This window comes from Pseudomonas sp. JL2, assembly GCF_031570495.1.
Classification (GTDB): Bacteria; Pseudomonadota; Gammaproteobacteria; order Pseudomonadales; family Pseudomonadaceae; genus Aquipseudomonas; species Aquipseudomonas rhizophila.
Genome location: NZ_JAKUDH010000007.1, coordinates 1 through 115,343, shown reverse-complemented (window position 1 = coordinate 115,343; position 115,343 = coordinate 1). Strand labels below are relative to the sequence as shown.

Sequence of the window (115,343 nt, the reverse complement as noted above, 5' to 3'; positions counted from 1 at the left end):
AGCCTGCTCGCGATGGCGGTGGACCAGTCACATCGAAGTTGGCTGGAATACCGCTATCGCGAGCAGGCTCGCTCCCACAAGGAGGTTCTGCGCTTAACCGCCGGATTGCGCCTGCACCCCGACCACCCCTTCCCTGTGCATCTGGCGCAACAACATCACCGCGTTGTCCATGAATTCATTTGAATCCACCCCCGCCTCCCGCGCCAGCGCAAACAACTGGTCGCGCCCAGCCAACCCGGGAAACTGCTCGATACGCTGCAACAGCCGCCAGGCCAACGGACTGAGCTCGGAAAAGCGCACCGCAAACCCAGGCGTTCGCCGCACCAGCAGCAGCGTCGGTTGCGGCGGTGGTGTCGTGGGTTGGTAGCCCGGCGCCAAGCGATGCACCGGCCAGAGGTACGCCAGCGGCCAGGCCAAAGGTGAGACACGCAAAGGCCAATCGAGCAATGCTGCCTCGTCACTGGCCGGCAGCGACTCGGCTTGCGCTTGCAGCAGCGCCATTTCGACCCACTCGTAGTGAGCCAGCTCGGCCATGAACGCCGGTTCCTCAGGCGACTGCCGGGCCGCGAGATAGCCCACGAACTCCCCGGCAATGTCTGCGAACCGGGGGGCGAGGCAACGATGCTCACGCAAGAAACGGCGTACGCAGGCCCGCCACGCCTCCTGCCCCAGCACGCTCACCAGTACCGGGAATGTGCCGCTGAGCAACGCACGCATGTTTTCGAAAATCAGGTCCCGATACACCTGCGCCCGAGCCACGTCCATGCCCGGCGGAATCGGACAGTGATCAGGATCGCGCAGGTAGCGGGTCAACGCCTGTTGCTGTTGCTGCAGTGTCTGCGTGATTTCAGCCATGGGCCACCGCCTGCCCCGGCTCGGCCTGATGCTGCAATCGGCGAATAGTCTGCAGTTCGGCGGCCAGCGCGGCGTAGGGCGGGAAATTGAAGTCCCGCTCGAGCAAGGTCGGCTGGACGCCGAAACGCGCGTAGGCCTGAGCCAGCAAAGCCCAGACCAGCGGTTTGACCGGCGCGCCATGACTGTCGATTTTCAAGGTATCGGACTCGTCGTAGTGCCCGGCCACGTGCATGCCCACCACCCGCTCAGGCGCAAGGCCAGCCAGGAATGCCTGGGGATCGAAGCCATGATTGACCGAGTTGACGTAGACATTGTTGACGTCCAGCAGCAGGTCGCAATCGGCTTCGTGCAATACCGCGCGGGTGAATTCCAGCTCCGTCATGTCTTGCTGCGGGGCGGCGTAATAGGAAACGTTCTCCACGGCCAGGCGGCGCCCCAGTACGTCCTGGGCCTGCCGAATCCGTGCCGCTACGTGATGCACCGCCTCCTCGGTAAAGGGCAACGGCAGCAAGTCATACAAGTGCCCTTCATCGCCGCAGTAACTCAGATGCTCGCTGTACATCGGTACATTGAAGCGCTCCAGGAAGTCGCGCACCTGCGCCAGAAACGTCAGGTCCAGCGGCGCCGGTCCGCCCAAAGACAGCGACAGGCCATGACACGACAACGGATAGCGTTCGGCCAGCCCATGCAAAGCGGCGCCGTGAGCGCCGCCAATGCCGATCCAGTTCTCCGGGGCCACTTCGAGAAAGTCGAAATCCCCGGCGGGCGCCTTGCGCAGTTCATCGAGCAAGGCGCGGCGCAGACCCAGGCCTACTGAGGGTTTGGTAATTGAGGGGGTGACCTGTACGGCGGGGCCTTTCAGGCCTGAATGTTGAGGCATGGCACATCTCCTTGGGGTAAGAGATGGGAAGCCATGAAGGGCGATTGCCAATCAGTCTGTAAAAACCAAACCCTGTGGCCAGGGAGCGGCTCCCTGGCCACAGTTGTTCGCTCGACAGGGCATCACTGGCGCCTGCCCCGTCAGGCTTCCCACCGGTGAAAGTCAGGACTCGATAGCCGCCCCGCACTTGCCCTCGCCGCATTTGCCTTCGGCGCTCTTGGCCTGGCCCGCCAGGTATTTCTCGGCCTCAGGCAACGAGATGCCGCCATCATGGTTGGCGTCGATCTTGTCGTATTCAGCCGCGCGCTCCGGCGCCGCCGCAATGAACTCCTCGCGTGAAACCTTGCCGTCGTGGTTGGTATCGGTCTTGGCGAATTTATCTTCGCCGCACTTGCCCTCAGCGGGTTTCTTCACCGTATCGGCCGCCGCCAGGGTGTAGCCCTGGGCCAGATCGTTCATGGTCAGGGCCGAGGCTGCGGTGGAAAGGCCAAGGCCGCCGACCAGGGCCAGACCGAGTGCAAGAGACGAACTGCTGGAGAAGTTGAGCATGGGGGTGTTCCTCGAAAGTTCAGATACGCCAGTCACCGGCACCGGGGATCGGTGTCGGCTGGCAGGCGTAGTTAACCGTCGATGTGTATCCGGGCTGTGTCGCCAGCCGAGGTGAAAACAAGCAAATGTATCCAGGCCGCCCTGCTACACACTGGGATACACGCCCATGCGCGCGTGGCCGGTCGATCCGAACGAGCGCGGCATCGTTGTGCAGATCGCCAAACAGCTGCCGGGGAATCGCCAGGACAAGGAATGAGCCAGGCCTCTGCGACGACCGTTTTGCCTGAAGGCCAATAGCAAGCGCCTCTGCGCCGTGTCAACTGTCGGAACGGTTAAGTTAATTGAGCCGACAGCCGATACAGGGACGTGCGGGATATTTCGCGTTTAGCTGATGGCTTGTTTATGACTGAAGATGCTGGCAACGACTCCACCGTTTCGCCCCCAGGCCTGCCCAGCCAGAGCTTCACCCGTCGCACCTTCCCGGCCATCATGCTTTTGCTGTTCGTCATGTCAGCACTGGCTATCGCACTGTTGCTCAGCATTACCGGGGCCCAGGATAGGCGCGCCCGTGAGCAGAGCCTGTTTTTCGCCCAGCGCGCCATCGACGGTATCCGCGCCGGCATCGGGCGGGACCTGAGTGACTATTCCAAGTGGAGCGACGCCTACCGGCATCTGCATGTCGAAATGGACAAAGACTGGGCCTATGACCAGGAAAACGTCGGCAGCAGCGTTTTCGGGCTCTACGGCTACCAGGCGGTATTTGTCATTTCCCCGACCGGCAAAACCGTCTATTCGGTGATCAATGGCGATATGAGTGAGGTCGACGCCGACACGTGGCTGGCAGGTGACCTGCAAGGGCTGGCGAAGAAAGCCAGCGACCCGCAGAACCGCGATGAAGTCATCGTCGAGCTGCTGCATCACGACGGCGCACCTGCGTTCGTCGCCGCCTCGGCCCTCACTGTCGGCACCGACGACAGCGTGCCCGAAATCCCGGGGCCGCCCAGTTTGCTGCTGTTCGTGAAAGTCCTTGATGCCGCCTCTTTGCAAAACCTGGCGCGAGACTTTGCCCTGCCGGATGCCCACATCACCCATGCGCCGGAGCAGATGGACACGGCCCGGATATCCCTTGACGGCCAGACCGGCGAGGCTTTGGCGTGGCGTCCGGAGACCCCCGGCAACGACCTGCGCAAGGCCCTGCTGCCCTTGCTGGTCCTGGCGCTGCTGGTGTTGGCCATCCTCGCGCTGGCAGTGCTGCGCCATGCCCTGGTCATGCTTCGCGCCCAGGAACGTCAATACGCCAGCCTGTTGGCCCACCGCAAGGCACTGGAACGTAGCGAAGAACGTTTTCGGGATATTGCCGAAGTGTCCTCCGACTGGTTATGGGAAGTGGATTCGACCGGGACGCTGACCTACCTGTCGGAACGTTTTGAACAAGTGACCGGCTTCAACCCCACACAATGGCTGGGCAAGCCCCTGCATCGGTTGCTCCATCCCCACGGTGGCTCGATTTCGATTGCCCAATGGCTGCTCGGCGGGGCCAACAGCGATTCGTCGGCCCCGTTGTTATGCGAGTACACCGCGCGCAATCAGCGTATCCGCACGTGCAAACTTTCGGTCCGCGCCATCGAAGCCGGCACCTTGGGCTTTCGGGGCACCGCCACCGACATTACCGAGGAGCTGCGGGCGCTGGCCCAGATCAAGCACCTCTCGCTGCACGACCCGCTGACCGGGCTGGCCAATCGAAACCGGTTGTTCGATTGCCTCAGCGAACACCTGGACCCGGCCGACGGGGCACCGCTGGCGGTGCTGAACCTGGACATGGACCGGTTCAAGCCGGTCAACGATTCCCTGGGGCATGCCGTAGGCGACAAAGTGCTGCGGGAAGTGGCCCATATCCTTCAGCAGAACGTGCGCAGTTCCGACCTGGTGGCCCGTCTGGGCGGTGATGAGTTTGTCATCGTCATGCCCGATCCCGGCAGTCCCCGGGACCTGGAACAACTCTGTGAGCGCCTGATCGATTGCATGCAGCGCCCCATGCACCTGGACGGCAACACCTTGTACCTGGGCGTGAGCATCGGTGTGGCCTGGTCGCAACCCGGTGACGAGCGCGCCACTGAATTGTTGCGTCACGCGGACATCGCTTTGTATGCGGCCAAGGCGGCGGGCCGCAACACCTGGCGGGTCTATGAGGAGGCCATGGGCAACATGGCTCGCGATCGTCGGCGCTATGAGCAGCAACTGCGCGACGCCATGCAACGCGAACAACTGGAGCTGCGTTACTTGCCTCGCTTCGATGTGTGCGCCGAACAACTGCACGGCTTCGAGGCCCAGACTTTCTGGCACCATCCCGAGAAAGGTGAACTGGGTGGAGCGGACTTCATCCCGATCGCCGAAGCGTCTGGCCAACTGGAAGAGCTGGGAACCTGGATGTTGATCAACGTCTGCGAAGAAGCAGTGACCTGGCCCACCGCTGTCAACGTTTCCGTCGCGGTTTCGCCCAAGTGGTTCAGCAGCAGCTTCTTGCTCAATCAGGTGCGAACGGCCCTTGAGACAAGTGGCCTGGTCCCCCAGCGCCTGACCCTGGAAGTGGCCGAAGGGGTTCTGCTGATCGACCACAAAGCGGTCGCCAGTACCCTTCATGCGCTCAAGGACCTGGGCGTGCGCATCAATATCGACAAGTTCGGCACCAGCATCGCCTCCCTTCGCGAAGTACTGAACCAACCGTTCGATGGCATACGCTTTGATCGCAACATCCTGTCGCAGCTGGGCCTGGAACATGATCGCGAAGGCGTGCTGGCGATGATCCGACTCAGCCGCAGCGTGGGTCTCATGGTCACCGCCGAAGGCATCGAAAACGCCCGGCAATTCAGCCAATTGCGCAGCGTGGCCTGCGACCACGTACAAGGCCCCTACTTCGGCTCGGCCCTGGCCCGCTCGGAAATGGCCTCGTTCTTTACAACACCCCGGTGGTTATAGGGCATCGTTCTGGATGACTTGAAACCACTCTTTGCGCTCATCCAGCGTGTGCCGAATCAATTCGACAAGCATCTGCACTTGCGGCATGTCCAGGGCGTGACTGCCCACGGCCATCCATAACTGACGCTGCATCGGGTGTTCGAATACCCTCGGCAACGCGATCAGGCCACGGTCCAAGCGACTCATGTACTGAGGCAACAGACCGATGCAGGCGCTGCAACGAATCATTTCCAGCATCAACGCGTAGGATTGCACCTGCACCACGCCCGCGCGGCGTTGCTCCATCAGAGCGTTCCACGGCGCGAAGCTGTCCACCTGACCGTCTGGCTGCCATTGCACAAGCATGTAGTCGCTCAGGTCGTCCAGGCACTCGGGGCGGGTAGCCGGGCGTGAGTAGCGTTTGGCGATGTGTGGCACATAGTCCAGCCGTGCCAGTCGTTCGGGTGATTGCGTGGGAAAACTCGGCCCCGATCCCAACGCGTGCGAATCACTCAACCACAGCACCAGGTCGGCACTGATGGCTTGCAGCGCCAGCTCACTGTCCAGGGTGATAATCTGCAACCGCACACTGGCGTTGCGCCGCAGCAAAGAGATCAGGTCACGGCCCAGGATGTCGTGCAGAATCGACTCGGCCACGGCCAGGCGGACCCGTGGTTGATCATTGTGCGGCACTGAGCTTTCGTGGACCTGTGCAATCAATCGCGCCTGCAGCTGCCGGCCCTCGCGACTGAGGGTCAAGGCGCTGCCCTGGAAACTGAACAACGAGCGTTGCAGCGTCGCCTCCAGCTGCGCCAACTGCTTGCGCAGCCAGGTCGCTTTGACGTTCAGGCTGCGAGCCGCCTGCATGAAACAGCCGCAACGGGCACTGACCAGAAAACACTGCGCCACCTGAGGCGAAATGCCGGATGCCTGGACCAGCCAGGGCTCAGCGATGCGCGACGGTGAGCGATACTCGGTGACAGCCTGGCGTCCTGCGGGCTCGATGAATGACATAGGTGACTCCCTGTCGGTTGTACGGGATAAGCGTTGATGCACATTCCAGCCAAGCATAATTCCCGTGGCGAGGGAGCTTGCTCCCGCTGGGCTGCGCAGCAGCCACAATGAGCTTGCCGCGGTCCTCCAGCGGGAATCTGGATATAGCTTTTTGGGGCCGCTTCGCAGCCCAGCGGGAGCAAGCTCCCTCGCCACAAAAGCTCGGTGCGGGCTTGGTTAACGCGCCTCCTCCAGCACCTTGCTCAACTGCGCGCCATCAATGCTCAGGGTCGCGGTGTCAAGCATGCCGTCCAGGTAAGCCTTGGCAATCTGTTCCTGGCGCTGGGCACGCAAGGCCTGGGTCAGGCGCTCGCGTACTTCCTCCAGGGTTGCTTCCCGGGGCGGCTGTTGTTCAGTGAGTTTGATCACATGGAAGCCCGCCGCGCTCTGCACCGGGTCCGATACGGCGCCGAGCTTCAAACGCGCCACAGCCTCACGCACTGGCGGCACCAATTGCTGCAACGGTTGCAGGCCACTGTCGCCACCGCGCTCGGCACTGGTGCGATCCTGGGAAAACCGGGTCGCCAGGGCGGCGAACTCTGCGGGCGACGCCTGGGCTTTCTGGCTCAACTCGACGGCTCTGCGGCGCGTCGCCTCCATTGTTTGCGGCTCGGTCGCGGCCAGGAATATCTGGCTGACCCGGTACAGCGCCGGCACTGCCCAGTTGGCTTTCCCTGCCTCGTAAGCCTGCTGCAATTCCTCCTCACTGGGATACTCGGCCGGCACCTGACTAACCGACTGCAAGTAATCACGAAACACGATCTGCTCGGCCGCCGCCCGGGTCTGGCGTTCCACCTCCGGGCGCTGACGCCAGCCCTGGGCATCGGCCTGTTCCAGCACGGCTTTTTCCGCCAGCCGCGTACGGATCCAACCCTCCAGGACCGCTCGGTTACCGAGCATCTGCTGACGAACTTCCGGCGCCAGCGCTGACAGCAACACTTTGAGCTCTTGCGGGCTGACTTGCTGGTTGCCCAAGCGGGCCAGACTCGGCGAATCGGCCGAGGCAACGCTGACGGTCTGCACCGCCGCTACCGGATCGCTGCCCGGCCTCAGGCCAAGCACAACAGCCACGGCGACCAGGCCCAACGCGGCGGCGCTGATAACAAAGGTCGGTTTTTTCACGATGCGGTGGCCTCCTCCAACGGCGGCTCGGCGGGTTCAACCTGGGGCTGCATCCGTGCCGCGTTCTGGCTGTACTCGCGCAGATAAACGATGAATTCCTGCAACAGGCGATCCCACAACTCCAGGTTGCTGCGCAAGTGATCTGCGCTGACACCTGCGGCGACCACGACATCCATTTCCATCACCAGGAACTCGCCCTGCACCGACAACCTTGCAAAACGCCGCGAAGCGTTCCATAGCTCGGCCAGACCGGCCGGCAACTCACCCTGTACCCGCAAGGCGCAACTGAAGGTGAAGTCCAGATACTGATCAGGCGCGGCCGACAGGTTGCCGAAGCGCACCGCATAACCGATGCCCTGGCTGGCGCTAAGCAGTTGCACGATGCCGTTCTGTTCCGTTTCGTTGACCCGGTAGCCGGCGGCTTGCAACAGCTCGGTCAGGGACGTTGGGCTGACGTGTTCAATCAATGAAGTCATGGTCGACTCTTCCTTGCGCTATCAATGGGTGATCGAGGCCTGGGGCGCATCGAAACGGTTCTTGTAGAGGTCATCGCCAAAGCCCTGGGCCAGCTCTTCGAAACGCACCCGGGTCTTGGCGGCGAAGGGCTGGCGGATTTTCATGACGTCGGTGACGTCAATGGTTTCGTAGGCGTGGAGCAGCGTCTTGGCGACTTCGTACATCTGCTGATTCTTGACCGAACATTGCTGCACTTGTGTGTCACGCTCACTCAGTTGAGCTTCCAGCCGAGCACGTTCGGCTTCCTTGCCACGGGCCAGGACCAGCAATTCGTCATAGGCTTTCTTGAACTTGCCGATCTGGTCGTTGCTGGCCGCCACCTGGGCCTGGGCCTGGCTGCGCAGGCTCTGCTCGTGCCCGGCCAATTGCTCGTTCAGGGCCTGGGCCTTGCTCAACTGCGCGGTCAATTGCTTGATCTGCTCCTGGGCTTGCCGGGCCTGGTCTTGCGCCGCCTGCCGGGCGGCGCTGGCCTGGGCCTGTTCACTCTGCAAGGTTTGCAACTGCGCGGTGGTGCTGCGCAATTGCGCCCGCAGGCGTTCTTCCATTCCTTCGCCGTGGGCCGTGCCGCTTAACAGCAGGCCCAGCACCAGCAACGCTACCGGACAATGGTTCATGGCTCGCCTTTTCATGAGGCCTCCCTGCGCTTAGAAGCGCGTGTTGATTTCAAGCTGCAAGACATCGATGTCATACGGCGCGCCGTACACCGCTTCGGAACTCAGCCAGCGACCGGTGGCGAAGACGTTGCTCGCCAGACCGTAGTTGCCGCCCAGGAAGTAACCTTTGGCATTGGTGCCACCCAGGTGAAACGACGAATCGTTGAAACCGTCCGGCAAGGCATCCGGCTGGATGTACTTGTAGCCGGCGAACAGGTTCCAGTCGCCCTGGCGCTTGAGTTCCAGTGAGTTGCCCAAGGTGAACTGGAGCATCCAGGCGTTGGCGCCGCTTTCCACCTCACCGTTTTCGTCCAGGTTGTTGGCGAACTGCCCTTCGGAGCGCTTGCGCATCTCGCCTTCGTCGTAGCCCAGGTTATGCACGTAGTTGGCCTGGCTGCGCAGTTTCAGGTCTTGCGGCAGATCGGTGTCCCACTGCAGATTCAGGTCCAGCAGGTTGAACTCCGAGGCCAGGCCGACATACTGCGGCTGTGGCGTGGTGGACGGGTTGAGAGGATTGGGTGTGATGTCCCGCAGCAGGAACACCGTGTTGCCCTTCTGCATGAACGCCACGCGCGAGCCATCGCTGTCGCAACCCGGGTCACCGGCCCACGGCTCGCATGGCGAGGAGCGCTGGCCTTCGATATCGTCGAAGCGGTAATAGGCCAGCGCGCCCTTGACGCGGTTGCTGTCGTTGATCGCCCAATTGGCCCCCAGCTGCGCCCCGTACAACCACTTGTTGTCGCTCTCCTCTTTGTCGGAACCGTTGCTGGTGCTGGTGTCGTTGGTGTACTCCACTGGGAACGCACCGACGGTGCCGAACAGGCCCCAGTCCTGATTGAGCTTGCGGTTGAAAATCGCCGCCACGCCATCGAAGTTCAGGTCACCGGAATACAACAGGTCGGTGGCGTAAAACGGATTGGCGATTCGCCCGCCGGTCAGGGTCAAGTCGTCCGAGGGTTTCCAGGTCAGGTAACCCTGGTCGAGCCAGATGTCCTTCTTGCCGAAACCGCCGCCCAGGGTCTGGGTGGTGGACACCGGGTTGTTGTCCGAGCCGGTGCCGATGCGAATGCCGGCGGTCCATTGCGCAGCGATCACCGCCTTCATGCCCAGGCGTGCGCGCAGGCGGAACAGGTTTTCCCGGTCTTCGCGAGTGTTGAGCAACGGCGGCAGACTGGAGCTGCTGTTGGGGTTGACGTCGTACGGTCCTCGGTCATTGAGCCGGGCGAAGTCGACGATTTCGTTGCTGTTGGTACCCGAGTAGTAGCGTGACTCATCGCGCAGACGAATGTCGCCATCAAAACTGATCCGCGAGACCCAATCCGGAAAGGTGTTGGGTTGAGCCCAGTTTTCCTGCTTGGCGGTGGCCATGACTTCAGCCTTGACCTGATCGCGGATCTGCTCGCGCACGATGTTTGGCACGTATTGCACCCGCACATCCCCCGGTGCGCCGGCCGGTGTTGCGACGACCGCCGTGGCCGCCTGGCGGGCCTGCACGGCTTCCCGTTCGGCCTGGGCGATCAAGCCATCGGCCTGGTCCTGCTTCAACACGCCCTGCTGTACCAGCAGGCGGATCAGATTGATCGTGGCGTTTTCCGACGGCGCCGGGGCGGCGGCCGCGTGCCCGGCCAGGCTCAATACAACCAGGCCGATTGCCCAAGACAATCGATTCACATTGGAAATCATCTGCACACAACTCCTGTTGGCAAACTTTCAAATATTCGGTTAACCCGGACGCCGTCCCTGCAAGGACAGGCGCACGGGCAAAGTCAGGGAGGCCGGTGGCCGTTCACTCAGAGGGGGAGCGCTGCGCAAGGCGGTGATGACTTGTTCATCCACTTGCCCGTTGCCGCTGGACTTGACCAGCTCGACCCGGGTGATCTCGCCCACGGCGCTCAGCCAGACGTCGGCCTGCAGTGAGAAGGCCAGGCTGCGCAGTTCGGGGTTTTCCCGAAGCAGGCGCTGGAAGGTGAACGCCAGGAACTGGCTGTAGGTGCCGTTACCCAGCCGTCCACCTCCAGCCCCGGCCATGCCACCGCCCTTGCCCGCACCGATGTTGAACGCGTCGTTGCCGGCCTGGGCATCACCGTCCATTTGCATGGGGTTCTCCAGGTCATCCACCGGTGACGGCGGCGCTTCTTCTTCGGGCTTGATCTCTTCGGGCTCCGGGGTCGGTTCTGGCTCGAGCACTTTCTCCTCGACCTGGGGCTCCGGCTCCTTGGGTTTTTCCGGCGGCGGCGGGGGCGGCGGTGGCAGCGGAATAATGGTTGGCACCTTCGGCGCTTCACGGCGCACGCCACTCATGTCATTGGCCCATTGCCACAGCAGCCAGGCCGCCACGCCACCCAGCACCAAGGCGGCGGCCCACTTGAGCAGGCGCAGCGGCGCGTTCTTCACCGGGGGCGGGTTGATGGGAAGTTTGGCGGTCATGGTCAGCCCTGGCTCGGTTTGCCGGTCACGAGACCGACCTGTGACAATTCCAGGCGCCGCAACAGATCCAGCACTTCGATGACTTTCTGGTACTGCACCGTGGCGTCGCCGCGCACGATCACCGGAAAATCCGGGCTCTGGGCTTTTTCGATACGCAGACGCTCCTCCAGCTCGCCCAGGGTCACCGGATAGGCATCAAGGAACACCTGCCCGCCGTCATTCACCGAAATGGCCTTGGTCTTGGCTTCGGACAACGACACCGAGGCGCTGGCCTTGGGCAGGTTGATCTGAATACCCGACACCTGTGCCGTAGCGGTGAGGATGAACATCACCAACACCACCATGAGCACGTCCACCAACGGCGTGACGTTGATGCTGTCCACCGCGGCGTCATCGTCGTCATCGTGTGAAGCGTTTACGCTAGCCATGACTGCGCTCCTCAGGCCGGTACGGGCGATTGAACGTGATGGTCACGGCGATGCGCCGCTTCACCGGACTGTCCTTCGCCGTGCATCTCCGCCAGGCGCGTGATGAACTCGTCGACGAACACCCGCATGTCGGCACTGACTTCCTTGTTGCGGGTGATCAGCCGGTTGTAGCCAAACAGCGCAGGGATCGCGACGAACAAGCCCATGGCAGTGGCGAGCAAGGCCGCGGCCATGCCCGGGGCAATGGCGTTGATGTTCACGTCACCGGCCATGGCCGTGCCGAGGAACACCACCATGATCCCCAGCACCGTGCCGAGCAGGCCGATGTACGGCCCGCCGGCGATGGCGTTGGACAAGGTCGAGAGTTTCGAGCTCAGTTGCTGGTTTTCCCGGGTGCGCACACCGTCCATGGAGCAGCGGATCGCTTCGATGGTGGCGGCCGACACCGACGAGGTATCGGCGCCCTGCTCGCGACGGGTGCGGATCTCCTTGACCGCCACCAGGTACAACCGCCACAGGGACGAATGTTGCAGGCGCTGGGCGAGGTCCTGATCGTCGGCGAACATTTCCAGGCGCGTGCCGATCGTGGCGAACTGCTCACGGAAGGCTTCGTTGGCGGCACTGAGGCGGCTGACCATGCGGTTCTTGCGGATCATGATGACCCACGACTGGAACATCATCAGCACCAGCACCGCGATGATCACCCAGGCGTCCAGCGGCACAGCGTTGAGCAGGAAACCCAGGCTGCCGAAACCGAAACCGGACTGCTCTTCATCGACCCCGTAGGCCACCAGTTTTGATTCGGCGCCCTGGGCATTGGCATCAGCCAACAGCAGCGGCGCCGCACGGGCGACCTTGGACAGCCGCACCTCGTCCATGGCCCCGCTGAACGGCACGAAAGCCCCGGTGGGAAGATCAGTTGAAGGGTCGGAGGCAAGCCCCGTAGAAAGATCGGCCCCCAGGGCCATCGGCGAATTGAACGCCGGCATCGCCACCGCCAGGCTCGCGGTTTCACGACCGTTGACGTACAGCACGACCCGGTCGCCCGAGGCGGTCAACGCCAGGTGTTGCCATTGGCCGGGGTTCAACGGTTGAGTCGAGACGGCACGCTGACCGTCAATGTCCAGGAATGGCACACCCTGGTTCACCCCCACCAACAGGCTGGCGGCGGCCTCACGGCGGGCCAGGATCACCTGCTCACCGCTGGCCTGATCCTGGCGCAGCCAGGCGCTGAATGTGAACGCCGCGCCGGCGCTGTGCTGCAATGAAGGGCTGGCCGGCAACAGCAGCGGCTGACCGTTGAATTGCAAGGCACGACCGATCACGCCATCGATGCTGGTTCCAGCGGCACCCTGGGCATTGTTGCCATACGCCGTGGCATCCCGGGGCGGTACACCGGTGGTGCCATCGAAGTGGTAAAGAGCGGTGTAATCCGGGTCGAAGGTCAATTGGCCGCTGCCGGTGGCCGGCGCCTTCTGGTTGCCGTAGTACATCCACAGATCCTGACGCTGGCCACCCTCCACGTTCGGTACATCGACCCAGATCAAGGCCATCCCCATCAACGGGTCGAAGCTTTCGATCTGGTGATTGAGCACGGTCTTGTCATCGGCACTGACAAAGCGCAGGTCCGAGCCATCATCCTTGACACCGTCGAAGGTGAAATTGCCGGTGTGCAGGCGTACCAGCAATGCGGTGCGGCCCAGGGCCTGGCTGATCGCCGCGCCTTGGGGCGTGGTGTCCACGGAAATCTGTTTGCGGTAGTGCCAGTCGTCCTGCCACCAAGCATTGGCCGTGGCTGGAAGCACCAGCCCCAGGCAGATAAACAGGGATAACAATAAGCGTTGCATGGACATGACTCCTAGGTTCAAAACGTCGCTTGCAGGTTGAAATGCAGGCGCGATTCCTGTTTCGAGGTGTTCGGCCCTTCGAGCAGCGGGTAGCCCCAATCGAGGCTGCCGGACAACCATTTGCTCAGGCTCGCGCGAGTGCCGAGGCCGACACTGGCCAGGCTGTAATCCGCGTCCTGATCGGGCAGTTCGTCGCGCAAGTACAACTGCGCTCCTTCGGCGAAGGCGTAGAAGCGCCACTCCTGGACATAACTGCCGAGGAACTTGGCAATGGAAGGTGTACGCAACTCCTGGGACAGCAGGTAGCCGTCATCCCCGGTACGCTCGGCGGCCAGATAACCGCGAACCGATGTCGCGCCACCGGCAGAGAATTGCTCGTTGGAAACCAGCGGCCCGGACGCCAGCTGGAACGCGGCTTTGGACGCGGTCTGCCAGTCGTTGGCGAAGGTGAAGGTGTAATTGCCGTCACCCTTGAGCACCGCAAAACTGGGGCTGGCGCGGTAGCGCTTGTAGTCGAAGTCTTCGTCGGAACTGCCATAGCCCAACAGGCTGCGGGTGCCCGCCACCAGGCTCAGGCCAAGGCCCAACTGGCTGTTTTCGCTGTAGCGAAAGCCGTTGTAGGCGAAGGTGAACGGCGCGTACTTGAGCGGCACTTTGTCGCTGGCGCCGCCCAGATTCAGCTCTTCCTCAAAGTCTTTGAAATCCACGCCAACGGAAAACGTATTGGCCCAAGCGGCGCTGGACGCCAAGGTGTAGATCGCCGAGACACCGTACGAATGGCCCCTGCCCAAGACGTTGCTGCCACCGATGGTCGCCACGTTGCTGTCGGACTGGTAACCGGAGAACTGCACACTCCAGTGCTCGTCCAGCGGTGCGGTATAGGAGCCCGACCAGACCTTGGCGTTTTCGGTGTCCTGGGGCGCGGTGAAGAAGGTCAGCGAGAGGCTGTGACCCAATTGCCAAAGGTTGTTGTAGCCCAGGCTGGCGACGCTGCGCAGCTTCTCGGTGTCGGCGCTGTAATCGTTATTGAGCCCCAGGCTGGCTTGCCACGGGTTCTGATCCTCGACCTGCAAGTCCACATCCATAGTGCCGGGCCGCTGGCCCTCGCGTACCAACGGCATGACCTGGCGCCCCGGGGTCTTGTTCAACTGCGCCAACTCGGTCTGGACCTGGGCGAAATCGGGCACCTCGCCTTCCTTGAGCGCTGGCACGTCCTCGCGGATCTCCACGGGCGAATAATGCTTGGCACCCACCACACGGACTCGGCCGACCTTGGTCTCGCTGACCTGCAGGTAGACGATGCCGTCTTCGACTTTCTGCTCCGGCAACTCGACGAACACCGATTGATAACCGCGCGCCTGATAGGCCTTCTGCAGCGCCTCCCGGGCCCCCTCAATATCGCTCAAGGCCTTTTGCGGGCCGAGGAACGGGTACACCGCCTCCTCGATGGCCCGGGCATCGAGCACGGTGTTGCCACGCACGAAATACTCGTTCACGTCCACCAGGCGGGCCGGGGCAGATTCGACCTCCTGCCGCGCTTGCGCGGCGAACGCCGACGGCCCCCCGACCGTCAACAACAACCAGCCCCACAGCGCTGGTCGCGATTTGAAGAAATGCTCCACACCACCCCCTGAATTCAAAGTACCGTTCAATTGCTTGCAGTCGATGTCGTGGCGTGCCGCGCCAGCCAGGTGTGCAGCAGCGCGAAATTCAAGGAGAACTCCGGCATTTGCAGCAAGGCACCGCAGAACACTTCACCGATTATTTTCTGGATGAGCCTCACGGCCCGAGCATCGCCCAGCAGCGTGGCGAGGTCTTTGCTCAAAACGTCGAAGCGCCAGACCTTCTGGTTCAGGTCCAGGCCGACGAACCAACGGAACAGCAGGTTGTAATTGAGTTGTTCGTAGAGTTGCTGCTCGCTGGGCACCGAATAGAGCAGTTGCAGTAAAAGGATGTGCATGACGGTCTGCGGTGCGATCAGCATCTCGGCGCTTGCTGTGAGGCCTTGCAGCACGTCGCGGTGGTCGTCCAGCAGGTCGTCGATTTGCGGACGCAGCAACACCAGTGAATGGCCTTGCGGGATGTAGCTGGACACTTCCTTGAGTGCGCCCTGCCAGTCATCCTGGGAAACGATCCAGACCCACGGTGCGCCGTAGCGATACACCGAGACCGGCTGCTTGCGCGCCGCCTCGACGATCTTCGACAACCGCTGGTCAAGCTCCTGCATGCCCACTTTCGAATAACGTTCCATAGTTCCCATCGCCTCACTCCCGGCTGCCTGCCCCGGTTCCAAACGACCTTGCAGGTCCCCTCGAACACGTCACACAGGCTTGACGGGAATGGCGATGTGCTACCGAACTTTTGTCATGAAAGCTTCATTTGGATGGACGTCGATGGGAACTTGAGCGCGGCTCCCGTGGCGAGGGAGCTTGCTCCCGCTGGGCTGCGCAGCGGCCCCAAAAAGGCTGCTGGGGAGTATCTGACACACCGCGGTGATTGGCTTGGGGCTGCTGCGCAGCCCAGCGGGAGCAAGCTCCCTCGCCACAGGTACTGGGTGTCCAGCAACCCTGTGGGAGCGAGCCTGCTCGCGATGCCGGCGCCTCGGTGCCAGCCGATCGCTACAAACTCAACCGCCCCCGCTCTTCCTCGGTCAAGCGCTGCCGGGTCTGTTCATCCAGGGGGCCGGCTCCCAGCACTTGCACCGGGCTGGCCGGGTCGTAGGCCCGTGGCGTGTCGCGGCTGGCACCGTCGCGGGACGGGGCCAGTTGCTCGGAGCCGAAGCTCACCACCTGCACGGTGAACACCGACGCCTGGTTTTGTCGCGCCGCGTTCTGCTGCTGGCGCGCCACGTCTTCCGCCGCTTGTGTCGCCGAGGACGCCGCCGAACTGGCCGAGGTGATGGCCCCGGTGTTCACCGTGGCCGCCAGTGGTACACCGGAGGATTTGCCCTGGGTCTGGATGTTGGCCGCGTTCACCACGGTCAATGCCGCGATGTTGACGTTGCCCGACACCCGGATCCCCGCCTCGCCCGCATCGATGGTGCCCAAGGGCGCGATCAGGTCAATGTCGCCCGGCGCCACTTCGGCAATCGGGTTGAGCGTGGCGATACCGGCGCCGGTGCTCGGCACCGACGGCGACAGGGTCACGTTGCCCCAGCTGTCATACAAGCGCTTGGGCGGCGTGTAGACCACGGTGGTCTTCGAACCGCGACCGGCGTTGATATCGCCCTGGGCCGACCAGCCGAGAATCGAACCGCCAAAGGTGGTCATGATCCGGCTCTGCCCTAGTAGAATGCTGTTCTGCGCATACAACTGGATATCGCCCTCACCCTGGGTAATGACCCCGGCGGTGGACGGTGGTGCGTTGCCTTCGATGCCGAACGTTTGCCCGCCGCCCGGCGTGAGCATCTGGATGCCACCGCCGAAATCGGTGTGCACACCCGCCCCGCCGAACATCGTGATATCGCCCTTGTAGGTGATCGCGTTACCCGCCACATCCTTGCTTGGGAACAACAAGTCGATAGCCTCCCGCCCGCGCAGGTAGCTGCCCTGGCGCACGCCGCCCACTTCGTTGTACTCACGACCACCGGCCTTGAGCTCGGCGAAGTACACGTCGCGGGCAAACACCCGCTGCTGCTCGGCCGGTAGCGCCGCGAAGTAGCTGCGGGCCTGCTCGGTGTCGCCGCTGAAGCCGAAGCGTTCCTTGAGCCAATCCACCAGTTCCGCCTCGTAGGTCTTGGCGACTTTACCGTCCTGGTTCGCCAGGGGCACACCGGTCAGGGCCTGGTTGGCCGGGTCCAGGTACGCCTTGACGAAGCGCTGGTAATCCGCGCCGTTGAGTCCCGCGCCGGCTTGCAGCACCAGGCTTGCGCCAGGGCGCGAATCCCCCGGCACCACAGCGCCGATACTGTTGATGCTGACCTTGTCGTCCATCCGCAGATTGCGCCCGGCGGTGATCTCCAGCAGGCCGGGACCGGCGACGTTGAAGTTGCTGTAAAGGATGTCGCGCCCGGCCGAGACGATGGAGATGTCGGTGGAGTTGTTGTGGATGAAGAGGTTGCCGGTGCTGGTGTAGTTCCCTAAGTAGAAGTCGCTGGTCAGCGAGCCGCCCAGCGGTATACCGCTGCTTACAATGTCTCGTCCGGCCTTCATCCAAACGGCCCCCATACCTTCGAAGGAAATCTGTCCGAATCGGCCATCGTTCTCAGAGGTGTACCTCATCGCTCGTCCACTCGCGACTGCCAGCAAATCGCCTGTGAGCGCATAAAAGCGAGCAGGATCCGTGTTGCCGGCCCACTCGTTGGAGGCGCTGCTGGTATCGAAGGTAATCAACGGTAAAGTATCCGCGCTGGGAGGCACACGATTGGCATCAGCGGAGAGATTGCTGACCACCACACTGCCATTTACGAGCCCGGCAAAGGCTGGGCGCAACGGTGTCGCCAGGGCCGCAGACGATGCACCGGAACGACTGACCGACATATCGCCACCGTAGATGGAATCGCCGGCCATGAATTGCAACTCACTGTTGATGCCAGGAGCGAGCAGCAGGGCTGGACGATCGTTGCCGTTGTAGCCGGTTCCATCCCATACCGAGGATTGGCCATAATAAAGACTGCCATTGGCCGCCACAGCCCTCAGGATCGACGGGTAGACCACGGCTAAATCCGTGGCCGTCGCGCTAACGAAAGGCGTCAGGTTACCTCCCGACGACCACAAGTCGATCGCCGTGTTGGCGGTCCACAACGTAAACCAGCTGACACCCGATCCGTTGGTCGCACCACTTTTGAAGGGCGAAACGCTCATCATCGGCGCCCGGCCCGGGTCTGCTACGTCCATCACTACCAAGTCGCCCGAAGTGCTCAGATTGAACGTGGCATCGCCCGGCATCAGGGTCAGCCCGCCTGTTGGCAAGCTTCGCGTAGCTCTGAAAGAGTCATAAGCGCGTGTTTCTCCGGGAGACTGTACCGAAGCAACGTTGCCATAGCGCAGGTCGATTCGACCGATGGCACCGCTATCGATCTGCGCATGCCCCCGCAGGTTGATGACCGCGCCATTGAGATGCCCGTTCACGAACAGGCTCTCGGGATTCAAAGCACCACCCACACGCAGATCAAGATCACCACCACCGGTCAATTGCAGGCTGCCATCAGCGCCCACACGCCCGGTGCTGCCCACGGCAAGAACCAGTCCTTGGCTGCGGCTGTTGCTGATCGGCACAAGACCACTCCCTGCCATTTGATCGAGCACCCCCGCATCGCCGGCCACCTGAACATTCAGGTTACCGCCGCCTAGAGTACCGAACCCCGTAAACCCGACCATCAAATCAGCCTTGCCGTCCTTCGCGGCAGTGTAACTGCCAAAATTGATCCACCAAGCGGTGGGTTGTGCCTGCGTGCCGGTTGCGACTGAGCCATTGCCCTGACGCCACAGCCAATTGCCGACGTTGACCGTATCGTAACCAACGTCTCCCCCATTGGGCCGCCCCCTATCCGTACTCGATACGTCCAGGCTATTACCGGTCAGATTGCCGCCAACCTTCAAGCTCAGGTTGCCGCCAAAGTCCGGGTACCAGGCACGATAAAGACTGTTGCTACCACCATCCACGAACTGCTCGTTTTCACCTAGTGCATCATTGAGCACCTTGCCCGCCGCCCCCAGCGCCTTGGGCTGATTGTACGGGTCGTTGGCATAAGTCTCGCTGGCTGAACTGCCGGCGGTGTAGACGCCGTACAGAGAATCCATTTTCAGATCGCCCGCCGACAGCAGCTCAAGGTCTGCCGCTCCGGTGCGGATCACACTCCAACGTTGGCTGCCTGCCTTGTATTCCGTTTGCCCAACAGCGGTGCAAAACGACGGGGTGTCGTCACACATTCCAGGATAGGCAAGGTTTTCGAAATCAATCGGTTGACCCACGAGGTCTGGAACCCCGAAGTTTTCCGCCCCTTCCTCCGTCCAGACAAAGCCGCTACTGGCCTTGCAAAACGACGGGGTATCCTCACACATCCCTGGATAGGCAACGTTCTCAAAATCAATGAATTTACCTGCCAGGCTCGGATCTCCGAAATTTTCCGCCCCCTCTTCGGTCCACACCAGCCCCCCCGCCCCGGCCTTGCCAAACATGCCGTAGTGACTATCAGCCAAATGAAGATCTCCACCCGCCAACACAGGCTGCACAACCCGGCTGTCCGCCGCCTGCGTATCGGCGCCGGCCACCAGGCGCAACGACCAGGACTGCGAACCCTCGGCCAGCATCGGCGCAATGGCCCAGTTGCTCCCCGCCACTTCCGGACGCAACTGCACCGACTCGACACCGGCCGGCAACTTGATGTCGGTACCTGAAGGAATTTTCGAACCCACACTCAGCGCCAGGGCCCCGCTGAGACGCAGCACATTGGTCAAGCCGTTGCTCGCGCCCGCAATGCCTGGCAAGGCAACGCCTTTTGGCCAGATCAGGCTGCGTATTGTTGCGCCGCTGCCCAGCAGGCTGCCTACCCCCAGCACCGTGCCCGCCTCCAGGGTCTGGGTCGAAGCCAACAAAGTGCCAGCGGCGAACAACAGATTACCCGAGGCGTCATGCACCGCCGCAGCCAGCACCGTGCCCGCCGGCAGCACCAGTGGCTGATCAAGCGTCGCCGCCACCGGCAGGCGTGTTCCCGCCGCCAGGGTCGCGCCCTTAAGGGGTACGTCGAAGTTGAGCACCGAGCCCGCTGGAAACGCCGTACCATCCGCCAGGGTCACACCGGTACCGGGCACGACAATATCACCCGCCGCGAAATCAATGCCCGGCAACAGCACCCAGCCCTTGTCGTCGTTGGTCGCGGGCGGTTGGGCGAATCCGTCGGTGATGCTGCCATAGATGTTCAGGTCACCCCCGGCGCGCAGCGTCAGCGCACCCGACTCACCGGAGCCGTACACGGCGGTTTTACGAGTATGCGGATTCACACTGGCGTAGCGATAACCGGACAGGTCCAGGTCACCCCGCACCACCAGATCACCGTCGGCCGTCGCGCTGACGATCTCCACACCGGGCCGCAGGTGGAACGCATCGGCATATCGAGCATTGTTCAGACCGGCGAGTTTACGTTGCATCAAATCGCCGTTGGCCAGCGCCGCGTTGATGAAGGCAATACTGTCCTGGTGCTTGCCATCCAGGTACGCCTGGTCGATGACCTGATAAGGGCGTCCGCTGGCTGCCGGATCGCTGCCGTAGGCTGCGTCGTTGTACTGCCACATACCGTTGACCGCGATGGACCGGGCGCCCTGGATATCCAGGCTACCGCGTGCATCGATGGCAATGTCGCCCTGGGTCGGAATCGAGCCGGCACGCCGTGCATTGAGTTCCAGCGTGCCACGGGCACGACCATCGTGCTGCCCGGCAGGCGCTGCGGTGCCATGACGCAGATCGATGCGTGCACCGTCGGCCAGGGTCAGCACGCCGTTGCGGGAAGTCAGGTCAACGATGGCACGGTTCGGCGAATCGATGATCTTGCCGTAGCTGTCCACCCGCAGACGATTACCGTGGGCGTCAAGCACCGCGTTGCGGCCCAGGGTCAGGGAGCGCCCGGCCGCGAGCCGGATGCTGCCGACCCGCTCGCCGCTGGCGTCCACCTTGCCGTTGACCAGCAGGCTGCCATTGTCCAGGGACACGTCAATGGACGAGGCCTTGAGTTCGTTGCCGATCACCAGGTCGCCCTGTTTGAGCTGGAAGCTGCGGGAACCGAACAGCTGTCCGTCATTCAACCGTTGGTTCAAGGCCGCGAACTGCTCGCTGAGGTTACCGCTACCGCCCAGGCGCTGGGCCTGGATCTCCACGCCACCGGCCAGGTACGGCATGGCTGTGCCGCCGGCGTCATATTCGCCGGTGCTGCTGCCGAGAATCCGCCCTTGCAAATCGACCACACCGGCCGCGCCGTCCAGGGCCACCGCACTGAGCCGGCCAGCCTGGTTGTTGCGCGCCGAAAGGTCGATGCTGGAACCAGCAGCCTGGCGGATGTTGCCGCTCTGGCTTTGCAGGATCACCTCGCCACCGGCGCTGTAGCGTGTCACATCGTTGAAGGTGACGGTGCGGCCCGCCACGTCGATCAGTGCCCCATCGGCCAGGGTCAGGTCATCCGTCGCGCTCAGGGTCAGCTTGCCGCTGGGCAGCATCACCGCGCTGGCAAGGTTCAGGCTCGCGCCTTTGATGGACAACTCGCCCCCAAGCCCGGAGACATTGCCCGGCTTGGCGCTTGTGCCCGCTACGTTGACCGCGCCGCCTGCGGTGATGCGGTTGACCGAGCCGGCTTCACCGGTCAGCAACGGGGTGAGGATATTCAGGTTGCCGCCGCTGTAGGCGTAGCCCGTTTTCGCGTCATAGGCCCCCTGGCGTTGATACACCGCCAGGCTGCCTTTGTGGTTGGCGGTCAGGCGTTCGCTGGCGCTAAGGTTGACGTTGGCGAAGCCCAGTGCAAGACGGTCCAGGGTAGTGATCGAGCTCGGTTGGGCGAAATCGCCATAGCCGAATTCGATGCGCTGGGCCTGGATGTCCAGGCGACCGGCACCGGTGCCGGCCCCGCCGGCAATCACCGAACCCGGCGCGCCAACGGCGCCGTTCCAGATCAGGTTGGCGGTGCGAATGGTCGCCACGTCGTTGACGCTGCCTGCGCCATAAATGGCCGGCGTGCTGAGCATCAGGTTGGCCAACCGCGACTTGCCCGTCGCCGGGTCATAGGTGTCGAGACTGACAGTGCCGTAGAAATTCAACGCCTCACGCGCCGACAGTTCCAGGGTTTCCAGGGCCGGGGCGCCGTATTCGGTGTCCCCGCGCAACAGGCGATCGAGTACCGTCTGGCTCAGGGTCAGACCGGCCGGCAAGACCTGACGCGCCGCTGCGTCGCTCAATGCCGGGGCGGTGCCGACGTTGATATTGCTCAGGGCCAGGGTCAGGTGACGGGTGCCGTAGCGCACCTTGTCGTCCAATTCCAGGCTCCCTCCGGTGGCGGCGACGATGCCGCCCTCGGAATGAATTCGGGTGACGCCGCTGCATGGCGTCAGGCTGCAGCCGCCGATGTTGATGGAGCCGCTGCTGCCCGATGAGGGTGCCAACACGTTGAGCAAGCCGTTGGAGGCGGCCAGCAAGTTCTGACCACTCACATTGAGGTCATAGATAAAACCGTCATGGGCATCGTAGGCAGCCGCGCCACGACCAATGGTATTGATGGCGGCGCCTTGTTCCATCGACACCTCGCTGCTGGCCAGCAGGAAAACCTCCGGTGCCGCCAACGTAGCGCCTTCACGCAAGATCACTCTGGACGAGGTTCTACCTCCACTGCTCGAGGGCGTGATGTAGTTTCCGCTCTGACCATAGAGCGTCAAGAACTGCCCGCCAATAACCTGACGCGATGCATTCAAGGCATTCAGGCTTTCGGCATTGAGGGTCACGCCCTCGAAGCCGGCCGTGGCCCCGCGCCCATCGGCAACGACCTCCAACGCCCCATTACCTCCAACCACCGTGACGGTACCGCCGTAGCCACCTTTCTGAGGCGCGAACTTGCCGATGCCTTTAAAGGAGAACGCCTGATCTCCCGCTCCTGGCGCGAGTTTCAACTTCAAAGTCTTGGCGTCCACCGGCAACAGGGCTCGTGGCACGCCCAGGCGTGCGGCATCGGCTACAGCGAACTGGGCGTAGCTGGTTTCGTTGTACTGCGAATAGCGACGCAGCACATCGCCCGAAGTCAGGATGACCTGGCTGGACAGACTGTTGCGCTGCCCGGTATTGACCACCGACAGCACCCCGGCGGTGGCCCAGGAGCCGTTGCGCATCTGCAACGCACCCGCCGTGGAACCCTGACCCGCCAGACCGTTGACCTCGACCCGGAACGCCCCCGGCAGCAAGGCATAGGTGGACGGCATCAGCGTATAGGTACCGGCGGCCAGCCCCGGTACACCGGCGCCAATGGTGATTTGTTGTCCGATCCTGGGGTCCACTGCGCCGCCCTCGGGAGCCACTGGTGCGTATGCACTCTGGTTGCCCGGCACAATGGCGTAGACCGGGTTGCTGGCCAGGCCCGGTAAAGTAAAGCCGCCGTTGGCACCGATTTGCACCAGCGGGTTGAAGCGCGCGTCGGTGGAGCCGCCACGGCCGGAAATGAAACCGGCACCCAGCAGATCACCGCCACCCGAAAGATCGAGTACCGAGCCTTCCTGGGCCGCAACAGACTTTCCGCCCAGAATCACACCAATATTCAGATCCCCGTTGCCATAGGAGATGGCCCCTTGCCCCAGAAGCACCACCTTCTTGCCCGCGTATTCATAACTCTGACCATCGACGGTACCGCCGTAAGGCAGAACCAGACCGAGGCCACTGACTGAAGTGAGGCTGTTCGGCAGCAAGTCCACTTGGCTAGTGATGCTAGTGCCGTCGTTGGTGCCGACCTCAATCAACCCCAGCGGGGCCCGAACCACCCCCCCCTGCTCGATATTCGCACTGCCCAGTTGTAAGTGACCGAATGCCGAATAAGGTACCTGAGGCGTCACCTGGGTAGTCCGCCCGATGACCAAGCTGCGCGCCGGGTCGTAGGCAGAGGTGCCACTCAAGCTATACCCCGCCAATACCCGAGCCCCGACCCCGGTCGCCGGATACAGTTGCGCCGCTTGCAGGATCATGTCCGAAGGAGTCATTAATTGCGTGCTAAAGCCCGTAGGCAATCCTTCGCTGGAGAATCCCGCCAGGAAGCGCAAATCACCACGGCTGCTTAACTGGACCAGGTCGAACCCGGCGCGCTCCAACTCGACCGTGGTGCCATTGGCCTGTCTCAGCGTGCCTTTGCTGCTGAATCTCACATTGCCCTGTACATCCAACAAGTCGGCGTTGACGGAAAGCACCGCCTTGTTCGCAAGTGGCGATACGTCGCCTTCGATCAGCGGTCGGGTATAGGAATCCATATTCGGTAGACTGGCCGCCGGCCCCGCCAGCAGCAAATGAGCTGCATTAAGTTGAACACGGGTGTCGGCTGGCGCGGCTGTGCTCAACCCGAAGCTACGCGCATATAGGCTCAGGCTTTGGCCGAGGGACAACGACACGTCGCCACGGATACTAATAATGCCGTTACTCAGCAGAGACAGGCTGTCGAAGCCGCCCGCCTGGACCTGGTCCACACCCAAACGCCCATGACCATAGATCAACGAATCCGCCGAGGCCTTGGCGGTGTCGCTTAGCGGGCTCGCCTGGGCGGTTTGTCCCAGCACCAGTTCACGCACCTGCAAGACCCGGTCATTGACCGCGCTTTTCAGGTAATACGGTGTCTCCAGCGCCACCGACAAACTGCCCCCTGCGGCCCCCGTGCCACCGGAACGGGCGCTGAATTCGCCGTCCAGGTACAGACCATTGGCCGACGCCAGGGAAATACTGCCACCGTTGCTCGTCACCGATGTGCGTCCCTGGCCAGGAACATCCAGCATTGCCTGGCTGCCATCCGCTTGCAGGCGTGCCCCCTCGCGCATCACCACGAACAATTCCGGCGCCGAAGCCGATCCTTTCGCGACATCAATCTGACCACCAATGACAATCTCGCCGCCGTCATGCACCAGGCCATAGGTCTGGCCGCGCATGTCTTGGGCAGTCACGGCCCGACTGGAGACATCGATCAATGCTTGCTCGCCTAACCAGATGGAGCGTCCATGGCCTTGGGCATTGACCGGGTTGCGAACTGGGTTGCTGACGCTCAGTTCGGTGAGACTGACTCGTCCGCCCCAGGCGTTGAGGGTGCCGTTGACGGTCAGTTGACCGATGCTGCGCAAGTCGATGCCTTGTCCCGGATCGACGCTGATCACGCTTCCACGCCCGATGTTCAATACCGTGCTGGCCATGTCTGCCGCGCTGGAGTTCGCGGTACCGGCAGTGAGGCTCAGGCTCGCGCCGTGGCGCTGGGTGAGAACACCTTTGATCGCATCTTCCTGATACAGCTCCGGCGTCCAGCGCTGCAAGGCATCAGCCGGCTCTGCGTTGCTGCCGGTAGTCAACGCCTGCTCGCCGAAACGGTACACCGGCATCGTCACATCGACCCGGGTCCCATCGGCCACCGTCAGGCCTTCGTTGCCGGTGATGTCATAGGCCGAGAAACCCTTGTCGAAAAAGTCGCCGTCCAGTTGCAACGTTCCCGGTTCCAGTGGCGAGCCACTGTTGCCGATCAGCACTTTGTTGGCCGCCAGCTTCAAGGTCCCGCCACCGCTCACCCCGGTGCCGCGCAGTTCACCGTCCAGGTTCAAGGCGCCGTTACCGGACGACGCGCCGGTACTGGCGGTCAGGGTCAAGTCACCGCCCTTGCCACCGCGGGTCTTGCCATCGGCCATGACCGCAGCACCGGAGCTGACGTCGATCAGGCTGCCCTGGCGCACATCGATATCGCCACTGCTGCGCACAGACACCGTACCGCCATTGATGAACGGCAGACCTTCACGGTCGTTGCCGTCGAGCAGCAAATTGCTCCACCGCCCAGCGGTGTTCAACGTCACGCCTTCGCCCAACGTGACCGCTGCACGCTGACCGGTGGCAGGCGAAAGCACGACGTCTACCATCTGGAAATTATCGGTTCTGACCTGTTTAAGCACGTTACCCAGGGCAATGCGACCGCTGCGGGCCGTCAGGTCGGCGTTCACTTCCACCTGCGGCGCGTAAAGCGTGATATCACCGCCATCGGCCACGTTGAGCGCGCCGTCGACTTTGATGCCTTGCGCCGCTGCCACCTTGACCGCGCCGAGTTGGAAGCCATTGAGCAGCTCATTGTCCAGCACCAACTTGCCTTGCCGATCAGTGCCGACCACCGAGGTCAGGTCAAGGCCCGCAGCAATCTTGTCGTTGACCTCGCCGACGGTGACCTGATCGAAGGTAGGGTTCAGGGCACTGTTGATCACACCGCTGGCCTTGTCGTAGATCGGCGTGTAACTGCCCACCAGCAACTGAGCCCGCCGGGCCACGGCGTTTTGCGATTGCTGGTAACCGTCGAGGTTGAGGTTCGGTGCCTGGTTCTGGCGTTCGCCCTGGTAGACCTCGCCGACGATCTGGCCTTCCAGCACCGCGTTGCGGGTCGACACCACCAGCTTGCCGGCATCGCGGCCAACGGTGTAGCCGGCCTCAAAGCGCTCGCGGGGGGCGATCAGTGGGTTGTAGTAGTAATCGGTCTGGCCCCAGCGTTGGCTGTGGTCTTCGTAACCCTTGTAGATGCCGCTGTAGAGGATGTCCCCCGGCGCCTTGGACAATTCATACAAGCGCCCATTGGGGCCCCTGAGCCAGGACTGCCGCAGGTAGCCGCTCTGCACATCCAGGGTACCGCCGGACAGGTTCAACTGCGCCGCCTGCTGGGTCACCACGTCGTTGCCGGTGAACGTCAGCGTGCCACCTTGGGCGGCCCATTCACCCATGCTGTGGCCCCGTGTGCCCAGGTAGCCGCCGACTTCCAGCAGCCCACCCGCCGTGTACCAACGGTCGGTGGCATAACCGTTGGTGCCCGCCGGCACGTAGATCAAATCACGCACGTCCACCCAGACATCGTTGTTGGTCAACTTGCCGCCCTCGCGGTTGACCGGTGCGTCACGCTGTTCGTTGCCCTGTACGTTGACCTTGATGGAGTTGGACTCCATCGCCACCTTGACGCCGATGGCGCCGGACACGTCGATCACCGCACCATCGCGCACCAGACTGCGACCGGCGGCGCTGACCGCGACCTGACCGCCGGTGGCCAGGGTGATGGAGCCGTTCTGGAAGTCGACGCTGCCGCCACTGACGATCTCGACCCGCGACTGGTCGGTGCGGTCGACCACGCTGCTGAGGTTGTTGAACCGACCGGTGATCAGGTTGTTCGGCGTACCGTCCAGGCCGGCGGGCCCGGCATTGTATTGGCTGTCCAGGGCACTGCCGCCGCCGGCGTCAAGCAGCACCGCCGTGGCACTGCCCTGCCCCAGGGTGACGCTGCCGGTGCTGTCGCTGAAGGCGTTGAGCAAGTGCACGGTGCCGCGGGTGTCCACCGAACTGCTCGCCACCGCCACGCCATTCTGCTGCACATTGTGCCCGGTGAGGGTGATGTCGCCGGTGCTGGCCTGGATCAGGCCGCTGTTGATCACCGTGCCGGCGCTGCTGCCCGGCTTGAGGGACGTCGCGACCTCGTTGCCACGGGTGGTGGAACGCGGGTTACCGCTGGTGCCCTGACCCCGGCGAATATAAAAACTGTCGCCCGCTGCCAGGGTGGTCTGGCCCTTGGCGGTGATGATGGAACCGGCGTTCTCCACTTCCGAGCCCAGCAGCAAGGCATAGCCGCCCCCGGCGGTGGAGGTGGCGGCGCGGTGGGTCTCGATCCGCGCACCGCGCTGCACTTCGATCTTGCCGGCGGCGTCAGTGAAGGTCGGCTGGGTGCCAGTGGCATCGACGTACAAGCCGCGCTGGCTGAACTGCTCGTCGCTGACGTTGGCCGCCACCGCCGCCAGGTTGCGCACGTTGACCTGGCTGCTGCCGCTGAAAATGATGCCGTTGCGGTTGACCAGCATCACCGTGCCGTTGCCCTTGATCTGGCCCTGGATCTGGCTCGGTCGCGCTTGAGGGTCGTTGACCCGGTTGAGCACGGCCCAGTCCGACTGCTGCTGGAAATCCACTGTGGTATTGCGGCCGACGTTGAAGGTTTCCCAGTTGAGAATCGCCTTGTCGGCGGTCTGCTCGATCTTCACCGTGGTCTTGCCGCCGACCTGGGTCTGCTGCGGTCCCTTGGCGTTGAGCCAGCCCTGGGTCAGGCTGTTATCGACCTTGAGCCCGCCCTCGCCCAAACCGTCGGGCACGGTCTGCACCTGCCCGAATGCGGCTTGCCGCCCCGCAGCCTGGGCCGCCTGCTGGGCCGCGATGGCGGCCACGGTGTTGTTGAGGTTGGTTAGCGAACGCTGCAACTGCGCATTGGCCCGTTGCTGTTGCGCCAGGGGTGGCGGCATGCCTGGCTGCGCGGTCGTAGGTCGCCCCGCGCCACCGGCCTGAGACGCGCCCTTGGCGGCAAACCAGGCCGAACTGAACGCCGTCGCCGCGTGGGCATTGCCGGCCACCATCAGCAGGGCAATGGCCTGGGCCAGCGGCTTGAGCCGCAACATCGACAACTCGCCATCGCGACGGGGGGCATTCAGTTTCGTCTGAGGTTTGCAGCGCAGCATCCTACTCATCCTTTCGGTTTGCTCTAAGGGGCACAACGCAGTGCTATCAAGCTGCCAGCGTTGGTTATAGGGGTTAGGCGGTTACAGCCGCTCGGGACCGAACGGATGTCATGAAAATTTCATGTGGCTGTGTTGGCGCCGGTGTGACGCAAAAATCAGCAACGGCTTGCACCGTTGCTGATCGGGTGTTGCAGGTCGCTCAAGCGTAGGCTTACAACGGACGACCGACGCTATTGCAGACGTTGGTGTTGCCGATGCTCAGAGCGTTAGAGGCGGTCAGGAAGCTGCCGCGGATCGCGGACTTCCAGGCGCCTGGCAGCGGCACGAAACGGTTGGCGGTGATAGCCGCGTCGTTGCTGCTGGCAGCAGTGGCGTTGTAATGGCGAGTGAAGAAGTCACGCACTTGCGTGGTTTGGGTGGCATCGGCGTAGCACTGGCTGAAGATCACGTTAGTGAAGCCCAGGATCGGGTAGCCGGTGGTTGGGTAAGCCACAACGCTTGGATCGCTAGGGTTGGTGGTTGCAGCGAATACCGGTACCCAGGCGTTCGGGTTAGCGCGGTTGGCGGCAGCAGGCACGGTGACAGCTGCGATTGCGGCCGAAACGTTGGCCGGGGCTGGGGAAACACCGGCAACGCGAGCGACCTTGGTGGCGTCGTCCAGGCCGGCCAAGGTGGTGGCGGCGTAATCCGGGCTCATGTAGGTGATGCGACCTTGGGCAGCATTCACCGCATCCATCACAGCTTGGCTACCAGTGGCGGCTACGGCGCCGGCTGGCAGACCAAGGCTATAGCTGGAGGCGAAGTTGGTGGTGATGGCGAAAGTGCCGGGCACAGCGGGTACAGCTGTAGGGCACTTGGCGTTCAGAAAGCGGGTGAACAGTTCGGTAGTACCGCTGCTCTCAGCACGATAAGTCACAGTGATCGGGCCGGAACGGCCGGAACCGGTGATTTGGTTCCAGTCAGTCAGCGTGCCGGCGAATACGCCGCACAGCTGAGCGACGCTGAGGTCAACGTTGGCGGTGCCGGTCTTGTTGAAAGGAATGGCAACCGAAGTGGCGACCGAAGGCACCTGGATCAATGGGCCCCAGGCGGTGCCGTGGTTGGTGACGTAGGCGTTCAACTCAGCCTGGGTGAGCTTCGAATCGCTGCCCGCCCAGTGCACGTTCTTGCTGGTGTCACCAGGCACGAAACGGGTGTAATCGTTGTTCAGGAAAGCGGCCTTGCCAGCACCGCTGCCCACGCCAATGTAAGGGGCGAAACCGGCAGTCAGGACGCCGGAAGTCTGGTACAGCGGCTGAGGCAAGGTAGCGCCACCACCGTTGACATCAGCCATGGCGGCCTGAGCGGCGCAGAGGCCGGCGAGGGTCAGGGATACCGCGAGAACGTTGCGCTTAAACATGAAGAATCTCCTTTCATCGTGTTCGTACGTAGGTTGGGTGACGCGTGCTTGCCGTCATGGCGCTCGGTCCTGTGCCGATGGCGATGGGGTGAGGCCATGGGTTAGAAACTCGCAGTTTCCGGTGACAGATAAAGGAAAAAACCTCGGGAGCTGGAGGCTGTTTTTTTGGGTTTTTCCTCGGGTGTTCGAGGGCTCTGGGTTGGGGTTTCAGACGGGTTTTGTGACGGTGCTGCGCAGGGTGGGCGTGGAGATGGCGGCGGGTGGTTGTCTGACGATGGAAGATGACAGAACGAGGAACCCGAGTTTGGCGTTGGCGAGGGTCGGGAGGTGTTGCGGCGTTGCAAAAATAAATGCTTGCTCTATGTGGCGAGGCAGCTCTTGTGGCGAGGGAGCTTGCTCCCGCTGGGTTGCGCAGCGACCCCAAAAGGTCGAACGCGATCCGCCTGATACACCGAGGTCGCAGGGTTTGGGGCTGCTGCGCAACCCAGCGGGAGCAAGCTCCCTCGCCACAGGGGCCGTGCTCGCCACAAGGTGGGTATTCACCAGCGGTTTATTGAACCAACTGATTGATCTCGATAATCGGCAACAACACCGCCATGACGATCACCAGCACCACACCGCCCATGACCACGATCATCAGCGGCTCCAACAGCGCAGTCATGCCCATGGCCCGGCGTTCGATGTCACGGGACAGGGTTTGTGCGGCGCGTTCGAGCATTGGCGGCAGGCAGCCGGTTTTTTCGCCGCTGGCAATCAGGTGGATCAGCACCGGCGGGAAGACTTTTTCCACCCGCAACGCCGCCGCCAGGTTGACCCCTTCGCGGACCTTGGCCGTGGCATCGCTGACGCTCAGGCTCAGGCGGTCGTTGGACAGGGTCTGGCGTGCCGCCTCCAGGGCTCGCAGCAAGGGCACCCCGGCGCCGCCGAGAATCGCCAGGGTCGAGGCAAAACGCGCGGTGTTGAGGCCCAGCACGAAACGCCCGATCAGCGGCAGGCGCAAGATGCGACTGTGCCAGTTCAACCGCGCCTGCGGGTTGCGCAAATACAGCCGCCACCCCCAGAACCCACCGGCCAAAATGCCAAAACACAACCAGCCCCAGGCGCGGATGAAATCGCTGGCGGTCAGCATCGCCAAGGTCAACCCTGGCAGGTCCTGACGGGCCTGGGAGAACGCGCTGACCACCTGCGGCACCACGTAGCTGAGCAGGAAAATCACGATGGCAATCGACACCAGCCCCACCACCCCGGGGTAGATGAACGCCGTGAGAATCTTGCCCCGCAGGTTGTTGCGCTCCTCGATGTAGTCCGCCAGCCGCTCCATCACCTGGGCGAGGTCGCCGGACTCTTCACCGGCGGCGATCAGTGCCCGGTAGATGTCCGGAAAGTCCCGGGGTCGCGCCGCCAAGGCTTCGGCCAGGCGCATGCCGCTGCGCACATCGGCGCGCACCGCGCTGAGGGTCTGAGCGATGTGTTTGCGCTCGGCCTGTTCCACCGTAGCGCTCAATGCGGCCTCCAATGGCAGGCTGGCTCCCAGCAGGCTCGCCAGTTGCCGGGTGGCCCAGGCCAGGTCGTTGTCCGAGAGTTTGGCGCTGAACAGGCCGCCGCCATGGGCTGGCGCGGTGTTGCGCTCGATCTGCACCTGCAACGCCGTCAGCCCACGGCTGCGCAGCAGGTTGAAGGCACCACTCTGGCTGTCGGCTTCCAGGTGCCCGACCTCGATCTTGCCGGTGGCGTCGGCGGCTTCAAACCGGTAGCGATTCATCAGGCGTCCCGTGTCACGCGCAGGATTTCTTCAGGGGCGGTGGCGCCACTGCGCACCCAGCGCTCACCGTCCTCGCGCATGCTGAACATCCCGGCCTGGCGGGCGGCGGCACGCAGTGCCTGCTCCCCTGCCCCTTGGTGAATGAGCGTGCGGATGTCATCGTCGATGCAGAACAATTCATGGATGCCGGTGCGACCGCTGTAACCGGTCTGGTTACAGCTCGGACAGCCCACCGGGCGCCAGGTGCCGGGGGTTGCCGGGTCAGCTTGTTTGCACTGCGGGCAGAGCCTGCGCACCAGACGCTGGGCGAGCACGCCGAGCATCGACGAGGCCAGCAGGAACGGCTCGACGCCCATGTCGATCAAGCGGTTGATGGCCGACACAGAGTCGTTGGTGTGCAGCGTCGCCAACACCAGGTGACCGGTGAGGGACGCTTGTACGGCAATTTGTGCGGTTTCCAGGTCACGGATTTCGCCGATCATGATGATGTCCGGGTCCTGGCGCAGAATCGCTCGCAGGGCCAGGGCGAAGGTCATGTCGATCTTGGCGTTGACCTGAATCTGGCTGATGCCCGGCAGGTCGTATTCCACCGGGTCTTCGACGGTGAGGATGTTGCTGGTGCTGGCGTCGAGCCGAGCCAGGGCGGCGTAGAGGCTGGTGGTCTTGCCGCTGCCGGTGGGGCCGGTGACCAGCACAATGCCGTGGGGCTGGCGGATCAGGTGATCGAGTTTGCCCAGCACGTCCGGGTCCATGCCCAGGGTTTCCAGTTGCAGGCGTCCGGCTTGCTTGTCCAGCAACCGCATCACCACCCGTTCGCCATGGCCGGTGGGCACCGTCGAGACGCGGATGTCGATGGGCCGGCCGGCCACGCGCAAGGCGATGCGTCCGTCCTGGGGCAGGCGTTTTTCGGCGATGTCGAGTTGGGCCATGATCTTGATCCGCGACACCAGCGCGCCGTGCAGGGCCTTGCGTGGCGAAACCACGTCGCGCAGGGTCCCGTCGACCCGGTAGCGCACCACCGAATGGCTTTCGTAAGGCTCGATGTGGATGTCGCTGGCCTCATCCCGCGCGGCCTGGGTCAGCAAGGCGTTGATCATGCGGATCACCGGCGCGCCGTCCTGGGTGTCCAGCAGGTCGGTGATCTCGGGAATGTCCTGCATCAGTCGGTCGAGGTCCACCTCGTTCTCTGCCGCGCCCACCACGGCGGCGGCGCTGCCGGTGTCGGCGTAGGCACTGTTGAGCAACCCGTCGAGTTCCTCGTCACGCACCCGCTCCAGCCGCACCTCGCCGAACTGGCGGCGCACTTCACTGATGGACCAGCCTGGCGTGGAGGGACAGACCATCAACACCGCGCCTTCATCCGACTCACGCAGCACCAGGCGCTGGGCCTTGGCCCAGGCGTATGGGAGGGTGTTCATGCTGACACCCCAAGCCCAAGAAACATACATGCCCCTTGTGGGAGCGAGCCTGCTCGCGATAGCGGTGTGTCAGCTTGCATGGATATCGATCGGGTCGCCGTCATCGCGAGCAGGCTCGCTCCCACAGGTTGGGTGTTCATCAGCGAGTGCCTCCTTCAACCGGAACCGCCTTGATCACCGCCCTGGGCGTTTGCAGCCCGGCGGGGGTGGCCTGCGGAATGGCCTTGGCCGAGGCCGGCAGTTGCGGGGCTTGCATGTCCGGCATCGCCCAGCTGCGCTCCGGTTGCAGCAGGCCCTGGGCGCGGCGCATGAAGTCGTAGCGGTTGAGGGTGATGCCGCGCCCCGCCGCCGTGTCGCGGATGATGTAGGGGCGCAGGAACACCATCAGGTTGGTCTTGGTGATCTGCCGCCGCTCGTTGCGAAACAGCGCACCAATACCGGGGATGGTCGACAGCCACGGCACCGCGTCGTTGCTCTGGCTGTAGCCGTCCTGCAACAACCCGCCAAGGACCATGATCTGCCCGTCGTCCAGCAGGATGCTGGTGTCGATGGCACGCTTGTTGGTGACAATCCCGCTGGCGCTCGAAGCGCGGTTGTCGACGCTGCTGACCTCTTGATAGATGTCGAGCTTGACCGTCCCGCCTTCGGAAATCTGCGGGCGGACGTTGAGCTTCAGCCCCACCTCCTCACGGGTCACGGTCTGGAACGGGTTGTTGCTGGTGCCACCGCCGCCGGTGACGTAACTGCCGCTGACAAACGGAATGGTCTGGCCGACGAAAATGCTCGCCGCTTCGTTGTCCAGGGTCAGCAGGTTCGGCGTCGACAACACGTTGGTGCCGCCCTTGCTCTTCAACGCCCGGGCCAGGACCTTGAGGTCGAGGATCTTGCCGATGCCGGGAATGTCCACCGTGCCGTTGACCAGGCCCAGGTTCAAGCCCTGGGGCAACACGTCGATGCTGGTCTTGCCGTTGAGGTTGAGCCCGGTGCCACCGAGGTTGACGCCGCCGATCACGCCGCTGCCGCCCAGGTTACCGGTCTGCCATTGCACGCCGAACTCGCTGGCATCGTCCTCGCCGACCTCGACGATCAGGCTTTCGATCACCACCTGGGCGCGGCGCTGGTCGAGCAGGTCGATGACTTCCCGCAGGTTGCGGTACAGCGGGTCCGGCGCGGAAATCAGCAGGGTATTGGTGGTGGCGTCGGCCTGGATGGTCACGCCGCCGGCACTGAAGGCGGTGCTCTGATCGTCCTGCGGCGAAGCCGAGCTTTGTCCGCTACTGCCTTGGGCATAACCATTGCCAGAGGTCGAAGCGCTACCGCCCGTGGTCCCGCTGGTGCTGGCGCCATCGCCGCTGCTCTGGCCGTTGGTGCTGGCGCCCATGCTGCTGAGCACCGAACGCGAGTTATCACTGCCCTCGCCTTCGCTTTCCCCGGTGAGCAAGCCGCGCAGGGATTGGGCCAGTTTGCCGGCCTGGGCATTGCGCAGGTACACCACGTGCAGGTTGCTCGGGTTGTTCTGGGCATTGTCGAGCTTGTAGATCAGGTTACGCGCCAGTTCGGTGCGCTCGGGGCTGCCGGCGCGGATGATGATGGCGTTGGAGCGCGGGTCGCCGATCACGTTGATCTTCTGGGTCTGGTCTCCGCCCTGGGTTTCCAGCAACTCGGAGACCATCTGCGCGATGTCCACGGCGATGCCGTTGTGTATCGGCACCACATCGGTGTCGATGGCGCTGGGGGTATCGATGCCTTCGATGAGCTGCGCCACCCGCGACAGGTTCTCGGCGTAATCGGTGATGACGATGGTGTTGTTGCCGGGGTAGGCATTGATCGGGTTGTTGGGCGACACGATCGGGCGCAACACCGGGATCAGGTTCACCGCGTTTTCGTATTGCAGGCGAAAGGTGCGGGTCAACATGCCGTTGCCGGCCGGTCTGTCGGCGCTGTAGATCGGCCCGCCCAGCAACTTGGCGTCGGCCTCAGGCACCACCTGGGCCACGCCACCGACGTCCACCACGCTAAAGCCCTGCATGCGCAGCGCGGCCAGCAGCATGTCATAGGCCTGGTGCGCCGGCACCTGACCTTCGGACACCAGCGTCAGGTTGCCCTTGACCCGAGGGTCCACCAGAAACTGTTGGCCGGTGGAACGGGACAAGGCCCGCACCACCGCCTGAATGTCGGCCTCGACAAAGTTCAGGGTCACCGGTTGGTCACCCAGCGGGCTGCGTGCAGGCGTACTGCTGCGGGGCTCGCGGGCACGGGCGGTGAGATCGACCGGGTGTCGCACCGGCGGTTTCTGTTCACGCATGGTCTGGGCCCGCTGACGGTCCAGCAGCGCATCGCCGCTGCGCTGAGTACTGCCCAGCGGAATGCCCAGTTCACTGTCCACCAGCAACGGTGGCTGCGACGCTGGCGGTGTGCTGTTGCAGGCGCTCAATGCCAGCAACAGAAACGGCACGCTCTTGCGCCAATGACGCGGGTATCGGGACCCCTTCATGAAGCTTCCTTAGCGCCTTGCGCCTGATCCATGCGAACGGTTCCGGACAGGGTGCCGGCGGTGTTTTCAGTGTTTTCGATGTGGTCGGCGTTGTCGGTGTTGGCCGGGGCCGTGCGCCGCAAACGGGCTTCAAGCACTTGCAGGGAAAATTGCCGTGGACTGCTCAACAGCCAGCCCATCACCTCATCGGCCGGCGCGTCGTTGAAAGTGAGTTGCCAAGCCGCGTCCACGGCCTGCAACTGGTAGTGCTCGCTCAAGCCGCCGGCATCCAGGGCCTGGCGCAGAGCCGCTTCCAGAGGCTGGCCTGGCGCCGGGCCGCCGACGTCCCGCAACAACACTTCGAGGGCCTGGGTCTGCGCGCGCAACTTCGGCGTTTCGACCTGCCAATACGCAAGGGTTTGGAGCGGTGGCTGGATCAACAGCAACCAGACCAGCAGCCCGCCGAGTACCAGCGCCGCCAGCGACACGGCGCGCTGCTCGCGCACCGCCAGGCCCTGCCAGGACGTCCGGCCACGCGCGCGCAGGGTTTGCCACTGCGCCCATAGCCGTGCCGGGAATGGCTTATTCATCGTCGGCTTCCGGGGGGTGTTCGGAGGTGTCCTGCGTGCCCTGCCCGGGCAAAGCAGCACGCAAGGTCCAGCCCTGGTCATTGGCCGCAACGTCGATGCCGGCCTGGGTCAGGGGGATTTTCCAGTCGTCTGCGGCGGATGCTTTTTGTGCCTCGGCCACGAGCGTCAGGCGTAACTCACCGTTTTCAAACACCAGTTCCTGCACGTTGCCGCTCATGAACGGCATGGCGCTGCCCGCCTGTTGCACCAGGCTGGCGAAGCGTTGCGCCGGGTCCGCCGCTGTGCCGCTTTGGCGCGCGGCGATTTGCTGTCGGGCTTGTTGCAAGGGGTTGAGAATCACCGGCAGTTCGGGAAACGCCTGCTTTACCCGCTGGCTCATCTGCGCCTTGAGTCGTTGGCCCTGGGTGGCCTCACGGGTGGCGTAGAGATTGAGGCCGACCACCCACACCGCCAGCGCCACCGCGCAAAGCGTCGCCGCCCTGCCCCAACCGCCACGCTCGGCCGGGCCATGCGTCAGGCCAGCATGCAAGCCCCAGCCCGGCGCGGCACCAGTCCAGCGCTGGGGGGCGGGCAAGGTTTTGATCGAAACCTGCGGCGGCGAATCGCCCACCCACTGCAGCCCGGCCCCTGCCTCCAATAACCATTCATCCAACGCCTCTTCCAGCAGCGGCTGCACCACCGCGTGCTGCACGCTGTAACGCACCAGCAGGTGGCCGTCGTCGACGCAGGCCACCGGCCCGGACAACACTGGCAGGGCGTAGGCCGCCGGGTACAGCCCGTGCAGGTGCAGGCCGGCCTGGCGCAGCATCCGGCCCAGGGCATCGAGTGACTCTCGGTCGAGCCAGGCAATGTGCACCTGCCCGTCGGCACCGCGCGCGCTGTGAGCCACCTGCATGCGCTCGCTGGCACCGAGCATCAGCGCCTGGGCGGCGCAGTTCACCGCGGCGGTGATTTTCGCTGCCGGCAACTGCGGCAGTTCCAGACGGGTGAGCAAGCTGTCGCGCGGATGGAGAAAACATTCGACCCGCTGCTTCTTTGCACCCTGACCGAGGTCCCGGAGGTTGCTGTGCCCCTGGTCGCGGACCTGGCCCTGGCGATCGAGCCAGGCGAATGCCACCGGGCTGTCGAGGCTCAAGCTGCCCAGTGGCATCAACGCTATGCGCAAGCGAGTCATACGCCCACCCGTGACCAGATCACCTGAGGCATCCGGTCCTGGCTGCGTTGCAGCAAAGCATCCAGCACGACCCGCCGCTGCCCACTGCGCGCCTGACCCCGCAGGCGGAACCAGTCGCTGGTAATGCCGACCTTGACGGAGGCCATTTCCAGCTCAGGCATGCGCAGACGATTGACGAAATCCCCACGGTTGATAAACCAGTGGCCGCCGTCTCGCTCAGCGATCAGCGTCTGGGCCCGTTGCAACGACAACCCCGGCACGTAAGCAGCCAGCACCGGGGCGCTGGCGGTGTTGCCGTTGAGCCAGGTATTGGCCGGCAGAATCGTCACATAAGGCGCCAGTGTTTCTAGCACTTGCGGGGTGACACCCTTGATGCTGCGCAAATCCTGCAACGTGCGCAGCATGGGGCGTGTCGGCGCCAACGGCGTACCGGAAGCATCCGGCGAGGTGCTGCGACCGCTGTCGAACGTACTGCTCACCGCGGCCTTGTCCGCCAACTCTGGGTTCAACAGCCGTGGGTACGCGGCAATCACCCGCGCGACGATGCGCGCACGTACCGTCGCGGCGATACCCAGTTGCTCGCACAACCGTTCGAAGGTGCGCACCTGTTCCTGATCCACACGTTCATTGGCGACCAGATTGCGCAGGTTGAATTTGCCTTGCTCATCTTCCAGTCGCCCTTCGAAGGGGATGTCAGCCAGGCTGGAACCGGCCATCACGAAAGGGTTGGCCCAAGCCTGACCGAAGCGCGTGAGCGGATCGCGCTGACGTGCATCCCACAACAATTGGCGGCTCAATTGCAGGCCACCCTGCAACCGCGCCGTGCCCTGGATACGCAACTGCTCGGCCTCCAGGCTGCGGGTAAACAGGGTTTGGCGGGTGAGCATGCCCCCGGCGATGACCGCCACCACGGCGGCGATCAGCAAGGCACTGATGACCGCCATGCCCCGCTGCTTCGCCGCGAAGGGCGAATCCGTTCGCATCACGGCCCTTATAACTGCCAGGAGCCGATGTCGGCATTTACACCATCGCCGTCAGGCTGGCCGTCGGCCCCCAGGGAAAAGATATCGACTTCACCATTGGCGCCCGGGTTGAGGTAGTTGTAGGGACGGCCCCATGGATCGTTGGGCAGGCGCTCCAGGTAGGAACGCCATGTGCTGTTTTTTGCGTCAGCGGGCCGTTCCACCAGCACCTTGAGCCCCTGGTTCATGCTCGGATAGCTGCCGTGGTCCAGGCGATAGAGTTTCAACGCCTGCATCAAACCGCCAATGTCCTGTTTCGCCGCCGTCGCCCGAGCCTGGTCCGGCCGGTCGAGGACCTTGGGCACCACCATCGCCGCCAGAATGCCAAGAATGACCACCACAACCATGATTTCGATCAGGGTGAAACCCTGCTGCCCACGAGGGCCTTGGAGACGGGCGTTGTAACGGGCGATCTGCATCTCGACGGTCCTTCGCTGGATTCAATTCGTGGCGCAGTGTTGCAAGAAAATATGTCAGTGATATTGAAAATGCTCAGGAGCTTACGTCGTCAATCGGTCAACAATGGCGGTTAAGCTCGGGGGCTGCCTCCGCCCATAGAGCTCGCGCGATGCCACGTCCCGCCCCACAAGCCGGCTTCACCCTGATCGAAGTGCTGGTCGCCCTGGCGATCATCGCCGTGGCCATGTCGGCGGCGGTGCGCGTGGCTGCGGTAATGACCCAAAGCAATGGGTTGCTGCGAGACAAGTCCATCGCACTGCTGGCGGCCCGCAGCCAACTGGCGCAACTGCGCTTGGAGGGGCGTTTTGTGCAGGGTTCAAAAGTCATCGAATGCGATCAGGGACGGTTGCTGCTGCGTTGCGAACAAAACCTGCGCCCGGCGGAAAATGGCCGGATGTTGCGGGTTGAACTGACCGTGTCGGATCGCAGCCACGAAGCACCGCCGTTAGCGCGGTTGGAGACGTTGGTCAGCCGGGGAAAATAGCGGCTATACACGGTCCCTTTTGTCGAGGGAGCTTGTTCCCTCGCCGCAAGGGTTCGTCGTGATCTCAAGGACGGGTGAGTGAGGGTAAAGCCACCGAATCTGGCAATCGGGCCAAGGCCAGCCGCGTTTGCTGATTGCCCCGCTCGATCACCACCGCTTGCGCCTCGATCGACACCAGCCGCACCCCATGAGCCACCCGCTCTCCAGCCAGGAAACTACGAGGTGGGCCGTCGTTGAGACTGAGGATCGCCACAGCCCCGCGAGCGCCGGCCAGCACACCGCTGACCTTGATATCCACCGGCGCCGGCTGGCTGGAGAACCATTGCCGTGCAGGATTATCGGAACGCTCGGCCAATCGTTGCGGGGCAACATCCGGCGTGCGGGATTCAGCCGATGTCAGTAGCAGCGAAGACCAGGTCGCCACCCCGGCCAATGCCGCCAACAGACCGAGTGCCTGGAGGAGTTGCGCTGGGGAAACTCGGTCGATGAACACCATGGTCTGGCTCTCCTTTTTTTATCCGGTCTCCAGCGTACGCCTCGATTCTCTCCGTTTTATTTCACATCCTTATCATCTTCACCGTGCAGGATGAATACCGACGCAAAGGAGCGCGCATGAACCTTGGCAAGCAACGCGGTTTCACCCTGATCGAATTGATGGTGGTACTGGTGATCATCGGCATCGCCAGTGCCGCCGTGGGCCTGAGCATCAAACCCGACCCGCTGAAGTTGCTGCGCCAGGATGCCGAGCGGCTGGCGCAACTGCTACAGCTCGCCCAAACCGAAGCCCGCGTCGATGGCCGGCCGATTAGCTGGCGCTGGGATGCCAAGGGGTTCGGTTTCAGCCGTCGGCAGGATCAAGGGCCAGGGCTGGATCGCTTCAAGGATGATCCACAATTGCACCCGCGGCGGTGGCAGAGCCCGTCCATGGAGGTTCATGTGGAACCTAGGCAGCGGGTCGTGTTGAGCGCCGAGTGGATCGGCGCCCCGCTGAACATTCGTTTGTCGGACGGCCAGAGCAGCATAAACGTCCAGCGCAGCGCCGCTGGCCGGGTGCAGATTCAATGAACGACCGGGAGACGGGCTTCACCCTGCTTGAAGTCATGGTGGCGATTCTGCTGATGGCGGTGGTCAGCCTGATTGCCTGGCGCGGACTGGACAGCGTCACCCGGGCCGACAGCCATTTGCAGGCCAGCACCGAACAGACCGAAGCCTTGCTGCGAGTGTTGAATCAGCTGGAACGCGACGTAGCATTACGCGCCAGCATCGAGTTGAGCGAACCGTCAAACCCTGGAGTCGATGACCAGCCCTGGACCGCACCACCCGCCCTCACCGTGCGCAGCACCGAAGGTCGGGGGTTTCGCCTGGATGTGATCCGGGTGGCCGCCGCTCAAGAAGGCACGCTGCAAAGGGTGCGCTGGTGGCTCGAGGGAGACACGCTTTACCGAGCCCAAGGCCAGGCCCGCAGCCGCTACCCATTGCCGGCACCCGGCGCGGGCGTAGCGGTGCTCAGCGAAGTCAGCAACGCCGGACTGCGTTACTGGGACAGGGAAAAAGGTTGGCGCAAGCTCAGCGGCAATCGCCAGGAAAACCCGCTGGGCATCGAAATCAGCCTGACACGGCAGACGCCACAAGGCGTGGAAAAGTATCGACAGGTGCTGGGGCCGCTGGAGTGAGGGCAAACCCAGTGTGGCCGCGAGCCGGCTCGCGATGAGGCTCATCCGGATAGCGCTGAACTCAGCTCAGCACCACCACCCCGCCCGGCAACTCGGTGCATTTGGCGCCATAGGCATCGCGGATCAACAGCGCCACGCCAGCCAGTTGATCAAGACGGAACCGCGCCTGGACCTTGCGCTGGCCCAATTCGCGATTGAGTAACAGCAACATGCCGGGGCGATAGCGGTTGATTTCGTCGATGACGCTGGCCAGGGTCGCGTCGTTGAACACCAGCACCTGCTCGCGCCAGGCAGTGGCCGCCGACACATCTGCGTTCTTTGGAGTGCCCACCCGGCCGCTGTCGTAGGTCAGTTGCATGCCCGACTCCAGGTGAAAACTCTGGCCGCGCACCTGGACCTGCACCAGACCTTCCAGACAGGTCGCGCAGACACTCTGGTCGATGTAGCGGATATTGAACCGAGCCCGAGCGGCGCTGATCCAGCCAGCGCCGGCCTGGACGCTGACCGTCGAAGCACTGCTTCCCAGCACTTCAACTTCGCCACCGAGCAACTCCAATCCTTCCCCTCCATCGGCCAACTGACGGCGGCTTAAGCGGGTTTGGGTATTCAGCTCAAGACTGACACCCTTGGCCAGTTCCACCCGGCGCTGTTCGCCAACCTCGGTGACGTAGTCGGCAGCGAGTCCGGAAACCCCACCGGGCACCGTGGCGCGGATCAACAGAAAACCTGCCGACGCCGCGATCGCGCCGCCGAGCAACGCCCGTCGTCCGAAATGTCGCGGCGCCTGCAACGCCTCGGCAGCCGGTTGCAGCCCGTGCCACAGCGCCTTGGCTTGCTCGAACGCCTGAGCGTGTTCGGGGCTTTGCCCGCACCATTGGCGCAGGGCCCGGGCATCGGCCACGGTGGCGCGGCCCGAGGTCAGCAGGACCAACCAGTCTTGGGCCTCGCTGGCCAGTCGGGCCTGAGGCGTGGCATCAGGGGAAGCAATGCTGAAGATGTTCAAGCGCACACATACTCACGAATTGGTCTGGTCTCTACTCTCAAGACTGTTTTCCCGCGCCGGGACCGAACCGCTGAATCACTTTTCTTTCCAGGCGCAGGGCGCAATGCCCCAGCGCGGCCTTGATTTCCTTCTCTACCATGCGCGTGGAGATGCCGAAACGTTGGGATATTTCCAGGTGCGGCGCTTCCTCCAGACGCGCGGCAATGAAAATCCTGCGACGCCGCGCCGGTAGTTCATACAGGGCCTTGAGCAGGGTCTGCAATTCCTTCTGCCCCCCCACCACCCGGGCCGGATCCAGCGCTTCATCGGAAATCTGCAGCAAGTCCTCGATTTCGCTGCCGGTGAGCAGGCGAGCATCGGCCTGCCGACGGTCGGCGGCAATGTTCAGCGCCATGCGATAGAGATAGGCACTGGGCTGGGCGATGTCCGGCGTCTCGACCATGCGATCGACCCGCAAGTAGGTTTCATGCAGCACATCGTTGGCCAGTTCCTCGGAGCCCAGGCGCTTGCGCAGGCGCACCTTGAAATCCTCATAAGAGGTGAGGAACAACTTGACCAACGGGCTGCGACCAGAGTGTTTCATCGCCCCAAAACCCCTTCCCCTGCTGTGCACTCCATGCTTGTTCCTGATGAGTCGGGTAATAAAAGCAGGGTTACCGGTTGGCGCAATGAACTGGGCGCCGGGCGGTCGATCCTGAGGTTTTGCAAACTGTTGACCAAGGCCTTGTCACGCATCGGATCGCCCGTGGAACTGACCAGGCGGCTATGCTGAACCACGCCGTCCCGGCCGATCCACACTTGCAGCACCGCCCGAAAACTTCCCGGGCGGGTGAGTGGTGAACGGCACAAGTTGCGCTGGATGACCGTTTGGATCGCCGCCGCATAGTTGCTGTCGCTCAAGCCCGGGGCCGCACCGGAAGGCAGCGGTACCTCGCGGACCCGCACCGGTTGCAACGTGAACGCATCCGCTCGGGCGTAATGCGCCGCGAGCCCGGTGCCGCGAAGCAACACATTGAGCCCTTGAGAAGCGGTGAACAGTCCCTGGACGCCCAGCGTATGGCGCTGGCTGGATAGTTGCTGATCCACCAGCACCGCCATACCCGTCGCCCGACTGAATTGCTCCAGCGCCGTGGTCAGTTCCTGCGGGGCGATGTCCAGCTCCACCAGGCTGTTCGCCTGGATCGGCGCGGCCAGCAACCACAACAACGCCATCAGCCCCCCCAAGGGTGACCTGGCCAATCCACGCCTGCGTCCGCCCCCGGCTCTGCCTTGCTGCACGACTGACGTATCCGTTGAAAACCGTCATCCTGAGGGCTGTTTATGAATGTCGTATGACAACTGATACAAATCCCTCGGACCCCACTAAACTCGTGCTCTGACAGCGAACCGCCTTCTGGGCGGGCCAGGAGGTCGACAATGAAACAGTGGATGAAAATGATGGCGGGCCTCGGCCTGCTCATGGCCCAGCCTTGGGCCCATGGCGAAGAGGTACCGGCGTGTATCGAGGTGACCGTGGGTGGCTACAGGACTGCGGACTACAACTGCCTGAGCCGGCAAATGGGCAATGATCCGCAGGCCGCGGCGGCCGCGCAACGCACGCAAGAGGCCTTGAATGTGCCCGTGAATAAACGCGCGCCGAACAGCATCGGCCTGGCGACCCCAGCGGCCACCAGCGTGCGCATGGGTAATACGTTTGGCACCTCGGTCAAGCCCCAGAGACCGCCGGTCCCGGCCAGCCCCTCGCCGCTGCCCAGATAACCCCTGTTTGTGGCCAGGGAACTTGCTCCCTGGCCGCAGGAGTGCGTTGCAACGTTAAAAGTGCAGCCCCTACGCACCTCAAAACAGGCTTTGCACCTGCTCCAGGACTGCGCGGTTCATCTGGCCGGTGTGGGTATGCAGGCTCACATAGCTTTGCAGCATGTCCAGCTTGGTGTTGAGCAGGTCCCGACGGGCCTGGAATAACCGTTGTTGCGCATCAAGGATGTCCACCGTTGAGCGCACACCGCCCTGGAAGCCTTTTTCCGTCGAAGCCAGTGCCCGCTGGTTGGACTCCACTGCGCGCTGCATCGCCTTGCTTTTGGCGAAGCCGGCCACCACGCCCAGGTAATCGGTTTCGATCGTCTCGGCCAACTGCTGGCGTTGCACGTCATAGTCCGACTGCGCACCGGCCAGTTGCGCCTGGGCCTTGGCCACCGACGCTCGCACCGCCCCACCGCGATACAACGGAATATCCAACTGCAGCCCCACGTAATAGGTGTCCTGGCGCGGGTCAAGTTCCTGGTACTGGCGGGTTTCCCGGCGAGTCAACTGAGTGGTCAGTGCCAAGGTCGGATAATGCCCGGCGCGCTGGCTGTCGGCCTGGGCCTCGGCCACTTTCACCGCCGCCAGCCGGGCCGCCAGCTCGGGGCTGGCCTCGCGGGCAATCGCCGTCCAGTACGGCAGATCCTGCTCGGGTGGGATCGGGCTGCCGGCGGCAAGCTCCTCGCGCATCGGCGCAATGTCATCGATGGGTACATTGGCACGACCGGACAACGCCCGCAGCGCGGCCACGCGACGAGCCTCGGCTTCGGCCTCCTGGGCCTCGACCAGATCAAGCCGCGCCTGGGCTTCATCGATATCGGTGATCGCGCCCTGGCCACCCTCGAAGAGTTTTTTGCTCTGGATGACCAACCCGTGGATGGCGGCTTTTTGCTGGGCGATCAACTTGATCTCGTTTTCCGCCCGGGCGACGTCGAAGTAGCCCTTGGCAACCCGGTCGAACAGCGTCTGGCCGGCGACGTCGAAAAGCTGGCTGCCCAGTTGCCCTCGTGCCTTGCCTTCCTGATACGCCGCCCAGCGCGCCTTGTCGTAGAGCGCTTGCTGCGCCGCCAGGGTGACGTTGTTGGCCTGGTAATCGTTGCTGTTGACGTAGCCGCTGTCGTCACCGCCATCGGTCCGCCCACCGCGGCCATAACGCGAAGTCAGCGACACTTGCGGATAGAGGCCGCCACGGCCAATCGCTTCTTCCTGCCGCGAGGCATCATAAGCATGGGTGGCTGACTGCAAAGTCGGGTCGTTGAGGCGGGAGGCATCGTACGCCGCGGTCAGGCTCAGGCCACCGTCGGCGGCCCAGGCGACATTGAGCATCGCCCAACTGGAGCACAGGCTCAGCAGCACGCGAGCGCTGTAACGGCATCGGTCGATCATGCTCATTCCTCTTTGAAGGCTGCCAGCAAGCGTTCGCGCAACGGTTTCATCAGGTAATTCATGAAGGTGCGCTCCCCCGTGACCACCGTCACATCGGCCAGCATGCCCGGACGCACCCACAACCCGGCGGCCTGCAACGAGGCGACCGTGTCGGCGGGAATCTCGACCTTGGCAGAGAAGTACGGCAAGTGCGTCTGTTCATCGATCAACTGGTCGGCCGACACCGTACTTACGGTGCCGGTCACCGTCGGTGTATCCACCCGTTGCAGCGCGGTGAAATGCACATGCACCGGCAACCCCGGACGCAACTTGTTGGCCATCAACGGCTCGAAACGCGCGGTAATCGCCATTGGCGCATCCAGCGGTACCACCTGCATCAGGGTTTGTCCGGCCTGGGCCACGCCGCCGACGGTATGCAGGCTCACGTCCATGACCTGCCCGGCCACCGGCGCACGGATAGCACCGTTGTCGACTTCAAACTGCAAGGCACGCATCTGATCGGCATAACCGGCTGCCTCGGCAGAGACCTCGCTGAGCTGGGTTTCAGCATCGCGACGAAACTCCTGCTGCACTTGCAACGCCTTGAGCCTGCTTTCGTTGATGGCCTGGCGGGTCCGCCCGACATCGCCCACGCCGGAGGCAATCTGGCCGGCCAGTTGGGCGGCGTTGCGCTCGGCCTCGAAGAGTTTGTTGCGCGGAACATAACCCTCACGGGCCAGCTCGCGCAGGCCTTCGAGCTCCTGTTGCTGAAAGCGCATCTGCGCGTCGTAGTTACGCTTGACGCCTTCATAGCCCTGCAATTGCTGCTGCAGCGCCGCGACCTCGTGTTCGATGATCTGCAAACGGCTGCCCAGCTCCGCGCGGCGGGTCAGAAACAACTGGTTTTGCAAGGCCATGGCGGCCTTGACCCGCGGCTCGTCGGCGCGCGCCAGCAGTTCAGCCGGCCACTGAATCTCGGCGCTGCCCAGACGCTCGGCAATCAACCGCGCTTCAATGCTGCGATCGTTGAGCAACTTGCCCAGGGTCACGTCCAGTTGCGACTGCGCCTGCACGGTATTGAGCTGCACCAGCAACTGCCCCTGGTTGACTCGATCGCCATCGCTGACCAGCAGTTGGTCCACTACCCCGCCGACCAACGACTGCACTGCCTTGCGCTCGCCCGCCACCACCACGGTGCCACTGCCCACGACACCCTGGTCGAGGGGTGCCAGGAAGGCCCAGAGCAAAAAGCCTCCCAGCGTCAGGACCAGGAAGCCCACACCATACCGCGCAGCACCTCTGGCATCAGTACTGGCGCTGGGCAGGGTATTGGCGTCGAGCACGCTCAGTTGCTGCTCGCTGTGCGCCGATGCAGCCGGGGTCAGATCACGCATCTTCGCCAGCCTCCCTCACCGCAGCGGGCCTGGGCCCCGGCATCAATGCCTTGAGCACCCGGTCCCGTGGGCCGAAGGCTTGTTGGGCGCCGTCCTTGAGTACCAGGATGTGATCGACCACCGCCAGCACATTGGGTCGATGGGTGATCAGCACCACGGTACTGCCGGCGGCCTTGAGCGCATTGATCGCTTGTACCAGCGCCAGCTCACCTGCTTCATCGAGGTTGGAGTTGGGCTCGTCGAGCACAATCAGCGACGGGCGCCCGTAAAGTGCCCGGGCCAGGCCCAGGCGTTGCTTCTGCCCGCCAGACAAACCCAGCCCACCGGGGCCCAGTGGCGTGTCATAACCTTTGGGGAATCTGAGGATCATCTCGTGAATGCCGGCGTGACGAGCGGCGGCAATGATTTTGTCGGCATCCTGCTCGCCGAAGCGGGCGATGTTGTCGGCAACGCTGCCATCGAACAGCTCGATGTCCTGGGGCAAGTAACCCAGGTACGGGCCCAGGGCATCATGGGACCACTGGCTGATCTCGGCGTCATCCAGGCGCACCGAACCGCCGATGGCCGGCCATACCCCGACCAGCGCCCTGGCCAGCGTCGACTTGCCACTGGCGCTGGGACCGACTACGGCAAGCACTTCGCCCTTGGCCAGGCTGAAATTGATCCCGCGCACAATCGGTTGCGAGGCGCCGGGCGGGCCGACATACAGTTGCTCCAGGCGCACCGCGCCGGTGGGCGGCGGCAAGGGCATGCGCAGGCGCTCGCGGGGGTGCTGGGTAAGTAGCTGGCTCAGACGCTGATAGCTCTGGCGTCCGGCGTTGAATTGTTTCCAGGAGCCGATGGCAATCTCCACCGGTGCCAGGGCGCGGCCCAGCAGCAGCGACATGGCGATCATCATGCCCGCCGACATCTGCCCCTCGAGCACCAGCAACGCCCCCAGGCCCAGGGCCAGCGACTGTCCCGATATGCGCACGAAACGGGTTGCAGAAGTAATACGGGCACCACGGTCACTGGCGTGGGCCTGCGCGGCAATGATGCGTTGTTGCAGCAGGCTCCAGCGCTGGCGCAACGGCCCGAGCATGCCCAGCGCCTGAATGACCTCGGCATTGTGGAGCGTGCTGTTGACATAGACAGACGACTGCACCCCCAGGCGATTGGCTTCCCCCAACCGGGCGCGAGTCGCCAGCTCACCCCACAACGCCAGGCCGATCAGCACCAGGGCGAGCACCAGGGTCAACACCCCGAACCAAGGGTGAAAAATAAACGCCACCAGCAGGAAGATCGGCAACCACGGCGCGTCCAGCAAAGCGATCAGACCCTGGCCGGTGATCAACTGGCGCAACGTCGCCAAATCAGTGAGCACCTGGGCCGGGTTGGCGTTGTGCTCGCGCAGGCTGCGGGCGAAGGCGGCGTCGAAAATTCGCTCACCCAAGGCGTCGTCCAGCCCCGCACTCATGCGAATCATCACCTCGCCGCGAACCCACTCGATCAGGGCGCTGAACAGAAACAGCGCCAGGGCGATCAAGGTCAGCATGAACAGGGTGGTTTCGTTGCGGCTGGTCAGGACCCGGTCGTACACCTGCATCATGTACAGCGATGGCACCAGCACCAACAGATTGATCACGCCGCTGAACAGCGCCAGCGACCAGAACACCCGGCGGTAACTTAATAAGGCAGCATCAATGTCATGACGCGGATCGAGTAGAAAGCGCATAGAGAATCAACCCGCAAAGGAATAGTCGGTCCCGGCGCAATCCATCGCGAGTTATTTGCCCGAAGGCGTCAAAAAAAGTGCGTCATGTCGCTGACGTGCAGCTATCTGGGTCGATCCTCGCCGCTACAGACGCCAAGTACTGACAACGTAACCACGGGTTAGTGCCAGCGTGGGGCCGGTGTTTTCACCTCAATACGGGCAAGATGGGGCAATCAAGACAGACGGCGTGTGATCTTGAACCGGCACCGAAGGGGGGGATGCGCTGGCGCAGGTCAATGACCTTGCGCGGTACCCAAAGACTCGGCCATCCGAACGAGGTCGGCGAAAGACTTGGCTTGCATTTTTTTCATGGCATGGGCGCGGTGGATTTTCACGGTGATTTCGCTGAGGTTCATCTGCCCGGCAATCTGCTTGTTCATCAGGCCCTTGGCGGCCAGGGCCATCACCTCTTTTTCGCGGGTGGTCAACGTTGCATAGCGACTGTGCAGGTCCGCAAACTGCTGTTCGATCTCGCGCCGCCGAACGTCGGCCTCAAGCGCGGCAGTTACAGCGTCCAGCAGATCCTGTTCGCGAAAGGGTTTGGCCAGGAAATCCACGGCGCCGGCCTTCATGGCCTTGACCGACATTTCGATGTCACCGTGACCGGTAATGAAAATGATGGGGATACTGGCGTTGGAGGCGGCCAACTGGCTCTGGAAATCCAGGCCACTGCTGCCTTGGAGCCGGACATCCAGCACCAGGCAACTGGGGCCCGCTGTCCTGGGTTGACGCAGAAACTCCGTCGTGGAGGCGAACGTCTCGACACGGATGCCGACGGAGCGCAAAAGATTACTTAACGCCTCACGCATGGAGGCATCGTCATCCACCACAAACACAACAGAACCCTGGCTGCCCGGCTCATCTGACGAGGGATTGCCATTCATGCACGATCCTCTTGGGAGGGGACGAAAAAAGTGTAGCACAGCGTTTTTGCTTGCAGAGTTCGCCCCGGCGGGTGCGCTCGGAGAGCAATAAACTATGCAATAAAGTGTGGTTTCAATGCATCAATCAACGCCAATACATCTCGGGGTCGACGCAAGTAAGCACTGACTTGGGCGCTGTAACTTTCTCCACTGATGCACCAACTGCAAAAGTGTTCGCAGTTATTGGAGAACACCCGATAGCGGTTTTCACCGAGTCTTGAACGCGCCCGATCAACGATCTCACGGCTGGAATAGTTGCATTGCTCTTGAAACCGCCAGACCGGCTTGCCCAGAGCGAAGTGTTCCAGATCAGTCACTTCGATAGGACCCGATCTAAACGAGCTGCTGAAACCCGAGTAATGAGCCACCTCTCCGCCGCCCAGATAAATTCCATGGTGGATATAGAATCGGCGCGGACTGATCAAATGCGCACCGACGGGTATGCTGTCTGCGGACCTCTCGATATCGACCAGCTTCAACGGGACATCTACCATGCGCCCAGGCAGATTGCTGCCGTAACGGGCTGCGGAACACAGATGACGTTCAGGCAGCGGCACACTCAAGCGGTAGAAAACGCTCGTCGTTAACAGTGCCATGCCAATCAGTACTAACGAGCGTAGCGAGGACAACTTATCAACGGTGTTGAGCGTTAAATGATTCATGTTGAATACTCCGCAACCCTTGACCGGTACTCTATCGCGGGGCTGGCGGCGCTTCATTTGTACATGCGATTGGTTTAAGTGACCTCTTTATATACGGTCTTTAAACCTAAGTATGAATAACCTGTTAGGCAGGCCGTTGTCAGCCCAATGTTGGCGCTGACAAAGCTGGGTATGGCCTTCATTGCTGAGCGATGGGCAGCGTGAATTGCACAGTGGCGCCCCGAGGCTGGTTTGCGTGCGCCCGCAGGCAACCGCCGTGGGCCTCGATGATCGAACGACAGATTGACAATCCCAACCCCAGACCGGTGGGCTTGGTGGTATAGAACGAAGTGAAAACCAGATCGGTACTCTGCGAGGCGAAACCTGGCCCTGAATCGCTCACACTCACGACCACGTTTCCACCATCGCCCGGCGCCGCGCGGATCAGCAACTGCCGTTCACCTTCGCCGACAGCACTCATCGCCTCCAACGCATTCATGATCAGGTTGAGCAACACCTGCTGCAGCTCGACACGGTCGCCTTCGATAAAAGGCATACCGCCCATCAATTGCGTCTGTATTGAAGCACCGCTCTTGATGATCTGACTGCGGGTAAATTCGATCATCTCGCTGATCGCAGCGTTAATATCCACCAACCCCTTCTGCGGCGGCGCCTTGCGGATATGCCCGCGAATGCGGCCAAGCACATCCGCCGCTCGATTGGCATCGACGATCAGGCGACCAAGGACCTGCCGGACCTCCTCGATCTCCGGTGGTTGGGCGTTCAACCAGCGCAGCGCGGCATCAGCGTTGAGAATGGCCGCAGCGATCGGCTGATTGACTTCGTGGGCGATCGAGGCAACCAACTGCCCCATAGTCGCGACGCGGTTCGCGTGGGCCAGTTCGGTTTGCACCTCGCGATAGCGACGCTCGCTCTCACGGATTTTTTCCTCCGCCAGCTTGCGCTCGGTCAGGTCCAGCACGAAGGCGACCCCTTCCCTGCTGCTGGCTTCGAACGTCACCAGCCCGACGATGACCGGCACGCGGCTGCCATCCTTCCTGAAATATTCCTTCTCATAGGGACTGGCTTGCCCGGTCAGCAGCGCCTGGGCCAACGAGCGCTCGCTGAGTTCGAGAAACTCCGGTACGGTCAGGTCTCTCCAGCGCAGACGGCCCGTGGTGAGGTCCTCTCGCGCATAGCCCACCATGCGCAGGAACGCATCATTGGCCTCAATGATGTCGCCCTCGGCATTCCAGAACAGAATCCCGATGATATTGGCGTCCACCAGGCGCCGGATCTTCGCTTCGCGTTCGGCGACCTCGCGGTAAAGCCGGGCATTTTCCAACGAGATTGCCGCCCGGGAAGCCACCAGTTTCAACACGGCGATCCGGGTCGGGCTGAACACGCGGGCGGCAAGGTTGTTTTCCAGGTAGAGCGCGCCGACGAGCTTGGCCTGATTCATCAAGGGCAGACAGAGAATAGAACGAGCTTGTTGCTGACGGATGTAAGGATCTTCGGCAAACGTCCCGGCAACCAGCGCATCATCAAGAAAAACGGTCTCTTGGGTGCGCAGGACGTGATAAAGGATCGACTCTGGCAACAGCGTCGCGCTCACCGCAACGTCGTGCAATTGTGTGGTGTCGCCGCCGGTGGTGACCTGCGCCGCTACCCGGTACTCACCGCCATCCGGGAGAATCAGCAGCCCACGCTCGGCACCAGCCTGTTCAATCGCCGTGAACATGATCCTGTCGATCAGCTTCTCCAGGACGATTTCTCCCGACACGGCTTGGGAGACCTTGAGAACCGTGGCCAGATCAAGGTGGTCGACGAGAGTCGTCATCGTCGTCGGCCCAAGCGCAGGTTCTTCAGTGCTCAACGACGGGTACTTGCTCTCCAGATGTCGCACCTTGCCCTCGGCCCCCCAGCGCAGGTAACCGTAACGGGCGTCCTGCAGATAGACGCGAGCGATCTTGGCAAAGCCGCGCGCCGCGTAGAAGCGCGACGCCAGTTCATTGGCCAGCGCCTCGATATGCACGAAACCGCTCTGCTGCGCGGCGTCGATGGCCTGCTCGTAGAGTAGCTCGGCGTCGATCACGCGCCCTTCGACCCGGGCAATTTCGGCGCCGACCAGCGCGGCGCGACTCGCGAAGTTCTCCGGGCACTGCTGCGCCCAGGTCTGGAGCTGGCGGTGATCGGCGGCCATCGCGACCAGATACTGCCTCTGCTCATCCATTGGGGCGCTGTCACAGCAGGCGGCCCGCGCCAGGGCGCCATAGAAATGATATTCGGCTTCCTCGAAGAACGCCTGGCAAACCCAGAGCAAACGCTGCGCTTTGGTGGCCGCCTCAAGGGCCGATACAGGATCGTCGGCCAGATAGCGGGCCTGCAGTTTTCGGACCCAGTACAGACACTCAGCCAATACCAGATCCGGGTTGCTGGACAAGTGGGCTTCGGTGTCGATTTCGTTTGACGGGCCGCCATCCAGGCGGCCGAAGCCGCGGGTCAACCCTCGCAGCATCCGGATCAACGCCAGTTGCGTGAGGATGAAATCGGTCACCAGCCCGAAGCGCACCTTCCTGGCATAGGCCAGGCCGCGTTCGGCCTCGTCCTGTACACCGGCCAGCGGCTCACCGGCGAAGAGCAGATCAGCGGTGAGGTTGTTGCCCGCGTAGGCGCCATAGGGCAGATCACCGATCCGGTTCGCCGCCACAAACGAGCGGCGCAACAGGTCTCGGCACTGCTCCACAGGCTTCATCCAGCGCACGGCAAAGCAGGAAAAGCACAAGTACGTGCTGGCCTCGAATCGCGTCAGACCGCGCTTTTCGACGAGTTCGCAGCCCAGCTGACCAAACCGCAAACCCACTTGGTAATCACCGAAACGTCTACCAGCGACCCTGAACAAATTGGCATAGAGCACACAGGACGCATCGCAGTTGCCATGCTCAAGACTCAGGTTGACCGCCTTGCAGATCAACAGGTCCGCCAGGTTCGCTTCGCTCTGCAAGGCTGGCGCGAAGAGCTTGCCCAGCGCGTCGAGGGTCGCCAGGGCGGTCGCGTCTTCCATCAGAGGCAAATCGATAAGCTCCTCAATGGTCCGTTCTCCCAGCAAAGTCCCGATTCGATCATACTCGTGGCGCACGTCATCGTCGCTCGGATGGGCCGACCATACGATCCCCACATGTCGCAGGTAGTCGAGACAGACAGCGACCGCACCGTCACTGCGATCCAGAAGCAGGTAGACGTCCATTAGCAGACAAGCGACGCTGGCGCGTTCGATCACCGTCACAGCACGCTTGGCCAGCGCACTCAGGCGCTCGTCCGCGACACTCAGTTGCCCGGAGAGAAACTCGCACTCGGCCCTGTTGAGTTCCAGGGCGAAGATCAACTCATGGCGAGCCCCCCAGGCATCGTCGCCCAGCATCTGCGCCCCGGCGGTGAGGTAGTTGAGCGCTGAAGCAAAGGCTGTCGACGCCTTGGCCCGTTGACCGGCCATCAGGTTGAACGCCGCCAGTTGCTCTCGCTCGTCCTGGTCAGTGAGCAACGCAGCGCCGCGATTAAGCTGGCCGACGATCTCGAAAATCGCTTCCTCGCGCTCCTGAGCGGACGTTTGCGCCACCAGCAGCCGACCGATACGCAAGTGAGCAGCGGCGCGCAAGTCGGCGGGGATCAGTGTGTAAGCGGCCTCGTGAATACGATCGTGAACAAACCCATAACCACCGTCGCGCCGCTCGACCAGTTCCTGGCGAGTCGCCTCCCAAAAAAGCGCGCGGACCTGAGCCTTGGGCACGCCCAGAGCGGTGGACAGCGCCTTGAACCCGGCGACGCTGCCCAGGCAGGCAAGCTGCTGCAACGCATCTTGCGTTTCGCTCGGCAAGCGAACCAGTTTGCCAACCATCAAGTCCACAATGTTGTCCGTGTAGCCCTTGGCATGAATACGATCGGGGTCCCACCACCACTGCCGAGTTTCATGATCGAAAGTCAGCAGTTGCTCATCGGCCAATGCTTGCAGAAACTGGATCACAAAGAACGGGTTGCCGGCGGTTTTATCCAGAACCAACTGCGCCAAGGGCTCGATGCGTTCAGGTTCGTCATGAAGCGCATCGCCGATCAGTTGCTCGACATGAACTTTGCCCAGCGGCGCCAGCGAGATCTCACCGATCTTGCCACCTGCGCGGCGAATGGCCTCGAGTTTGGCAGTCAACGGATGCGAGGCGTCCACCTCGTTGCTGCGGTATGCCCCTACCAGCATCAAATGCCGCACGTCCGAACTGGTCAACAGATCCGCCAGCAGATCGAGCGTGGCAGCGTCGAGCCATTGCAGATCGTCGAGAAACAGCGCCAGCGGATGCTCCTGGCAGGCAAATACACCAATAAAATGCCGGAACACCAGAAGAAAACGGCGTTGCTCCTGTTGAGGATCAAGCGGCGGCACCGGCGGTGGCTCACCGATGATCAGCTTGAGCTCGGGAATGAGATCGGTCATCAGCCGCGCATTGGCAGCCAGCGCTTGCAGCAAAGCGTCACGCCAGCTCGCCAGTTCCGTGTCGTTCTTGCCCAACAGCGTGCGCACCAGGCTCTGAAAAGCCTGCACCAGCGTTGAATAGGGAACGTCACGCCGATACTGATCGAACTTGCCACTGGCAAAAAGCCCTCGTGGCGGCACCAGCACCTTGTGCAGCTCATTGACCACCGAGGACTTGCCAATACCGGAGTAACCCGTGACCAGCACCAGCTCCGGTGCACTGCTTTCAACGACCCGGGAGAACGCCGCAACCAGGGTAGCGACCTCACGCTCACGCCCGTAGAGCTTTTCCGGAATCAGCAGCCGCTCGGATGCCCCCTGCTCGCCCAGGACGAAGACATTGATCTGGCACAACTGCTGCCAGTCTGCCAGGCACCGTCGCAGATCATGCTCGACACTGGCGGCCGTCTGGTAACGTTCCTCGGCGGTCTTGGCGAGCAGCTTCATGACGATCCGAGAAAGCATTTGGGGAACAGAGGCGACCCGTTCGCGGGGTGACAAGGGCTTTTTGGCGATATGGCAGTGTACCCACTCCATCGGATCGGCTGCCGTGAACGGCAACGAGGCGGTCAACATCTGGTACAGCGTGACGCCGAAAGAATAGAGATCACAGCGCGAATCGATCGAGCGATTCATCCTGCCGGTCTGCTCCGGTGCCATATAGGCGAGCGTACCGGCCAGGGTCTCGGGCGCCTGCCGCTCCCGCGGCAGCCGCGAGGCAAGACCAAAGCCGGTAAGCCGGGCTTGCCCGTCGGTGCAGTTCACCAGGATATGGCTGGGCTTGATGTCCTTATGGACGAGGCCGCACTGGTGGAGCTTGCCCAGCGCCGAGGCGATGCTCACGGCGAGGGGTAAAAAGATTGCCGTGTCCATGGGGACGTTGAGCAACTGCACAAGCGGTTCGCCCCCTGGATCCTCGAGCACCAACTGCATTCGGGTGCCGTCGCGCACCATTTCCAGAGGCCGCACCGACCAGCTACTGTTCAGTTCATCCTTGAGACTAAACTCATGAGCCAGACGGTCAATACAGCCGGGAGGCGGTTGTTCGGCGGCAGGCCGCGCTATCAGGACGTTGCGATCGCCCTCTACGCCCAGTCGTGATTCGCGACAGAAAATTCGCTCGCCATCGTCCCATAATACTTGCATGTGGTTATCCATCGGCACGGATCAATCAGTTGTGTTATAGGCCGCACGCTGCCGTTGGGCTGTCGTCCTGTGTCATATCGCAAGTGCCGATGTCGTCGCGTGGGGCGGCTTCCGTGGCTTGGCTGGAGGACCGTTGATGAGGCTGTACCGGGATCCAGAACGGGTCGTGTTGTCAAAGCCTAGATTAGCGCCTCATCAAAGCCCTTCAAGTGATTTCATTGAGCGACAGCGGATTAATCGGCAATGCGCGCAGACCGGCGGTGGCGAATCTGCACCCGGCGATGGGCGCCAGTCTACGCAGGCAACCAGCCGAGGTCAGTTGTACCCGGGTACAGTGCAAGTATCCCCTGGGTTACGCGCCGCCGACCGTGAGTGAACGAATCAGGCCAACGTCGAGCCTTTAGTCTTAACACGCTATACGTAGGTATACTTTTGCGCCCTTCGAGACCGCGTATCGTGTAATGACGACAGGCGCTGTCACGAGCGACCCACTATGCACGACACCCCAAAACGCAATACCGCGACGATAGCCGTCGTGGATGATGACGAATCCGTTCGGACAGCTCTGGAAGGCTTGTTGCGCTCCAGCGGCTATCAAGTCCAAACCTATCGCAACGCCCTGGCGTTCCTCGACGCCAACACCCTCGCAGAGACGCACTGCCTGATTTCCGATATCCAGATGCCGGGAATGAGCGGTGTGCAGTTGCACGAAAAACTGAACGCGATGGGTTTTCAGATCCCCACCATATTCATTACCGCTTACCCGCACCTGGGTGCCGACACACCGGGACTGGTTGCCTGCCTGCCCAAACCCTGTGAAGCCGGCCGATTGTTAGGCTGCATCGAAACTGCTGTGCTGCAACGGCACTGATCCCAGTAAGCCCCTCGCCTCACCATACCTTCGTATATCTCCCCGCCACTGAGGTATGGCTTTGCTGAACCCATGTAGAAGTGCGCCTGCACGCCCGCGTCAATAACATGAATTCACAGCGAGCATGTCGCTGCCGAAGATTTATCGACGCCATGGCGCACGCTCGCCGGGCAACGCTGCAACCTTTCAGGAACAGGCAATGTCGGCTTTCAGAGAGTCACCCCCACGCATCCTGAAGTTCACGAGCGCAATCGCAACGCTTGGCGTGTTGTCCCTGGCCGGTTGTACGGCAGGCCCCGACTTCATGAAACCGGAAAGCGGGCTGAGGGCCGTAGAGCTGGCACCGCGGCCAGAACACGCGATTGTCGCCCCCATGTCCGATGCGGCAGTGCCCTCCCAATGGTGGTTGCTGTTCAACGACACGTTACTCGCCCAACTGCAATCGCGTGCCCAAGCGGGCAATCTTGATTTACAGATAGCCGGCGAACGCATTGAACAAAGCCGAGCGCAACTGGGCATCGCCTCTTCGCGCCTGTTACCCAGCGTGGATGCCAACGCCAGCTACGCCCGTGAGAGGCTCAGCGAACATGGCAAGTTCGCCGCGCTGGGTGCGCCTGTGGGCCCCGGCAATTTCTGGCAACTAGGCTTCGATGCCAGTTGGGAAATCGACCTTTGGGGCCGAGCGCAACGCGGGCGCGAGGGCGCTGCGGCGACCCTGCAAGCCACCATCCATGATCGCGAAGCCGCACAGGTAGCCTTGTCCGCCGAAGTGGCCAGAACTTATTTGCAATTGCGCGGAACCCAGGCGCAACTGGACATCGCCCAGCAAAACCTGACGATTGCCGAGCGCACGCTGGGGCTTGCCGAAAGCCGTGAGCGCAATGGTGTTGCCACGCGCTTCGAAACCTCGTCCGCTCGCGCGCAATTGGCGACAATCAAGGCCACGGTTCCCGAACTGACCCAACACCGCAATGCACAGATGAACGCACTGGCGTTGCTGCTGGGAGAGCAGCCCCGCGCACTGGATGTACAACTGCGTCAAGCCATGCCCTTGCCGTCGCTTCCAACCCACGTTCCGGTTGGCGTCTCTTCCGAATTGGCTCACCGACGCCCCGACATCCAGCGCGCCGAAGCGCAGCTGCATGCCGCTACCGCAGCCATCGGTGTCGCCAAGGCTGACTTTTACCCGCGTATCGGGCTCAAAGGTCGAATCGGCGTGGAAGCCTTCGAAAGCGGTGATCTCTCCAGTTGGGACTCCCGTGTTTTTTCCATCGGCCCGACGGTCTACTTGCCGATCTTCCAGGGCGGACGATTGACGCAACGCCTGGCCTTGAACGAATCACGGCAAAGAACGGCGGCGATCACCTATCGGCAAACCGTATTGCGAGCCTGGCACGAGGTGGACAATGCCCTGGATGCCTGGGCTGCCCAACAGCGCCAGCACGAGGATTTGCTGGTTTCCTATGAACAGAACCGGCAGGCATTACGTGCCGCCGAACGAGGCTATGAACAAGGTGCAGCCGACTATCTGAGCGTGCTGACCGCGCAACTCAACCTGCTTGCCAGTCAGACCCGCCTCAATGCCAGCGCAACCGACGCCACCCTCACCGTGGTCAATCTCTACAAGTCGCTGGGGGGTGGTTGGGAGGCGGCGACACTGCAGAGCACGCCGCAAGCGAGCATCGATGAGTCGCCCGCGTCTTCATCGGATGACCCGCTGGTCCGTGTCTCGCCTCGCTCAGCTCGCTCAAGGGCCGCCCCATGAATAGCGCCACATTGTTGCCAGCAACCGTCACGGCCAGCATAGCCCCCCAGGCCACGCCTTCAAAACGTCCGCTGGTGGGTCTGCTGGGGATTTTCATCGCCGCGATGATGGCTGGGTTGAATATCCGGGTCGGCGCATTGGCGTTGGCTGACATCAGGGGGGCCATGGGCCTGGGCTTCGACGACGGCTCGTGGTTAACCACGGCGTACAGTGCCGGGGAGTTGATTGCCATGCCCTTTTCAGCCTGGTTCGCCATTACCCTTTCAGTACGACGCCTGGAACTGTGGATGCTCGGCATCTGTGCACTGCTGGCGGCAATCCTGCCCTTGATCCATAACCTGGACCTGCTGCTGGCCTTGCGTTTTGTGCAAGGCATTGCCAGCGGCACGACGATTCCGTTGCTGATGATGGCGGCCCTGAAATTCCTGCCACCGCCCATCCGCCTATATGGTTTGGCGCTGTATGCGATGACCGCGACCTTCGCGCCCAATCTGTCCATCTGGTTGACCGGACACTGGACCGATGGTCTGAATGATTGGCGGTGGGTGTATTGGCAAATCATTCCCCTGGCGCTCATCGCGGGATGCCTGATCGCCTGGGGCCTGCCGAAGGAATCCATCCAGCAGCACCGTTTTCCACAGGCCAACTGGTTCGGCATGGCTTGCGGTGTACCGGCGCTCGGCCTGATTGCCATCGCCCTGGATCAAGGTGTACGGCTGGACTGGTTTCATTCGCCGTTGATCATCTCATCGCTAGTGGCTGGCCTGGCCCTGTTGGCTATCTACCTGGTGAGCGAGTGGTATCACCCTTCACCGTTCATCAAGTTGCAAATCCTGGGACGCCGCAACCTGGGACTGGGCTGCACACTGTTCGTTTCCCTGCTGGTAGTGTTGATGTCCAGTTCACTGTTACCGGCAAGCTATCTCACCCCGCTTCAGCAGTATCGACCGTTGCAGATGGCGTCCATCGGCCTGATCGTCGCGCTGCCACAACTGATCCTTGGGCCGTTGGTGGCAATGCTGCTGTACCAGAAGTGGGTTGATGCCCGCGTGGTATTCGCGTTGGGGCTGCTGCTGATCGCGCTGGCGTGTCTGTGCGGCGCGCAGTTGACCAGCGAATGGAATCGCGACCAGTTCGTCCTGGCGCAAACACTGCAAGCCCTTGGGCAACCGATGGCGGTGGTGTCGATGCTGTTCCTGATCACCAGCGTGGTACAGCCCTCCGAAGGACCTTATGTGTCCGGCACCATCAATACGCTACGCGCCTTCGGCTCGCTGATCGGCGCGGCGGCGGTCACCCAACTGATCACCGTGCGCAGTCGTTTCCATGGGGAAATGTTGCTGGACCAAACCGCCCTGGTCAGCAACATCTCTGCGGTTGCGCCTGAGCCGGCACAGCTGATGGGCATCATCAGCCAGCAGGCGCTGGTGCTGTCGATCGCCGACGCCTATCGCGTACTGGGTTTGCTCGCGCTGTTGCTGATTCCTCTCGTGCTGCGGCTGACCTGCATCCCCCCGCCTGTCACGCAAGTAGCCCCGTCACCTTCCTCCTCACACGGGTAACCCACCATGGCCTTACCAAAGAAAGCCCAGATCATCAGTGCCGTGTTGCTCGTCGGGGCAATCGGCGGCGTGCTGTATTTCAATCGTCCCGAATCCAGTGCATCGATCCAGTCCACGGACGATGCGTACGTCCACGCGGACTTCACCACGGTCGCGCCACAGGTATCGGGCACGGTTGAGACGGTGCTGGTCGAAGACAATCAGCCGGTCAACAAAGGCGACCTGCTGGCAACCCTCGATGACCGTGATTTCGTTGCCGCCGTGAACGCCGCCAAAGCCCAGCTCGCCAGCGCCCGTGCCGGAGTCGCCAGCTTGCAAGCACACCTGATCCAACAGGACACCGTCATACGCCAGGCACAGGCAGCGGTCGCCGCGGACAAGGCTGCGCTCAAGTTGGCCAAGGTCAATCATGCCCGTTATCGCAACCTGGCCACCGACGGCTCGGGAACCGTGCAAGCGCAGCAACAGGCCGAAGCGCAATTGAGCGTGCAACTGGCCAGTCGGGATAAAAGCCAGGCGGGTCTTCGGGCGGCTCGCCAGCAGGTAGACGTTCTCAAGGCCGACCTGGAAAAAGCCAAGGCAACCCTCGCCCACGCGCAGGCTGCGCTGGACCTCGCGAGACTGAAGCTGTCCTATACCCGAATCACCGCACCGATCAGCGGCACGATCGGGCAAAAATCGGTGCGCATCGGGGCTTTCGTCAACGCGGGAAAACCTTTGCTGGCAATCGTTCCGCTGGAGGCCGTGTACATCAGCGCGAACTTTCGCGAGACACAACTGGCCCGCGTCAAGACAGGTCAAACCGTGGAAATCGAGGTGGATGCGTTACCGGGCGAGGCGCTGCAAGGCACCGTACAAAGCCTGGGACCGGCCAGCGGCGTCAGCTACTCGACCGTGGCACCGCACAATGCCACGGGCAACTTCACCAAGATCGTCCAACGCTTGCCGGTGCGCATCCGCATCGATCCCGACCAGAGCGCTGCGGCAAAACTGCGGGTAGGCATGTCGGTCACACCGAGTATTCGTATCGGTGAATGATAGCTGGGACTGCCGGGTGCGAAGCGGCCGGAATTTTGCTCGGATGACTTGCGGCAGAGGGATCTGATCCGGATGGGGTATGCACGGCCAGAATCGCCTCCCCCCTCAGTGGCTAGTCGTAAAACGGCTCAACCAAGGTCCGACTGCCAAGAAAAAAGCTGTCCGCCACCAGACGCAACGGCTGCAGGTCCAGGTCGCTGGCCTGGTCAGCAATCAACTGCTGGAAATGCCGATACACCGCCGCGTATTCACCTTCCTGGGAAACGGTCTGGCGAACGCCGTCGATGCTCAGCACTGCCCCACCGTTGTCCAGACGCAGGAGGCCTTCGGTGCAGCGAATCTCGATGCTCCAGAGTTCGTCGTGACCGTGGTCGAAATCGAACTCCGCGCGGACATCCAGGTGTTGCGCATCGGACATCTTGATGCTGGCGGCGATCGGCGATTGGCAGTTACTCGGCACGCGCAGTTCGGCGGACTCAACGAACAGCGGCAGCGCCAGCAGATGGGTCACGATTGAAAACGCGTTGATGCCGGGATCGAAAACACCCAGGCCTCCAGGCTGCCAGATCCAGGCTTGGCCGGGGTGCCACTTGCGTACGTCTTCCTTCCAGTCGATCTTGACGCTTTGCAGGGTGCGGCTGGCGAGCCAGTCACGGGCCGCCTCGATGCCGGGCGCGTAGCGTGAATGCCAGGCGAACAGACCACTGACACCTTGCTCGCGTACCTGATCCACCAACGCCATCGCTTCACCCAGCGTGGCGCAGGGCGGCTTTTCTACCAGCACGTGTTTGCCCGCGGCCAGCGCTTGTTGCACCAATGCGAATCGCCCTTGCGGCGGTGTGCAAAACGCAATCGCATCGACCTGCGGGCCGTTTTCAAGCAGCTCGCCCAGGGACCGGAAATTCTCCACACCGGCGCAGGGCTGCCCTTGGGTGGCGACAGACACCAACTGGAACGCAGGGTTGGCGAGGATAGCGGGAACGTGTTGATCCTGGGCAATCTTGCCGTAGCCCACCAGACCGAGACGAATCGGTTGCATCGATGACTCCTGATTATTTTTGTACTTTTGATGGGCCAGCAAACTAGCGGTAAATCGCGTGGCCGACAATGGCTCGCCACACATGCGCTTGATTGTCGTGAGCGCTACAGCACACGCTTCACGCCTGCCGCGGTTCGCAGGGCGCGCTCATGACGTTGGCAATCCTGCCCAAGAACGGCTCCAGGCGTTCACCTGGCGCGTCGTGCTCCACCACCAGGGCGGTAACTTCTTCACACGACGCCACCTGATAGTGGGCAATGCTGGAGAGTTTTTCATTGGTCACGGCCACCACCACCTGACCGCTCGCCGCGACGACCGCGCGCTTGAACTCCGCGTCATCCAGGCCGAACGCTGTGATGCCATTGTCCGGGTCGATGGCGCAAGCGCCGAGAAAACACAGGTCAACATTGAACTGCCGCAGTTGCTGCACAGCCGCCAGCCCGATCACTCCGCCCGACGCCGTGTTCACGCGTCCGCCCAACAGGATCACCTCGGCGCAGGGCAGCTTCATCAGTTGCACGGCAATCAACGGCGAATTGGTGCTCAGCGTCAGCTTAAGGCGTGGATCGATGGCGCCGGCAATCGCCAGGTTGGTCGAGCCGGCATCGATGAACACATGCTGGCCCGCCCTCAGCAACGAGGCCGCCGCCAAACCGAGACTGTCCTTGCGCTCGACGTTCTGTCGTACTCGAACGGCCATCGGCCGTTCCACGGCCGGCAACAGGATCGCGCCGCCATAGACGCGCTTGCATAACCCCGCCGCCGCCAATACGCCAAGATCGCGCCGTATCGAGTGCTCGGAGACATTGAATTCGCTGGCCAGATCGGCCGCAATCACCCGACCATACAGGGCCAGACGCTCGCTGATCCGTTGCTGGCGTTCACCGGGGAACACTTCGTGAGTTGAAGTCATGGTATCTATAACCTTCATAAACGAGCACTAATTATCACTAACGAGCAAATATGCCGATTGCAGAGCCTCTCGTCAAACCTCAACGCCGGGGCAGCGGACCCAAGTGAATCTGCCCCCTCTTCCCCACAGGCAAAAAAAACCCCGCCACCGAATGCGGTGCGGGGTAAAAAAATGGTTGGTTGCGGCCAACCAAAGGAGCACGGTGAAAAACCTGTATGGGCCGGCCTCAGATGCAGTCCTGTGCGGCACGTTCAAAACTCGAAGGCAGGAAGCTAGAAGCCAACAGACGCCGCTCGTAGATGAATACCTTGCCACCGTTCCCGGCCTTGTAGGCTTCCAGCACGTTGTCCGCCGACACCTTGCTTGGCACCACGATCCGGTAGCTGCGTTGGGACTGGGAGACGGTCGGGCTCATCGCGTGGTCCTGCAATTTCGGCACGACACAGTCGGCGTACTGGGCCGGCGTCTTGCTGGTCTGCAAGGTCAGGGTCGGGTCGTTCGGCGCGCTGGCACAACCGGCGAGCAACAAGGAGGCAAACGCCATGGAAGACGCAAATAAAAGGCGCATTGGTCTGGTCCTGAAAATAAAAGGTTGGTTCATCAGGCAACGGAACTGCGTTACGGGTTGCCACCACTGCCAGGTACATCTGGTGTGTGGCGGTCAGATGAGTGAAACCTCATCGCCCCAACTGCTTGAGTTACCTGTTCGATGGGGGGATTTTCCAGGCATTGCCGACAAAACAGAACTTGTGTTTCGTAATGATCACTATTGCTTCCAGCAATAATTGCGGGCGGTGAAGACCGGTTCAGTGGCCTGTGCCGCCCCCCTGCTGATATTCGCGGGGCGTACAGCCAAACTCTCGACGAAACACCGTGTGCAGGTACTGCGCCGATTTGAAGCCGCAGTTCTGGGCGATGTCGGCAATCGCCGAGTCGGTGTTTTCCAAGCCCTGGGCGGCGGCGGCCAGTTTGAAGCGCAGGATCTCGTCGTGCACGCTGCAGCCCCGCGCCTTGCGAAAGTGCGCTTCCAGGGAGGAGCGCGACACGCCCACATAGGCCGCCACCTGAGCGGTCTTGATGCCCTGGCAGGCATATTGGCGAATGAACAGCAGCGCTTGCATGACGTAAGGGTTGCCTAACGGTTGGTGCAGACTCGAGGCCTGGACGTTGATCGCATCCGGAGGTATCAGCACCTGCGTGCCCGTGGACGGCATGCCGTGCAGCATCTGATGGAGCAGGCGCGCGGCGGTCCGCCCCATGGTTTCGGTGCCCTGGATCACCGAACTCAGCGGCACCCGCGTCAGGGTGCGGGTCAGGGGGTCGTTGTCGATGCCGATCAGTGCCACCTGCTCCGGCACGGCGATTCCGGCGGTCAGGCAGGCCTGCAGCAGTTGCCGGGCACGGGCGTCACTGACGGCGATAATACCGATGGGTTTGGGCAGGCTTTGCAGCCAGGCGATCTGTTGTTCGACGGCGCTGTCCCAGAGCGGCGCGCTGGTGCCCATGCCGCGATAGACCTCGGCGTGCAGACCATCGCGTTGCAGCAGCCGGCGAAAGGCGTTTTCCCGTTCCTGGGCCCAGCGATTGGCTTGTGCTTGCGGCAAGCTGAAGCAGGCAAAGCGCGTCAACCCGGCCTCGATCAAGTGCTCGTACGCCAGCTTCATCAAGGCCTCATTGTCGGTGGCGACATAGGGAATGCCCTTCGGATAAGCGCGCTCATCCTGGTAAGAGCCGCCCACCGCCACCACCGGCAAGCCGATCCCGGTCAGCGCTTCGCCGATCAGCGGGTCATCGAAGTCGGCAATGATCCCGTCGCCCTGCCAGCGTTCGATGCCTTTCAACCGACAGAGAAAATCTTCCTCAAGGAACAGGTCCCAGGACGCGCGGGTGCTGCTCAGGTAGTTGCCGATGCCGCTGATGATGCCTCGGTCGTAGATCTTGCTGCCGTTGAACAACAACGCAATGCGGTGAACGGGCGGGACGGTTTTCATGGTTTTTACCCTGGGCCGATGACCACAGACTAGGCGCGTGACCGTCGGATCTCAATACTCAAAATCGCACTGTGCCTTGGTGATTTTCATAATCAGCGGCCACCGGGCCGGCGTTAGTATCGATACACCGCCAAGAACAATAAGGAAATCGCCCATGTCGTACTTTCCCGCCATCGACAAGGTTCGCTACGAAGGCCCCGCCAGCGCCTCGCCTCTTGCTTTTCGCCACTACGACGCCGACAAACTCGTGCTCGGCAAGCCCATGCGCGAGCACCTGCGCATGGCGGTGTGCTACTGGCATACCTTTGTCTGGCCGGGATCCGATGTGTTCGGCGCCGGCACCTTCCAACGCCCGTGGCAGCATGCCGGCGACCCGATGGAACTGGCCATCGGCAAGGCCGAAGCGGCCTTCGAGTTCTTCTCCAAACTGGGCATCGACTACTACTGCTTTCATGACACCGATGTCGCCCCGGAAGGCCACTCGCTGAAGGAGTATCGCAACCACTTCGCGCAGATGGTCGACCACCTGGAGCGTCACCAGGAACAAACCGGGATCAAGCTGCTGTGGGGCACCGCCAACTGCTTCAGCAACCCGCGCTTTGCCGCAGGCGCCGCCAGCAACCCGGACCCGCAAGTGTTCGCCTGCGCCGCCGCCCAAGTGTTCAGCGCGATGAACGCCACCCTGCGTCTCAAGGGGGCCAACTACGTGTTGTGGGGCGGTCGTGAAGGTTACGAGACCCTGCTCAATACCGATCTGAAACGTGAGCGCGAGCAACTGGGCCGCTTCATGGGCATGGTGGTCGAGCACAAGCACAAGATCGGTTTCAAGGGCGATCTGCTGATCGAACCCAAGCCGCAGGAACCGACCAAGCACCAATACGATTACGACAGCGCCACGGTGTTCGGCTTCCTGCAACAGTTCGGCCTGGAAAAGGAGATCAAGGTCAACATCGAGGCCAACCACGCGACCCTGGCCGGGCACAGTTTCCATCATGAGATCGCCACAGCCGTCTCCCTGGGGATCTTCGGCAGCATCGACGCCAACCGTGGCGATCCGCAGAACGGCTGGGACACTGACCAGTTCCCCAACAGCGTCGAAGAGATGACCCTGGCCACCTATGAAATCCTCAAGGCCGGCGGGTTCAGCAATGGCGGCTTCAACTTCGACTCCAAGGTCCGTCGTCAGAGCCTGGACGAGATTGACCTGTTCCACGGCCACGTCGCGGCCATGGACGTCCTCGCCCTGGCCCTGGAACGTGCAGCGGCGATGGTGCAGAACGACCGCCTCCAGCAGTTCAAGGACCAACGCTACGCCGGCTGGCAGCAACCGTTCGGTCAGGCGGTGCTGGCGGGTGAGTTCAGCCTCGCTTCACTGGCCGAACACGCCTTCGACAACGAGCTCAATCCACAGGCTGTGAGTGGTCGGCAAGAGATGCTCGAAAACGTGGTCAACCGGTTCATCTACCCCTGACACCAGGCCCCGTTCGCTGCGCAGAGGTTGTTACATTCTCGCGACAAATCTCTGCTCGCGGCACGCCGGGAGTCTCTACAGTTCTACCCGCATCACGTTCATCGTCAGGCAGTGTCTTTCGAACAACAATAAAAGGACGCACCACCATGAAAAAACTGAAACTCACGCTGCTCGCCGGCGCCCTCGCCCTGCTCTCGCTTCCGGTCATGGCCGACGCCACCAACCCGAAAATCGGTTTCTCCATCGATGATCTGCGCCTGGAACGCTGGTCGCGGGACCGTGACTATTTCGTCGCGGCGGCGGAAAAAATGGACGCCAAAGTCTTCGTCCAGTCGGCCGATGCCAACGAGCAGAAACAGATTTCCCAGATCGAAAACCTCATCTCCCGTGGCGTCGATGTGATCGTCATCGTGCCGTTCAACGCCACCGTGTTGACCAATGCCGTGGCCGAAGCAAAGAAAGCCGGGATCAAGGTGGTGTCCTATGACCGACTGATCCTCAATGCCGACATCGACGCCTACATTTCCTTCGATAACGAAAAAGTCGGCGAGATGCAGGCCAGCGGCGTGTTGAAAGCCGCGCCCAAGGGCAACTACTTCTTGCTCGGCGGCGCGCCCACGGACAACAACGCCAAGGTCCTGCGCGAAGGCCAGATGAAAGTGCTGCAACCGGCCATCGACAAGGGCGATATCAAGATTGTCGGGCAACAGTGGGTCAAGGAATGGAACCCCACCGAAGCCTTGAGCATCGTTGAAAACGCCCTGACCCGTAACGACAACAAGATCGATGGCATCGTCGCCTCCAACGACGCCACCGCAGGCGGTGCCATCCAGGCACTGGCCGCGCAGAAAATGGCCGGCAAGGTGCCGATCTCGGGCCAGGACGCCGACCTGGCAGCGGTCAAGCGAGTGATCGACGGCACCCAGACCATGACCGTCTACAAGCCGCTGAAACTGATCGCCACCGAAGCGGCCAAGCTCTCGGTGCAACTGGCGCGTAACGAGAAACCCACCTACACCTCGCAATACGACAATGGCAGCAAGAAAGTCGACACCATCCTGCTCACCCCGACCCCGTTGACCAAGGACAACATCGACCTGCTGGAAAAAGATGGGTTCTATACCAAGGCGCAGATCGCTGGGCAGTGATCCTGGGACAACCCTGGGTTGGATGAGACCTGTGGGAGCGAGCCTGCTCGCGATAGCGGTGGTTCAGTTTGCATCGATGTTGTATGTGCTGCCGCCATCGCGAGCAGGCTCGCTCCCACAGGGGCTTTGCTTGGCTAGCTGCATCTGAGATGCCTGGCCCCAGGGCTGTCACCACCTCTGCCTATGTGTGAGCCCTTTTCATATGAGCCCTCGCCATGTCCGACTACCTGCTGCAAATGAACGGCATCGTCAAAAGCTTCGGCGGTGTCAAAGCCCTCAATGGCATCGACATCAAGGTCAGGCCGGGTGAATGCGTCGGCCTGTGCGGTGAGAACGGCGCCGGTAAATCCACGCTGATGAAAGTCCTGTCGGCGGTCTACCCGTACGGCACCTGGGACGGTGAAATTGTCTGGGACGGACAGCCACTCAAGGCGCAGTCCATCAGCGAAACCGAAGCCGCCGGGATCGTCATCATTCATCAGGAACTGACCCTGGTCCCCGACCTGTCGGTGGCCGAAAACATCTTCATGGGCCATGAGCTGACGCTGCCCGGCGGACGCATGAACTACCCGGCAATGATCCACCGTGCCGAAGCCCTGATGCGTGAACTCAAGGTGCCGGACATGAACGTCTCGCTGCCGGTTTCACAATACGGCGGGGGTTACCAGCAACTGGTGGAAATCGCCAAGGCGCTGAACAAACAGGCGCGCCTGCTGATTCTCGATGAACCCTCCTCGGCCCTGACCCGCTCGGAAATCGAGGTGCTGCTGGACATTATCCGCGACCTCAAGGCCAAGGGCGTCGCCTGCGTGTATATCTCCCACAAGCTCGATGAAGTGGCCGCCGTATGCGACACCATTTCGGTGATCCGCGACGGCAAACACATCGCCACCACCGCCATGACCGACATGGACATCCCGAAGATCATCACCCAGATGGTCGGACGAGAAATGAGCAACCTCTACCCCACCGAACCCCATGACATCGGCGAGGTGATTTTCGAGGCGCGCCATATCACCTGCTACGACGTCGACAACCCCAAACGCAAACGGGTCGACGACATTTCGTTCGTCCTCAAGCGTGGGGAAATACTCGGCATCGCCGGGCTGGTCGGCGCCGGTCGCACGGAACTGGTGTCGGCACTGTTCGGCGCCTACCCCGGCCGCCATGAAGGCGAAGTCTGGCTCGACGGCCAACCGATCGACACGCGCACGCCCCTCAAGTCAATCCGCGCAGGCCTGTGCATGGTGCCTGAAGACCGCAAGCGCCAAGGCATCATTCCCGACCTGGGGGTGGGCCAGAACATCACCCTGGCGGTGCTGGACAACTACTCGAAAATGACCCGTATCGACACCGAAGCGGAGTTGGGCAGCATCGACCGGGAAATCTCGCGCATGCACCTTAAGACCGCGAGCCCGTTCCTGCCAATCACCAGCCTCTCCGGCGGCAACCAGCAAAAAGCCGTGCTGGCCAAAATGCTGCTGACCCAACCGCGCGTGCTGATTCTCGATGAGCCGACCCGGGGCGTGGATGTCGGCGCCAAGTACGAGATCTACAAGCTGATGGGCGCGCTGGCCGCCGAAGGCGTGTCGATCATCATGGTGTCCTCGGAACTGGCCGAAGTGCTGGGGGTGTCCGACCGCGTGCTGGTGATCGGCGAAGGCCAATTGCGCGGTGATTTCATCAACCACGAACTCACCCAGGAACAGGTGCTCGCCGCCGCCCTCAGCCACCCCGAAGACCATAACAATAATGATCGGAAGTCCGCGTAGATGAATCAGGTCAAGCAACTCTTCAGCCGCTACAAAATGCTCGCGCTGGTGATCGCCGTGGCGGTGATCTGGCTGTTTTTCAGTTGGCAGACCGAGGGCGGGTTCCTGACCCCGCGCAACCTCTCCAACCTGCTGCGGCAGATGTCCATCACCGGGATTCTGGCCTGCGGCATGGTGCTGGTGATCATCAGCGGCGAGATCGATCTGTCGGTGGGTTCACTGCTTGGATTGCTCGGTGGCCTGGCGGCGATTCTCGACGTGATCTATCACATCCCGCTGCTGGCGAACCTGAGCCTGGTCGCCTTGTGCGGCCTGGTGATTGGCCTGGGTAACGGCTACATGACCGCCTACCTGCGCATCCCGTCGTTCATTGTCGGCCTGGGCGGCATGCTCGCCTTTCGCGGCATTCTGCTGGGGATTACCGACGGCACCACCATCGCCCCGGTGTCACCGGAGCTGGTCTACATCGGCCAGGGTTATTTGCCGCACTCCGTCGGCACGGGCCTGGGCGTGCTGCTGTTTGCCTTAACCCTGTTCCTGACCTGGAAACAGCGGCGCAATCGCGCCCTGCATGGCCTGGCGGCCCACTCTCTGGTGCGTGACGTATTGCGCGTGGTGCTGATCGGCGCAGTGCTGGCCGGGTTCGTCTATACCCTCAACAGCTACGACGGTATTCCGGTTCCCGTGCTGCTTCTGCTGATGCTGCTCGGCGTGTTCAGCTACGTCACCAGCCAGACCGTGTTCGGGCGACGGGTCTACTCGGTGGGCAGCAACATGGAAGCCACACGCCTGTCCGGCATCAACGTGCAGGCGGTGAAGCTGTGGATCTTCGGCATCATGGGCGTGATGTGCGCCCTGGCGGGCGTGGTCAACACCGCACGCCTGGCCGCGGGCTCACCCTCGGCCGGCAGCATGGGTGAACTCGACGCCATCGCCGCCTGCTTCATCGGCGGCACCTCCATGCGCGGCGGCTCCGGCACCGTCTACGGCGCCCTGCTCGGCGCGCTGGTGATCACCAGCCTGGACAATGGCATGTCCATGCTCGACGTCGACAGTTACTGGCAGATGATCGTCAAGGGCAGCATTCTGGTGCTGGCGGTGTGGGTGGATGTGAGTACACGCACGGGGCGGCGTTGACCTGTATGCGTCACTTGCTGGCGGAAGCCATCAGCACGCCAAAGCCCAGGAAAGTGACGCCCGACAGCTTGCCGACAAGCCTGGCGCCCTTGTTTGTGGAGAGCCAGCCTCTTGCGGCCTGGGCCATCAGGGCATACCCGCAATGCACCACTACAACCAGTAAACTGTAAGACGACACCAGCAAGAAGAACTGGCTGTAGTAGTCACCCGCCGGCTTGATGAATTGGGGAAATACAGCCAGGAAAAAGAAACCCGCCTTGGGGTTGAGCAACTGGATTGACAACGCTTCGATAAAACGCCGCCAAGGACGTGGCGACGTGGCGTTGAGTTCGGGAATAAAACGCTGGGTACGCCACATCTTGATGCCCAGGTACAACAAGTACAGCGCGCCGATGTATTTGAGCACCGTGAAGGCTGTCGCCGAGGCAGCCAGGATCAACCCCAGGCTACTGGCGCAAATGCCCGCCACGATAAAAGCGCCGGAGGCGATCCCGACGATACCCGGCAGCGAACCGCTCCAGCCATGACGCAAGGCATTGGAAATCGTCAACACCACGCCCGGACCTGGGCTGAGCACGGTCAGGGTCGCCAGAATCAGAAAAACCCCGTAACTGGCCATTAATCACTCCACGTTGAAAGGCGCATTGAACCGGCCTGCAGATTGGCGTGGCGATGCGACGCTGACAAACGCTTTAATTGCACCGCTGATGTGACTAAATTAGACGCATGATTGCCGACCTCCCCCCGTTGAATGCCGTCCGTGCCTTCGCCGCTGCCGCTCGCCACCAGAGTTTCAGTCGCGCAGCCGAAGAACTGCACGTCAGTCACAGTGCCGTCAGCCGGCACATCAAGCTGCTTGAAGAACGCCTGGGCGTGCTGCTGTTCGAGCGTCGAACCCGGCAGTCTGTGCTCACGCCGGCGGGCCAGAGCTTTTACGAACAGGTCAACGTGGCACTGACACAGATTGCCAACGCCGCCACAACCCTGAGCCGCAGTGCTGCCCTGCGCAAGGTCACCATTAACGTGCGTCCATCCTTTGCGGTGCGCTGGCTGATTCCGCGGTTGCCTGAGTTCATGGCGCTCCATCCGGACATCAAGCCCCAAGTGCTCACCCGCACGCAGCCGCCGGATCAATCGGGAGAAACGTTTGATGTGGTCATCCGCCGCGGACATTCCGGCTGGCCGGCCACCGTCCAACCCCAGGTATTGCTGGAGGATGACCTGCTGCTGGTCGCCGCTCCGTCGCTGCTGCAAGGCGTGTCGCTGAACAACGTCCACGATCTGGCCCGGCACACGCTGTTGTCAGGCAGAACCCGCAGCAGCGACTGGCAGACGTGGGCAAAGCACGTCGGCATCAAACGATTTGGCAACCCGCCAACCCTGCAGTTCGATCACATGCATCTGGTGCTGCAAGCCGCCGTCGATGGCCTGGGCGTGGCCTTGTGTCCGGCGTCGCTGCTGGGTAAAGACTTGTTGACCGGGCGCCTGGCCTGTCCACTGCCATCCTTGCGCCTGCCGTTGACCCGCTACTATTACGGCGTCTCCCCGCAGGCCATGGCCGAAACGCAGATTTTCGTCGATTGGATGCTCTCTCATATCCGGCAGGATGCGACGGCCCTGACGCCAGAAACGGATACCTGCCCTTGATGCTGCCGGACCGATTTTCGGCCGAAGGGCTCAGCCCCAAGGAGACCCAGTGATTGATTCAACGGACGAACTGGCGATACGCCAAATCTCAGCGCTCCCCCAGGAAATCCAGGTGCTCGAAGCCCAGGCAATAACAGAAGGCTTCAGGTTTCTTACGCGCTTGGTTGAAGAATGGAAGAACGGTTACAACCGATTCAATCAACCCGGTGAAGGCCTTTTTGGCGCCTTCCGTAATGGGCAACTGATCGGCATCGGCGGTCTTTCTTATGATCCTTACGCCGGAGCGGAAATCGGCCGGCTGCGCAGGGTATACATCATGCCCGCCGCCAGAGGCCAGCACGCAGGGAAGGCACTGGTACAGCACCTTCTGGCCTATGCGGCGCTGAATTTCCAAGTCGTGCGCCTGTCCACGGATACACCGCAGGGTGCCGAATTTTACCTGCGCTGCGGATTCCAGCAGGTCGAGGATGATACGGCGACCCATGTCATGTCATTTGTAGATGCCAGGTAACGCTCACCTTCTGGTGCTGGCGGTAAGGGTGAATGTGAGTACGCGGACTGGGCGGCGTTGACCGGGCACGGACCAAAGGCGATGCAGACTCGACCATCCATAGGCTTGATGCCATATTGATCCGATTCTAATCGGGAGCGTCCGAACCATGTCTGCCATGTCTTCAATCTGGTTGTTTATCATCCCTTTCGCCATCGCCGCTGCGATTCCTGGCCCGGCGCAGGGTGCGCTTATTGGTCAGGTCGTCTCGCGTGGGGGCAGGAGTTGCCTGCCGTTCGTGGCCGGCATGGTGGGCGGCAATGCCTTGTGGCTGTTGTTGGCGACCACTGGCCTGTCGGCGCTGGCGCTGAGATACGAGCACGTTTTTATCGCCGTGAAATGGGCCGGCGTGGCTTATCTGCTATTCATCGCCTGGAAATTGTGGTCGGCGAGTGGCCATGCTATCGAAGCCCCAGCCGAACGCTCAGCCAGTCGCGGGTTACTTGCCGGTGCGCTGCTGACTCTCAGCAATCCGAAGGCGGTTATCTTCTTTGGCGCGGTGCTGCCCCATGCTTTCGACCTGGCGTCGCTTACTCTAGGGCAAGCATTGATGATTACCGCCCTGGGCATCGCGATCGACCTGATCATTCAGTTGGGCTATGTGTTCACTGGCATCAGGATCAAGGGCGCCATTCAATCGCCCAGCGCCATGCGGCGTTTGAATCGAACATCGGCGGGCCTGATCACCGGTTGTGCCAGTTGGATGGCGGTTTCCAGATAACGGCCAGATATGTGTCGCGAGGGAATGTAGAGTGCTTTCTGGGAACGCTGTGTCGGCGACCTGGCCTTCCGAAAATCTCGTAGGAATTTACCTCTGTGCGAGGGGATTTAGCGAAACGTCGCACCGCCCCGCTGGGCTGCGAAGCGGCCCCAAACCAGCCACCTTATTTCGCCAGGTATACCGCAGGCACCGGTTTTGCGGCTGCTGCGCAGCCGAGCGGGAGCAAGCTCCCTCGCCACAGGGGGGAGCGTGCGTCCTACAGGTCGGTTGTGGGTGCCGGGATCGACTTCTATAGTTTGGCTCGTCGCTGGCTTTGGCCGGTGATGGGGTTTCGCAGCCCGAGTGAACAATCTAGATACCGTCAAATGAAATTCAGGCAAACTTGCCCGCTTTCATTTTATGGCGGTTGCGCGCGGGAGACTTTCGGGTCTGCCGAGTTTTGGATTGGTTCCTCGGTCTGCGAACCCTCGCGCAACTGCCACCCATTTGATTCGCAGCAAAAAGGTGGCGATTCTTTCTATCAAATGAGTGCAACCTTATGACAACGAATCAACCATCCAGCCGCTTCACCCCTTTCACCCAAACCGCCACCACCCACCCCGTCCTGCTGATCGACACCCACGCTCCACTACCCGAACTCCATGCCTGCGCCAGCGAACGCCTGCACGCCACGCTCGACTATCTGACGCTGGTGGCCTGCTCCAGCCTGCGCGATTCAGCGACGAGCGACATCAACACCCTCACCAACGTCGCCCGGATTCTGGTACAGGACGTGGCGGATGTGTTTGGTGTGATCGAACAGCGCGGGCTCGAAGGCTAAACGAACAGTTGTGTTTTCGCAGCTGTCGCTAGAAAAACTCCGAAAAATCTCAGCGCAAGCCTTCTGTGGGAGCAAGGCTTGCCCGCGATGAAGATGACGCGGTCTTCCGGGGGGCCGAGGGGCCTGCATCGCGAGCAAGCTTTGCTCCCACAGAAAGCCGTGCACTCACAGCGGTGCGGCAAGAGGTGATCCGAAAATCTCGTAGGAATTTACCTCTGTGGCGACGGGGCCTTGCTTGCGCAAGGTGTTTCCTGTCTTATCGAAGATCGGCTCGGATTGGGCCGTTCCTACTTCAACAAGGAGTGACTGCATGGAAGTCCACACTCAGCTACAACCCTGCGATTGCGCGAATATGGAAGACATCCGCCGCGAGATCGATGCCCTTGACCAGGCCGTTATCAAACTGCTGGGCCAACGCTTTCAGTACGTACTGGCAGCGTCGAAGTTCAAGACCTCAGCCACGGCGGTGCGTGCGCCGGAGCGCTTCCAGGCCATGCTGGCGACCCGGCGCCAGTGGGCCGAGGCCGAGGGCCTTAGCCCGGATGCGATCGAGAAAATGTACAGTGACCTGGTGAATCACTTCATCGCCCAGGAGATGGAACACTGGACGGCTCTTCGATCCGGGACCTGATCGACACGACAAGCGCCCTGCGCTCAGGCCCAGGCAACCGTCAACAGGCCGGCGCCAAGCACGACACATAACGGTGAATAGACCCAGGTGTCGAGCTTGGCGAACGTCGAGCCCTTGACCTCCTTGAAGAAACCCACCAGGTTCGATTCGCCAATGGCGCGGGCGAACATCAGTAAGGCGATCGCGCTGATCAGCCATTGCAACGCCCGATGGGTGACGGGCGGTGCCAGCAAGCCGACCCGCAGGCACACCAGAACTGCAATCAGCAGCAACGCGAGGGCCACCAGCAGCGTCAGCCATCCCGATGGGTTGAACGCCGGACGCAGCGACTCTCCTTGCCTCACCGGAACCTGAGGCACGACCGCCAGGGCCGCCCATCGCCCGCCCAGGGCCCAATACAAATGAATCAAGCTGATGGTCGCAAATACTGCGACCAGCGACCGAGCCACTAAAAGCGTCATTCGCCAGCCTCCTTGAAAGGTTGAACAATCATCCTAGCTCGAATTCGGCATTTCGCCGCACGGGCGCAGACTGCCGGTTTTCGGCGAATGACGCATTGCTCAAGATCAAGAGTTCAACCTGACGCGCTACAGACCGTCGGCGACTTTGTCGGCAACCTCCTTGGGCACCCAGGCCTGCCAGACCTGTGGATGGGCCTTGAGGAACGCCTCGGCGGCTTCACGCGGCGGTGTGTGCTTTTCGCTCATGTCGGCCAGGGCCTTGTTCAACGGCTCGATCGGCAGGTCGACTTTACTGAAGAACTCGGCAATGTCCGGGTGTTGCTTCTGAAACGGCGCGGATACGCCAATCGACAGCTTCGAGGCCAGGGAGCGGGTTGGCTTGGGGTTGGGGTTGTCGGCATCGGTCAGGGTTTTCCAGGCCTCGGCATCGAACGCAGGCTCTTGCAACTGCACCAACTTGAAACGTCCCAGCAGCGGTGTAGGCGACCAGTAGTAAAACAGGATCGGCTTGCCCCGGCGGATCGACGAGCTGATCTCCGCATCCAGCGCCGCCCCCGAACCACTTCGGAAATTCACATAGCTGTCGGACAACCCATAGGCCTTGAGCTTCTGCTTGTTGACCACTTCGGAGGTCCAGCCGATGGGGCTGTTGAGGAAGCGACCCTTGCTGGGGCTTTCCGGGTCTTTGAAGACATGCTTGTAGCGCGCCAGGTCTTCGACGCTGCGCAAATCCGGCGCCAGAGGCTTGATGCCCCGGGCCGGGTCGCCCTTGATCACATACTCCGGGACCCACCAGCCTTCGGTCGCACCCTTGACGGTATCGCCCAAGGCGATCACCTTGCCTTCGGCCTCGGCCTTGACCCACACCGGGCTGCGACCGGCCCATTCTTCCCCGATCACCTGGATGTCGTTGTTGGCCAGCGCCGTTTCCAGGGTAATGGTGGTGCCCGGCAATGTGTCGGTCGGCAGCCCATAACCCTTTTCGACGATGACCCGCAGGATATCGGTGATCAGACTGCCGCTTTCCCAATTCAGGTCGGCAAAATGGATCGGCGCCTGCGCGGCCGATGCCGGAAGTGACGAAACCAACACCGCACAGGTGGCCCAGGCAGCCAGCCACTGTCTAACTCGTTTCATGCGTTGCACCTCGTACCAGACACAGCGATAGCTCAACGGTCCTGCGTAACCGGACGCAAGCCTCTGATTAGTTCAGTCAACTCACTGTAGCCGAGGTTCCACGCAGACCTTGCGAAAACCGTTAGCAGGGCGCAAAACCCGAACGCTGTGTCAGCCCGCCTATCACATCCATCGGGCAGACGAGGTGCACATCACTCGCTGGCCTTGAAGGTGACGAGTTCACCTTTGCGCCACTTGGCGGCTTTGGCGGTCACGGCCTTGAGGGTCTTGGTCAGGCCCTCGTGCAACTGCTCGTTGGCGGCGAAAACAGTCAGCACGCTGTGCCCTTCCTTGAACAGGATCGCGTGGCCACCGGGGGTGGCCACGAAGGCGTAATCCCCAAGGCCATAGACCGTCAGCTTGATATCGCGAAAGCGGATTTCAAACTTGCCACCTTCACGGCTGGGCAATACCGCTGCACGAAAATGATCACCGACTTTGAGTTCAAGCCTGGGTTTGTCATCGACCACCAGGGCCGATTCAGTATCGATTTCGGCAACATAAATACCTTCGGCGGTTTGCTCGGTGATGTAGACGAAGCGCGACTGGAACTGCTTGACCAGCTTTGCCCGCAGATCACCAAGTACGAATAACGCATGCATGTCGAGATTACTTACTGCCAAGGAAACATCCCCATCTTTGTAAACGGCCCGCCCTCTGAAAAGGACGGACCACGAGAACCCGTGCCGACTGTGTGTGTCGCAGTGGACCTGTAACTGAAAATTCGAAGTGAACGGCGTGCCCTGCCCCGGGGCGAGAGAAGACTAAAGGATTGCCACTCTCGCCGTCTTTCCCGCGGGGTCGTCAGAGGCTGAAGGAAAACGCCACTCTGAGCATCGGAAAAGGTGGGACTACTAACTTTAGGGAAATTTCTCACTTAGAAAAGCATTTTTCTGACATCGAGGGCAAAAAAAATTGCTTTAGATAGGCACAGCCATCCACACGGTGCTGCCGATTCTAGAGCAGCCGCAGGCGTGGAGACTACTCAAAACACTCGGTAATTCGTCGGTAAACCATAGAAAAGGAATTCACATGGCCACTTTCACAACCCTGACCCAACCCCTCACCCCTTGCATCGCTGACAAGCCTGACGGGTTTGACCAAGTCCATTACCTGCCGGTTTCTTTGTTTCAACCGCGTTATCGGGTGGTTCTGGCCGGCAAGTGCTTTTTCCATATTGAAGAAACCTCGACTGGCCGTGTAAGAGGTTTCCGTACCGATCATAACGAGGCCTGTTACCTGGCCAGGCGTCTGGAACGAAGCGTTTGACCTGAGATACCACACGCCCATCACTTAACTCAGCCACGACAGGCAACTGCTGCCATACTGCCTGCCCAGCGAAGACCGTCCCCCATTGACGATCGCGCACCCATACTATGACTTGTGAAGGAAAGGCGCGACGTGACGGAATTTGATATTGGCGAGTTTTTCATCCGGGGTGAGGCCAGAGAGGTCGAAGGCGAATTCCAGGCTGTCATCGTGATGCGCGCCAAGCCCCCCTTGACCACCACCCGTTATCATCAGGTGGAAAAGGATCGCTGGTTCAAAACCCCCGAACTCGCCGCCGAGGCTGCGCGGGCAGCGGCAAAAGCCCTGAAACTCGCGGTGGATGAAGGCGCGTTGAAAGCCTGAACCCGATCGAACTCCTGACGGGCGTTTGCCTCAGATAAAGGGAAGCAACCGAGGCGCCATGACGGCGCCCACCCAAAGGAGAACCCCATGGAACAGCCCTCGTACGAACTGAGTACCTTGTTCGATCAACTCGGCCTGCCTTCGGATGACAAAGCCATCGATGAGTTCATCATGGCGCACCCGTTGGCCCCGGAGACCAAGCTGGTGGACGCGTACTTCTGGTCGGCTGATCAGAAAGAACTACTCCAGCAATCGCTGCTCGCTGACGGCGAGGAGGCAGTGCTGGTGGATCAATTGAATGTCCGCTTGCACGACGGTAAATAACCCTCAACCCTGTGCCCCCTGTGACAAGGGAGCTTGCTTCCGCTCGGCTGCGCAGCAGCCGTGCCCAAGGCCCCGCTGGGCGGTTCGGCGCGGGCCAGCCTAGCGCGGCTTCTCGGGCTTATAACCCAGCCGCAAACCACCCCAATGACGCCCCTTGAGCATGATCGGCACGGAAAGGTCATGCATCAGCTCACCCGTGTCTCGAGTGTAGGTTTGCAACAGCACAGGCTGCTGGTGGCTACCGCAACGAATCCCGGTGCGGTCGGAGAATTTGCGTTTAGTGCGATTGTTCACCGTGTCCACTTGCGGATCACCGGTCAGGGGTTGGCTGAAGACCTTGTTGTGGGTCGGTACATAACCTTCCTGGGTACAGGCAATGGCGAATACCAGGCCTTCGTGCCGGGCGAGCAAAGGTTCCTGGATAGCTGGCAGGACCTGATCGGTGTAGCGGTCGAAACGGGTCTGGAACTTGGCGGGCTGGGTATTGGGGATGGGCTGGTAGCTGCGGTCGAACAGGTCCTCCAGGCTGACACGGCCCTGGTCAATGTCTGCCTCGAACTGGGCCGCGATCTGGCTCGCCCCTTCGCGCGCCAGGTCGTAGACCCGTTGGTGATAATCGTCCAGGCCAACCTCGGCCAGGCGTTCGCTGATGGTTTCGGCCTGGCCCTCCATTTGCACTGCCGCTTGGGCCAGGCGCTGGGTCTGCTGGTCGCTGATGGACAGGTCACTGCGCATCTGTTCGATGGCGTGAAACAGGCTGTCGAGTTGTTCGCGATTGGTGTCAGTGCCTTGGGCGATGGCACTGACCTGGGTTTCAACGCCCGCCGCCAGCCGGGCTATGTTTTCCAGGTGCTGACCGGTGTGCTCGACCTGCTGCACGCCACTGTCCAGGTCACTGGCCAGTTGCCGGATCTGCTCCACCACCTGGGCGGTGCGCTGCTGGATATCCGCAACCATGACCCCGACCTCGCCGGTGGCCGCGGCCGTACGCCCGGCCAGTCCACGGACCTCGTCCGCCACCACCGCGAAGCCGCGACCGTGCTCACCGGCCCGTGCAGCTTCGATGGCCGCGTTGAGCGCCAGGAGATTGGTCTGGCTGGCGATCGACTGAATCACCAGGCTGACCCGCTGGATTTCATCGCTGCGCACGCTCAGCGCCTCGATCAACTCGCGGCTGTCGTTCGCGCGCTGGCTGAGCTGATGCATCCGGCTGATGGACTCCACCAGTTCGCTGCGCCCGGCAACGCTACTGCGATGGGCCTCACTGGCGGCACTCAGGGCCTGCTGGCTGAGTTGCGAGGTGGCCTGTTCAGTGGTGATCATCGATTCGGCATTGCCGACGACCTGCGCCGCCGCGTCGAGCTGCGACTGGACCTTGCCAGCCAGTTGCTTGACCGAATAGGCGACGCCGGCCGCCGACAACGCGTTATGGCTGGTGGTGTAGGACAGATCACGGGTCAGCTCGGCCAACTTGTCCGCGGCTACCGGCTCAGGCGCGGCGGCCAGGCGCGAGCGCAGGCGCGGCAGCCAGACGATGAACATCGCCAGGGGCAGGCCCAGATACAACGACCAGCCGCCCAACGTCATGCCGCACAGCAGCAATGTCAGCGCCAGACTCTGCAAGGTCGGCGTCAACCAGCGCGCCATGCTGTTGGTTACAGGCACCTGCACCTGCGCCGCATTCGCCACGGAACCGTCTGTCGCCATGTTGATCACCCACATTTCTCGTTGTTATACCTGCATTAAACGCCACTACGGAGCCATTATCCATGGTCCATTAGTCGCGTTCTTGCGGGGGGTCAACGGAAGTAGACGAACAGGCGCAGACAAAAGCAAAAGATCGCAGCTTCCCGAAGAAAGCTGCGATCTTTTCTGAAACGCGGATCAGGCCTGACGCTGGTGCTTGTCGATCTGCTCGTGACGTTCCTGCGCTTCGATGCAGTACTTGGTGGTCGGGCTGATCAGCAGGCGCTTGAGGCCGATCGGCTCGCCGCTGTCATCACACCAGCCGAAGCTGTCGTCGTTGATACGGTCCAGGGCCTGCTCCAGCTGAGGCAGCATGCGCTGGTCGCGATCGATGGCGTTGACCAACCAGGTCCGCTCTTCTTCTACGGAAGCAGCGTCCGCCGGGTCAGCCGGGGTATCCAGGCTCTCAATGGCGATTCGGTTCTGTTCGATGCGCTCGTGGGTTTCCACTTTCATGTTCTGCAACAGCTTGGTGAAGAAAGCCAGCTGCTCGGCATTCATGTAGTCATCCGCCGGCATGGCCAGCAACTTTTCCTTTGTCATTGATTTCTCTATAAAAAAACGTGCATTAAGGCGAATTATGAAGCGTCCCGCAGCGCGCTGCCACGCTCATCGGGAAGGCGCCGTCTATTCCAAGCGCCACCCGGCACTCAATTTACGAGGGGCGGCAGTCTAAGGCCGAGTCGAAGCCTCAGCAACTGAAAACATAGGGAAAATGTCCGACAACCCTTCTAAATGTTCTCTGACAAGCTTTTGGCAGTCATCGGAGTGCGTTTATAACAAGAAATTCGATTCAATAGCTGTATCAAGAAGACAAATGGCAACGCCACGCGGGTCAGGCGTGGCGCTTTGTCGCAGCGTAGGGACCTTCAGCGTTTGAGTTTGCGCTTATTGCGGTACTGGTCGATGACCACCGCCACCACAATGATCAAGCCCTTGATGATGTCCTGAATGTAGGCATCCACGCCGACGAACGTGAAGCCACTGGCCATGACCCCGAGGATCAGCGCGCCGATCACCGTTCCGGTGATGCGCCCCACCCCACCGGCCAGGCTAGTGCCGCCGATCACGGCCGCAGCAATCGCGTCCAGCTCATAGGACATGCCCATGCCGGCCTGCCCGGTGGCGGCCCGCGCCGAGGCCACCACCCCGGCCAGCCCCGCCAGCAGCCCGGCGATGCTGTAGACGATCACCAGATGGCGTTTGACGTTGATGCCCGAGGTGCGTGCCGCCTGCATGTTGCCGCCGATGGCGTAGGTGTACTTACCGTACTTGGTGTAGCGCAGGGCAATATGGAAGATCACCGCCACCACCAGGAAAATGATCACCGGCATGGCGCCATGGCCGATGGCGGTATAGGAATCGGACAACATGCTCACCGGCTGGCCTTCGGTGTAGTAACGCGCCAGACCGCGGGCCGAGACCATCATGCCGAGGGTGGCAATAAAGGGCGGGATACCCGTGATGGCGATGATGCTGCCGTTGATCGCTCCGGCCAACAGCCCAACGCCCAACCCCGCCACCACCGGTATCCACACCGGCAAGTCAGTCAGGGAGGGAAACACCGCCCGGGTGAAATCCGAGGTTTGGGCCAGGCTGGCAGCGATCATGGCCGACAACGCCAGCACCGAGCCGGACGACAGGTCGATACCGGTGGTGATGATCACCTGGGTCACACCGATGGCCAGCAGACCGATGATCGACACTTGCAGGATCATCAGCACCAGGCGCTGGGAGTTCATCAGGAAACTCTGGTCACGCATGATCCAGCCAAACACTTCGAACACCAGGCCGATGCCGATCAGCACCAGGAAGATACTCAGTTCCGTCGGCAGCCGCCGACGCGTCCTGGCCGGTGCGGCCGCGGGTTTGTTTTCCAGTATCGCGTTCATAGCATTCACCTTTTTCTCTGTGGCGAGCTTGCGCCCTCTATTATCAGGACAGGCCAGAAGCCAACTGCATTACCCGCTCCTGGGTCGCCTCGCTACGGTCCAGCGTGCCCATCAGGTCACCTTCATGCATCACCATCACCCGGTCGCTCATGCCCAGTACTTCCGGCAGTTCCGAAGAAATCATGATCACCGCCATGCCTTCGCTGGCGAGGTAGGAAATGAGCCGGTAGATCTCGGCCTTGGCGCCAACGTCGATGCCACGGGTCGGCTCGTCGAGGATCAGGATGCGTGGGTTGGTCATCAGCCAGCGGGCCAGCAGGGCCTTCTGTTGGTTGCCGCCGGACAAGGTGTCGATGCACTGTTCCAGGGACGGAGTCTTGACCCGCAACTTCTTGCACATGTCTTCGCACAACGCGCGCAAGGCTTTCTGCTGGATGAAGCCGTTGCCGACGTAATGGGGCAACACGGCCATTTCCATGTTTTCCAGCACCGACAGGCACGGGAACAGGCCACTGAGCTTGCGATCCTCGGTCAACAGCGCGAACCCCTTCTCGATGGCCATGTGCGGGTCGCTGATGCGCACCGGTTGCCCGTCGAGCAGGATCTCGCCGCCCGTGCTGGGCGTCACGCCGAAGATCGCCTCGGCCACGTTGGTCCGGCCCGAGCCCATCAGCCCGGCAATGCCCAGGATTTCTCCGGCATGCAAGTCGAAGGACACATTCTTGAAAATGCCCTCCAGGCTCAAATCACGCACCGACAGCACCAGATCGCCGAGGGGCTTGTCCCGTTCCGGGAACAACTGGCTCAGTTCGCGCCCGACCATCATTGATATCAGGCTGTCGCCGTCCATGCTGTCGGCCCGTTGCAGGCCGATGTAGGCGCCGTCGCGAAACACCGCCACTTCATCGGCGATGGCGAACACTTCGTTCATTTTATGGGTGATGTAGATGATGCCCTTACCCTGAGACTTGAGGTCGGCGATGATCGAAAACAGATGGGCGACCTCCGTCTCGGTGATGGCCGAGGTCGGCTCATCCATGATCAGAATGTCAGAGTCGTAGGACACCGCCTTGGCGATCTCGACCATCTGCCGCTCGGCAATGCTCAGGTTGCCCACCTGCTCTTCAGGATCCAGGTTGATACGCAGGCGCTCCAGCAACTTGGCGGTGCAGCGGTGCATTTCCCCGTGATCGACCATATGCAAGCCGTTGAGCTGCTCGCGGCCGATCCAGATGTTTTCAGCGATGCTCATGTGGGGCATCAGGTTCAGTTCCTGGTGGATCATCGCGATGCCGGCCTGCAGGGCTGCCAGAGGTGTGTCGAACTTCACCGGCTTGCCCCGCAGGCGCAGTTCACCGGCGTCCGGCTGGTAGATGCCGGCCACGATTTTCATCAGGGTGGATTTGCCCGCACCGTTCTCGCCCATCAAAGCCAGCACGGAACCGGGGCGCACCCGCAATTGCACATCCGACAGGGCCACCACGCCGGGAAAGCCTTTGCTGACGTTGACGACTTCCAGCAGATACGGTTCATCAGGCATTACGTCCGGCCGGAAAGTCATCGCCGGGGCGCTCGAAGCAGTCGCTGAAGCGAACATGATCAGGTACTCCCTCGGCAAGGTCAGTGGGCGACCTCGCCTGTTTATTGTTGTGGTAGCAGTACGTTAAACGTCACTTGAACTGATCGACGTTTTCCGGCGTGATCAGGCGATACGGCACCCATACGGCCTGCTCGACCGGCTGTTTCTTGACCATTTTCACCGCCGTGTCGATCGAACCGTCGGCCTGGCCCTTGGCGTCCTGGAACACCGAGACCGCCATCTCGCCTTTCTTCACGGCGTTCAGGCCGTCCGGCGTGCCATCGACCCCGGCGATCAGTACGCTGCCTTTCTCCTTGCCGACACCCTTGAGTGCCATGGCCGCGCCGATGGCCATTTCGTCATTGTTGGAGACCACGGCATTGAACTCACGGCCCTGAGTCAGCCAGTCGTTCACCAGTGTCATGCCTTTATCCCGTGACCAGATACCGGTCTGCTCTTGTTCGATCTTGATGTCGGGGTACTTGGCCAGCACTTCCTTGACACCCTTGGTGCGGTTGGTGGTGGAGTTGTTCGCCAGGTCACCCAGCAGAATCACGATGTTGCCCTTGCCCGACATTTTGTCGGCCAGGTATTGCATCTGCATCCGGCCGGCTTCCAGATCGTCGGACGCCACGGTCACCACGCCTGCGGGCAGTTTCAGGTCGTCGGGACGGCGATTGACGTACACCAACGGGATCCCGGCGGCGACCGCGGCCTTGGTAATGCGCTGGGTGGCGGCAGTGTCCACCGGGTTGACGATGATTGCGTCGACCTTCTGGCTGATAAAGCTTTCCACCTGGCTCAGTTGCTTGACCACATCACTGCGTGCATCTTCGAACTGCAAGGTGACGCCATCCGGTAGCGACTTGGCTTTGCTGTCCATCGACTCACGCAGGTACGTCAGCCAGGTGTCATCGAACTGGGACATGCTGACGCCGATCTTCAGGTCCGCCAGGGCGGCGCCGCTGGTGAGCATCAACGACAGGGCCAGCGAGGCGATACGGGTCTTGGTCTTCATGAACGGTCTTTCTCCACTTTTTTGTTGGTTTTATGGATAAGGCGTGATGGATCTCAGGAACGGGGCAAACGCACGATGGGCGCACCGGGCATGCAACACACCACGGTGCCGTTGCGCTGAATGCACAGGGATTCGAACAGGGGAAGGATCGCGCAAAGGCGCAGCGAGCGTGGCAGGTGAAACGCAGAACGACTGAAGGTTTTCATCGACGGTACCTGGCTGTGTTTCTTGTTTTTGTTTTGTCCGTCATTTGCTCAAGGCTGACTTGGCAAAAGACGAACAGGGGTGTCGGTAACCTGGAATCGACTTTATTGGAAAATATTTTCCATATCAACTCATTTTAGAATTTTATTCGTTTTTTATTCCATGGCCGATAGACGTGGCCAAAACCACCACTTCGCCCTGCTCGGCGCTCAGCCTTGCAGCGTCGAGGATGCGAGTGGTCGCCAGGGCATCACGGGCCTCCACCGGCAAAGGACCAACGCCTTGCAACGCGGTTTGCAGACGCTGGTAGAACGTCATCCAGCAGCCGCGCTCCGACGCCACACGCTCGCGCTCGCTGCCTTGCTCGAACCAGCCCCAGCGCCGATGCTCTTCGCTCCCCCAGCGCTCACCCTCGGTCGCCGGGCTCAACCCGGCCAGCGCCTGGGCCTCCTGGCCGTCCAGGCCCTCGACGGTGTAACAGCCCCCGGTGCCGCTGACCCGAAAGCGCGGGCGCGGTGCGTTTTGCAGGCAACTGCCGCTCAGGTGGGCAAGCACGCCGCTGGCATGGGTCAGGGAGATAAAAAAACCGTTGTCGAACACCTGCCCGGGTTGCCGGTAATCCAACTCGGCGTAAACCCTGGTCACCGGGCCGAACAGTTGCAGCGCCTGGTCCACCAGATGGCTACCCAGGTCCCGCAGAAACCCGCCGCCGCTGCCTTTGCCGACCGATGTTGGCGAATAACGCTCGACGCTGGACTCAAAGCGAATGACCTGCCCCAGCGCACCGGACTCCAGCAGTTTGCGCAAAGTCAGGTAGTCCGAATCCCAGCGGCGGTTCTGATACACGGTCAGCGGCACGTTGCGCTGCTCGGCAGCCAGGACCATCGCCTCGGCTTGTGCGGCATCAAGGGCGAAAGGTTTGTCGCTGACGACTGCAATACCCAGTTCAATGGCCTGCATGACCACGGCCGGGCGACCGTCCAGCGGCGTGGACACCACCACCGCATCGACGCCTGCGGCCACCAACTGTTCGAGGGTATCGAAGGCTTGGGCGTGCGGGTGCTCGCTCGCCAGTTGCTGGCGCCGCTCAGCGGACCGCGTCACCACGCCGACAAACGTAGCCCCGGGCAGACTGCTGATCAGCGGTGCATGGAAAAACCGTCCGCCCTTGCCGTAGCCCACTAGTCCGATTCGCATGAAGATTCCTTGAAAGTCGTTGAATAAACACATCCCTGTGGGAGCGAGCCTGCTCGCGATGGCAGTGTATCCGCCACATTAATGCCAACAGATCCGCCGCTATCGCGAGCAGGCTCGCTCCCACAATTGACCAAGTACCTTCAGGGAAACGCGGTCGACTGTGGGAGCGGGCTCCCACAGGAGATTGTGGTTAGCCGTAGAAACGCGGGCGTTCGGGCAGTTCGACCTTGACGATCTGCCCACTCTGCTGCGCTTGAACACAGGCATCCGCCGCCACTGCCGCGGCGAACCCGTCCCAGGCCGACGGCCCGCCCACCTGTCCGGCGCGCACGCCGTCGATGAAAGCCTGCAATTCGACGTCGTAGGCCGCGATGAAACGATCCTTCCAATCCATCAGGATCGCATTGGACAGCTTGGCGCCACTGCGCAGTTGCACCTGGGACGGCTCTGGGAGTTTGGCGATGCCCGTCTCCCCCACCACTTCGCACTGGATGTCGTAGCCATATTGGCAATTGACGAAAACCTCCACATCGATGCGCGTGCCCTTGGCGGTTTCCAGTAACACGATCTGCGGATCGCGCAGGTGCGCCAGCGCCTTGCTGGTCTTGCGCGGGAATACCACCTGTACCGAAACGTAGTCATCGGCCAGCAGCCAGCGCAGCACATCCAGCTCATGGATCAGTGTGTCGGTGATCGCCATGTCGGTCTTGTAATTCTCCCCCACACTCGGATTGCGATGCGCGCAGTGCAGCATCAGCGGTTCGCCGATCTGACCGCTGTCGATCACCGCCTTGAGCGCTCGATAGCCTTCATCGTAAGGGCGCATGAAACCGACCTGAACCAGCCGCTTGCCATGGGCGACTTCGGCTTCGACGATCTTGCGACAGCCTTCGGCCGTGACCGCCAGGGGCTTTTCACAGAACACCGGTTTACCCGCCGCGATTGCCGCCAGCACGAACTCTTCGTGGCTCGGCCCCCAGGAAGTGACCAGGACCGCCTCCACGTCCGGCGCACTGATCAAGGCATGCCCGTCGGGATACACCTCGGCGGTCAGTTTCAAGTCGGCCAGCACCTTCGCCGCCTGGGCGAGGTTGATGTCGGTCACCGCCACCACCTGGCTGTTGAGCAAGGTCTGGCTGCAACGACGGATATGGTCCTGGCCGATGGCCCCGGTGCCGATGACGCCCAGCTTCAAAGACATGAAAAACTCCTTTCGTAGGGTTGGGGCTGTTAATACTGGCGAGCCTTGGCCAGTCGTTCATTGAGGGTTTTGGCGGCCGCATCGGTGCGCGCGCTGGTGGAGACTTGCGCCACGCCGACCCGCCACCAGGACAGGTAGCTGTGGATCATGGTCTTGGGCAAGACCTTGATATCGATGAGGGTCGAGACCGTTTGCAGCCGCGCATCGGCCAGGGCCGCGTGGAGTTCGTCGAGGGTCTTGACCTTGTAGGTCTTGCAGCCGTAGGCCGCCGCGCTCATGGCGAAGTCCACCGGCACGAAGCCGCCATCGAGCTTGCCGGTGTCCGGGTTGCGGAAGCGGAACTCGGTGCCGAAGCTGTCCATGCCGTTGCCCATCTGTAAATTGTTGATGCAACCGAACGTCATGTTGTCCAGCAGCACCACATTGATCTTGCGACGCTCCTGGATCGAGGTCGCCAGTTCCGAATGCAGCATCATGTAGGAGCCATCACCCACCAGGGCATAGACCTCTTTGTCGGGCTCGGCCAGCTTCACGCCCAGCGCCGCGTTTACCTCATAGCCCATGCACGAATAGCCGTATTCGACGTGATAGGTGTTGACCCCCTTGCTGCGCCAGCTGCGCTGCAAGTCGCCGGGCAGGCTGCCGGCGGCGGCAACGATGATCGCCTCATCGGCCAGGGTTTGGTTGAGGGTGCCCAGCACGCGGCTCTGGGTCAGGCAGGAACCGGTGAGTTCGATGAATTCACGAAACACCGCCGGGTCCAGGTGATCGTTGATCTCTGGGACGAAGTCCTGGGTCTGGAAGTCAGCCTGATAGATCCGGTCCACTTCGGCGTCCAGTTGGGCTTTGGCATCGGCGATCTGCCCGCCCCATTCGGCACGATAGTCACCCATCGTGGCGGACAAAGCCTCCAGGCCTGAGCGCGCGTCGGCCAGCAGTTGCACACCGTCAAGCTTCAAGGCATCGCAAGGGCTGATGTTGAGGTTGAGAAACTGCACATCCGGATGCTGGAACAGCCATTTGGACCCGGTGGTGAAATCGCTGTAGCGGGTGCCGATACCAATGATCAGGTCCGCTTCCTTGGCCAGCAGGTTCGCCGCCAGGCAACCGGTTTCACCGACGCCTCCGACGTTCAGTGGATGACTGGACACCACCGCGCTCTTGCCGGCCTGGGTCTCGGCAAAGGGGATTTCGAAGCGCTCGGCAAAAGCCTGCAGCGCTGCATTGGCCCCGGCGTATTTCACCCCGCCGCCGCAGATGATCAGCGGCTTGCGCTTGCCCTTGAGCAGCGCCTGGGCATCGCCGAGCATGGCTTCGGTGGCCGGGCGACGGTCGATGCGGTGAACGCGCTTTTGCAGAAAGTAATCGGGGTAATCGTAGGCTTCGGCCTGCACGTCCTGGGGCAACGCCAGGGTCACCGCGCCGGTTTCGGCCGGGTCGGTGAGCACGCGCATGGCGTGGATCGCGGCGCTCATCAGTTGCTCGGGGCGGTTGATGCGATCCCAGTATTTGCTCACGGCCTTGAACGCATCGTTGGTGCTGATGCTCAGGTCATGGAACTGTTCGATCTGCTGCAGCACCGGGTCCGGCTGGCGACTGGCGTAGACATCACCAGGCAACAGCAGCAACGGGATACGATTGGCCGTCGCGGTGGCGGCGGCGGTCAGCATGTTCGCCGCGCCGGGGCCGACCGACGAAGTACAGGCGTAGATTCTGCGGCGCAGATGCTGCTTGGCGAAACCGATGGCAGCGTGGGCCATACCCTGCTCGTTGCGCCCCTGATGGACCACCAGGTCACCGCTGTCCTGCTCCAGCGCCTGCCCCAGGCCCAGCACATTGCCGTGGCCAAAAATCGTAAAGACCCCGGCGACGAATTTGCTCTGGACGCCATCGACTTCGACGTACTGGTTATCGAGGAATTTCACCAGGGCCTGGGCCATGGTCAGTCGTGTTGTGGTCATGCTTGCACCTTGTCTGGAATGCAAATTTGGCGGCCGGCTCAGTCCACTGTGGGAGCGAGCTTGCTCGCGATAACAGTATTTCAGGCGACTTATCTGTTGAATGTGCTGCCGCCATCGCGAGCAAGCTCGCTCCCACAGGGGGGCTTCGTCATTCTTGAAAGTCGGGTCAGGCCTGGGAGCTTTGCAGATGATTCATGCTCGCCCCCAACGCCTGGCGGATGTCGGCCAGTTCATGAATGCTCTGGGCAAAGGGTTCGAAGGACAGGTAGCCCTCGTAACCACCGGCCCGCAACGCCTCGATCTGCGCGGCATTGCCGAGAATGTCGGCCTCGCCCACCAGCACGCGGTGGCCGTCGCGGATGGTCGTCAAGGGAGCCTGGGCATCCTCGACACCGGAGATGTGCACCAGCCCGGTCAGCTCGGGGAAAAATTCCTGCTCACCGGCCAGGTGATGATGAAAGGTGTCATGCACCAGACGGAACACATCCAGCCCGCCAATGGCCTTGATCGCTTCCACTGCCGTGCGCTTGCGCCGCAGCGAACACTCTTCAAACCCCAACGGTTCGATGAAACCGTAGATGCCGAAAGCCCGCAGGATCGGCGCCAGCTCACTGAGGGCCGTGCGCAGCCCCGCCGCGCGTTCGGCCTCGCCGCGCGGGTCGTCGCGCTCGTTGAGCGGGCACATCACCAGCCCCTCGGCGCCGCATTCGCGAGCATAGTCGGCCAGCCGCACGGCTTGGGCGCGGCGCTCCTCGTTCCATACGTCGAAGGGATACAGCGCGTTGATGGACAACACCTTGATGCCCCGCTCCTCACACAACTCACGCACCTGTGTCGGTGGCATGCCGTTTTCGATCTCGACGCCCTTCAGATCGTTGCGAATCTCGATGGCATCGGTTTTCAGCGCCAGCGCCAGGTCAATGAAATCGGGCAGTGACAAGCGCGGAGCAACCATTCGGTTCAAGGCAAAACGCAGGGGCTTGTTCATTGTTGTTATCCCTCCGGCATTCATAAACGGTTATTGGGCAGTCGGCATGCTGAACTCGGGGCCCTTGGCGATGCTGTCGGGCCAGCGCTGCATCACGCTTTTGTAGCGGCTGTAGAAGCGCAAACCTTCTTCACCGTAGGCATGGTGATCGCCAAACAGCGAGCGCTTCCAGCCGCCAAAGGAATGCCAGGCCATCGGCACCGGAATCGGCACGTTGATGCCCACCATGCCGACCTTGATGCTGCGGGCAAACGCCCTGGCAATGCCACCGTCACGGGTGAAGCAGGACACGCCGTTGCCGAACTCGTGAGCATTGATCAAGGCCACGGCGCTGGCGAAATCCGCCACGCGAACGATGCCCAGCACCGGGCCGAAGATCTCTTGCTGGTAGATGCTCATCTGGGCGCTGACCTGGTCGAACAGCGTCGCGCCGACAAAGAACCCCTGCTCGGCCCCCGGCACCTTGAAACCACGGCCGTCGACGATCAGGCGCGCGCCCTCGGCGACCCCGGCGTCGATGAAGCCTTCGACCTTGGCCTTGTGCTCGGCGGTCACCAGCGGCCCCATATCGGTGCCGGGCTGCTGGCCGTTGCCGATCTTCAACTGATCGATGCGCGGCAACAGCTTGGCAATCAATTCATCGCCCACGTCCCCCACCGCCACGGCAATGGAAATCGCCATGCAACGCTCACCGGCCGAGCCGTAGGCCGCGCCGATCAATGCGTCCGCCGCCTGGTCGAGGTCGGCGTCGGGCATGACGATCATGTGATTTTTCGCCCCGCCAAGCGCCTGCACGCGCTTGCCGTTCGCCGTGCCCTGCTGGTGGATGTACTCGGCAATCGGCGTGGAGCCGACGAAAGAAATCGCCTCGATCTGCGGGTGCTGCAACAGGGCATCTACCGCCACTTTGTCGCCCTGGACCACGTTGAACACACCGTCCGGCAACCCGGCCTCCGTCAACAGCCGAGCCATCAGCAAACTGGCGGACGGGTCACGCTCCGAAGGCTTGAGGATGAAACAGTTACCGGCGACCAGTGCCAGGGGAATCATCCACAGCGGCACCATCACCGGAAAATTGAACGGCGTGACTCCGGCACACACACCCAAGGGCTGGCGCAGGTTCCAGTTGTCGATGCCGCCGCCGATGTTGTCACTGAAATCGGTCTTGAGCAGGTTCGGCGCACCGCAGGCGTACTCGACGATCTCGATGCCGCGGGTGACTTCGCCATGGGCGTCGGACAGCACCTTGCCGTGCTCGCGACTGATGATCTGCGCCAGTTCGTCGTGATGGCGGTCGAGCAATTCCTTGAACTTGAACATCACCCGCGAACGGCGCAATGACGATTGCTCGGACCAGCCCGGGAATGCCGCCAGCGCCGAGGTCACCGCGGCCTCGACGGTGCCCGGTTCGGCCAGCGCCACCCGGGCCTGTATCGCGCCGGTGGCCGGGTTGAAGACGTTGCTGAACCGCACCGTGTCGCTGTCCTGCACTCGACCGTTGATGTAATGGCCTACTACCGGGGCATCGCTCATTGTTCTTGTTCTCCGTGCAAAGGGTGGAAATCAGAGATCAAGCAGCCAACTGTGCTGCGGATCGTTATGGAACTGCCAGACCCGCTTCGGGCCGGCCATGACGTTCAGGTAATACGACTCGTACCCGTAGGGCACGCTGACCGGGTGGTAACCCTTGGGCACCACCACCAGGTCGCTGTTTTCCACGGCCATGGCCTGGTCGATGCTGCGGTCGTCGGTATAGACCCGCTGGAACACGAAGCCCTGGGACGGGTTGACCTGGTGGTAATAGGTTTCTTCCAGGAAGCTCTGGTGCGGCAGGTCGTCGGTGTCGTGCTTGTGGGGTGGGTAGCTCGACGAATGCCCCGACGGCGTGCGCACTTCCACCACCAGCAGCGAGTGGGCCGGCTCACTGTCGGGCAGGATGTCACAGACATAGCGGGTGTTGGCGCCCTTGCCGCGCACGCTGCGCTTCATGCTGTCCGGGCGGATCAGCCGCGGACCGTAACTGTTTTGCGCAGAACCCGGCGCAGCACACACGGCAATCTGTACATCGCTCAGGGCGGTGACCTGGGCCTGGCTGCCGGGCGGCAGATACGCGGCGTAGGGCGATTTATCCTCGAACACCGACAGGCGATCACCGAGGTTGTCCCAATCGAAGGCACCCTGCCCCGGTGCTTCACCCTTGAGACTGATGCGCCCGCTGAGCAAGACCAGGCACAGTTCCTTGTCGGCGGCAGCCACCGGGAGCTTTTCACCAAGGCTCAAGCGGTAGGCGGCAAACCCGACATACTCCAGTTCGCCGGCGGGTAGCTGGACCATGGTCTGGCCGCTTGGCTGGCTTTTGATCAACAGGCTCATGACGCAGTCCTCTCTTGCAGCAAGGCGCGCAGGGTGTCGTAGCCTTTCTTGGCGTAGGCATAACTCGGTGCCACGGCCGGATCCTGTTCGGCTTCGACCACCAGCCAGCCGTGATAGTCGGCGGCCAGCAGCACGTCCAGCAACGCGGCAAAGTCGATGTCACCATCACCCGGTACGGTGAAGGTGCCGTTGACGATGCAGTCGGGGAAACTCCAGAGGTTGTTGCGCGCCAGTTGCACCACAGGCTTGCGCACGTCCTTGAAATGCACATGGCAAATGCGCTCGATGTGCTTGCGTAACACCTGCAAGGGTTCGCCGCCGCCCATGTAACAGTGGCCCGAGTCAAACAGCAGGCCAACCTCACTGCCGGTCAGGGCCATTAGTTTGTCGATGTCCGAAGGCGATTCGACATAGGCGCCCATATGATGGTGATACGCCAGGCGCACACCTCGGGACAGGGTGAAGCGCGCCAGTTCGGTGAGTTTTTCGGCATAGTCTTGCCAGGCTTCGTCCGTGTGAAAACGCGGTCGCTCGATCAGTGGGATGCGCTGGCCTTGAATGGAATCGGCCACCTCGCCGTACACCAGCACCGTCGCACCGTTTTGCGCCAGCAATTCGACATGGCTGGCGATGGCATCGATCTCTTCGGCCGCCGAGCGCCGGGCCAGACGACTGGAATACCAGCCGGAGACCAGCGCCAGGTCATAGGGCCGCAGCACATCGCCAACGCCCTTGGCATCCTTGGGAAATTTGCCGTTGAGCTCGAAACCTTCGTAACCGATTTCCTTGCCTTCGCTCAGCGCCGTACTCAACGGCGTCTCGCCACCCAACGATGGCAGATCGTCGTTGCTCCAGGAAATCGGGTTGATGCCAATTCGAATTGCGGGCATGGCTGCACCTTTTATTGTTTTTACCTAACCATTGAAGGCGGCGATGAACCCTGTGGGAGCGAGCCTGCTCGCGATAGCGGTGTGTCAGGCGACTTAATGTTGACTATCAGTCCGCTATCGCGAGCAGGCTCGCTCCCACAGGATCAGTGTTCACAGCTTCTAACTTCGCGCAGCACGCCACGCTTCGATCAACTCCACAAACCTACCCTGCACCTGCCGGATCAACGTTTCATCGTCGATTTCCCCGGCCAGCCAGGCACGACTCGGTTCCTGGAAGATTGTCCGTCCGACGGCAAATCCACGGCAGGTTGTGCTCTGGCTGGCCTGGCGGAAACCCTCGGCCAGCACGGCGGCCGGGGCGTTGAGGCCCAGCAGTACCACACCTCGGCAATAGGGATCACGCTGTTGAATCAGCTCATCAAGTTGCTTCCATTCGTCTGCCGTCTGGGCTTCGATTTTCCACCAGGCCGGGAAGATGCCCAGGTTGTAGAGGCGTTTGAGGGCGCGATACAGCACGTCCGGGTGCGGCGACGGATGATCCTTGGGTGGAATGACTTCCAGCAGCAGCTCATGGCCGCTGACCTGGGACGCCTGATACAGCGCCATGAGTTGCGCCTCCTGCTCCAGGCGCAGCAGCGGTTCGTCGTCGGGGTGAAATTGCACCAGGCACTTGATGATCTGCTCCTGGGGCCAGGCGATCAGGTTACTGCCGATGGAGCGCCCGTGTTCGAACGCCAGCGGCCGTGAACCCTGCACCTCCACTGGCCGGGCAACCCACCAGTCACGTCCAGTGGCGGCGTTCAGCGAGTCCTGGCCGAAACGTTGGTCGGCGAGCAGACCGACATCGGCCTCGATGCCCTGCCGTTTCAGGTCGGCTTCGACCCGTTCCACGGCCTGGATGAACAGTTGTTTGAGTGCGCTGATGGCGCTCAGCTCGCGCCCGCCTTTATGGGCCAGCTCCACCAGTTGCCAGCGATGATCGAAGGCAAAGATGAACAGTTGCTTCCACTGTTTGCGCGGCACGCTGACCTGATGCAGACGTTGCAATGCCACGTCTCGATCCGGCCGGGTAATCGGCACCGGGCTATTGAACAGATAGTCGAGTTCAGCCCGGGTCGGCATCGCTGGGGCACAGGCATGGCGCGACACCACCAGGCCACCGCAGGCATTGGCCAGCTGGCAGCAGCGTTCATCACTGGCGTCCTCCAGCCAACCGGCGAGAAAGCCCGACATGAACGCATCACCTGCACCTAATACATTCAGGACTTCGACACGAACCCCGGGATAAATGGCGCCGTCTTCAAGTCGGTTAGGGATGGCGCCGTGGATCACCGTGCAACCTTGCGGGCCGAGCTTGACCACCAAGGTCGCCGCCGTCAGCGAGCGCACGGTACGCAACGCGCTCAGCAGATCTTCGCTGCCGCCGGCGATCAGGAATTCTTCTTCGGTGCCGACGATCAGGTCGAAACGCGGCAGGATGCTTTGCACATGCTGGCTGACTTTCTGGTCGGCGACGAAACGGGTTTCCCCATCGGCCTTGCCCGCCAGGCCCCAGAGCACCGGGCGATAATCGATGTCCAAGACGCGTTTGACGTTGTGTCTCTCGGCGTAATCCAACGCCTGGGTGCTGGCCTTGTAGACACTTTCGGTAGAGAAATGCGTGCCGGTGATCAGCAGCGCCTTGCTGGAGGCAATGAACGTTTCATTGATGTCCACGGCGCGCAGCGCCATGTCGGCGCAGTTTTCCCGGTAGAACACCAGGGGAAAGGTTTCCCGGTCCTTGATACCCAGCAGGACCATGGCCGTCAGGCGTTCAGGGTCGACCTTGATGCCGCTGACGTCGCAGCCTTCGCGGGCCAGGGACTCCACCAGGAAACGGCCCATATGATCGTCCCCTACCCGGCTCAGCATCGCCGACCTGAGCCCTAACCGCGCGGTGCCGAAGGCGATGTTGGCCGACGAGCCACCCAGGTATTTGGCGAAGCTTGCGACATCTTCCAGGCGCGCTCCGACTTGCTGCGCGTAGAGGTCGACGCCCAGGCGTCCCAGGCAGATCACATCCAATTGACGCCCACTGGCAAAACGAGTCTGGCCCATGCTGGCTCCTGTTATTTTTATCAGCCCGCGCTTGCCACCGAAACCGGCGCCAACGCTCTTGGTGGATGCAGACTAAAACGAGCAGCGGCCAATAATCAATAATTATTCTATAAATTTTTTACGTGGAATATTTTTTCCAATACGCTATCACTGAAGCGCGCCAGACGCGGTGCATCGTTTCAGCAGGTGTCGCAACGTTGTCTGCTCATGATTTTCCCCGCGCCTACGCTGTAGACTGCGATCAGCCAACCTATTGTCGAGGGCAGGCCCCTTTCCCGGGCCGCCCTATAAGAACAAGCCAGAAGGATTTTCTATGACCCGCCCCGATCTGCCGGCGCCGTCCGAGAGCGCGTCCGAACCCGCCCTTTCAAGCCCACCGATCAATGCCGAGCGCCTGCTGCAACTGATTACCGACGAGTATGAAAGCCTGCCGCGACAGCTCAAACGCATCGCCAGCTACATGAGCCAGCAAAGCGACCGGATCATGGTCGATCGCATCAGCGACATTGCGCGCGAATGCGAAGTGCATCCCTCGGCCATCGTGCGGTTTTCCCAGCGCTTCGGCTTCAGCGGGTTCAGCGAAATGCAGGCCTTGTTTCGCGAGGCCTATACCCACAAGACCACGCCGGTGCAAAACTACCAGCAGCGCATCCGCAGCATGATCGCCAACAAGTCGCAGAAAGCCAGCGGCGGCGACCTGGCGCGCGAATGCGTCAACGCCACCCTCTCGGGCATCGAGCGTCTGGGCCTGGAGCTGGACGATCAAGCCTTCGACAAAGCCGTAGACCTGGTGGTCAACGCCGACAACATCTATGTGGTCGGCGTGCGACGCTCGTTCGCGGTGGCCGATTACCTGGTCTATAACCTGCAACACACCAACAAGCGCATCCATCTGGTGTCCGGCCTGGGGGGCAGTTATCGCGAGCAAATGCGCAGCGTGCGGGCCAACGACCTGGTGATCGCGATCAGCTTTACGCCCTACGGCAAGGAAACCCAGCACTGCCTGCGCATTGCCCAGCATCATCAGGCCAAGACGCTGATCATCACCGACAGCAACCTGTCGCCCCTGGCCAAACGGGCCAATGCGGTACTGTTGGTGAACGAAGGCAGCTCTTTCGCCTTCCGCTCGTTGAGTGCCACGTTGTGCCTGTGCCAGGCGTTGTTCATCGCCGTGGCTTACCGACTGGAACTCAAGGTCGATGAAATCCATGAACAGGTCGGGTTCGAGGATTAACCCCGCAAGATTCTTCTGAAGGAGACGTCATGAAACTGATCGGCATGCTGGACTCGCCCTACGTGCGACGCGTCGCCATTTCCGCCAAGTGCCTGGGGGTTGCCCTGGAACACGAGTCCGTTTCGGTGTTCAGGCATTTCGAACAGTTCCAGCGCATCAACCCGGTGGTCAAGGCACCGACCCTGGTGCTCAACGATGGCAACGTGCTTATGGATTCCACGTTGATCATCGACTACCTCGAAGCCTTGGCCGCGCCGGGCAAAAGCCTGATGCCGGTCGACAGTGGGCAACGGCTGCGCGCATTGCGCGTGATTGGCCTGGCCCTGGCGGCGTGCGAGAAGTCGGTGCAGATCTACTACGAACGCAACCTTCGGCCGACAGAAATCCAACACGCCCCCTGGGTCGAACGCGTGGAAGGCCAACTGGCGGCGGCCTATGACATGCTCGAACAGGAACTGGTGAAACAGCCCCTGACCACCGATGGCACCCTCGATCAGGCGGGCATCACCGTGGCAGTGGCCTGGAGCTTCACCAACCTGGTGGTGCCGGATCAGGTGCAGGGCAAGTCATTTCCGTCGATCAGCGCGTTTACCGCCTATGCCGAAGGGTTGGAGGCGTTTGTCAGCACGCCGATGGTATAGCGGACGAGCGCGGCTTGTGTGGGAGCGGGCTTGCTCGCGAAGACGGTGGCAGACTCAACATCATCGTCTCAGATAGACCGCTATCGCGAGCAGGCTCGCTCCCACAGTTGGTTCCTGAGTGACCATCGGATGAGGCCCCCCCAGATCTATGTGGGAGCGAGCCTGCTCGCGATAGCGGTGGGTCAATCAACATCAATGGCACTGATCCGACGCCATCGCGAGCAGGCTCGCTCCCACAGTTTGGGGCCGGGGGACTGCAAAATTTGTGTTCGGCACAAAGAGTTGCTTCAAGTCAGCTCCATTTCCTTTGGCTTTACCACCGGCGCCACCTCGAAGCGATCCGCCAGGAACGGCGTGATGTCCAGCGGCAAGGGCTCGTTGTTCACCAGTTTGTCCAGCAACACTCCGGTGATGGCCGAGGTCAGGATGCCGGTGCGAAAGTGCCCACAGGCATTTAGGTACCCCTCCACGCCGCGCATCGGGCCCAGGATGGGCAACTCATCAGGTGAGCCGGGGCGCAAACCGGCCCAGGTGCGTTTCAGGTTGATGTCGGCCAACTGCGGTATGCACCGCATCGCGCCCTGCACCAGCCCCTCGATTTCCGGGTAGGTGGTGGTCACGTCGAAACCCTTGTCCTCGGTGGTACTGCCGATGAGGATTTCGCCGTTGTCCTTTTGCGCGACATAGCAGTCGCTGGTGGTCAGGCACCCGTTGAGGATCTTCGGCATGCGCTCGGTCAGCAGGATTTGCCCCTTGACCGGCTTGACCGGGATCCGCACACCGGTGGCTTGCTCGCTCAGGTCCGCCGCCCAGGCACCGGCGGCATTGATCAGCGTCCGGCAGTTGAACGTCCCGGCTTCGGCGGTTCTCACCCCTGTCACCCGCGCCCCGTCTCGAAGCACCTGCGCCACGTTGGTGTTGAAGAACATATCGACGCCGTTCTGCCGGGCGCCCTCGGTGTAAGCATCGGCCAGCCGGAACGGGCTGACCTGATGGTCGCACAGAAACTCCAGCGCGCCGCGGGCCTCATGGCTGACATTCGGCTCGGCCTCGCGCAGGGCGGCCTGGTCGAGCCAGCGTACCTGATCGGCCAGGTGGGGAATGCAGGCGACGATGTGCTCGGCATACAAACGGTCTTCATCGTCGTAGATCACGAACTTGAGCCCGGTCTCCTCGAACTTGAAGTCCATGCCGTGGTTGTCCATCAGCTCGCGGTGCAGTCGGGGATACATCGCGTTGGACTGCAAGGCGAAATCGAAGAACGACTGGGGCAGGATGTGCGGCGTGCTGGCGTCCACCGCCACGGCGGCGCCCTGGGCCTGGCGCTTGCGGTTGGCCGACATCATCCGAAAAAAGATCACCCCGCAGCCCAGGCCCACGGATTCACCGATGGCCCACAGGCCGCCGGCCGAAGCGCGGGTGGCGTTACCGGGGCGCTTGACGTCGATCAAGGCGATCTTCAGATGCTTGCGTTTGGACAGTTGATAGGCACAGGACGCACCGATCACGCCCCCGCCGACGATGACGACGTCATAGTGCTTGAGGTCAGGATGCTCAGTCATGCTGGACGGCCTCCGTGCCGACGTTCTGAAAGGCTGAAAAGGGAATCGGGTCGATGGGGAAACGCGGCCGCAGCCAGCCAACGTCGGCACGCCCGGTGGCCTGGCGCAGGCGATCACTGCAATAGCCCACGCACATCCGTCCCTGACAGTCACCCATGCTCACGCGGGTGCGCATTTTCAGGCTGGCCATGTCTTGCACGCCCTGCTCCAGGGCGCGGTCGATGTCGGCGCGGGTCGCGTGTTCGCAGCGACAAATGACCGTATCGGCGGTCGGCAAAGCGGTTTGTCCGGCGCCGCGTTGCGTGTAGCGGTCCACGGCGGCGCGAAAGCGAATGATCCGCTCCAGTTGCGCTCGATACCGGTCGCGGTACTCCAGGGCAGTGGACGAATCCAGCAGGTCGGCCTGCATCAGGATCGACAGTGCGGCGATGCGCCCGCTCAACATGGCGGCTTCACCACCGCGAATCCCGCCCACGTCGCCGGCCAGGTGAATGTGCGCCTCGCTGCTTTGTTGCCAGGCATCGGACACCGCCCGCAAATAACCGTCATCGCTGAAGCCATGCTCCAGGCCCATCTGCTGGCTTAATTGGGTGCGCGGGATGAAACCATAGCCGACCGCCAGCGTCTGGGCCGGGACCTGTTCGGCTCGTTCGAGGTCGGGCTCCCAGGTACTGGAATACGGTGCGACGGTGACGATGTCCAGCTCGCCCTCGCCGTTGGCCTGCACCACTCCCCAGCCATAACGCACGGGGATGCGATGCAGTTTGAGATAAGCCAGCATGCTCAAGCCGTCGAGGAACAATTGCGGTTTGTTCAGCAATGCCAGGCTTTCCCTGGCGATCTTGCCGAAGGCACAAGCCTCATAGACGCCCGCCACGGCCACGCCCGAAGCGTGAAGTTGACAGGCCACCAGCGGCAGCAACGGGCCTGTACCGGTGATCACCACCGGCCCCGGCGGTTTGACCGCTCCGCTCTTGATCTGCAATTGCAGGCCACCGAGCAGCATCACCCCCGGCAGTGTCCAGCCAGGGAACGGCACGCTACGTTCATGACAACCGGCCGCCAGCACCAGGTGGGAATAGCTGACCTCGCGCAGTTGTTCATCGGCGTTCAGCAGCATCAGCGCCTTGAACCCTTCGGCGCCGATGACGCGGTGGTTGAGTCGCACATCGATCAGCCCGGCGTAGCGCTGGAACTCACCGTGGAGTTTGTTCAGGGCTTCACTGTAGCGCGGCCCGAGGTAATCCAGGCTCACCCCGTCGCGCAGTGGCCCGCGGTAGACCACGCCACCCAGGCGCGGCGCTTCTTCGAGCAGGGTGCAACGCACCCCGTGGGTGGCCAGCTCGATGGCCGCAGCCATACCCGCCGGCCCGCCGCCGACAATCACCGGATGGAGGTTCATGGTGCCTCCCTTTCGGCGATGCGATTGGCCCGGGTTTCGATTTGCATGCCGGGACGCACTTGGGTCTGGCAGGCGCGGCGCTTGTGGCGGCCGTCGATCTTGACCAGGCAACATTGGCACACGCCCATGCCACAGTATGCGCCACTGAGTTGGTCGTGATCGTTGCGAGCTACCTGGCGCTGGCCCAGGGACTGAATGACGCTGAGGACGGTTTCACCTTGCGCTGCGCTGACGGACTGCCCGTCCAGGTGCACCGTCATGTCGGCCTGCTGCAGCGGCTGGATATCAAACTTTCGGCGTAGAAGGTCTTGAGGTTGCATCATGTTGCTCTTCCTTGAAGGTTCAGTGAGGTCTCGGCTCCTTGCGGCACACCATCACCGGTTCGTGTCAGTGCCCATCAGCGACAGCGCGCCAAAGCAGGGCAACGGACGCAGCATGATGGTGCGCACTAAATTTATGTTAGGGATTATTTGTGACCAAGTGTTGATCCAGGCCAGTGAATACCGCTGTCGGCGTCCATGAACATTTTTTCAGAAAGCCGACAGGTATTTTTTGGCAGAATGCTGCGCAATGGCTTCAATTTCTCACCCGGTGCCGCCCATGAACCGCATTTTGACCATCGAAGACGACGCCGTGACCGCCCGTGAAATCGTCGCCGAACTGACCCGCAATGGCCTGGATGTCGACTGGGTCGACAACGGCCGCGAGGGCCTGGAACGGGCGGTGAGCGGCGATTACGACCTGATCACCCTGGACCGCATGCTGCCCGAACTCGACGGGCTGGTGATCGTGACGACGTTGCGCACCATGGGCGTGGCCACGCCGATCCTCATGATCAGCGCCCTCTCCGATGTGGACGAGCGGGTACGCGGCCTGCGGGCCGGTGGCGACGATTATCTGACCAAGCCGTTCGCCACCGACGAAATGGCCGCCCGGGTCGAAGTGCTGCTGCGGCGCAACAACGGTGCCCGCGAGCCGGAAACCGCACTGCGGGTGGCCGACCTGGAACTCAACCTGATCAGCCGCGAAGCCAGCCGCAACGGGCAACTGCTCAGCCTGCTGCCCACCGAATACAAGCTGCTGGAGTTCCTGATGCGCAACAGCGGCCAGATCCTCTCGCGCATGATGATTTTCGAAGAGGTCTGGGGCTATCACTTCGATCCCGGCACCAACCTGATCGACGTCCATATCGGCCGCCTGCGCAAGAAAATCGACCCGCCGGGCCTGGAACCGCTGATTCGCACGGTACGAGGTTCCGGCTATGTCATTGCTGAACCCCGCTAAGGGCTGGCGCTCCTCCAGCAGTCGCCTGCTGGCGCTGTACAGTTCGCTGTTCGTGCTCTGGAGCGCGGTCCTGATGGGGGTGATGTATTACGAAGTCTTCGGTTACCTCGACAGCCTTGCCAAGCACTCCCTGATGCAGCGTCAGCACCTGTTCGCACGTATTCATGGCGATCAGTTGGAAGATGCTCTCATGGCCAGCCTGACCCTGGATGAACGCGGCGTCGACGCCTACGGCCTGTTCGATCCGCAATTGCGCCACTTGAGCGGACCGATCCGGCACGTCCCCCCCGATCTGCCGCTGGACGGCAATATTCATATGCTCGGCGACTGCGTCGATTCCAGGGATCCAGGTATTCCTTCCGACAGTTGCGACGCGGTGGCGACCCGGACCCAGGACGGCCGCTGGTTGGTCCTGGCGCGGGACAACGGCTCGCTGTTCGCTGTCACGCGCATCATTCTGCACGCGTTGTTCTGGGGCGTGTCCCTGACCATTTTACCGGGCATTGCCGGCTGGCATCTGTTGCGTCGGCGACCGTTGCAACGCATCCGCAAACTGCAGGCCAGTGCCGAGGCCATCGTGGCCGGTGACCTGACCCATCGCCTGCCGCTGTCGAGCCGTCGCGATGAGCTGGACATGCTGGCGGCAATCGTCAACGCCATGCTCGATCGTATCGAACGCTTGATGAACGAGGTCAAGGGCGTGTGCGACAACATCGCCCATGACCTGCGCACCCCGCTGACTCGCCTGCGCGCCCAGCTTTATCGCATCCAGCAGCAAGCCCCGGACGGCTCGCCCGAGGCGTTGCAGATGGATCAGGTGATTGCCGAGACTGACACCCTGATGGCGAGGTTTCGGGGCTTGTTGCGGATTTCCGAGCTGGAAGACCAGCAACGACGCTCAGGGTTCGTGCGCCTCGATCCGTTGCAGTTGTTGCAGGAACTGCACGATTTTTATCTGCCGTTGGCCGAGGAGCGGGAACTGACCTTCACCCTCGAAGTGCCCGATGCCCTGCCCTTGCTCAACGGCGACCGGGCATTGCTGTTCGAGGCGGTGTCCAACCTGCTGAGCAACTCGATCAAATTCACCCCGCCGGGCGGAGAGGTGATCCTGCGTGGCGTTGATCAGGGCGACAGCAGCCGCATCGAAGTACTCGACTCCGGGCCCGGAATCCCCGAGGCGGAGCGCAAGGCTGTGTTTCGCCGCTTCTACCGCGCCGAGGGCAGCAGCCAGCAGAGCGGCTTTGGCCTGGGGCTGTCGATCGTCGCAGCGATTGTCAACTTGCACGGGTTCACGCTGGAAGTGGGCAGCAGCGAGCAAGGCGGCGCTCGGTTGGCGCTCGATTGCCGGGCGACGCTGCTGTAGGTGGCGGCTACCAAGTTCAGCGGAAAAGTTCAGCGGATCATTCAGGCGGGGTCACTTCGATACAGCGGGGTGTTTTCAAGCTCATACCGCAACTCATCGATCAGCTTTGCCAGGCTTTCTTCCGAGCGGACGCTGTCGACGCTCATGCCGCTCACCACCAGATCCACCTCCCCGCTTTCGCGGTGATACAGACGTACGGTAAGGGTTCCGTCGCCGTTGAGGCTGCATTCGCAGGCCAGTGGCTTGAAGCTTTCTTCGAGTCGGGCGCGCAGGGGGGCCAGTAGGGTCATCCGTTGCTCCTCAGCGCTGTAGCCGTGAGCGACCGGCGGGCAACTGCGGGCTCATAGGCCCGGCAAGCGTCCTGGCGATTGCACGATTGATTCGTTCACTGCTCATTGTGGCGTGTTCCTTGACTGTTTCGTGGGGGACGCGGCATTGCGCAGAGAATGCCGCACCCTCACAGCCTAAGGAGCCAACGACGTGGGCAAAACCCGAATTTGCACCAGCACGCCCGGTGCATTTGCACTGGCTATCATGGTGCCTTCATTCGCCACTCGTTGGCGAACAGGCCGCGTTCGCGCGCCCAGACGATTGCCTCGCTGCGGCTGTGAACATCGAGTTTGGAGTACAGCGTCGCCACGTGATTGCGCACGGTATTGGGGGCCAGCTTCAAGCGCGCGGCGATTTCCTTGTCGGCCAGACCCTGGCAGATCAGCCCCAGCACGTCACGCTCCCGGGCTGTGAGCTCGGTAAATGAAGTGCTGGGCAACTGGGCGTTGATGCTCTTCACATTGGCCAGTTTTTCGATCAGGGTCCGACTGAACCAGGAGGCATCTTTCATCACCTCTTCGATGGCCGCCACCAGCTCCAACTCCGAGCGTTTGCGTTCGGTGATGTTCATCAACACCAGCAAATAACACGGCTTGTCCTGAATGACGACAGTATCGGCTGCCATCTCGCAGTCGATCTGTTCCCCACCTTTTTTGTGAACCTTGACGTCGACGCTGGACACGGTTGCGGTTTTTTCCAGCGTGGCAAACAGTGCGGCGCAGGCATCCGCGTCGAGAAAGCCGATTTCCTCCACGGTTTTGCCCAGCAGCTCTTCACTGGCATAACCGGTGGTCTGAAGAAAGGCTTCGTTGATCTCGAGCAGTTGCTGTTCGGCGCTGCACACCAGGGTTGGCACGGGCGTGAGACGGAACGATTTGGCAAAGCGCTCCTCGCTCTGGCGCAACGCCGTTTCGGCCTTGCGGCGCGGCTCCATGTCCATGAAGGAAAACAGCATGCAGTCTTCGTCATGCAGGTCATCCAGCGGCTGGCCCGCGACAATCACTTGCTTGCTGCCGCCCCCTGGCAGTTTCAACTCAGCCTGCATTTGCGGAATGGTCGCGCCCTGCCCCAGGCGCTCAATGGCCAAGTCACGTTTCTCGGCGGCCTCGAGCACGTCCAGCTCATACACCGAACGCCCGATCACCTGCTCGCGGCTGTAGCCGGTCATTTCCAGAAAGCCCTGGTTGACCTTGATATAGCGCAAGTCACTGAGACGGCAGATTACCGCTGGCGCCGGGTTGGCCGCGAAGGTTCTCTCGAAACGCTGTTCGGCGCTGGCCCACTCGGTGGCATCGCTGAGAATCAGCACCAGCAATTCCGCCTGGCCGCTACGGTCGGTCAGCACCATGCTGCGAATCCGATGAACCCAGGTGCGATCCGGATCAGCCTCGGGCGTGACCTCCACCAATACATCGCTGAACTCATCGCCACGGGCGACCCGGGCAATGGGGTAGTTGTCCGCGGTCAGCGGGTGGTTGTTGCGATAACGCAAATTGAACCGCTGGGCGTATTCCTCGGCGTTGGCCCCCAGCGCCTTGAGGTCAGTGACCCCGTGCATGGTCAACGCCGCTTCGTTGGCCCAGGCGATGGTCTGATCGACTTCGATCAACATCACCCCGTCAGACAGCCCGGCGATGATTTGCAGCAGTTGACGACGATTGGTATCGGTAGTCGGGACATCCTGGCTCATCGGGTCTCCATGTGGTCAGAGGAGCATGGAGATTACGACCATTCGCGGCGATGACACGTTCCCCTATAGGAACTGTCGAGTGCAACGAGGCTGCGATCTTTTAATCCTCAAGCTGCTTCAAGCCGCCATGCGTCCCTCGGCAATTGCCTGTGAGGCGGCGAGCATCGCTCGCAGCAGCACCGCACACCCGGCGGCCAGATCATCCGGGGCGGCGTTTTCGATTTCGTTGTGGCTGATGCCGCCTTCGCACGGCACGAAGATCATCCCGGCCGGCCCCAGTTCGGCGAGGAAGATCGCGTCGTGGCCTGCGCCGCTGACGATGTCCATATGGGACAGGCCCAGCCCTTGGGCAGCACCGCGCACAGCTTCGACACAACCCTGGTCGAAGTACAGCGGAGGAAAATCGGCCGTAGGGGTCAGTTCATACGTCAGGCCGTGTTGCTGACAGGTGTCATCAATGACTTGCCTGACCTCGGCGATCATCGAATCCAGGCGTGCCGGCTCCAGGTGACGAAAATCCAGGGTCATGCGCACTTCGCCGGGGATGACATTGCGCGAACCGGGATAGGCTTGCAGGCAGCCAACCGTGCCACAGGCATGGGGTTGATGGCCGAGGGCCGCGCGGTTGACGGCACCGACGATGATCGAAGCACCGACCAAAGCGTCCTTGCGCAGGTGCATCGGGGTCGGGCCGGCGTGGGCTTCGACGCCCCGCAAGGTCAGATCGAACCACTTCTGCCCCAGTGCCCCCATCACCACACCGATGGTCTTGCGTTCGTCCTCCAGGATCGGCCCCTGCTCGATGTGCGCCTCGAAATACGCCCCCACCGGATGCCCGCTGACCGGGCGTGGCCCGGCGTAGCCGATGGCATTGAGTGCCTGGCCGACGGTAATGCCCTCGGCGTCGGTCTTGGCCAGGGTTTCTTCGAGGGTGAACTTCTCGGCGAATACGCCGGAGCCCATCATGCACGGGGCGAAGCGCGAACCTTCTTCGTTGGTCCAGACCACCACCTCCAACGGTGCTTCGGTTTCTATTTTCAAGTCATTGAGGGTACGCAGCACTTCCAGGCCGGACAGCACACCGAAGCATCCGTCGAACTTGCCACCGGTCGGCTGGGTGTCGATGTGGCTGCCGGTCATCACCGGTGGCAGGTTCGGATTGCGCCCCGGCCGACGGGCGAAAATATTGCCCACCGCGTCAATGCTGACGGTGCAGCCGGCTGCCTCGGTCCATTGCACGAACAAGTCCCGGGCCTGGCGGTCCAGATCGGTCAGGGCCAGCCTGCACACCCCACCCTTGACCGTGGCACCGAGCTGCGCCAGGTCCATGAGCGACTGCCACAAGCGGTCGCGATTGATGTGCTGTTGGGTGGACTGTAGAACGTCGACGGCTGCGTTCATGGGGGATCTCCAGTTTTTTCAGGCATTTTCTCGTTGTACTTGAGGCCGCTATCGCGAGCAGGCTCGCTCCCACAGGGGATCTGCTGTGCACACAGGCTTGCATTCCCCCCAATCCAGTGTGGGAGCGAGCCTGCTCGCGATGAGGCCCTCCTTTACACCGCAGTTTTAGCGATGGACGGGCTAGCCCGCATACTGCACAACCCGTAATAAATCACCCCGCCCAGTGCCGAGCCGGTGAACCAGCCGTAGCTGTAGAACCAGCTGAATGCGTCGCTGCCCAGCGACAGCAGCGTCAGCACCACGGGCACGCCAAAGGCGATGAAGCCGTTCCAGTTCCAGGCCGGGTAGACGTCGTCGCGGTACAGCCCGGCCAGGTCCAGTTGTTGTTTCTTGATCAGGAAATAGTCCACCACCATGATCCCGGCAATCGGCCCCAGCAGGCTCGAATAGCCCAGCAGCCAGTTGGAATAGACCGACTCAAGGCTGACCTCGGAAACGATCAGACCGAGTTTCTTCAGCAGTTCGTGGGCCATCAGCGCCAGCCCTACCAGCCCGGTCAGCATCACCGCCTTGGTACGGCCGATCAGTTTTGGCGCCAGGTTCTGGAAGTCGTTGGTGGGTGAGACGATGTTGGCGGCGGTGTTGGTCGAGAGCGTGGCGATGATGATCAGCACCATGGCCAGGGCCACCCACAGCGGGCTCTGAATGTGTCCGATCAGGGTCACCGGGTCAGAGACGGTCACGCCCACCAGTTTCGCCGAGGCCGCCGTCATCACCACGCCGAGGGCGGCGAACAGGAACATGGTCAGCGGCAGGCCGATGATCTGCCCCACGATCTGGTCTTTCTGGCTCTTGGCATAACGACTGAAGTCAGGAATGTTCAGCGACAGCGTGGCCCAGAAACCCACCATCGCTGTGAGCCCTGCCAGGAAATAACTGGTCACGCCGGCACCTTCGGGCCGCTTGGCCGGCTGCGCCATCAGTTCGGTCAGGGAGACGTTGGGCAACGCCCACATCAGCAGCCCGACTCCCACCAGCACCAGCAGCGGCGCGGACAGGGTTTCCAGCCATTTGATCGACTCGGCACCGCGCAGCACCACCCACAGGTTCAGGACCCAAAACACCATGAAACCAATCACTTCGCCGGTGCCGCCCAGGCTCTTCCAGCCTTCGAACACCGAGCCGAGAAACAGGTGAATCGCCAACCCGCCGAACATCGTCTGGATTCCGAACCAGCCACACGCCACCAGTGCGCGGATCAGGCAGGGAACGTTGGAGCCGATGACGCCGAAGGACGAACGCAACAGCACCGGGAAGGGAATGCCGTATTTGGTCCCGGCAAAGGCGTTCAGGGTCAGGGGAATCAGCACGATGATGTTGGCGAACAGGATGGCCAGCAACGCTTCACCCACCGACAACCCGAAATAGGCCGTGAGCACGCCGCCCAGGGTGTAGGTCGGCACACAGATCGACATGCCGACCCATAACGCAGTGATGTGCCATTTATTCCAGGTTCGCTCGTGCACCTGGGTTGGCGCGATGTCATGGTTGTAACGAGGGCTGTCGAGAACGTCGCTGCCGGCTTCAAGCTCGAATAACCCGTCGCGCTCGGTCACTGTTGATCTGGTCATGTCCGCTCCACTGTTTTCATTATTTTTGCTCATCGACTGGCGATGGCCGGAGTACTTGCATGTAAAGCGCGCGTTCTACCGGCGGCCCTGCCTGGCAGCGACAGCACTCAATAACTGTGCCGATTGCCTCGCCGGGTTGACCGGTTGAACGATATAACACTGACAACTTTATGATATTTAACGCTTTAATTTAACTTCATTGTCCGCTCGCACTGCGCGCCAGTGCCCTTGAGGCTAGATGACCTGCACGTTCTGTCGAGCCCGAGATTCAAAGTGGTGCACCCCACAATATTGCGAAGCGTCTAAACCGCACTTTAACGCCTTTCAAGCTGCTGATTTAGCATGATAAATCTCGCTCAAATAATGATCCTGTCAAGTGCGTCAAAATGGTGAGGCGGCTCACCATTTTGGTGATTTATATATTAAATTGATATTTTTCAATGAGTTATATATTAAAACAACCCATTAAAAATAATCTTGCCGATTCGTAAAACTCCAGCTAGCTTCTAATCCTGACAGCCGTGACAGGATTAGAACTCTGCACGACTTCATCACTTCCCCATCATGATCTATACAACATAAAGAACCGGCATCAGTCGGTCATGCCTGCGAGGAACTCGGAATGTCTTTGTTGATCCGTGGCGCCACCGTAATAACCCATGACGAACGCTATTGCGCCGATGTGCTATGTGCCGAGGGCGTGATCAAGGCGATTGGTGAAAACCTGGATGTGCCCGCCGATGTCGAAGTACTCGATGGCAGCGGCCAATACCTGATGCCGGGCGGCATCGACCCGCATACCCATATGCAGTTGCCGTTCATGGGCACCGTCGCCAGCGAAGATTTTTTCAGTGGCACGGCGGCAGGCCTGGCGGGAGGCACGACGTCGATCATCGACTTTGTCATTCCCAATCCCCAGCAATCGCTGATGGAAGCCTTCCACCAGTGGCGCGGCTGGGCGGAAAAAAGCGCCAGTGATTACGGTTTTCACGTGGCGATCACCTGGTGGAGTGAACAGGTTCGTGAAGAGATGGCCGAGCTCGTCAGCCATCACGGGGTAAACAGCTTCAAGCACTTCATGGCCTACAAGAACGCGATCATGGCGGCCGACGACACCTTGGTGGCAAGCTTCGAGCGCTGTCTGGAACTGGGCGCCGTGCCCACGGTGCATGCCGAGAACGGCGAGCTGGTTGATCACCTGCAGCGCAAGTTGCTGGCCCAGGGCATTACCGGCCCCGAAGCCCATCCGCTGTCGCGGCCCTCGCAAGTGGAAGGTGAAGCCGCGAGCCGGGCCATCCGTATTGCCCAGACCCTGGGCACGCCGCTGTACCTGGTGCATGTGTCGACCAAGGAAGCCCTGGATGAAATCACCTATGCCCGCAGCCAGGGCCAGCCGGTCTACGGTGAAGTACTGGCCGGGCATCTGCTGCTCGACGATAGCGTTTATCGCCACCCCGACTGGCAGACCGCCGCCGGTTACGTGATGAGCCCGCCCTTCCGCCCTCGCGGGCATCAGGAAGCGCTCTGGCATGGCTTGCAATCAGGCAACCTGCACACCACCGCCACCGACCATTGCTGTTTCTGCGCCGAACAGAAAGCCGCCGGCCGCGAAGACTTCAGCAAGATTCCCAACGGCACCGCCGGTATCGAAGACCGTATGGCGGTGCTGTGGGATGAAGGGGTCAACAGCGGCAAATTATCGATGCATGATTTCGTCGCCCTCACCTCCACCAATACGGCGAAGATCTTCAACCTTTACCCGCGCAAAGGTGCCATTCGCGTCGGTGCCGATGCCGACCTGGTGCTCTGGGACCCGCAAGGCAGCCGCACGATTTCGGCCAAGACCCACCATCAACAGGTGGACTTCAACATCTTCGAAGGCAAAACCGTGCGCGGCGTGCCCAGCCACACCATCAGCCAGGGCAAGCTGGTCTGGGTCGATGGCGACCTGCGGGCCGAACGCGGAGCGGGACGCTACATCGAACGACCGGCTTACCCGGCGGTGTTCGATTTGTTGAGCAAGCGGGCGGAGTTGCACCGGCCGGTTGCAGTGAAACGCTGATAGCGGCCTACGGCCTATCGCGAGCAGGCTCGCTCCCACACTGGATTTTGAATGGATACAAAATCTGTGTGCACCGCAGATCCCTGTTGGAGCGAGCCTGCTCGCGATGAGGCCAGTCCGGACACAAAAAACACTGCCCACCAGAGGCAGCACCTCAAACACCGTGAGGCCAATTCCATGATCCAGCCCTTGAGTCACCTCCCCCATTCCCAGGAAGACCCGACCACCCTGGCCGCGCGTTTCAGCGACCTGGCGCCGCCGCTCAACCCACGACAGGCGCACCTGGAAGCATCCCGTTGCCTGTACTGCTACGACGCGCCGTGCGTGAACGCCTGTCCGAGCGAGATCGACATCCCTTCGTTCATCCGCAACATCCATCAGGACAACGTCCAGGGCGCGGCGCAGAAGATTCTCTCGGCCAATATCCTCGGCGGCAGTTGTGCCCGGGTCTGCCCCACAGAGATCCTTTGCCAGCAAGCCTGCGTGCGCAACAACGCTCAAGAGTGCGCGCCGGTACTGATCGGCCTGTTGCAACGCTACGCGGTGGACAACGCCCACTTCAGCGAGCACCCGTTCAAACGCGCCGCCACCACCGGCAAGCGCATTGCCGTGGTCGGCGCGGGTCCTGCGGGGTTGTCCTGCGCTCACCGCAGCGCGATGCACGGCCACGATGTGGTGGTGTTCGAGGCCCGGGAAAAGGCCGGTGGCCTCAACGAATACGGAATCGCCAAATACAAGCTGGTGGACGATTATGCCCAGCGTGAACTGGACTTTCTGCTGGGCATCGGCGGCATCGAAATCCGCCATGGGCAAAAGCTGGGCGAAAACCTCAGCTTGAGCGACTTGCATCAGCAATTCGACGCTGTGTTCCTCGGCCTCGGCCTGGCCGCCAGCAAACAACTGGGCCTGAGCGATGAACAGGCACCGGGGCTGCTGGCCGCCACCGAGTACATCCGCGAACTGCGTCAGGCTGACGACCTTAGCCAGTTGCCGCTGGCCGACCGCTGCATCGTCCTCGGTGCCGGCAACACCGCCATCGACATGGCCGTGCAGATGGCCCGTCTCGGTGCCCGGGACGTCAGCCTGGTGTACCGGCGCGGCCTTGAGGACATGGGCGCCACCGGCCATGAGCAAGACATCGCCAAGGCCAATCAGGTGCGTCTGCTGACCTGGGCCCAACCGCAACAAGTGCTGCTGGACGAGGTAGGGAATGTGCGGGGCATGCGTTTCTCCCGCACCCACCTGGAGAACGGTCGGTTGGTCACCGGCGCCGACACCTTCGACCTGCCCGCCGACGGGATTTTCAAAGCCATTGGCCAGGCCTTCGATGACCACGCGCTGGCGGACCCGCTGGCCCGTGAACTCAAACGCCAGGATGGACGGATCCTGGTAGACGAGCATTTGCGCACCAGCATCGCCGGCGTGTATGCCGGCGGTGACTGCACCAGCCTGGACCAGGACCTGACGGTGCAGGCCGTGCAGCACGGCAAGCTTGCCGCCGAGGCGATCAACGCTCAACTCATGCTCAACGTGGAGGCTGCGTAAATGGCCGATCTGTCGATTGTCTTCGCCGGCATCAAAGCCCCCAATCCGTTCTGGCTGGCCTCCGCGCCGCCGACCGACAAGGCCTACAACGTGGTACGTGCCTTCGAGGCCGGTTGGGGTGGCGTGGTCTGGAAAACCCTTGGAGAGGATCCGGCGGCCGTGAACGTGTCGTCGCGTTACTCGGCCCACTTCGGCGCCAATCGCGAGGTGCTGGGCATCAATAATATTGAGCTGATCACCGACCGTTCGCTGGAGATCAACCTGCGGGAAATCACCCAGGTGAAAAAGGACTGGCCGGACCGGGCGCTGATCGTGTCGTTGATGGTGCCGTGCGTGGAAGAATCCTGGAAACGCATCCTGCCCCTGGTTGAAGCCACGGGTGCCGACGGTATCGAGCTGAACTTCGGCTGCCCCCACGGCATGCCCGAGCGGGGCATGGGCGCGGCCGTCGGCCAGGTGCCGGAGTACGTCGAGCAAGTCACGCGCTGGTGCAAGACCTATTGCTCGCTGCCAGTGATCGTCAAGCTGACGCCGAACATCACCGACATCCGCGTCGCTGCCCGGGCGGCCCATCGGGGCGGCGCCGATGCAGTGTCGTTGATCAACACCATCAACTCCATCACCAGCGTCGACCTGGACCGCATGGTCGCCCTGCCCATCGTCGGCAGTCAGAGCACCCACGGCGGCTACTGCGGCTCGGCGGTCAAGCCGATCGCGCTGAACATGGTCGCGGAAATCGCCCGCGACCCGCAGACCCAGGGCTTGCCGATTTGCGGCATCGGTGGCATCGGCAGTTGGCGCGACGCGGCGGAATTCATCGCCCTGGGCAGTGGCGCCGTGCAAGTGTGCACGGCGGCGATGCTCCACGGTTTTCGTATTGTCGAAGAGATGAAGGACGGTCTGTCACGCTGGATGGACGATCACGGCCACGCCAACCTGCAGGCATTTTCCGGTCGCGCGGTGGGCAACACCACCGACTGGAAGTACCTGGACATCAACTATCAAGTCATCGCGAAGATCGACCAAGCGGCCTGCATCGGCTGCGGTCGCTGCCACATCGCCTGTGAAGACACGTCCCACCAGGCCATCGCCAGCCTCAAGCAAGCGGACGGGACGCACAAATATGAAGTGATCGATGAAGAGTGCGTGGGCTGCAACCTCTGCCAGATCACCTGCCCGGTGCAGGACTGCATCGAGATGGTGACGGTGGAAACGGGCAAGCCGTTCCTGGATTGGAATCATGATCCGCGTAATCCCTATCATGTAGCGGTCTGAAGAAGCTGTGGCGTCTGGACTGACGCCATCGCGAGCAGGCTCGCTCCCACACTGGGTCGTGTCGTTCACAGATTTTGTGTACGCCAGAAATCCACTGTGGGAGCGAGCCTGCTCGCGATAGGGCCATCAGCCTCAACACAGATCTCAGGGCTCCAACCCAATCCCCCGCAAAATCACACTGGTCACCGTCTGCACTGCCCGCTCAAACTGCATGTCGGACAGTGGCTGGTGATCATTGAGGATGTTGATCTGGTGATCGAAGTCGGCGTAGTGCTGGGTCGAGGCCCAGATCATGTAGAGCAGGCTTGACGGCTCCACGGGGAGGATGCGTTTGTCCTCCACCCACTGGCGGATTTTTGCCTCTTTCATCTTGGCCCAGTCATAGAGGCTGGCATCCAGCGCCTGGCCCAGGGTCGGGGCGCCGTGGATGATTTCGTTGGCCCAGACCTTCGAGCCGTAGGGCCGGCTACGGGAGTGGTTCATCTTGGCGCGGATGTAACTGCTGAGCACCACCCGCGGGTCATCGAACATCTCGAAGCACAAGGCATCCTGCTTCCAGACCTCCAGCAGATCGAACAGCACGGCGCTGTACAGCTCGCTCTTGGTGCTGAAGTAATAATGCAGGTTGGATCGGGGCAGTTGCACCTCGGCGGCGATGTCGGCCATGGCGGTGCCGCCGAAGCCCTTTTCGGCAAAGACCTTTTCGGCGGCCAGCAGGATTTTCTCGACGTTACTGCGACGAATCTCGATCTTGTGATTGCCCATGAGGGCTCCCTGACGACAGCGTTGGTCAAGACTAGCATTCACCCACTTCTGAAAACACCGGCGCTGCTTGTGGGAAAGCTTCTGTGGCGAGGGAGCTTGCTCCCGCTCGGCTGCGCAGCAGTCGTAAAACCGGCTGGCGCGGTATCCCTGGAAAACCGCGCCAGTTCATTTTGGGGCTGCTGCGCAGCCCAGCGGGAGCAAGCTCCCTCGCCACAAAAGCAGGTTCGGGTTGGCCTCTGGGGGTGTTCTTCAAAGGCCAGTTTCAAGGGGTGAGTCAGCTAGTGCGCTTCGACGTTATCCAGCGCACGGTTCGCCAGCAATCCGCTCAATTCGATCAATTGCTGGATGCCCAGGGCGATGTGGCGCCTGGGACCTTCCAGGTCGAAGGCCAAGTCACTGACCATGGCATTGGCCGAGGCCAGGTTTTCGCTGAGGTTGGCGAGCAGGGTTTCGGTGTCGACGCCATTGGCGACGGTGAACAGTTGGCCGGGATCGGCCTCGGGTTTGCTGGGTTTGGGCTTGAGGTAGTGGTCGAGGATGCGGTCGGCGGCTTTGTCGAACGCTTTTGAGCTGGGGTTGGATGGTTCTGTATGGGGCGGGTTGGGAGTTACTTTGAACATGCTTGAAGCTCCGATGCATTTAAAAGGGAGCCAACACCCCTGTCGCTACCAAACGAATTAGGGTGGCGGCCATACGAAGGTTGGTAGACCGGGCATCGGAGCCGGCGCCTCCGAAGAGGCCCTGCGCATGGCCACCAAAAAGCGAAGAGCATGATTGCACTTGCAAGAGATGACGCTATGCACCGACACCAGGGCTACCAAACCCGATCACTGATTCAATCAGCGACCCGGAAACGATAGAACCCTGCCCCCCAGGCGCACAAGCCGGCGGATTCTGGCGCAGTTGTAGGCAAGGGCGCAAGACAACGTAGCCCGACCCCGAACGATCCTACATCTGGATAAACACAAATCCGTTTGGACCCGGCATAGGGTTAAACAACACACCCTTGTGGCGAGGGGATTTATCCCCTCGCCACAAAGGACTTCACCGTCCGTTGGATCGTGCGCATTCGACTAATGTCTTAGACCAGTCATCGCACAACCAAGCACCCTCCCCGCTACTCTCAAACCACGCTTCGACACGGCGCCACGGCCTGCAATCTTGAGCTCGGCCAGCGCCAGCCATTGAAACGTCTCATTTTGAGCGCACCCGAGTTGGACAATTCCGATAATGGCCAGTTGACAACGAGGAGCAGCTTCCAAATAATCCACCTCATGTTGTACGACGACGTATGACAAATAAAAACAACAAAAAAGTAGGGAGCGTCATAGTGAGCACACGTGTCCGTTTTTCGCCCAACCCCCGTCAAAACCGCCGTACCTTTCTCAACGCCAGCCCCGCCCTGGTCCTTCTCGGTTGCAGCAGCCTTGCCGCGTTCCTGCCAATGACCGCCAGCGCCGAAGGCTTCGTCGATGACGCCAAGGTCAATCTCAACCTGCGCAACTTCTACATCAACCGCAACTTCACCAACCCGGCTAACGCCCAAGGCAAAGCCGAGGAATGGACCCAGAGTTTCATTCTCGACGCCAAGTCCGGCTTCACTCAGGGCACAGTCGGTTTCGGTATGGACGTGCTGGGCATGTACTCGCTCAAGCTCGACGGTGGTCGCGGCACTGCCAATACCGCCTTGTTACCGGTGCATGACGATGGCCGCCCGGCCGATGACTTTGGTCGCCTGGGTGTCGCACTCAAGGCCAAGGTGTCGAAAACCGAGTTGAAGGTGGGCGAATGGATGCCGGTGCTGCCAATCCTGCGCTCTGACGACGGTCGCTCCCTGCCGCAGACTTTCCGCGGCGGTCAGGTCACCTCCACCGAGATCAACGGCCTGAGCCTGTA

Annotated in this window: 92 protein-coding genes; 29 read left to right on the top strand and 63 right to left on the bottom strand. The window is 61.8% G+C overall.

The features are described 5' to 3' along the window. Positions 1–93: 93 nt before the first annotated feature. The 3 genes from MKS85_RS12105 to MKS85_RS12095 form a co-directional block, all read right to left on the bottom strand. Complete coding sequence (locus MKS85_RS12105) at positions 94–855, bottom strand: putative DNA-binding domain-containing protein (protein ID WP_310662911.1); 762 nt, start codon at positions 853–855, stop codon at positions 94–96. Continuing rightward, a complete protein-coding gene (locus tag MKS85_RS12100) occupies positions 848–1,735 on the bottom strand; it encodes a DUF692 domain-containing protein (protein ID WP_310662910.1) in 888 nt (295 codons plus the stop codon). The genes MKS85_RS12105 and MKS85_RS12100 overlap by 8 nt, the downstream gene beginning before the upstream one ends. A 162-nt stretch (positions 1,736–1,897) precedes the next feature. Continuing rightward, complete coding sequence (locus MKS85_RS12095) at positions 1,898–2,284, bottom strand: EF-hand domain-containing protein (RefSeq protein ID WP_047228954.1); 387 nt, start codon at positions 2,282–2,284, stop codon at positions 1,898–1,900. A gap of 402 nt (positions 2,285–2,686) precedes the next feature. Between MKS85_RS12095 and MKS85_RS12090 the strand changes: the two genes are divergently transcribed. Then, positions 2,687–5,260, top strand: coding sequence for an EAL domain-containing protein (locus tag MKS85_RS12090; RefSeq protein ID WP_281459310.1), 2,574 nt, complete (start codon positions 2,687–2,689; stop codon positions 5,258–5,260). Here the strand turns inward: MKS85_RS12090 and MKS85_RS12085 are convergent. The 19 genes from MKS85_RS12085 to gspG form a co-directional block, all read right to left on the bottom strand. After that, positions 5,255–6,253, bottom strand: a complete 999-nt coding sequence (locus MKS85_RS12085; RefSeq protein WP_139050482.1) for a LysR family transcriptional regulator — start codon at positions 6,251–6,253, stop codon at positions 5,255–5,257. The two genes, MKS85_RS12090 and MKS85_RS12085, sit on opposite strands and share 6 nt — an antisense overlap. A 216-nt stretch (positions 6,254–6,469) precedes the next feature. Beyond that, on the bottom strand, positions 6,470–7,414 hold the full coding sequence (locus MKS85_RS12080) for a peptidylprolyl isomerase (RefSeq protein WP_076385214.1): 945 nt from the start codon (positions 7,412–7,414) through the stop codon (positions 6,470–6,472). Then, positions 7,411–7,890, bottom strand: coding sequence for a YbjN domain-containing protein (locus tag MKS85_RS12075; RefSeq protein WP_076385216.1), 480 nt, complete (start codon positions 7,888–7,890; stop codon positions 7,411–7,413). The genes MKS85_RS12080 and MKS85_RS12075 overlap by 4 nt, the downstream gene beginning before the upstream one ends. A gap of 21 nt (positions 7,891–7,911) precedes the next feature. Further along, positions 7,912–8,559 carry a hypothetical protein gene (locus MKS85_RS12070; RefSeq protein ID WP_047228949.1) on the bottom strand — a complete coding sequence of 216 codons (648 nt, stop codon included), beginning with the start codon at positions 8,557–8,559 and terminating at the stop codon, positions 7,912–7,914. Positions 8,560–8,574: 15 nt separating this feature from the next. Continuing rightward, positions 8,575–10,266, bottom strand: coding sequence for a putative porin (locus tag MKS85_RS12065; RefSeq protein WP_310662909.1), 1,692 nt, complete (start codon positions 10,264–10,266; stop codon positions 8,575–8,577). Positions 10,267–10,305: 39 nt separating this feature from the next. Next, positions 10,306–11,010 carry an energy transducer TonB gene (locus MKS85_RS12060; protein ID WP_310662908.1) on the bottom strand — a complete coding sequence of 235 codons (705 nt, stop codon included), beginning with the start codon at positions 11,008–11,010 and terminating at the stop codon, positions 10,306–10,308. Positions 11,011–11,012: 2 nt separating this feature from the next. Further along, positions 11,013–11,438 carry a biopolymer transporter ExbD gene (locus MKS85_RS12055; RefSeq protein WP_092455456.1) on the bottom strand — a complete coding sequence of 142 codons (426 nt, stop codon included), beginning with the start codon at positions 11,436–11,438 and terminating at the stop codon, positions 11,013–11,015. Positions 11,439–11,449: 11 nt separating this feature from the next. Continuing rightward, positions 11,450–13,285: a DUF2341 domain-containing protein gene (locus tag MKS85_RS12050; protein WP_047228945.1), complete on the bottom strand. Its 1,836-nt coding sequence runs from the start codon at positions 13,283–13,285 to the stop codon at positions 11,450–11,452. A gap of 17 nt (positions 13,286–13,302) precedes the next feature. Continuing rightward, positions 13,303–14,859 carry a ShlB/FhaC/HecB family hemolysin secretion/activation protein gene (locus MKS85_RS12045; protein ID WP_409078011.1) on the bottom strand — a complete coding sequence of 519 codons (1,557 nt, stop codon included), beginning with the start codon at positions 14,857–14,859 and terminating at the stop codon, positions 13,303–13,305. A gap of 74 nt (positions 14,860–14,933) precedes the next feature. Further along, a complete protein-coding gene (locus MKS85_RS12040; protein WP_047228943.1) occupies positions 14,934–15,536 on the bottom strand; it encodes a transposase in 603 nt (200 codons plus the stop codon). A 367-nt stretch (positions 15,537–15,903) separates the two neighbouring features. Next, positions 15,904–28,446, bottom strand: a complete 12,543-nt coding sequence (locus tag MKS85_RS12035) for a filamentous hemagglutinin family protein (protein ID WP_310662906.1) — start codon at positions 28,444–28,446, stop codon at positions 15,904–15,906. A 211-nt stretch (positions 28,447–28,657) separates the two neighbouring features. Further along, a complete protein-coding gene (locus tag MKS85_RS12030; protein ID WP_076385228.1) occupies positions 28,658–29,845 on the bottom strand; it encodes a substrate-binding domain-containing protein in 1,188 nt (395 codons plus the stop codon). A gap of 550 nt (positions 29,846–30,395) precedes the next feature. After that, positions 30,396–31,607, bottom strand: a complete 1,212-nt coding sequence (gene gspF, locus MKS85_RS12025) for a type II secretion system inner membrane protein GspF (RefSeq protein ID WP_310662905.1) — start codon at positions 31,605–31,607, stop codon at positions 30,396–30,398. Further along, positions 31,607–33,025 (bottom strand): type II secretion system ATPase GspE, encoded by a 1,419-nt coding sequence (gspE, locus tag MKS85_RS12020; RefSeq protein WP_139050490.1) that lies wholly within the window; start codon positions 33,023–33,025, stop codon positions 31,607–31,609. Before gspE ends, gspF begins: the two co-directional genes overlap by 1 nt. A 139-nt stretch (positions 33,026–33,164) precedes the next feature. Further along, on the bottom strand, positions 33,165–35,519 hold the full coding sequence (gspD, locus tag MKS85_RS12015) for a type II secretion system secretin GspD (RefSeq protein WP_310662904.1): 2,355 nt from the start codon (positions 35,517–35,519) through the stop codon (positions 33,165–33,167). Further along, complete coding sequence (gspM, locus tag MKS85_RS12010; RefSeq protein WP_310662903.1) at positions 35,516–36,088, bottom strand: type II secretion system protein GspM; 573 nt, start codon at positions 36,086–36,088, stop codon at positions 35,516–35,518. Before gspM ends, gspD begins: the two co-directional genes overlap by 4 nt. Further along, the gene (gene gspL, locus MKS85_RS12005; RefSeq protein WP_310662902.1) at positions 36,081–37,262 is read right to left on the bottom strand and encodes a type II secretion system protein GspL; all 1,182 of its coding nucleotides are present in this window, start codon (positions 37,260–37,262) and stop codon (positions 36,081–36,083) included. The genes gspM and gspL overlap by 8 nt, the downstream gene beginning before the upstream one ends. After that, complete coding sequence (gspK, locus tag MKS85_RS12000; RefSeq protein WP_310662901.1) at positions 37,259–38,245, bottom strand: type II secretion system minor pseudopilin GspK; 987 nt, start codon at positions 38,243–38,245, stop codon at positions 37,259–37,261. Before gspK ends, gspL begins: the two co-directional genes overlap by 4 nt. Positions 38,246–38,253: 8 nt before the next feature. Next, the gene (gene gspG / locus MKS85_RS11995) at positions 38,254–38,703 is read right to left on the bottom strand and encodes a type II secretion system major pseudopilin GspG (protein ID WP_076385242.1); all 450 of its coding nucleotides are present in this window, start codon (positions 38,701–38,703) and stop codon (positions 38,254–38,256) included. Between the two features lie 149 nt (positions 38,704–38,852). On the opposite strand from gspG, the gene gspI reads away from it, so the two are divergent. Beyond that, positions 38,853–39,227 carry a type II secretion system minor pseudopilin GspI gene (gspI, locus tag MKS85_RS11990; RefSeq protein ID WP_310662900.1) on the top strand — a complete coding sequence of 125 codons (375 nt, stop codon included), beginning with the start codon at positions 38,853–38,855 and terminating at the stop codon, positions 39,225–39,227. Between the two features lie 64 nt (positions 39,228–39,291). Here gspI and MKS85_RS11985 read toward each other — a convergent pair whose 3' ends face one another. After that, positions 39,292–39,723 (bottom strand): type II secretion system protein N, encoded by a 432-nt coding sequence (locus MKS85_RS11985; RefSeq protein ID WP_076385246.1) that lies wholly within the window; start codon positions 39,721–39,723, stop codon positions 39,292–39,294. 116 nt (positions 39,724–39,839) lie between these two features. Here MKS85_RS11985 and gspH point away from each other — a divergent pair, with 116 nt between their 5' ends. Continuing rightward, a complete protein-coding gene (gene gspH / locus MKS85_RS11980; protein WP_047228930.1) occupies positions 39,840–40,292 on the top strand; it encodes a type II secretion system minor pseudopilin GspH in 453 nt (150 codons plus the stop codon). Then, positions 40,289–40,900: a type II secretion system protein GspJ gene (locus MKS85_RS11975; RefSeq protein WP_047228929.1), complete on the top strand. Its 612-nt coding sequence runs from the start codon at positions 40,289–40,291 to the stop codon at positions 40,898–40,900. The genes gspH and MKS85_RS11975 overlap by 4 nt, the downstream gene beginning before the upstream one ends. A gap of 61 nt (positions 40,901–40,961) precedes the next feature. Here MKS85_RS11975 and MKS85_RS11970 read toward each other — a convergent pair whose 3' ends face one another. From MKS85_RS11970 to MKS85_RS11960, 3 genes are read right to left on the bottom strand one after another with little or no spacing between them, the layout of a single operon-like run. Continuing rightward, positions 40,962–41,903 carry a DUF4880 domain-containing protein gene (locus tag MKS85_RS11970; protein WP_139050556.1) on the bottom strand — a complete coding sequence of 314 codons (942 nt, stop codon included), beginning with the start codon at positions 41,901–41,903 and terminating at the stop codon, positions 40,962–40,964. A 37-nt stretch (positions 41,904–41,940) separates the two neighbouring features. Beyond that, positions 41,941–42,486, bottom strand: a complete 546-nt coding sequence (locus MKS85_RS11965; protein WP_047228928.1) for a sigma-70 family RNA polymerase sigma factor — start codon at positions 42,484–42,486, stop codon at positions 41,941–41,943. Then, complete coding sequence (locus MKS85_RS11960) at positions 42,483–43,115, bottom strand: TonB C-terminal domain-containing protein (RefSeq protein ID WP_139050497.1); 633 nt, start codon at positions 43,113–43,115, stop codon at positions 42,483–42,485. The genes MKS85_RS11965 and MKS85_RS11960 overlap by 4 nt, the downstream gene beginning before the upstream one ends. A 204-nt stretch (positions 43,116–43,319) precedes the next feature. On the opposite strand from MKS85_RS11960, the gene MKS85_RS11955 reads away from it, so the two are divergent. Continuing rightward, entirely contained in the window at positions 43,320–43,661 is a 342-nt protein-coding gene (locus MKS85_RS11955; RefSeq protein WP_047228926.1) for a hypothetical protein, read from the top strand. A gap of 78 nt (positions 43,662–43,739) precedes the next feature. On the opposite strand, the gene MKS85_RS11950 is transcribed toward MKS85_RS11955, so the two are convergent. The 6 genes from MKS85_RS11950 to MKS85_RS11925 all read right to left on the bottom strand — a co-directional run bounded on the left by MKS85_RS11950 (position 43,740) and on the right by MKS85_RS11925 (position 55,447). After that, a complete protein-coding gene (locus tag MKS85_RS11950; protein ID WP_076385252.1) occupies positions 43,740–45,089 on the bottom strand; it encodes a TolC family outer membrane protein in 1,350 nt (449 codons plus the stop codon). 2 nt (positions 45,090–45,091) lie between these two features. Beyond that, positions 45,092–46,462 (bottom strand): HlyD family type I secretion periplasmic adaptor subunit, encoded by a 1,371-nt coding sequence (locus MKS85_RS11945; protein ID WP_310662899.1) that lies wholly within the window; start codon positions 46,460–46,462, stop codon positions 45,092–45,094. After that, complete coding sequence (locus tag MKS85_RS11940) at positions 46,455–48,176, bottom strand: type I secretion system permease/ATPase (protein ID WP_076385254.1); 1,722 nt, start codon at positions 48,174–48,176, stop codon at positions 46,455–46,457. The genes MKS85_RS11945 and MKS85_RS11940 overlap by 8 nt, the downstream gene beginning before the upstream one ends. A 272-nt stretch (positions 48,177–48,448) precedes the next feature. After that, a complete protein-coding gene (locus MKS85_RS11935) occupies positions 48,449–49,099 on the bottom strand; it encodes a response regulator transcription factor (protein WP_139050501.1) in 651 nt (216 codons plus the stop codon). A 92-nt stretch (positions 49,100–49,191) separates the two neighbouring features. Further along, the gene (locus tag MKS85_RS11930) at positions 49,192–49,800 is read right to left on the bottom strand and encodes a lecithin retinol acyltransferase family protein (protein ID WP_139050502.1); all 609 of its coding nucleotides are present in this window, start codon (positions 49,798–49,800) and stop codon (positions 49,192–49,194) included. Positions 49,801–49,978: 178 nt separating this feature from the next. Further along, positions 49,979–55,447 (bottom strand): AAA family ATPase, encoded by a 5,469-nt coding sequence (locus tag MKS85_RS11925; RefSeq protein ID WP_310662898.1) that lies wholly within the window; start codon positions 55,445–55,447, stop codon positions 49,979–49,981. 493 nt (positions 55,448–55,940) lie between these two features. Between MKS85_RS11925 and MKS85_RS11920 the strand changes: the two genes are divergently transcribed. From MKS85_RS11920 to MKS85_RS11905, 4 genes are all read left to right on the top strand, one after another. Beyond that, on the top strand, positions 55,941–56,318 hold the full coding sequence (locus MKS85_RS11920; RefSeq protein ID WP_107321664.1) for a response regulator transcription factor: 378 nt from the start codon (positions 55,941–55,943) through the stop codon (positions 56,316–56,318). Positions 56,319–56,517: 199 nt separating this feature from the next. Further along, positions 56,518–58,083 carry an efflux transporter outer membrane subunit gene (locus MKS85_RS11915; RefSeq protein ID WP_139050504.1) on the top strand — a complete coding sequence of 522 codons (1,566 nt, stop codon included), beginning with the start codon at positions 56,518–56,520 and terminating at the stop codon, positions 58,081–58,083. Next, complete coding sequence (locus tag MKS85_RS11910; RefSeq protein ID WP_139050505.1) at positions 58,080–59,645, top strand: MFS transporter; 1,566 nt, start codon at positions 58,080–58,082, stop codon at positions 59,643–59,645. The genes MKS85_RS11915 and MKS85_RS11910 overlap by 4 nt, the downstream gene beginning before the upstream one ends. 6 nt (positions 59,646–59,651) lie before the next feature. Then, positions 59,652–60,683 (top strand): HlyD family secretion protein, encoded by a 1,032-nt coding sequence (locus MKS85_RS11905; RefSeq protein WP_139050506.1) that lies wholly within the window; start codon positions 59,652–59,654, stop codon positions 60,681–60,683. Between the two features lie 112 nt (positions 60,684–60,795). On the opposite strand, the gene MKS85_RS11900 is transcribed toward MKS85_RS11905, so the two are convergent. From MKS85_RS11900 to MKS85_RS11885, 4 genes are all read right to left on the bottom strand, one after another. Then, positions 60,796–61,722 carry a Gfo/Idh/MocA family protein gene (locus MKS85_RS11900; RefSeq protein ID WP_047228922.1) on the bottom strand — a complete coding sequence of 309 codons (927 nt, stop codon included), beginning with the start codon at positions 61,720–61,722 and terminating at the stop codon, positions 60,796–60,798. Between the two features lie 118 nt (positions 61,723–61,840). Then, positions 61,841–62,635 carry a DeoR/GlpR family DNA-binding transcription regulator gene (locus MKS85_RS11895; RefSeq protein ID WP_076385256.1) on the bottom strand — a complete coding sequence of 265 codons (795 nt, stop codon included), beginning with the start codon at positions 62,633–62,635 and terminating at the stop codon, positions 61,841–61,843. Between the two features lie 226 nt (positions 62,636–62,861). Beyond that, the gene (locus MKS85_RS11890; RefSeq protein ID WP_047228920.1) at positions 62,862–63,203 is read right to left on the bottom strand and encodes a lipoprotein; all 342 of its coding nucleotides are present in this window, start codon (positions 63,201–63,203) and stop codon (positions 62,862–62,864) included. A 238-nt stretch (positions 63,204–63,441) separates the two neighbouring features. Then, positions 63,442–64,626 (bottom strand): XylR family transcriptional regulator, encoded by a 1,185-nt coding sequence (locus MKS85_RS11885; protein ID WP_047228919.1) that lies wholly within the window; start codon positions 64,624–64,626, stop codon positions 63,442–63,444. Between the two features lie 154 nt (positions 64,627–64,780). Between MKS85_RS11885 and xylA the strand changes: the two genes are divergently transcribed. From xylA to MKS85_RS11865, 4 genes are all read left to right on the top strand, one after another. After that, positions 64,781–66,097, top strand: a complete 1,317-nt coding sequence (gene xylA / locus MKS85_RS11880) for a xylose isomerase (protein WP_310662897.1) — start codon at positions 64,781–64,783, stop codon at positions 66,095–66,097. Between the two features lie 146 nt (positions 66,098–66,243). Further along, positions 66,244–67,245 (top strand): D-xylose ABC transporter substrate-binding protein, encoded by a 1,002-nt coding sequence (xylF, locus tag MKS85_RS11875; RefSeq protein WP_047228917.1) that lies wholly within the window; start codon positions 66,244–66,246, stop codon positions 67,243–67,245. Positions 67,246–67,460: 215 nt separating this feature from the next. Continuing rightward, entirely contained in the window at positions 67,461–69,017 is a 1,557-nt protein-coding gene (xylG, locus tag MKS85_RS11870; protein WP_047228916.1) for a D-xylose ABC transporter ATP-binding protein, read from the top strand. Beyond that, entirely contained in the window at positions 69,018–70,154 is a 1,137-nt protein-coding gene (locus MKS85_RS11865) for a sugar ABC transporter permease (protein ID WP_047228915.1), read from the top strand. A 10-nt stretch (positions 70,155–70,164) separates the two neighbouring features. On the opposite strand, the gene MKS85_RS11860 is transcribed toward MKS85_RS11865, so the two are convergent. Further along, positions 70,165–70,773: a LysE family translocator gene (locus tag MKS85_RS11860; protein ID WP_047228914.1), complete on the bottom strand. Its 609-nt coding sequence runs from the start codon at positions 70,771–70,773 to the stop codon at positions 70,165–70,167. A 107-nt stretch (positions 70,774–70,880) separates the two neighbouring features. Here MKS85_RS11860 and gcvA point away from each other — a divergent pair, with 107 nt between their 5' ends. The 5 genes from gcvA (at position 70,881) to MKS85_RS11835 (ending at position 74,523) form a co-directional block, all read left to right on the top strand. Next, positions 70,881–71,801, top strand: coding sequence for a transcriptional regulator GcvA (gene gcvA / locus MKS85_RS11855; protein WP_047228913.1), 921 nt, complete (start codon positions 70,881–70,883; stop codon positions 71,799–71,801). Between the two features lie 49 nt (positions 71,802–71,850). Further along, complete coding sequence (locus MKS85_RS11850) at positions 71,851–72,312, top strand: GNAT family N-acetyltransferase (protein ID WP_047228912.1); 462 nt, start codon at positions 71,851–71,853, stop codon at positions 72,310–72,312. Positions 72,313–72,460: 148 nt separating this feature from the next. Next, entirely contained in the window at positions 72,461–73,072 is a 612-nt protein-coding gene (locus MKS85_RS11845) for a LysE family translocator (RefSeq protein ID WP_047228911.1), read from the top strand. 538 nt (positions 73,073–73,610) lie between these two features. Beyond that, entirely contained in the window at positions 73,611–73,892 is a 282-nt protein-coding gene (locus MKS85_RS11840; protein WP_310662896.1) for a fructose-bisphosphate aldolase, read from the top strand. A 310-nt stretch (positions 73,893–74,202) separates the two neighbouring features. Next, positions 74,203–74,523, top strand: coding sequence for an isochorismate lyase (locus tag MKS85_RS11835; RefSeq protein WP_139050512.1), 321 nt, complete (start codon positions 74,203–74,205; stop codon positions 74,521–74,523). A gap of 23 nt (positions 74,524–74,546) precedes the next feature. On the opposite strand, the gene MKS85_RS11830 is transcribed toward MKS85_RS11835, so the two are convergent. The 3 genes from MKS85_RS11830 to MKS85_RS11820 form a co-directional block, all read right to left on the bottom strand. Continuing rightward, positions 74,547–74,984 carry a DUF3995 domain-containing protein gene (locus tag MKS85_RS11830; RefSeq protein ID WP_047230212.1) on the bottom strand — a complete coding sequence of 146 codons (438 nt, stop codon included), beginning with the start codon at positions 74,982–74,984 and terminating at the stop codon, positions 74,547–74,549. A 126-nt stretch (positions 74,985–75,110) separates the two neighbouring features. Next, entirely contained in the window at positions 75,111–76,121 is a 1,011-nt protein-coding gene (locus tag MKS85_RS11825) for an ABC transporter substrate-binding protein (protein WP_139050513.1), read from the bottom strand. Positions 76,122–76,312: 191 nt separating this feature from the next. Further along, entirely contained in the window at positions 76,313–76,762 is a 450-nt protein-coding gene (locus MKS85_RS11820; protein WP_047230210.1) for a hypothetical protein, read from the bottom strand. 430 nt (positions 76,763–77,192) lie between these two features. Here MKS85_RS11820 and MKS85_RS11815 point away from each other — a divergent pair, with 430 nt between their 5' ends. The 3 genes from MKS85_RS11815 to MKS85_RS11805 all read left to right on the top strand — a co-directional run bounded on the left by MKS85_RS11815 (position 77,193) and on the right by MKS85_RS11805 (position 78,116). Beyond that, positions 77,193–77,429 carry a hypothetical protein gene (locus tag MKS85_RS11815; protein WP_139050514.1) on the top strand — a complete coding sequence of 79 codons (237 nt, stop codon included), beginning with the start codon at positions 77,193–77,195 and terminating at the stop codon, positions 77,427–77,429. A 132-nt stretch (positions 77,430–77,561) separates the two neighbouring features. Next, entirely contained in the window at positions 77,562–77,792 is a 231-nt protein-coding gene (locus MKS85_RS11810) for a hypothetical protein (RefSeq protein WP_047230209.1), read from the top strand. A gap of 87 nt (positions 77,793–77,879) precedes the next feature. After that, positions 77,880–78,116, top strand: coding sequence for a DUF2789 family protein (locus tag MKS85_RS11805; protein WP_310662895.1), 237 nt, complete (start codon positions 77,880–77,882; stop codon positions 78,114–78,116). 99 nt (positions 78,117–78,215) lie between these two features. On the opposite strand, the gene MKS85_RS11800 is transcribed toward MKS85_RS11805, so the two are convergent. The 14 genes from MKS85_RS11800 to iolC form a co-directional block, all read right to left on the bottom strand. Next, positions 78,216–79,439 carry a methyl-accepting chemotaxis protein gene (locus MKS85_RS11800; protein ID WP_370695191.1) on the bottom strand — a complete coding sequence of 408 codons (1,224 nt, stop codon included), beginning with the start codon at positions 79,437–79,439 and terminating at the stop codon, positions 78,216–78,218. A gap of 561 nt (positions 79,440–80,000) precedes the next feature. Further along, positions 80,001–80,405 (bottom strand): TraR/DksA C4-type zinc finger protein, encoded by a 405-nt coding sequence (locus tag MKS85_RS11795; protein WP_003202859.1) that lies wholly within the window; start codon positions 80,403–80,405, stop codon positions 80,001–80,003. A 326-nt stretch (positions 80,406–80,731) separates the two neighbouring features. After that, the gene (locus MKS85_RS11790) at positions 80,732–81,754 is read right to left on the bottom strand and encodes an ABC transporter permease (protein ID WP_047230207.1); all 1,023 of its coding nucleotides are present in this window, start codon (positions 81,752–81,754) and stop codon (positions 80,732–80,734) included. Between the two features lie 43 nt (positions 81,755–81,797). Then, entirely contained in the window at positions 81,798–83,351 is a 1,554-nt protein-coding gene (locus MKS85_RS11785) for a sugar ABC transporter ATP-binding protein (protein ID WP_310662894.1), read from the bottom strand. Positions 83,352–83,424: 73 nt separating this feature from the next. Then, positions 83,425–84,351, bottom strand: a complete 927-nt coding sequence (locus MKS85_RS11780; RefSeq protein WP_139050516.1) for a sugar ABC transporter substrate-binding protein — start codon at positions 84,349–84,351, stop codon at positions 83,425–83,427. A 53-nt stretch (positions 84,352–84,404) separates the two neighbouring features. Next, entirely contained in the window at positions 84,405–84,557 is a 153-nt protein-coding gene (locus MKS85_RS11775) for a hypothetical protein (RefSeq protein WP_177193354.1), read from the bottom strand. A 142-nt stretch (positions 84,558–84,699) separates the two neighbouring features. Continuing rightward, entirely contained in the window at positions 84,700–85,752 is a 1,053-nt protein-coding gene (locus MKS85_RS11770) for a Gfo/Idh/MocA family oxidoreductase (protein WP_310662893.1), read from the bottom strand. A gap of 190 nt (positions 85,753–85,942) precedes the next feature. Next, positions 85,943–86,953: a Gfo/Idh/MocA family oxidoreductase gene (locus MKS85_RS11765; RefSeq protein WP_310662892.1), complete on the bottom strand. Its 1,011-nt coding sequence runs from the start codon at positions 86,951–86,953 to the stop codon at positions 85,943–85,945. A gap of 29 nt (positions 86,954–86,982) precedes the next feature. Continuing rightward, entirely contained in the window at positions 86,983–88,914 is a 1,932-nt protein-coding gene (gene iolD, locus MKS85_RS11760; RefSeq protein WP_310662891.1) for a 3D-(3,5/4)-trihydroxycyclohexane-1,2-dione acylhydrolase (decyclizing), read from the bottom strand. A gap of 166 nt (positions 88,915–89,080) precedes the next feature. Next, positions 89,081–89,902: a TIM barrel protein gene (locus MKS85_RS11755; protein ID WP_047230201.1), complete on the bottom strand. Its 822-nt coding sequence runs from the start codon at positions 89,900–89,902 to the stop codon at positions 89,081–89,083. Positions 89,903–89,932: 30 nt separating this feature from the next. Then, positions 89,933–91,435, bottom strand: a complete 1,503-nt coding sequence (locus MKS85_RS11750; protein WP_310662890.1) for a CoA-acylating methylmalonate-semialdehyde dehydrogenase — start codon at positions 91,433–91,435, stop codon at positions 89,933–89,935. 30 nt (positions 91,436–91,465) lie between these two features. Beyond that, entirely contained in the window at positions 91,466–92,275 is an 810-nt protein-coding gene (iolB, locus tag MKS85_RS11745; RefSeq protein WP_310662889.1) for a 5-deoxy-glucuronate isomerase, read from the bottom strand. Continuing rightward, on the bottom strand, positions 92,272–93,165 hold the full coding sequence (gene iolE / locus MKS85_RS11740; protein ID WP_047230198.1) for a myo-inosose-2 dehydratase: 894 nt from the start codon (positions 93,163–93,165) through the stop codon (positions 92,272–92,274). The genes iolB and iolE overlap by 4 nt, the downstream gene beginning before the upstream one ends. A 159-nt stretch (positions 93,166–93,324) precedes the next feature. Continuing rightward, positions 93,325–95,262, bottom strand: coding sequence for a bifunctional 5-dehydro-2-deoxygluconokinase/5-dehydro-2-deoxyphosphogluconate aldolase (gene iolC / locus MKS85_RS11735; protein WP_310662888.1), 1,938 nt, complete (start codon positions 95,260–95,262; stop codon positions 93,325–93,327). A gap of 313 nt (positions 95,263–95,575) precedes the next feature. Between iolC and MKS85_RS11730 the strand changes: the two genes are divergently transcribed. Together MKS85_RS11730 and MKS85_RS11725 are read left to right on the top strand one after the other, a co-directional pair. Next, on the top strand, positions 95,576–96,496 hold the full coding sequence (locus tag MKS85_RS11730; protein WP_047230196.1) for a MurR/RpiR family transcriptional regulator: 921 nt from the start codon (positions 95,576–95,578) through the stop codon (positions 96,494–96,496). Between the two features lie 29 nt (positions 96,497–96,525). Further along, entirely contained in the window at positions 96,526–97,137 is a 612-nt protein-coding gene (locus MKS85_RS11725) for a glutathione S-transferase (protein ID WP_139050522.1), read from the top strand. A 287-nt stretch (positions 97,138–97,424) separates the two neighbouring features. Here MKS85_RS11725 and hcnC read toward each other — a convergent pair whose 3' ends face one another. From hcnC to hcnA, 3 genes are read right to left on the bottom strand one after another with little or no spacing between them, the layout of a single operon-like run. Next, the gene (gene hcnC / locus MKS85_RS11720; protein WP_310662887.1) at positions 97,425–98,699 is read right to left on the bottom strand and encodes a cyanide-forming glycine dehydrogenase subunit HcnC; all 1,275 of its coding nucleotides are present in this window, start codon (positions 98,697–98,699) and stop codon (positions 97,425–97,427) included. After that, entirely contained in the window at positions 98,692–100,101 is a 1,410-nt protein-coding gene (hcnB, locus tag MKS85_RS11715) for a cyanide-forming glycine dehydrogenase subunit HcnB (protein WP_310662886.1), read from the bottom strand. Before hcnB ends, hcnC begins: the two co-directional genes overlap by 8 nt. Continuing rightward, positions 100,098–100,421, bottom strand: coding sequence for a cyanide-forming glycine dehydrogenase subunit HcnA (hcnA, locus tag MKS85_RS11710; protein WP_310662946.1), 324 nt, complete (start codon positions 100,419–100,421; stop codon positions 100,098–100,100). The genes hcnB and hcnA overlap by 4 nt, the downstream gene beginning before the upstream one ends. A 280-nt stretch (positions 100,422–100,701) precedes the next feature. On the opposite strand from hcnA, the gene MKS85_RS11705 reads away from it, so the two are divergent. Both MKS85_RS11705 and MKS85_RS11700 read left to right on the top strand, forming a co-directional pair. Then, on the top strand, positions 100,702–101,385 hold the full coding sequence (locus tag MKS85_RS11705; RefSeq protein ID WP_047230191.1) for a response regulator transcription factor: 684 nt from the start codon (positions 100,702–100,704) through the stop codon (positions 101,383–101,385). Beyond that, positions 101,363–102,748 carry a HAMP domain-containing sensor histidine kinase gene (locus MKS85_RS11700; protein ID WP_310662885.1) on the top strand — a complete coding sequence of 462 codons (1,386 nt, stop codon included), beginning with the start codon at positions 101,363–101,365 and terminating at the stop codon, positions 102,746–102,748. The genes MKS85_RS11705 and MKS85_RS11700 overlap by 23 nt, the downstream gene beginning before the upstream one ends. 41 nt (positions 102,749–102,789) lie before the next feature. Here MKS85_RS11700 and MKS85_RS11695 read toward each other — a convergent pair whose 3' ends face one another. The 4 genes from MKS85_RS11695 to MKS85_RS11680 form a co-directional block, all read right to left on the bottom strand. Further along, positions 102,790–103,038, bottom strand: a complete 249-nt coding sequence (locus MKS85_RS11695; RefSeq protein ID WP_047230189.1) for a DUF1652 domain-containing protein — start codon at positions 103,036–103,038, stop codon at positions 102,790–102,792. Between the two features lie 242 nt (positions 103,039–103,280). Next, positions 103,281–104,768, bottom strand: coding sequence for a PAS domain S-box protein (locus tag MKS85_RS11690; protein ID WP_188251654.1), 1,488 nt, complete (start codon positions 104,766–104,768; stop codon positions 103,281–103,283). 117 nt (positions 104,769–104,885) lie between these two features. After that, entirely contained in the window at positions 104,886–106,169 is a 1,284-nt protein-coding gene (locus tag MKS85_RS11685; RefSeq protein WP_288915995.1) for a Zn-dependent hydrolase, read from the bottom strand. Positions 106,170–106,321: 152 nt separating this feature from the next. Continuing rightward, positions 106,322–107,800, bottom strand: coding sequence for an NCS1 family nucleobase:cation symporter-1 (locus MKS85_RS11680; protein WP_047230186.1), 1,479 nt, complete (start codon positions 107,798–107,800; stop codon positions 106,322–106,324). A gap of 622 nt (positions 107,801–108,422) precedes the next feature. Here MKS85_RS11680 and hydA point away from each other — a divergent pair. From hydA to preA, 3 genes are all read left to right on the top strand, one after another. Further along, positions 108,423–109,862 (top strand): dihydropyrimidinase, encoded by a 1,440-nt coding sequence (gene hydA / locus MKS85_RS11675; RefSeq protein WP_188251656.1) that lies wholly within the window; start codon positions 108,423–108,425, stop codon positions 109,860–109,862. Positions 109,863–110,039: 177 nt separating this feature from the next. Continuing rightward, the gene (locus MKS85_RS11670) at positions 110,040–111,407 is read left to right on the top strand and encodes an NAD(P)-dependent oxidoreductase (RefSeq protein WP_310662884.1); all 1,368 of its coding nucleotides are present in this window, start codon (positions 110,040–110,042) and stop codon (positions 111,405–111,407) included. After that, positions 111,408–112,682 (top strand): NAD-dependent dihydropyrimidine dehydrogenase subunit PreA, encoded by a 1,275-nt coding sequence (gene preA, locus MKS85_RS11665; protein WP_047230183.1) that lies wholly within the window; start codon positions 111,408–111,410, stop codon positions 112,680–112,682. Between the two features lie 144 nt (positions 112,683–112,826). On the opposite strand, the gene MKS85_RS11660 is transcribed toward preA, so the two are convergent. Continuing rightward, entirely contained in the window at positions 112,827–113,447 is a 621-nt protein-coding gene (locus MKS85_RS11660; protein ID WP_047230182.1) for a TetR/AcrR family transcriptional regulator, read from the bottom strand. Between the two features lie 278 nt (positions 113,448–113,725). Continuing rightward, a complete protein-coding gene (locus MKS85_RS11655; protein WP_310662883.1) occupies positions 113,726–114,067 on the bottom strand; it encodes a DUF6124 family protein in 342 nt (113 codons plus the stop codon). A gap of 710 nt (positions 114,068–114,777) precedes the next feature. Between MKS85_RS11655 and MKS85_RS11650 the strand changes: the two genes are divergently transcribed. Continuing rightward, positions 114,778–115,343, top strand: a 566-nt coding sequence (locus MKS85_RS11650) for an OprD family outer membrane porin (RefSeq protein ID WP_310662882.1), incomplete at its 3' end; no start/stop codon positions are given.

Coding starts and splice junctions, on each gene's coding strand:
- MKS85_RS12035 (WP_310662906.1), bottom strand. CDS start 28,446: ATGCTGCGCTGCAAACCTCAGACGAAACTGAATGCCCCCCGTCGCGAT.
- MKS85_RS11890 (WP_047228920.1), bottom strand. CDS start 63,203: ATGCGCCTTTTATTTGCGTCTTCCATGGCGTTTGCCTCCTTGTTGCTC.
- MKS85_RS11775 (WP_177193354.1), bottom strand. CDS start 84,557: ATGAAAACCTTCAGTCGTTCTGCGTTTCACCTGCCACGCTCGCTGCGC.
- gspM (WP_310662903.1), bottom strand. CDS start 36,088: ATGAATAAGCCATTCCCGGCACGGCTATGGGCGCAGTGGCAAACCCTG.
- MKS85_RS12070 (WP_047228949.1), bottom strand. CDS start 8,559: ATGAAAAGGCGAGCCATGAACCATTGTCCGGTAGCGTTGCTGGTGCTG.
- gcvA (WP_047228913.1), top strand. CDS start 70,881: ATGATTGCCGACCTCCCCCCGTTGAATGCCGTCCGTGCCTTCGCCGCT.
- MKS85_RS11975 (WP_047228929.1), top strand. CDS start 40,289: ATGAACGACCGGGAGACGGGCTTCACCCTGCTTGAAGTCATGGTGGCG.
- iolB (WP_310662889.1), bottom strand. CDS start 92,275: ATGAGCCTGTTGATCAAAAGCCAGCCAAGCGGCCAGACCATGGTCCAG.
- MKS85_RS12100 (WP_310662910.1), bottom strand. CDS start 1,735: ATGCCTCAACATTCAGGCCTGAAAGGCCCCGCCGTACAGGTCACCCCC.
- MKS85_RS11900 (WP_047228922.1), bottom strand. CDS start 61,722: ATGCAACCGATTCGTCTCGGTCTGGTGGGCTACGGCAAGATTGCCCAG.
- MKS85_RS11725 (WP_139050522.1), top strand. CDS start 96,526: ATGAAACTGATCGGCATGCTGGACTCGCCCTACGTGCGACGCGTCGCC.
- MKS85_RS11935 (WP_139050501.1), bottom strand. CDS start 49,099: ATGAATGGCAATCCCTCGTCAGATGAGCCGGGCAGCCAGGGTTCTGTT.
- MKS85_RS11985 (WP_076385246.1), bottom strand. CDS start 39,723: ATGGTGTTCATCGACCGAGTTTCCCCAGCGCAACTCCTCCAGGCACTC.
- gspL (WP_310662902.1), bottom strand. CDS start 37,262: ATGACTCGCTTGCGCATAGCGTTGATGCCACTGGGCAGCTTGAGCCTC.
- MKS85_RS11960 (WP_139050497.1), bottom strand. CDS start 43,115: ATGGCGTTGTTGTGGTTGCTGGCCGCGCCGATCCAGGCGAACAGCCTG.
- gspG (WP_076385242.1), bottom strand. CDS start 38,703: ATGCAGATCGCCCGTTACAACGCCCGTCTCCAAGGCCCTCGTGGGCAG.
- hcnC (WP_310662887.1), bottom strand. CDS start 98,699: ATGACTGAGCATCCTGACCTCAAGCACTATGACGTCGTCATCGTCGGC.
- MKS85_RS11830 (WP_047230212.1), bottom strand. CDS start 74,984: ATGACGCTTTTAGTGGCTCGGTCGCTGGTCGCAGTATTTGCGACCATC.
- MKS85_RS12105 (WP_310662911.1), bottom strand. CDS start 855: ATGGCTGAAATCACGCAGACACTGCAGCAACAGCAACAGGCGTTGACC.
- MKS85_RS11730 (WP_047230196.1), top strand. CDS start 95,576: ATGACCCGCCCCGATCTGCCGGCGCCGTCCGAGAGCGCGTCCGAACCC.
- MKS85_RS11905 (WP_139050506.1), top strand. CDS start 59,652: ATGGCCTTACCAAAGAAAGCCCAGATCATCAGTGCCGTGTTGCTCGTC.
- MKS85_RS11895 (WP_076385256.1), bottom strand. CDS start 62,635: ATGACTTCAACTCACGAAGTGTTCCCCGGTGAACGCCAGCAACGGATC.
- MKS85_RS12075 (WP_076385216.1), bottom strand. CDS start 7,890: ATGACTTCATTGATTGAACACGTCAGCCCAACGTCCCTGACCGAGCTG.
- MKS85_RS11835 (WP_139050512.1), top strand. CDS start 74,203: ATGGAAGTCCACACTCAGCTACAACCCTGCGATTGCGCGAATATGGAA.
- MKS85_RS11910 (WP_139050505.1), top strand. CDS start 58,080: ATGAATAGCGCCACATTGTTGCCAGCAACCGTCACGGCCAGCATAGCC.
- MKS85_RS11965 (WP_047228928.1), bottom strand. CDS start 42,486: ATGAAACACTCTGGTCGCAGCCCGTTGGTCAAGTTGTTCCTCACCTCT.
- MKS85_RS11805 (WP_310662895.1), top strand. CDS start 77,880: ATGGAACAGCCCTCGTACGAACTGAGTACCTTGTTCGATCAACTCGGC.
- MKS85_RS12050 (WP_047228945.1), bottom strand. CDS start 13,285: ATGCAACGCTTATTGTTATCCCTGTTTATCTGCCTGGGGCTGGTGCTT.
- MKS85_RS11670 (WP_310662884.1), top strand. CDS start 110,040: ATGATCCAGCCCTTGAGTCACCTCCCCCATTCCCAGGAAGACCCGACC.
- MKS85_RS11925 (WP_310662898.1), bottom strand. CDS start 55,447: ATGCAAGTATTATGGGACGATGGCGAGCGAATTTTCTGTCGCGAATCA.
- MKS85_RS11790 (WP_047230207.1), bottom strand. CDS start 81,754: ATGAACGCGATACTGGAAAACAAACCCGCGGCCGCACCGGCCAGGACG.
- MKS85_RS11815 (WP_139050514.1), top strand. CDS start 77,193: ATGGCCACTTTCACAACCCTGACCCAACCCCTCACCCCTTGCATCGCT.
- MKS85_RS11950 (WP_076385252.1), bottom strand. CDS start 45,089: ATGATCGACCGATGCCGTTACAGCGCTCGCGTGCTGCTGAGCCTGTGC.
- gspD (WP_310662904.1), bottom strand. CDS start 35,519: ATGAAGGGGTCCCGATACCCGCGTCATTGGCGCAAGAGCGTGCCGTTT.
- MKS85_RS11755 (WP_047230201.1), bottom strand. CDS start 89,902: ATGAACAAGCCCCTGCGTTTTGCCTTGAACCGAATGGTTGCTCCGCGC.
- xylF (WP_047228917.1), top strand. CDS start 66,244: ATGAAAAAACTGAAACTCACGCTGCTCGCCGGCGCCCTCGCCCTGCTC.
- MKS85_RS11695 (WP_047230189.1), bottom strand. CDS start 103,038: ATGACCCTACTGGCCCCCCTGCGCGCCCGACTCGAAGAAAGCTTCAAG.
- MKS85_RS12060 (WP_310662908.1), bottom strand. CDS start 11,010: ATGACCGCCAAACTTCCCATCAACCCGCCCCCGGTGAAGAACGCGCCG.
- MKS85_RS11845 (WP_047228911.1), top strand. CDS start 72,461: ATGTCTGCCATGTCTTCAATCTGGTTGTTTATCATCCCTTTCGCCATC.
- MKS85_RS11795 (WP_003202859.1), bottom strand. CDS start 80,405: ATGACAAAGGAAAAGTTGCTGGCCATGCCGGCGGATGACTACATGAAT.
- gspE (WP_139050490.1), bottom strand. CDS start 33,025: ATGAACACCCTCCCATACGCCTGGGCCAAGGCCCAGCGCCTGGTGCTG.
- MKS85_RS11680 (WP_047230186.1), bottom strand. CDS start 107,800: ATGACCAGATCAACAGTGACCGAGCGCGACGGGTTATTCGAGCTTGAA.
- MKS85_RS11655 (WP_310662883.1), bottom strand. CDS start 114,067: ATGTTCAAAGTAACTCCCAACCCGCCCCATACAGAACCATCCAACCCC.
- MKS85_RS11700 (WP_310662885.1), top strand. CDS start 101,363: ATGTCATTGCTGAACCCCGCTAAGGGCTGGCGCTCCTCCAGCAGTCGC.
- MKS85_RS11750 (WP_310662890.1), bottom strand. CDS start 91,435: ATGAGCGATGCCCCGGTAGTAGGCCATTACATCAACGGTCGAGTGCAG.
- MKS85_RS11825 (WP_139050513.1), bottom strand. CDS start 76,121: ATGAAACGAGTTAGACAGTGGCTGGCTGCCTGGGCCACCTGTGCGGTG.
- MKS85_RS11785 (WP_310662894.1), bottom strand. CDS start 83,351: ATGTTCGCTTCAGCGACTGCTTCGAGCGCCCCGGCGATGACTTTCCGG.
- MKS85_RS12040 (WP_047228943.1), bottom strand. CDS start 15,536: ATGGAACGTTATTCGAAAGTGGGCATGCAGGAGCTTGACCAGCGGTTG.
- MKS85_RS11840 (WP_310662896.1), top strand. CDS start 73,611: ATGACAACGAATCAACCATCCAGCCGCTTCACCCCTTTCACCCAAACC.
- MKS85_RS11920 (WP_107321664.1), top strand. CDS start 55,941: ATGCACGACACCCCAAAACGCAATACCGCGACGATAGCCGTCGTGGAT.
- MKS85_RS11685 (WP_288915995.1), bottom strand. CDS start 106,169: ATGAACGCAGCCGTCGACGTTCTACAGTCCACCCAACAGCACATCAAT.
- MKS85_RS11885 (WP_047228919.1), bottom strand. CDS start 64,626: ATGAAAACCGTCCCGCCCGTTCACCGCATTGCGTTGTTGTTCAACGGC.
- iolE (WP_047230198.1), bottom strand. CDS start 93,165: ATGCCCGCAATTCGAATTGGCATCAACCCGATTTCCTGGAGCAACGAC.
- MKS85_RS11860 (WP_047228914.1), bottom strand. CDS start 70,773: ATGGCCAGTTACGGGGTTTTTCTGATTCTGGCGACCCTGACCGTGCTC.
- MKS85_RS11690 (WP_188251654.1), bottom strand. CDS start 104,768: ATGAGCCAGGATGTCCCGACTACCGATACCAATCGTCGTCAACTGCTG.
- MKS85_RS11780 (WP_139050516.1), bottom strand. CDS start 84,351: ATGAAGACCAAGACCCGTATCGCCTCGCTGGCCCTGTCGTTGATGCTC.
- gspI (WP_310662900.1), top strand. CDS start 38,853: ATGCCACGTCCCGCCCCACAAGCCGGCTTCACCCTGATCGAAGTGCTG.
- MKS85_RS11765 (WP_310662892.1), bottom strand. CDS start 86,953: ATGTCTTTGAAGCTGGGCGTCATCGGCACCGGGGCCATCGGCCAGGAC.
- iolD (WP_310662891.1), bottom strand. CDS start 88,914: ATGACCACAACACGACTGACCATGGCCCAGGCCCTGGTGAAATTCCTC.
- MKS85_RS12030 (WP_076385228.1), bottom strand. CDS start 29,845: ATGTTTAAGCGCAACGTTCTCGCGGTATCCCTGACCCTCGCCGGCCTC.
- MKS85_RS11955 (WP_047228926.1), top strand. CDS start 43,320: ATGAAACAGTGGATGAAAATGATGGCGGGCCTCGGCCTGCTCATGGCC.
- MKS85_RS12065 (WP_310662909.1), bottom strand. CDS start 10,266: ATGATTTCCAATGTGAATCGATTGTCTTGGGCAATCGGCCTGGTTGTA.
- MKS85_RS11705 (WP_047230191.1), top strand. CDS start 100,702: ATGAACCGCATTTTGACCATCGAAGACGACGCCGTGACCGCCCGTGAA.
- MKS85_RS11660 (WP_047230182.1), bottom strand. CDS start 113,447: ATGGGCAATCACAAGATCGAGATTCGTCGCAGTAACGTCGAGAAAATC.
- gspK (WP_310662901.1), bottom strand. CDS start 38,245: ATGCGAACGGATTCGCCCTTCGCGGCGAAGCAGCGGGGCATGGCGGTC.
- MKS85_RS11915 (WP_139050504.1), top strand. CDS start 56,518: ATGTCGGCTTTCAGAGAGTCACCCCCACGCATCCTGAAGTTCACGAGC.
- gspF (WP_310662905.1), bottom strand. CDS start 31,607: ATGAATCGCTACCGGTTTGAAGCCGCCGACGCCACCGGCAAGATCGAG.
- MKS85_RS12090 (WP_281459310.1), top strand. CDS start 2,687: ATGACTGAAGATGCTGGCAACGACTCCACCGTTTCGCCCCCAGGCCTG.
- MKS85_RS11770 (WP_310662893.1), bottom strand. CDS start 85,752: ATGCGAATCGGACTAGTGGGCTACGGCAAGGGCGGACGGTTTTTCCAT.
- MKS85_RS12085 (WP_139050482.1), bottom strand. CDS start 6,253: ATGTCATTCATCGAGCCCGCAGGACGCCAGGCTGTCACCGAGTATCGC.
- MKS85_RS11945 (WP_310662899.1), bottom strand. CDS start 46,462: ATGCGTGATCTGACCCCGGCTGCATCGGCGCACAGCGAGCAGCAACTG.
- MKS85_RS11820 (WP_047230210.1), bottom strand. CDS start 76,762: ATGCATGCGTTATTCGTACTTGGTGATCTGCGGGCAAAGCTGGTCAAG.
- MKS85_RS11865 (WP_047228915.1), top strand. CDS start 69,018: ATGAATCAGGTCAAGCAACTCTTCAGCCGCTACAAAATGCTCGCGCTG.
- gspH (WP_047228930.1), top strand. CDS start 39,840: ATGAACCTTGGCAAGCAACGCGGTTTCACCCTGATCGAATTGATGGTG.
- xylA (WP_310662897.1), top strand. CDS start 64,781: ATGTCGTACTTTCCCGCCATCGACAAGGTTCGCTACGAAGGCCCCGCC.
- preA (WP_047230183.1), top strand. CDS start 111,408: ATGGCCGATCTGTCGATTGTCTTCGCCGGCATCAAAGCCCCCAATCCG.
- MKS85_RS11940 (WP_076385254.1), bottom strand. CDS start 48,176: ATGCGCTTTCTACTCGATCCGCGTCATGACATTGATGCTGCCTTATTA.
- xylG (WP_047228916.1), top strand. CDS start 67,461: ATGTCCGACTACCTGCTGCAAATGAACGGCATCGTCAAAAGCTTCGGC.
- MKS85_RS11930 (WP_139050502.1), bottom strand. CDS start 49,800: ATGAATCATTTAACGCTCAACACCGTTGATAAGTTGTCCTCGCTACGC.
- iolC (WP_310662888.1), bottom strand. CDS start 95,262: ATGGGCCAGACTCGTTTTGCCAGTGGGCGTCAATTGGATGTGATCTGC.
- hcnB (WP_310662886.1), bottom strand. CDS start 100,101: ATGAACCTCCATCCGGTGATTGTCGGCGGCGGGCCGGCGGGTATGGCT.
- MKS85_RS12055 (WP_092455456.1), bottom strand. CDS start 11,438: ATGGCTAGCGTAAACGCTTCACACGATGACGACGATGACGCCGCGGTG.
- hydA (WP_188251656.1), top strand. CDS start 108,423: ATGTCTTTGTTGATCCGTGGCGCCACCGTAATAACCCATGACGAACGC.
- MKS85_RS11800 (WP_370695191.1), bottom strand. CDS start 79,439: ATGATCACCACTGAACAGGCCACCTCGCAACTCAGCCAGCAGGCCCTG.
- MKS85_RS12095 (WP_047228954.1), bottom strand. CDS start 2,284: ATGCTCAACTTCTCCAGCAGTTCGTCTCTTGCACTCGGTCTGGCCCTG.
- hcnA (WP_310662946.1), bottom strand. CDS start 100,421: ATGCAACCTCAAGACCTTCTACGCCGAAAGTTTGATATCCAGCCGCTG.